Here is a 115,343-nt window from a genome sequence, read left to right on the forward strand (position 1 = left end):
GGTGGAATCCCCCTCTTTATGGAGTGCAGAACAACCCACACTGTATCGCGCCGTGATTTCGCTGCTCACTCAGCAGCAAGAATTGATTGACTCAGAAGCCTATGATGTCGGTTTTCGACAAGTTACCATCCACCAGGGTCTGCTTAAAGTTAATGGTAAAGCGGTATTGATTCGGGGGGTGAACCGTCATGAACATCATCCGCAAACCGGTCAGACCATCGATGAAGAGAGCATGCGGCAAGACATCATTCTGATGAAACAGCATAACTTTAATGCCGTGCGCTGCTCACACTATCCAAACCATCCATTGTGGTACCGCCTGTGTGATCGCTATGGTCTGTATGTTGTGGACGAAGCCAATATTGAAACACACGGTATGCAACCGATGGGGCGTCTCGCGGATGATCCTCAGTGGTTCTCTGCTTTCAGCGAACGGGTTACGCGTATGGTTCAGCGTGACCGTAATCACGCCTGTATCATTATTTGGTCTTTGGGCAACGAATCTGGCCATGGCGCAACCCATGATGCCCTCTATCGCTGGATTAAAACCAATGACCCGACACGTCCGGTACAATACGAAGGCGGCGGCGCAAATACGCTCGCGACCGATATTGTATGCCCAATGTATGCTCGCGTGGATGAGGACCAACCTTTCCCAGCGGTGCCCAAATGGGCAATCAAGAAATGGATTGGTTTGCCTGATGAATCTCGCCCATTGATTCTGTGTGAATACGCTCATGCAATGGGTAATAGCTTCGGTGGGTTTGCCCGTTACTGGCAGGCATTCCGCCAATATCCTCGGTTACAGGGTGGTTTTATTTGGGATTGGGTAGATCAAAGCCTTATCCGCGATGATGAGAATGGTGAACCTTACTGGGCTTATGGCGGTGATTTTGGTGATAGCCCCAATGACCGCCAATTTTGTATGAACGGGTTAGTTTTCCCTGACCGCAGCCCTCATCCCAGCTTGTACGAAGCACAATGCGCGCAGCAGTTTTTCCAATTTTCATTACTGAGTACCACGCCACTGGTGATAAGTGTCACCAGTGAATATCTGTTCAGACACAGTGATAATGAACAGCTCTATTGGCGAATTGAATTAGACGGCAAATTGATACAGGAAGGTGACTTTTCTCTTGATTTATCTCCTGAGACTACGCAGCACTACAGGCTGGCAGAGCAATTACCCCTGACAGATAAACCCGGCCATTTATGGTTAAACGTTGACGTCAGGCTGAGAACAGAAACACCTTGGGCAGCCAGCAACCATCGCAGCGCCTGGCATCAATGGCGTTTACCTCGGGCGCTATCTATACCCCGCCGCTCTGTGCCAAATAGCACTGAGCTAAATAGTACCGAGCCAAGCGAGCTTCAGCTCATCCAAGATGCGCACTCGATTATGGTGACTCACCAGCAACAGCGTTGGCAGTTCAATCGTCAGACTGGCTTGCTGGAACAATGGTGGGTGGGTGAATTACCGGTGTTACTTAGCCCGCTGCGTGATCAATTTGTTCGTGCGCCACTGGATAACGATATCGGTATTAGCGAAGCAACCCGTATCGACCCCAACGCCTGGGTCGAACGCTGGAAAAAGGCGGGAATGTATCAGTTGGAACAACGTTGTCTATCATTACACGCTGATAGCCTCTCCCACTCAATACAAATCTGTGCCGACTACAGCTATGAGTTTGCCAATGAAGTGCTATTGCATTCACATTGGTTATACCGTTTTGATCAGCAAGGCCGTATGACCATTGATGTTCAGGTTGAAGTGGCAACATCACTTCCCCCTCCGGCCAGAATCGGTATGTGCTGCCAACTATCAGATCTCGCTCCATATGTTGACTGGCAAGGGTTAGGGCCACATGAAAACTATCCTGACCGGCAGCTTTCAGCACAATATGGTCAGTGGTCACAGCCGCTTGAGCAGATGCACACACCCTACATTTTCCCGAGTGAAAATGGCTTACGCTGTAATACCCACTCTCTGCGTTACGGAAACTGGCAATTAACCGGTCGGTTCCATTTTGGTATCAGCCGTTACAGCACGCAGCAACTGATGATAACCAGCCACCAGCACTTACTAAAACCCGATCAAGGTACCTGGTTGAATATCGATGGTTTTCATATGGGGGTCGGTGGTGACGACTCATGGAGCCCTAGTGTTCACGCTGATCACTTGCTGACGGATGAAAGCTATCACTATCAGGTCTGCTGGCACTATAAGGGTTAGGCTTAAGCTTAGCGCGGCGTACGGTGGCTATCTCGTCACCGTATGCCGCGGGTTATCCTGGTCCACAATTTCAGATTTATACCTATAGCGTAAGAAAAGTAATGTTCATACAATCAAAGCGTTCCAAACATCTCTTAGTCTTGATTGTAGCCCTGCAAGTAAGCCATACATGCACGACTCCTTTGCAAATTTGTGCGCCCACTCTGTTGGGCGCTTTTTTTGTTTTCTACTTCACTGATGTTTTCTGACGCTTATTTTTATCATCACTTAAGCACATTCTCGTCATGAATTATTTCCATTACCAGACTAAGATAGTCTCGTAGTCACCGGCATAGCATCGGACTTACCACTTTTAGGCGACAAGAGGAATATTATGACATCGTTAACGCACCTCCCGGCGAATATGGTCGCAATTGAAATCACTCAGTCTGGTGGACCTGAAGTCTTAGCGGCCGTACAGCGTCCAACACCGATGCCTGCTGCGGGCGAAATATTAGTTAAAGTTTCAGCCGCAGGTGTTAACCGCCCTGATGTGATGCAACGTCGTGGTCAGTATGCGCCGCCGCCGGGGGCCTCAGATATTCCTGGATTAGAAGTTGCCGGCGAAGTGGTCGCCATTGCGGCTGATGTGAGCCGTTTTAAGATCGGAGACAGAGTCTGTGGGCTGATAGCTGGTGGGGGTTATGCGCAATACTGTGTCATACATGAAACCAATGCCTTACCTATTCCCTCCCCCCTTACTGATATTGAAGCAGCGGCGTTACCTGAAACATTCTTTACCGTATGGACCAACCTATTCCAACGAGGCCATTTTAGCGCCGGCGAAACAGTCTTAATTCACGGCGGATCTTCGGGTATTGGGACCACCGCAATATTACTGAGCAAAGCATTTGGCGCACAGACAGTGATTGTCACTGTGGGTTCAGAGGAAAAACGTCAAGCGTGCCTGAAGTTAGGGGCAGATGTTGCTATTAACTACCACACCCAAGATTTTGTCACTGAAACTAAACGCGCTACTGCCGGTAAAGGGGCTGATGTTATTGTTGATTTAATTGCTGGAGAGTATGTCGGGCGCAATTATGAAGCTGCGGCCATGAATGGGCGTATTGTTCAAATTGGTACACAAAATGGTAATGCTAAAGATCTTAACCTGATGTTAATGTTGCTAAAACGCCTGACACACACCGGATCCACATTGCGCTCTCGTAGCGTTGCAGAAAAGGCACTGATCGCCCAAGAACTGGAAAAGCAAGTCTGGCCTTTACTGGGTAAGGGCAATATGAAGCCGCAAATCTGCCAGACATTCCCACTGGAAGAAGCATCGAAAGCGCATGAGTTGATGGAAGGCAGTACACATATCGGGAAAATTGTTTTGACCGTTTAAAGCAATGCAAAACGATAAAAACCGCTATTATTTATACTCATCCGCAGAAATCGACACTCAAGGGTTGATTTCTGCGGATGAGTAAATAATATACATCACTATTATCCCTTATCAGCCTATAACAGTTTAGCTAACTAATTTATTGAACTGATATACTTTAGATTTGATCTTCTATGTTAATCTATAACAAACCATTATGGTTTAATTTTTATGAGTCATTAATCACAAGGTCATAATTATGGACATAATTAAAAAAATATTAATTGACGACATCGCAAGAATAAATCAAAAAGAAAAAAGAGATGGCCGGTTAAAATTTAACAGCGATTTTGTCTACAAACATCCCTACCTTTGCCTGGCAATGCTAGTGTCATATTTTTTCGTCTTAGTTTTGATGTACTTAACGCCATACTTTGGCACAGGCTACATGATTGCATTTACCGCTTTCTTTGTCCTGATGTCAGCCATCCTTATGATGGAAATCAAACCTGTATTTAAGTTTGAGGATATTGGCATTCTTGACTTACGCGTTTGCTACAACGGAGAGTGGTTCTTTAGTCGTGCGTTATCAACACAAGCAATTGATGAAATATTAAATAACAAGAATATCAGTGATGACTTTAAACTTCGCTTTAAGCATATTATTAATAATAAAGGCGAAATAGATTTTTATGATGTCTATGATTTGGCTTATTTACAAAAAAAGCCCTCACGGTTTAATGAACCAAACGTCACCTCCTCGTTAGCCAGTTCGTCAGTTATTGGGCAGTAAATACCCGTATTCATAACACTTATGCCCCGTATGGGGCTTTAATCGTTATATCAAAGTAGCCTTTTTATCCAGCATACTCATTAGTTTTGTTAGGCAGATATCGTTAATACGCTAAAATTTTGCCTATAATAAGGTTAATGCTCCTAATAAAAAGAGGCTAATAGGTATGGATAAAATTGATGAACAACTGATTGCTATTTTAGCGGAAAATTCTCGGATATCTCTAAAAGATCTGTCACAACAAGTGGACCTCTCCTCTCCGAGTACATCCGAACGTCTGCGGCGTCTTGAAGAACGTAATATCATCCGCAGTTACACTCTAGACTTAGACCCGCGAGCTTTCGGTTATAACTTGCAAGCCATTGTCCGGGTCAAGCCCTTGACGGGAATGCTGCATAGCGTTGCAAAGATGATCCAGGAGACACCAGAATGTGTTGAGTGTGACAAAGTAACCGGTGACGATTGCTTTATTAGCCGTCTATACCTTCAGTCATTGGAGCAATTAGATGCCATCACTGACCATTGGTCTGAACACGCCGAAATTCATACCTCAATCGTAAAATCATCCCCTATTATGCGGCGATTACCCCCATTAATGCAGCCAATCAGGGGCACAAAAATCTAAAATATGTGCCTCCAGGCTCACTTTATTTATAATAAAGAGTTATGCTTCCTACCATTAGATAGATATCAAAAAATGGATAGTTGATGAGCAGTGAAACCCTAAGCCAGGTGCCGGAGTCATTGATTCTAACACTCCCCAACAGCAGTTGGGATCAGAGTGAAACAGAAAATGCCCGCGCTATTGAGGCTCTAGAACAAGGTAAAGTGCTATTTTTACCTCATCTGGCCTTTGCACTAAGTGAACAGGAGAAACAACTGCTCAACCCTGCATTGGTTGATGTTAAGCGTAAAAATATCAGCTTCAAGCCAGTGGAAGGCACGTTAACGGGTGTTATTGATGAAAGCAAAATTACCTTAACCCGTCAGTTACTTGAACGCTATTACCAACGTTGCTTAAATTTAATTAATCAACTATTGCCAGAGTATAAATCTGCCCTGCACAGCCCAACCAATAGTTTACGTTTACACCCGGTTGCGGCCTGGCGTGATAACACATCATGGCGTAAAGACGATAGCCGCCTACATGTTGATGCATTCCCTTCACGCCCCAATTATGGCGAACGTATCATCCGTATCTTCACCAATATCAACCCTCAGGGTGAACCCCGGTCATGGCGTGTTGGCGAAAATTTCACCCAGTTGGCCAGCCGTTATTTACCGCAACTGGATGACTACTCCCCTATCAGTAGTTGGCTACAAAATAAAGTGGGTATCACTAAACGCCGTCGCAGCCATTACGACCATTTGATGCTTCAGTTACACGACAAAATGAAGTCCGATTTGGATTATCAGAAGAATGGCTCACAACAAGCGATTGATTTCCCATCGGGCAGCAGTTGGATCTGTTTTTCTGATCAAACCCCCCATGCCGCAATGGGTGGGCAATATATGTTAGAACAAACTTTCCTATTGCCGGTTACCGGCATGAAACACCCTGAGCAATCCCCGTTAAAGATACTGGAATCATTGACACAGAAAGCACTAATATAATCCATACAGAGATTCCACTAATCCGCCAACTCGGCGGATTAGTGATTAAAAATATCATTGCCAAACCGCACCGGTTATATCGCGAGTAAATTAGCAAAAAAAATCATTGTTAAGCTTGATCCTCGATAAAAAATAAATATAATTTCTCACGTTATGTAAGCCAACTCCGCAATGGTTTTACTTGAGGTAAATAGATTAGCCTCATCGAGCACAATCCATATAGGGTATATTATTGCTCTGTTTGTGATTTTAGATAGCAGTTTTATTATATAGCTTATAATCATGGAATCTGATCAGATAGCGATTGGAGGTTAATATGGTTAAGGTCTATGACAGAAACAGAAACCAAATTATCCCGGGAAAACGTGTAATGGTCGCACAAACCGGTGAGATTGACGTGGCAAAAGCTATCCATGCCGACGGGCTGGCCCCAGTACAGGCCGAACGGGAAAGAGTGGTTGAATTGCAGCAAACAGGTGAACGTTATGTGCCTTTCGATTTAGTCAGACTAGGCTAATAGTCGTGAGTGCATATAATGAATAGATTTAGACATGCGACTTTCTTGGCAAAAATTGAAAAGCTAATTTATTAGCAGTGGCACTAATATGCTGGGGCACCTATATTAAAAGGTCGCCCCATCATTTTTATATAACCTTGCTATTTATATAATTATGGCATTTAACAACACAACTATGATAGCCATCAACTATAACAATAGAGAGTGGAATCCTAGCCAACACTTATTATCATCAACTCCCAATAATATATCCGGCGGGTGTTAATGGCCGCCCGTCGGATCAGCGTTATTTAAATATGACAAGCCGGTTCAATCGCCTGAGCCACTTTCTTTTGGAAGGTCTCAAGCTGACAAAGTTTGTCCTCTCCGCTGTTTTCACAACCTTCAATCGCAACAGGAACCCTACCTGCCGGATTGTTTTTCAAATCTAGTTTCTCAGCATTTCGTAATTGCTCCATGGTTTGATAGAACATTTTCACCGCGACATAGCGTTGATGATTATCTGGGTTCTGCCATAGCTCAAAGACTAACCCTCCACCGGGCGGTGTATTATCGGGTTGCTGTGGTAGTTGCCAATTGGCACCCAACATTCCGCCAATATTGGCAATATTCGTATCATGCCCACCAAGGAAAAGAACTTTGGTTTGTGGTGATAACGGCAGTGTTTGTCCCTGAGCATCGCGCTGAAGGACGAGTGCGGTCTCGATCTGTTGCAATAATGGAGTGCCCTTATGACGAGCGATATAAGGTGTTTTGGCCATTAAATCAAATTGCGCATTATGCAACGATAATAACGAGATCCAATTTTCTTCTCCCGTTAACCGATGCCAGGCAACATCGGGCATCGCTTGTGAATTCTGTAGCAGGAAGATCTCACCCAAGGTTGATGATAGCGCCAATGGTCCACTGAGCGAGACTTTTGTCCCGGTATTATTCACCGTGATTTCATTCGCTGCAAATTGGGCAAAATCACAGGTTTTTCCTTGCTGTTGTAGTGATTTACAGTAAGGCGATGCTGCAAAGTTCAATACCTCGCCCATCTGGGCAAAGGGTTTAGCATAGCGCTGGCTCAGTTCACTTAATGGCGCACCCAGTCGCTCCTCAACAGCCTGATGGGTCTGTGTCGAATCTAACTTACACACCCCCGCATCGACCGGGTGAAATAGCGGATCCACTTTTTTCAAATCAGCCTGATAATGTACTTTCAGGCCGCACCCCGGTGCTATTCCATCAAGAAATGCCTGCCCGGTTAAACGCGTTCGTTGATCAATATCGGCCTGCGCATAGATAGCCGTATCAGTTGGGCACCCTGGCGCGAGTAACCCTTTGCTACGGAAGTAATCGCCATAGAATCCGCCCATCAATGTTACTAATTGTGCACCTCGGGGGGTTAAGTATCCTGCGGCGACCGGCCATTGCGGCCACTTGTCGGGGGTTACATCATTCATTAACTGTGTTTGTTTGGTCGGCGAGCGGACACCATGGCGGCTCAAAATAACCACGCGCTCCAATGTGTAACCGGTAGGCGGGATAGCAACCGGTGCGGCACTAATCGCGCTGCTACTTAGCATCAAGACCAGTGCGGATAATCGCAGACTATCTACTGTTACTGTCATAATTTTATATCCTTATTAAAACTACGAATACTTTTGCCTCAACGAGTATGGTCGACGATCGACGCCCCCACAATGTGCGAAAGCAATAAGCAGTAGGAGTGCTAATAAGTGCTATAGCGCAAAAAATTATGTCAATTGGCGCTAAACTTGATTCGCTTCTCAGTGTTAGAACGATAATTAGCCGATTATGTCATTAACAATATTTATATTGAAAGGAGGGAGGGTACAAATCCGCTTTATCATTCCGGCTATTGTCCGAAAAGCATTAAGCGCATAAAAGCATTTGGCACATTAGGATTGGAGAATATAGCCCGTAATCCGGCAGCTATACATACACATCATAAGGAGTCTGACATGCGGAAAACAGGCGATATCGACAGAGTCATGTCGGCCAGACAACTTCCAAACAAAGCCGTAGCACTGATTCTTGCAGGAGGCCGTGGCTCACGCCTTAAAGATCTTACGTCCGTTCGCGCGAAACCCGCAGTTCACTTTGGCGGAAAATACCGCATTATCGACTTCGCACTCTCTAACTGCCTCAATTCAGGTATTCGCCGAATCGGCGTGATAACGCAGTATCAGTCTCATACCTTGGTGCAACATATTCAGCATGGTTGGTCGTTTCTCAGTGAAGAGATGAACGAGTTTGTTGATTTGTTACCTGCACAACAGCGCCAAGGACAAGAGCACTGGTATACCGGCACCGCTGATGCCGTCTTCCAGAACCTGGATATTATCCGCCGTTATCGTTCTGAATATGTCGTGATCCTCGCCGGGGACCATATATATAAAATGGACTACTCCCGCATGCTGTTGGATCACGTGGAAAGCGGCGCTGCCTGCACCGTAGCCTGTATTGAAGTACCCAAAGAGGAAGCGAGTGCCTTCGGTGTAATGGAAGTGTCTGAAGATCTACAAGTAAAAATGTTTTGGGAAAAACCGGAGGATCCGCCAACGTTACCCGGCAAACCTGAGCGCAGCCTGGCCAGTATGGGAATTTATGTCTTTAATGCTGAGTTCCTGTTCAATTTACTGGAAAGCGATCACGCAGATAAAGGCAGTAGCCATGATTTTGGCAAAGATATTTTGCCGAAGATTACTGAACAAGGTCATGTCTGGGCGCATCCATTCTCACTGTCTTGTGTCTCAACGTCACCCGATGCCCCTGATTATTGGCGTGATGTAGGAACATTGGATGCCTACTGGCAGGCTAACCTCGATCAAGCAGCTATCACACCCGAGCTGGATATGTATGACCCTCATTGGCCAATACGTACCTATGCCGAGCCCTTACCACCGGCGAAATTTGTTCAGGATCGTTCTGGCAGTCACGGGATGACCATGAACACCTTAGTTTCCGGCGGTTGCTTTATCTCCGGTTCAGTGGTGGTCAACTCAGTGCTATTTTCCCGAGTGCGGGTCAACTCCTTCTGCAATATTGATTCTTGCGTATTGCTACCCGACGTCAATGTGGGCCGCTCTTGTCGTCTACACCGTTGTGTAATCGATCGTGCCAGTACTATCCCCGAGGGGATGGTGATTGGCGAAAATGCAGATGAAGATGCCCGTCGTTTCTATCGTTCAGAGAGTGGCATTGTATTAGTCACCCGCGAGATGCTGGCAAAGCTGTAAGGACAGAGGTGGCCTGACATGGACAAGTGAGGAATAATTTATATAATCAGACCAAACAAATCAAAAGGTCTGATTATGTCATTTACTGAATGGGTCATATTGGGTGTGGTTATTGGTTGTGCCGTTGGCGCGTTACTGAGGATTTTTGGTAAGAAGAAAGACCGCTAACCTTTTCAGTTGTCAGAATATACCCTAAATAATTCAAGTTGCAGGAAGGCGACAAGCGAGATACAAATCGGTCGGGAGCAGATTTGTACGCTGCTTGCAGCGGCCTCGCAGAGGCGAGGCCCAAGGATGGACCGAGTAACGAGCGCAGCCAGCACACATGCAGCTTGAAGTATGACGGGTATTGATAGAATAAGACGGCGCATCAATGTGCCGTCTTTTTTTGTGATAACAATCTCATTATCGATCAGAAGGTGTAACGTAACCCTAAGCGGAAACGATATTGCTCGCTGTTGTATTCATTCCAACGATCCAACCATTGCAATTCAAAATAGGGCATCCAGTGAGTGTCAATTTTATAACTGAATTTATTGGTTATTTCCCAGTGAGAACTTTTGCCATTTTTACCGTGAAAATCATTGACGCGCACAAAGTAATGAGGTTCAAAAGTATATGACAACGCATCAGTCAGTTTGAAATTCCAATAAGTAGCAAACTCATGGCTGTCATTGTGAGCATAATGACCATTGAGATCTTTTGATTCATAGTTATTGTGATTATAACGATAGCGCGCAGTCAAATTAAATACCGGTAAGAATTTGTAGTTAAAATCCATATAGACGGAACCACCCGAACCTGAGCTATTGGAGTTCACTAAGCCGCCAGGGGAAATAGTGAATTTATCTGTCGGGCGAAATAATGGATACCAACCCTCCAGTTCGTTATAGCTATGTTTGAATTGATCCATTTTCCCTGTGTTATAAGCATTCGTTAACATCAGGCCGGAACCATTATCAAAGTTATACCCACCGCGCAGGATAACTTCATGCAGCTCAGAGGCCGTATTATATGCTTCACGGGTTTCAACATAAGCTCGACCGGCAAAGGCACTGGCAGAGCAAACCAACGAGGTAATCAAGATAATTGAATTATATTTATTCATGACAAATCCCTATTGATAACAATAAATGAAGGTTTATTATTTTTCTTACATCATGGAAAATGACAAATAGTTATCATGGCTATTCCTCTGCCATAAATAACCGGTAGAGGAATAACACAATCAAAATAACAACATGCCAGTTTTTAACGTCACATCACTCTATATTTAATAGCATTTCTTATTACCACTAAAAATAGAAATCACCCCGACGTAGCCATTTTACGTAAATTCAATTCAGCAATAATTTTAACAAAGCGCTGCTCATTGAGCTTATAAAATAGCCCCATGGTTATGGCTGCAATCATTGCCAGAGTGCAAGGGTAAATAAAAATCAATTGGCGCAACCCCTCCAATACTGATGTCGATTGGGCAACATTGGGAATATAACCAATCTGAGTGAGCATGATACCGGGCAGAAATCCAGCCAGTGCGGCAGAAATTTTTCGTGAGAAGGTATAGCCGGTATACACCGACCCTTCTGCGCGAATCCCTGTTTTCCATTCACCATAATCCACCGTATCGGAGACTAATGCCCAGTTCAGGCTGTTGACAAATGCAGTACCGAAAAAGGCCATACAGGAGAATGCAACAAAGCTGACCGAACTGGTGCCCCAGATATAATTCAGTACATCCCCCATGCCCCATAACATTAAGCCACTAAGGTAGACGGTTTTCTTGCCGAAATACTTCACCGCCGTGGGGACCAGCAATACACCAATCAAAATACAGCCCATACTGAAAAAGCCCATATAGGACAGTAAATGAATATCCTGCAATACGTACTGAGTGTAATAAACCTGAATCGCCAGTTTGATATTGAATGCTGCCAACGTGCACAAATTGGCAATACATAACACTAATAGCGGCGGGTTCTTAAAGATGGCGCAAAATGATTTAAAAATACCCGGTTTATGGTGTACCGATACCGGTTCCACATAGCGTTCTTTGACACCGGAATAACACCACCACATGCAGACCAGGCCGAACGTGACAAATATTAGCGCTGCAACCAGATAGCCTATCTCAGGTGAGGACGTAAACAGCAGTTGAATTGGCATAAAAGCTACCGTGCACAGTAATAGCCCTACCGTCGCCCCACCCTGTCGCCAGGCTGCCAGGTGCGCGCGCTCATTTGGGTTTTTGGTCATTGCCGGGACCATCGCACCATAAGAGCAATTCATCAAACTGTAGAATAAACCGAATAACATAAACAGCACTGTTGCCAATACCGTTTTGATATTTAGACTAAAACCGGTATTGAGAAAGTTCGCGACAGCCAGCAATGCCACAGGTAATGAGGCATACAGAATAAATGGCCGGAACTTCCCTTTCACACCAATGTGACGGCGAGAATCTAATAGTACGCCGGTAAACATATCGGTAAAGGCGGTAAAGAACTTGGCAATCAAAAAAATCACGCCACCGTAAATAGCCGGGAGCCCCAGAATATCGGTATAAAACTTCAGTAAATAAAGTGTCCCGATGCACAGCATCAGGTTAGAACCAAAATCGCCCATTCCATAAGCTATTTTTTCCCGCAGCGGTAATCGAAGTGTTACGGGATCCTGGTAAGTTGAATTCGGCATCTGACAGGTCCTTTTTATTTTTTAACCCGCTTACCTCCGGTTAAATCTCACTCGCACCGGATCCTGCCATAAGCGGGTTGTAGGGTTTTGGTGGTGTTAATTCATCTGATTAAACAGATCAAGGCTAGATTGCCGGACTGACATCGCGTTTGCGCTCTTCCAGCTCGGTGACAATCTTGATGTAATTTTTCTCGGTCAGATGGTAGAACAACCCCATAGTCAGTGCGGTAAGTATCGCCAACCCGCATGGGTACAAGAAGATAAGCTGCGTTAGCCCCTCCAGCGTTCTTTCTCCCTGTGCCACGTTAGGCACATAGCCGATATACGCCAGCATGACACCGGGGAAGAAGCCTGCTAACCCTTGGGAAATCTTACGGAAGAAGGTGAAACCGGTGTATACCGTCCCCTCTGAGCGCACGCCGGTTTTCCACTCACCATATTCCACCGTGTCAGAAACCAGCGCCCAGTTCAGGCTGTTCACAAAAGCCGTGCCGAAGAAAGCCAGGCAAGAGAACAGAACAAATAAAGTCGAGGTGCTGCCCCACATGTAGTTCATGGCATCCCCCAAGATCCACAAGCTCAGCCCACCCAAATAGACGTTTTTCTTACCAAAGCGTTTCACCACCGTCGGTACCAGCAGCACCCCCAGTAAGATGCACCCCATACTGAAGAACCCCATATATGACAGTAACGTGACATCGTTGAGTACGTATTGGGTGTAATAGATCTGAATCGCTAGTTTTATATTGAAACCAGCCAAGGTGCACAGATTAGCAATACATAGGACAAACAACGGCTTATTGCCAGTAATGGCTTTGAATGATTGCAACAGACCAGGTTTGGCTGCTTCCGGCTTTGGCAGTTCGACATAACGTTCTTTAACGCCGGAATAACACCACCACATGCACAGCATGCCGACAAAAGCGAAGATGGATGCAGCCACCAGATAACCGGTCTGCGCCTGCCCTTCAAATAGCGACAAGATGGGCACAAAACCGACGGTACACAATAGTAGTCCGACGGTTGCCCCCCCCTGACGCCATGCGGCAAGCTGAGCTCGCTCTTGTGGGTTTTTGGTCATGGCGGGAACCATTGCACCGTATGAGCAGTTCATCATGCTAAAGAACAGGCCAAAGCTCATAAAGATCAACGTGGCCGTGATGGTTTTACCGGTAATACTAAATGAGGTACCAATAAAGTTAGCCACCACCAGCAAGGCCACCGGCATCGATGCATAGAGGATAAAGGGGCGGAACTTACCCTTTGGCCCGATATTGCGGCGGTTATCCAGCATGACACCGGTACCAATATCGGTGAATGCAGTAAAGAAACGCGAGATTAGAAAGATTAATCCTCCCCAAGCGGCGGGGATTTCCAACACATCCGTATAAAACTTAAGCAAGTACAATGTACCCACACACAACAGTAGGTTTGAACCCACATCGCCAATCCCGTAGGAGAATTTCTCGCGCAGCGGCAGTGTCAATTTTACTGGATCTTGATGTATTTCACTCATGTCACTCTCCTGAGAGGCCCGCCACCCGCGGGCCTCTGCCTGTGTTATAACGCCCGTAATGATGCAAACAATTCAGCCCATTCACTGCCCGCCCGGTAGAACACCGGCGGTTGTCCCATTGGTGCCGCGACAGTTACATCAGCCCCGCCACAGTGTGATTCACCGGTCCACAGATTGATCCAGTTGTCTGATGGCAAATAGAGTGACCAATCGGTGCGCCCCTCTTCATATACCGGTGCAACTAACAGATCACGGCCAAACAGATACTGGTATTTCAGGCCATAGGTGTGAGCATCATTCTCGTAATGCAGGAACAGTGGGCGCATTACCGGCAAGCCAGATTGTGAGTTAAGCGCCACGGCTTGTTTGATATACGGCTTCAGCGTGGTAAAGACTTGGGTCATCCGGGCAAACTGGCGGATAGTTTCGACATCGCTATCAAACTGCCAGTTATCATCCGGGCGGTTACCTTCATGAGTACGCATCAGTGGGGTAAAGGCGCAGAATTCACACCAGCGCATCAACAACTCTTTACTGCGTTTCATCTCAAATAACGTGGTGTAACCACCAATATCGCTGTGATGCAAACCATGACCGGTCATTGCCAGTGATAACGCCGCAGGTATAACAGATGCCAACCCATCATCCAGACTCCAATCCACGTTCTGGTCACCAGCCCACATCATCACCGAGTATTTTTGGCTACCGGTATAACCGGCCCGCATAAAGAACAATATTTCGCCTAATTTGCCGGTTTCGGCCAGGGCGTCGTAGTTACATTTGGCCCACAGCGCGGGCCAGGCGTTATGCATGATTTCAGCATCGACACCATTGTCCATCACGGTGTCGGTCGGCAAGTATTCGCCAAAGTCGGCCATCCAGCCATCAAGGCCAAACGCGATCAGATTCTTTTTAATCACTTCCTTATACCAGTCGTAGGCCGCCGGTTTGGTCAGATCAACCACCCCGGCATAGAACTCACCAAACTCCACCTGGTAGTCATTGCCGCTGTAGTCTTTGGTCAGATAGCCCTTCTCTGCCGCTTCGGCATACAGCTCTTTTTCAATCGCCACATAGGGATTGATATAGCCGAGGAAGCGCACACCTTCTTTCTTCCATTGCACAATCCGTTTATCCAGCTCAGGATAGAGGTCGCTGTCCCAGCGCCAGTTCCACATCAGGCGTTTACCAAAAGATGTTATGCGACGGCCCTCCCAGTCCTGCGCCCAAATACCGCTGACTTTCACCCCATGCTCACGCATCACCTCCAGCTTTTGCTGGCACACCTCGGTCCCGCCCTGAATCCCCAGGATCACGCCGTCATATACCCAATCCGGTAACTCAGGCTGGCGGCCCAATAATGCGGTCAATTGCTCCAACAGACCGATATAGCTGTCAGCACACTCAAACCGTAGCACCGCTACGTCTTGCCAAATCGCCAGTTCGTGATAGTCAGGGGCTGAAAAATCGAAATTCATATAGCAACTGTTATCAACGTGACAGTAGTATTTTTGGCTGCTAACAAAAGTGGGCTGCGGGAAGAAGGTCCAGTAATAGTCACCGCCCGCGTTCTCTTTACAGTCGGCCTGCCAGGTAACATAACTTTGCTTATTGCGCCCCACCCCCTGCTCGCTGGTCCACAGTGGGAATGGCTTGCCACGGAGATCGAAATAGGAGAACTGTTCACCACAGCCGTAGATATGGTCCTCCGATTGCGCGGCGAGCCGTAGCCACATTCGGTTATTCTCTTTATCACCATTGCGCAGGGACATCTCCAACCGCCCGGCCGCGTCGTAGGTAATATGTAATGTGGCTTGGGCTACCTCTCCCCGGCTAAATTGAATCTCCCACCCCTGCTGTTGTGGGGTGATAACCGCATCGGTCAATGCCAGTTTTTCACTCAAGCAATCTTTGATACTGAAATTGCCACGGAACATATCGATGTCCGCTTTACCCCGGCCAATCCACAGGCACGGTGTTTGTGCGCTGTGTTGCAGTAACAAACGTTGTTGGAATGAAAGAGTGAAACCGCCATTGTGCTCAACCAATACCACTCCCGACAGGTTGCCCGCTTGATAAGTCATAATAAAAATCCCCAAAAAGTATAAATACTGTTGATTTAGTTAGGGTTCTTAACTTTCATCAGAACCCCTATTATCAGAATGGTTGCCCTATCAGGTCAGCTCAATCACCTCAAGGTTGAGTAAACGAGCCACCTTGCGCAGCAGCGGGCGATGCTCGCCATAGACCAGCGAGGTATGATGTTCCATTCCGGCATCCAGTAGCCGTTGACGATAGCTATCAGCATCGATATCCAGTTTTGCCGTCCCGGCAGTGCCAGAGAATGCCAGCGGAGCTTTGATCATCTCGCCGCCTGCCAGCATCAGACGCAACTTGCCTTCACCCTGCGTAATACGGCATAGGGTGATGCGGCCTGGTTTAAGGGCAAACTCGGATAGCAGGGGTAACTTGCGGTTGGAGTGGATGGTGGCTTGCACCGGCCCGTCGCGATCAGCCATTTCAATCGGTGCCTGACCACAATGCCAGAACACCACACTGTTGCTCACCGGGTCGATATCGACCAAGTCGGTATTGAACGCGGCACTACCAGAGGCCCACTGCGCCATTAATGACGAGAGCACACCGAACATGTCAGCCTCGCAGCCACATGGAACGAGGTCTTCATTCATCAGCGCCAATGCGCCACAGGCAGCGCACCCATAATCGGTAAAGAAGTCTGGCCAGCAGCGCACCGCAATACCGGAGTAACCCTGCTGTTGCGCTTTCTCACGCAACGCTGAGTAGACTTTCAGCGTTTTACAGGTCGCACTTTGGTCCATTTCCGCCAAATTCGGGAAATCTTTAGCGCGGCGCTGATAGGGTGCATCGGCGGCACTGTCCGGTAGCGCTTTTACTTCATCGATAAATTCCAACACGGGTTGGCGATCAACGCTGACACCAAAGTGTTGTGTCAGTTGTTGTTGGTTGTAGTTACAAGCATCGAACCCCAGTGGATGTTCGCCTATTACCATCACTTTGGCGCACTTAAAGCGATTGACGATCGCGGCAGCCTGCGCCAATTGTTGTAGCTCGCTGACCACATGGGCATCATCCGGCAGTCCATGAACAGTCTGGACCTTGATATTTTCGCGGCTCAATGCATGGCAGGCCAAATTAACCCCGCAGAAGGAGTTGAGCCGTAAACGACCACCGGTACGAGCCTCCGGGAAGGACCACATAGCTGTTGGGACCGGGAAGTCACGCACCACTTCACAGGTCAGCGAAGCATCGGTAAACGTCACCTGTAAAATTAGCAGTAAATCAAGATTGGCCTGCTTCAGCGCGGGCAACGCTTGTAACGCAGACTCGGCATCAAACTGTAATGCCGGTTCCCCAATCAACTCGATATCCATTGCTCTCAGGGTATTCCACGCCTGCGCCAGCATTTCCTGCGCATACGGCACATCAAAAGTACTACGGCCCAAGGCCAACACGCCCACTTTTGCTTTTTTATTCATCATATTGCTTCCAGTGAATTTAATGACTTATCGGTTGGCGCAGCTCAAGCGACAACACTGAAACGGTGTTCGGTGTAGCTAGAATAATTTTGATTTGGTCGCAGAATGACATCGGGGAAGTGCCCCTGATGAATGCTGTCAGGGAAGGCCTGTGTCTCCAGACATATTCCTGAAAATGCCTGATAGCGATGCCCCGCTTTGCCATTCCATACCTTGTTAGAAAGCTTGAATGCGTTATAAAACTGAATACCTGGCAGGGTGGTATGAACCGCCATCACCCGACCTGAATGTGGGCAAATCAGCGTGGCCGCCGGTTGCAGAGTGGTGCTATTTTTCTGCGATAAATCGTTTTTTTTCAGCACATAGTTGATGTCAAAATCCTGCGCTGGCCGCTGTTGCATCGCATCACCCAAGCGGCGGGCATTACGAAAGTCAAATGCAGTGCCTGCAACACGGACAATCTCGCCGGTCGGTAGCATGCTGCTTTCATCCACTGGCGTGATAAAGTCAGCGTCAATTTTCAGTTGCTGGTCGTGAATTAAATGAGTGTGACCGCGCAGATTGTAATGGCTGTGATTCACCAGATTGACGATGGTTGCCTTATCGGTTTGCGCCTCGAAACTGAAGGTCATGACATTGTCATCCGTCAGGCCGATACGGTGGCGCACCTGTAAATTCCCCGGATATCCCTCTTCACCATCGGGCGACGTGCGGCTAAAAATAATACCATCGCCCTCTTCCTGCGCCTGCCAGACATACTTATCAAAGCCACGCTGGCCTCCGTGCAAATGCTGCCCGGTCGGCAGTTCATTGGTTGCCAGCAGATACTCTTGCCCGTCAATGTTAAAGCGCCCACCCGCAATGCGATTGGCACAGCGACCGGCAATGGCACCAAAGAACGGATGACCGGCCTGATAGGAGGTCAAATCATCAAACCCCATCACCACATCCTCCAGTTGCCCGTGGCGGTCTGGCGCCCAAAGTTGGGTGATGATACAACCGTAGTCGGTCACGCAGAGCCGCATACCATTGCGGTTAGTTAGTGTAAACAGCGAAACTTCCTGCCCCTGATGCTCGCCAAATTGCTGGCGTTGAATTGTCGTCATACACTCAACCTCGTATTTCGTACGGCTTTGGTCGCCTGCCCGTTCAAGTGCAAAACACCATGCCGTACGATAGATAGAAAGGATTAGCCAGCAAAAGCAGCGGCTTTCCCCTGGCTGCCAAACAAGCGGATTTTTTCAATCACTTTTTGTTTCATCACATCACGCCCGTGGCCCAGCGAAACCGCCAAGACATACTCCTCTGGTGATTGATTCAATACTTCGCTAACCCCTTGGGTAAAGGCCTGACGCAGTTCGGTATCGACATTGACCTTGGCAACCCCCAAGGTAATCGCGCGGCGAATTTGCTCATCCGGCACCCCAGAGCCGCCATGCAATACGATAGGTTTCTTGACGATTTCGCGGATTTCTTGCAGGCGCTTAAATGCCAGTTTCGGCTCTTGCTTATACATCCCGTGAGCGGTACCAATCGATACCGCCAGATAATCAACGGTGGTCAGTTCGGCGAACTGTAGCGCTTCATCGCAACCGGTGATCAGGGCATCTTTTTCGTCAACTGAGATATCATCTTCAGTACCACCGATTTTACCAATTTCACCCTCAACGCCGATATTCAAGGCATGAGCGACATCTGCCACCGCGCGGGTAATACGCACATTTTCATCGAATGGCAGGTGAGAGCCATCGAACATCACCGACTGGAAACCGGCCTGAACTGCCGCCATGGTCTGCTCAAAACTACGGCTGTGATCCAGATGGATACAGACCGGTACCGTAATGTCATGCATAAAGGCATCAACCATTTCTTTCATGGGTTTTAACCCCATGACGCTAATCACTTTCTGCCCAATTTGCAGCATGATGGGCGCCTGCTCCTCTTCGGCAGCCAGCAAGATCGCGCGGATTGTTTCAGCATTGTGGGCACTAAAAGCGCCGATGGCATAGCCATGCTGCCATGCGTGTTGAATTAAGGTATTACCGGATACATAAGACATTTTCTCTCCCTCTGCGTGCTGATAACAGCCGCTTTAAAAACCATCAATTAATCGGAAATCATTCGGTTGTTGGCAGACCAGACTGACTGCGAACCTGTTGTAAAATGGCACTCCAATCCTGGCGCCCGCGCCCGCAGGCTCTGGCCTGACTGTAAACCTCGCGGGAAGCAGCCCCCATCGGCATGGTGACGTGCAATTGGTTAGCCACATCAAGAGCGATACCTAAATCTTTATGTGCTAAATCAATCATGAACGCTGGCGTTAAATCTCCCTTCAGCACCTTATTTGGCCACGTGGTAGTGAAATGCCCTTTACCCGCCGGAGTGCCACTCATCACTTGCAGTGCGACATCGAAAGACAGTCCCAGTGCTTCGCATAGTACGGCGGCCTCCGCCGACAACGCATTGAGCGCAATACTCATGTAGTTGTTGATAAGCTTCACGCGGATCCCCATCCCCGGCCCGCCCGCATTGATAAGTTCAGATCCCATTGCCATCAGTAATGGCGTTGCCCGCTCAACCTGCGCTTGCGTTCCCCCCGCCAGTATCAATAAGGTGCCGACCTGTGCATGGTCAGAGGTACGCCCCACCGGCGCATCCATAAAGCCATACCCTTTGGCCTGCATCTGTTGCGCCAAACGGTCAGTCTGTAACGGATGGATAGTGGACATATCAATCACCAGTGCTTCTGGTGACAAGCGGCTACAAACGCCGTCGTTGCCGAACAGCACGTCATGCACCAGTTCTCCGTTAGGGAGCATGGTGATAACAAACTCTGCTCCTTCGGCGGCCTGCCCTGCGTTACCACATGGCGTGGCACCCCGCGCAGCCAACGCCGCTACCGCGCCGGGGTTGGTATCGAAAACATGTAATTGATGCCCGTGTTTAATGAGGTTACGCGCCATGGGCGATCCCATTTGCCCTAACCCGATGAATGCTACCTGTGCCATTATTCTCTCCTGTCACCTGATGTCATTTTTAGTCACTTGATTGGAATATTTTGTCTGTTTTTGATCGTATTTGTAATTTATGGTCAAAAAATTGACATCCGTCACTCTTTTAACATTTGAACGAATTAAAATGGTCACATCGTGATCAACAGCCCTTTTTTGGCTAACCAAGGAACTGAAACCATGACCCGGATTGCATGTGTAGGAATTGCGGTGCAGGACCGCCTCTATTACCTGGCAAAACTGCCCGATAGCGGCGGTAAATATGTGGCGGATGATTATCGTGAGATTGGTGGAGGCCCGGCGGCAACAGCAGCGGTAGCGGCGGCTCGACTGGGCGCGCAAGTCGATTTTATTGGCCGGGTAGGTGATGATGCCACGGGCAATACTCTGCTCGATGAGCTGGAACACTATGGGGTAAATACCGCCCTTAGCCGCCGCTACGCCAATGCCCGTTCATCGCAGTCGGCGATCTTAGTCGACCGTCATGGGGAGCGCATCATCATTAACCATCCCAGTCCTGACCTGCCAGAAGATGCCCAATGGCTGACGGGGATAGATTTCAGCCACTATGATGTCGTGTTGGCGGATGTCCGTTGGCATCAGGGGGCGCTAACCGCATTTACACTGGCCCGCCAAACCGGTATCACCACCCTACTTGATGCCGATGTCACGCCGCAAGATATCCGCCCGTTGGTCGCTCTTGCGGACCACTCGGTCTTCTCCGAGCCGGGTTTACAGCGAATGACGGGCAAAAATGACACTGACGCTGCGCTCTTATTAGCCGCCAGTGACACAAACGGACAGGTGTATGTCACCCGAGGTAAAAAAGGTTGTTATTGGCTGGAGAACGGCGAACAGCAACATCAAGCGGGATTTGAGGTAGCCGTGGTCGATACTACCGGTGCGGGGGATGTTTTTCATGGTGCATTAGCGGTAACGCTGGGCCGACAACACACAATTACTGCGGCAGTGCGCTATGCTAATGCCGTGGCGGCATTAAAATGTACCCGCCCCGGTGGGCGGGCCGGAATACCTGATTGTGATCAAACTGACTCTTTCCTGACGCATTTTGTATAAAATAAACAATAGTATGATGAATGAGAGAGAGCAAAGCATGAGTCTGACCGAACTAACCGGTAACCCGCGCCACGATCAACTGATTCAACTGATCGCCAGTCGTGGCTATATGAATATTGATGAATTGGCACAATTGCTGGATGTTTCGACTCAAACCGTGCGTCGCGATATCCGTAAGCTTAGCGAACAAGGGCTGATTACCCGTCATCACGGTGGGGCCGGGCGAGCGTCTAGCGTCGTGAATACCGCGTTTGAACAGCGAGAGCTTTCATATACTAAAGAGAAAATGGCCATTGCTGAGGCGATTGCTGATTACATTCCCGATCGTTCAACGGTGTTTATCACTATTGGTACCACTGTTGAACATATCGCCCGCGCATTGATAAATCACAGCCACCTGCGGATTATTACTAATAGCCTGAGGGTGGCACACATTTTATATAAAAATACCGATTTTGAAGTGATGGTGCCAGGCGGTACGCTACGACCAAACAATGGTGGCATTATTGGCCCCAGTGCGGTCTCTTTCGTTGAAGGTTTCCGCGCCGACTATCTGATTACCAGCATGGGGGCAATTGATAGCGACGGCAGCCTGCTGGAGTTTGATGTTAATGAGGCGACAGTGGTGAAAGCGATGATGGCACACTCCCGCCACATCTTATTGGCAGCCGATCATACCAAGTTCCACGCCTCCGCCGCCGTCGAAATTGGTAATGTTGCCAAAGCTACAGCGCTGTTTACCAATGTTTCCCCCCCGTCACAACTGGCCGCACTGTTGCAGCAACAACAGGTAGAACTGGTGGTCACACAGTTAGGTAATCAGGAACCCACTATCTAAATTTTACGCCAAAAAAAGCAGGCGACACCGCCTGCTTTTTCAGGATTTAACGCGCTAAGAACAGGTCAGTTAACGGCGGCGAAACGGACAAACTCATCAGCATCTTGTACCGAACAGGCCAACCCAACAACGGTAGAATAACGGAACATTATCACTGGTGCTAAACGCCAGTTCCTGCGCGATACGGTTTCCTTGAGTCACGGCATTTTCCTTGTGGCAAGTTGTTGCAAAATGATAAATCGCTGCTGAAATTCTGTGCGAAACGCCTGTTTATCATCGTGATAATAGAAAGGTATCACTTGTGGCCGGAGAGACCAATAGGAAAAGCAAAGCAGGAATGAATTGTATCCGTTTGATTTGTAGGATTTTTCTTATGACCACGTTGTTTGCCTGTTTGCGGGCTATCGTTAGTCTCGCCGCAGCAGTAAGGAGTAACAACGCGGGTTATTGTAGTGGCTGTTGACCTTCCACTGTCGAGCCAAAATCATCAATAATTGAGAAGAATACCGTCATATTCTTAGCCGGAATTTGATTACCGACTAGCCCACCATCGATGCTACTTTTCGGCGCGACCATATCGTCATTCCCCAACTTAACCGGGGTTCTCGCGGCACTTTTACTTTGCGCAATCTCCACAGTCTGGAATGTCACATTAAATGGCGTCGGATTGGTGACACGAAAAACCCCGCCACTGCCCTCTGGAACCCATCTGAAAGAGAGTTGGTTAAGCACCCCCTCTGAACTGGCAGGAATACCCGCCGGGCGATAGAACAGTTTGATGCGTGAACGGAAGGCAATTTGCACTTCATTGTTGGTGGTCTGCGACGAGGCGCTTTTCGGAGGCACTTCTAATACATTCAGCCAAAACATCGATTCGCGATCAGACGGCAGTTGACCGGCAGTACCGGTATAGTAAATGCGAACAGATTTATTGGTTTGGGGATCAAGGCGGAACACTGGAGTATCAACAACAAACGGTACCTTTATCTGCTCAATTGATTTATCCATTTCAGCAATATTGTTATCAACCCACAGTTGCAGTAAAGCTGGGCGATTGCCCTTATTGAGGATCTGCACGCTGCCTGATTTATCATCTCCAGTAACCACCACTCGGGTCAGACCAATAGCAATACCCGCCAGCGCTGTGGTACTGAGCAAGAAGGAGGCAAGGGTCACCGCCGCAAACACGTGATACCGATGCGTGAACCTGCGGATATACAGCATGAGCCAGTACGATAGCGTTTTCATTTATAGATCAACGTAAAAGTAAATGCGCCGTTGACGGAACCACTTTGCACGGTGCTTTCAGTTTGATAAAGCCCGGCGTTCATCGGCACGGTGTAGCTCTGCGTGCTCGCTGAATTATAGCCGCTCAAGGTGTATTCGGTATTCAACACGATAGGTGTATTTGTCTGGCTACGCAATAATACCCCCACGCCTCTGGCAGTAGATCCGCTATTCAACGCTACCACACCATTTGCCGCATTCAGCACATTAGTTGCCGCGCCAAACGTATAATTAATACCCGCCAATCCACCAGGGCAGTTATTAAAATTGAGATTAAATGATCTTAACCCTTCAATATTGCCAATCCCAGTAAATTTATTGCTGGCGACATCCGGTAAATTGACAATCACATCCGGTGTGGTGCAGGTCTGTGTCATTAACTGGATATTCAGGGAATTTGGCGCAAAATCAAATAATCGGTAGCGGGTTGATTCAAGATAACTACTGGCGCCATTGTTATAGGTGCGATAGTTATAGGCATAAGCAGGGTCAAAAGCGGCAGCCCATCCACTGGTTAATGTCGTGGCAATCTTAACAAACTTGATTTGTAGTTCTACGTTCAAGTTAAAATTAGCCCCATTGTTGTAAGGAATAGGGCCTAACAGCGGTGAGGAATAAACTATATTTGCCGCGCTAAAGCCATTCATCGGCTTCCAGTCGCTGCTGAAACCTGCGCCGGTCACGCGAAAACGCAGTGCATAGCCTAAGCCAGCTTTACCGGTATAAGAAAATACACTGTGACTATTGCCATCAATGTTGATTGTCCGGTCGATGCTGTACGGCGAGAACAGCCCTGCCCCAGCCTTAATACTGTCATTCATTGAGGTGGATAATATCTTGCACACCCAGCCCCCTGCGGGGAAGCTTATCCATGAACCAATCGGCGAACCAACCGCGGTGTTGGGCGGAACTCGCAGTGTGGTTGTCGGGCCATAAATATAGTAAGTACCGCTATAGTCACAATCCATGGCAGAGCCCAATGCATTAGCATTATGGCTGATCGCTAAACTACTCATCACCAGTAACCACAGTAAAAGTTGTTTTAGTTGACGGCAGCCGCGCGCTATCGAATCACTGGCTGCACCACAGAACCTGTCCATGTAATATTGCGCTATATTCCGATAAGAACTCATTTGCATATCACCTCTAACTGCCGGAATTCACCCTTAACCAATGTGCTGCTGGGTAATTTATAATCAAAGCCGCAACTATCACCAACGCCCTCACCCCATATCACGCGCAGATGTCCATCTTGCTGGTTCACCCGCACCATGGCTTGCCCGCCCTGAGCGATATAGCCCACACTGGCACCAGTGGCATCTTTCACCTCGGCACCAAACGGCAGTGGTGTGTTATCCGCCCGATGTCCGGTCAATAACATCGAATAGCCACTAGAGGTCTCAAACTTCACCAGTGCCACCGCACCGGCAGTAGGGGCAACCCGTTGACTGGTAGTTTTAAATTCCACATCCGACGATAAGCCTTTTGGATCCAGTTCTACATCATTTTGTCGGTAAGGGCTTAAGTAAGGCACCACCGCCCGGCCACTGCTATCGAGACGCATCCCCGAATAGTTGGCCACACGGGCTCCGGCAGCATCCGGGGCCTCAACAATCCCTACCGTATCGCCCAGATAGGAGGCAAAAACCACACCACCACCGTAGGCGACGATGCCACCAGACATATTGACACTGGCCTGCTCGTAATCATTACTTTTCGAATAACTGCCACCAATAGTCGTTTTAGGCGCCAGCCAACTGCCCGTCACGCCTACAGTGTTGTAGTTACCGTTCACGTCAGTACGGTTATTCGCCGCTGAAACACCATAGTTAAATTGATTATCGTCGCCAGCAGAACCTGAAACCCCGGTTTGAACTGAACTGCTGTCACGAGTGTTGGTGTAACTGGTACTCAACCGCGGTGAACCCCGTTTGCTGCCCAACGGAATGGAGAAAGAGACGCTCAGTTGATTATCCCAATCCCCACTGGACATATTGCGCAGCCGATTAAGAGCTAGGTTATAACTCAGTGACTTATAACTATTATTATAACCGAGTTGGAAATTCATATCGCGACGCTGCCCGCCCCAATAATCCTGCGCATTCGCATTGGCATAAAACGAACCATAACCCTCTGGCAAACCTTGAGTAATACTGATTTGCGCCTGATTGCGGCGACGATACTTAAAACTGTCATCGTAGCGAGTATTACCATCTGGCAGGCTTGAATTGAAAATAGTGTTATTAACTTCGCCATGTTGCAAATAGTCACGCATGCGCATCGCTTCTGACGGCGTATAAAAACCGTCACTGGAATAGTGGTAACTGGCGATGGTCAGGCTGGTATTCGTTTCCGGTAATGAGTTCGCATAGGTAATGCCCATACTCTGACCGTTCTGATCACTCTCACCGGGTAACCTGGTTTGTGCTTGTGTCAAACTAAATGCCACCGCGCCTACGGGGGTATTAAACGCCAGCCCGGCAGAGGCCGATAGATACCCTTCGGCTGCAACCACTCCACCGTTACCGGTGATTAAATTGGATAAGCCATGGCGCAAGGTTCCCATCAAGAGAGCCGGTTTTTCCGCCATTGAATTATCACGATACTCACCGGCCATTAAAGAATAGCGCGTGGTTCCCGGCCGCAATAGCTCGGCAATTGATGCAAATGGCACGGTAAACGACTGCTCGCTACCATCAGCTTCAGTAATAGTGACAATCAGATTGCCGCCCTGACCTGTAGGGTAGAGATCGTCGATGGTAAAAGGCCCCGGTGGCACCGTGGTTTCATAAATAGATTGGCCTTGTTGACGCACCACGACACGGGCGTTAGTACGGGCGATGCCGCGCACTACGGGTGCATAACCACGCTGAGAGTCAGCGAACATACGATCATCCGAGCTTAATTCAATGCCACGATAGCTGAGACTGTCGAATACCTGACCATCAGTATTGGAGTCACCAATCGTCATTTTGCTATATAACGATGGCACCGCACGCTCCGCGTAGGTGGCCAGATTTTGATAATCAAATCCCTGACTGTCACTTCGATTTAATGCGCTACGATAGTATAAACGCCAACTTTGCCAGTTGAATCCGCCTAGCAGCCCGAGATATTGATAAGTCTGGCTGCTGGCATCACTCTGATTACTGCGATAACCGGTGTAATCATATTTCAGCGTTGCCGCCGTCACACCGTCATCCCAATATTTGGGATTAACATAGCCACGCGCCTGACGGATTAAGGAAGCCTGTGGGATCTGAATATCCAACCGCTGGGTATTCTCATCAAAAATGGCATTCCCACCGCCCAGCAGAGTACTCAATGACGAGCAAACACTGGCAGTTTCCAGTTGTTTCAGTACATCAGGCGTGAGCTTAGTGGTATCAATTCCGAGTTCATCAAACAACTTTAAGTCAAAACACGGAAGAGCCACTTTAGATTCTGGCGACGGCAACTCAAAGCGTATCGCCTGACGCCCGATCCATTGCTCATTCAAATAGATATCAATACTACGCTCACCTGGAGCAACGGGATTGCCCTCACTATAGCGGCTGGCATCAACAGAAAAACGGAGGAAAGAATCACTGAACTCAACATGTTCAGGGTCTTCAGCACAGGCGGGTAAATTAAATAGCATGCCGCCCAAGCTAAAAATAACAAGGGAGAATGCCGACAAATATTTCGGGCGCTCGTTTTTTTGATAATACATGTAATAATTAAACATTATATCGAGGCCATTTAATAAATATGCACCCGGTGGATGCAGAGAAAGACTAATTAATTATATTTATGTTTTTATCGCGCCAACTTTTGAACACCCTGCGTCTCGCCACCCTGATCATTGATCACAGAATAAAAAACTTGTGTAGTATTATTTATTGGTCCGTCAGCACTAACCGGTAAGCTAAGCTCAGCAAAAGGTGCAATCATCTTATTATTTATTTTACTCAAGTTCGCCATCGCCGGGCTCTCTTTTGATGCCCGTAACTCCAATTTTCTAAAGGTTATATAATACGGTGATGCATTTTTTATAACCAGTTGATTGCCCTTTTTAGAAAAGGTCAGATTCGTAATAGCCTGTTCTATCGGCATCGTTAATTCTGCTGGGCGATAGAACATTTTTATTCGGGTACGAAAAGCCAATTGCAATTTATTATCTTCCCCCGTGGCACCTTTAGTGGGTTTAGGCGGAATTTCTAGCAAATTAAACCAAAAAAGCGTTTCACGATCGGTTGCTAAGCCGCTGCCAGTACGGAACAGGCGAATAGTCTGATCCCGTTTAGGATCCAGACGCACTACTGGTGGCGTAACACTAAAAGGCACCTTGATGGTATCAGGACGCGCATTCGCATCACCGTTATCAATCCAGGCTTGAAGAAGAACCGGCATATTACCGGTATTGGAAACCTTAACCACACCTTCACGCTGCTTCTCGTCATAAATAACACGCGTACCCGTGATCATTACTTCAGCACGGGTAACCGTTGCTGCAACCAGTAATGTGACAAAAGCAAAGGCTATAAAGTATGTTTTGCGCATAAGAGTTTCCAATTATAGAGCGAATGAAACAGGGAGCATTAAGCTCCCATTTGGCAACAGATAACATTAGCTATAACAATAACTTGCCACCAGCTACGCTATATCACACGCTTTGATTAATCGTAAACAATAGTATAGTCGACTTGTGTTACAACGGTACCAGCACCAACAGTGCCACTATTCGCATAATATTGTGCGTAGTAGCCCAATGTTGCATCACCAGTGGAAATATCTTCCACCACGCCGCCCTGGCTAGCGCCGCCTACCATGATTGCTGTGCTGCTTTTGTCTAACAAACGAACCTGAACACCAGTTGCTGTACCGCTATTGTTGTTCAACCGGCCAGTGCTGGTCTCAACAAAAGCACCTGGTTCGAAGTAAGCATAAGCGTTATTCAGTGTCGCCCCAGTACAACCAGACAACGAGATATTGAAAGGAGTGGTACCCGCAACGGAGTTGACTGAACTCAGTGCGCTTGCAGAAATAGTCGGTAAGTTAACGGTCCCATCTTTAGTGCCGTTGTTGACAGAGACACCACAAGTCGTATCTGTAATTTGACCGTTAATGGTAATAGTTCCATCAGCAGCAAATGCTGATTGTGCAATAAATACGCTTGCAATAGCAGCGATTAATGCATTGCTAGTTTTAATTTTCATGTTTATTTCCCTGTGCTTTAAAATAAGGTTTTAGGCCAATAATATTAATTAGGATTAATATCCTGAATCAGTGAAATCCGATTTCGTACGGCTATTATTTCAGCATTTTAAATATTGTCAATCCAGCCCAAAACGTGATGTTATAAATGCATTACCAAATAATAAGAATCACAGAATACAAACAAAAGAAGAGTGGAAATTCACGGTAGGACATATCTCATTACGTGTAGGAAATTACCCACAATCGATAGATAACATATAAAAATAAGTTATGCTCGATATTAAACACGTGAATAACTCATAAATAAAAAAACAATATAAAACAGGCTTGTGGGACTTTTCTTACGCTGATAGATGAGGACATCTTAAAAAAATACCATTATTGGATATAACACATCAAAAAATGCCAAACATAAATTTAGCCAAAAATGATCTTTACAAATTATTTATAATATTTAAGTGAAAAATATCTATTTATCGAAGAATTAAATTAATATCAACAAATCTCATGACAAAAAGAAACAAAAATAGCCACTTTTATTATCTTATAAACAGAAATAATTATCACTTACTGTTATCTTTTTTGACTCTGCCAATCATTGTAAGCCAGTACGTAATGCCATCTTATGGAGCGATAGCATCACCTCATCTCCACCTGTGTGCCTAATTTACGCGCTAACCCTTTGGCACCTTCTCGCATAACGCTATCATGATTCCAGCGAAATAATGGGGCAGCGATTGGCGCCAGACAGTTCATCCAGCGCGTATTGGTTCGAATATGCCAATTGTAACGAACAATGGTGTCGCTGCCATTGTAAAATAATGACCACTGCCCAATCCCTTCAACTTCACCACTCGCCTGCCCCTCTAACAAATGTAAAGGCATAATAGTTACTACATGAATATCAAAGGTTATCCGATAAGGAAGTACACCTTTCCAGGTATAACGATGTAATGCGCCGATACCCTGTAGATCGCCTTTTTCTATCTCAATGATTTGCTCCAGGCTTTTCCACCAATACGGCCACATATCCGGGTGGCATAAAATATCCCATACTGCCTGAAGCGGTGCCTTGACCTGCCAAATGGTGGAAAACCGATACTCAGCCATACCAGCGAACTCCGCATCAAGGGGTGAAAAAACGCTCAGGAAAATGCAAATTGATAATCATTGCCTCCATAATGACCGTTTCCAGTTGCCTTTCATCCACCCCATAACTGATCACTTTGACAGGCAAATGGGATCGATTATCTAGCCAGATGTCACAGCGATGCACCTTATCCACAGTGAAACCGGCCGGGCCAGTTATTGAGAGGTGCAATACCAGTTGTTGCGCGAAAACCTCCTCACCAAGAATTGCGGTCTTGCCACCTTGTTGCAGGCGCTGGATGTTGTCTAACAACCTTCCAATGTCTGATTGATCCACCCGGTGGCCATTTTTATCGCGTATTAAGGTATTGGTGGGCAAAAGGCTCAGCACAGGTAGCGTGTTTACACCGAAGGGCCATAATCGAACTTTGCCACTGTCAGGGCTATAGACCAGCGCGGCGCCATTGTGGGGTTCAGTAAAATCCATACGCACATATCCCGGCTTACGATAGCTATAACGAATCACCGTAGCCTCGCCTTGTGCTGACAGAGAATGAATTATGACCTGATAGGATTCAATCTGCTCAAAATGGTGTTGAGCGACCCGAATCGGGTCAGAGGTAAGGAGACTCGATATTGGCATGAACATCGGGCTGGCATCACCCGCCATCGCTGCATAGGCAACACTGCCCGGCAGCAGTAGTGCCGTCAGTATTACAATGAAACCGGTTAAGCCGCGAATAGCCTTCTCCTGCATTTGGGATTCATCAGTCAGAACTCTCTGATGTCATAATTAAATATAGGCCTAAATAGCAGCAAACAATCAACAACCCTGATCTATTATTTATCATCTTGCCACGCCAACTTAGTGTGATAAGGATCGCTGAATTTTTTTTCTATAAGTGCTTGAATAATGGCGGAGCAAGCGGGGTTTTCCCCTTAGAAAGGTTATCTTCTCAGTCGTTTTCGGGGCAACCTCTTCAGCCGCTCCGGTATCTCTCCATGAAACGGTTGCGATCATGCACCTTTTTACGGCATGTTTATGGCAACACCTCCCTGCTTTAGATATTCGAATTATCACTTTGTGGGCAACCTGATGATTAAGTGGCTGTGGAAAGCAAATCAACCGCAAGCGGAGATGCTTGCGCAGTGGCAGGAAGCACTGAACATCCCACTGTTGGCTCCGCTGAATGAGCAGGAGCAGCAGCGGCTGGTTTCTGTTGCCAGTAATTTGCTGCAACAAAAGCGGCTGGTGCCATTGCAGGGGTTAGAACTAACACCGCTGATGCAAGCCCGCCTTTGTCTGCTATTCGCACTGCCAGTGATGGAACTCGGCGCCAAATGGTTAGATGGCTTTCATGAAGTCCTTATTTATCCTTCACCTTTTGTGGTTGACGACGACTGGCAAGATGATCTCGGCTTGGTGCACTCTGGTCAAACGGTACAATCGGGTCAAAGTTGGGAACAAGGGCCGATTGTCTTGAACTGGCAAGATATTCAAGATTCCTTTGATTTATCAGGCTTTAATCTGGTTATTCATGAGGCCGCACACAAGCTGGATATGCGTAATGGTGGCAATTCTAACGGGGTGCCTCCTATTGCTATGCGTGATGTAGCTGCATGGGAATATGACCTGCATCAGGCGATGGACAGTATTCAAGATGAGATAGATATGGTAGGTGTCGAGGCTGCCAGTATGGATGCGTATGCCGCCAGTGATCCGGCGGAATGTTTTGCGGTATTATCAGAGTATTTCTTCAGTGCGCCTGAACTATTAGAAAGTCGTTTTCCTGTTGTTTATCAGCATTTCTGCGCATTCTATCGTCAGGACCCACTCGCCAGATTAAAACGTTGGGAAAATGGGTTAGCGGATAATCAAAATACCGATAATATGCAGCCACTAAGTTAATTACCTATACCTTCGTTGAAGCAGTAAAGAGTCGATAGTTAATAATAAATCGCGGACTGGCCTTATTTAGCCGCTATATTCACCCTCTTTGCTCAGATGCTGAGCAGTCAATCGCAATGTACTAATTTAGCGTTGACAGTATCGGGCATGCTAGATATCATGCGCCCCGTTCACACGATTCCTCTGTAGTTCAGTCGGTAGAACGGCGGACTGTTAATCCGTATGTCACTGGTTCGAGTCCAGTCAGAGGAGCCAAATTTGTGTTTTCATGCCGCTTTGCGAATACCTATGCGATTCAGATTCAATAAGTTAGCGTGAAAAGTCTTCCCGATGCATTTTCATTTCCCCCTCCGCATCGGGCAAGATTGGTGGTCTGATTTGGGGTCATTTCAGTTCGATTATGGAGTGACCACCCTATGTCTCTGAACGACACTAAAATCCGCAGTCTCAAGCCTTCTGAAAAACCTTTCAAAGTTTCCGATTCCCACGGTCTATACCTTTTAGTCAATCCAAGCGGTTCACGTCTCTGGTATCTTAAATATCGTATCAACAAAAAAGAATCTCGCCTTGGCTTAGGTGCCTATCCTGATGTATCTCTGGCGAATGCCCGACAACAGCGTGACGGTATCCCCGGTGTCCATAATCCGTATAAGCCAATGTGCGAAAACACGGTCAACAAGGCTTTGCGCCTGATGGGTTATGACACGAAAGATGAAATCTGCGGCCACGGATTCCGCGCCATGGCCTGTAGTGCCCTGATGGAATCTGGCCTGTGGTCGCAGGATGCGGTTGAACGGCAGATGAGCCATCGCCGTCAGGGCGGCCTACAATCATCTGGCAGAGCACCTTGAAGTCAGATATCAGATGATGCAGTGGTGGGCTGATTATCTTGATGTGAATCAGTCAAATTATGTTGCCCCTTACCATTTTTTTCAAAAGCAGCGAAGTAAAAAAACATCAAACAGCTCCTCCCGTGTTAGGGATTGAGTGACGATAATGTAAGGGGTAAATCCTTTGCCCCTCACCAAAAAAATGACCCGCCCTAAATAGCGTTGACACGTTCCCCCCTAATATCAGGAGAACACGATGAACCAATATGTTAAACGCACGCAACGTGATGACTCTCTATCGACCCAAAAAATATATGTACAGGCGTACCAATAGGATCGAGAGATATTCCTATCTAATGTCAAGCATTGTAGAAGTTGCACTGTTACATTGTTTAAGAGGAAATGGCAGCAAACTGCACCAGTGCTCCCATGGCGTCTGCTGCCATCGTTCAAGTAAAAAGTCGCTGAAGACGGTCAGTCGGTGCGGCACGGGTTCTCTGCGTGCTCGCACGAGGCTGATTTTGGATGCCACGCCTTCCCAGTCAGGCAAGACAGGCACCAGTTGGCCATTGTGCAATTCCTCGTGAACGTCCCAAATTTCACACAAAGAAATTCCCAAGCCAGCAAGACACCATTCATGTAAAACTTCGCCATTGTCGCTGCAGAGCATGCCGTCGATGACGATGGACTTCTCGCATCGGCCTTTTCACAGCGGCCATGTGTTTTGCAGTAATCCAGGATAGGCAAACACCAGGCAATTGTATTGCTATAACTCTTCCGGTCGTGCGGGATTTCCATGTGCCGCAATAAAGGTCGGCGAAGCCACCAGAATGCGTCGGTTATCGGCGATCCGGTCAATGCTGCATTCTGGAATGATGCAGTGCTTCGTAAGGCCATCGAAAACACGCTGGCACCGTCACAGGTAGATCCCGATGCCTATGCGGCGATCTTCTATGCAGGTGGTCATGCGACGATGTGGGACTTCCCAGATAACACAAAACTGGCCGCTATTGCCGCGAGTATTTATGAGCGCGGAGGAGTGGTCTCTGCGGTATGCCATGGACCGGCAGGTCTGGTGAATACCAAGCTCGCTGATGGTCACTATCTGGTCGCAGACAAGGAAATTTCGGCATTCACCAACGAAGAGGAGCGCGCGGTTGCTTTGTACGAGACGGTGCCTTTTTTGCTCGCCGATGCCTTGCAGGAACGAGGGGCCAGGCATCTGCCAGTAGCAGACTTTCAGGTTCAGGTCGTGGTGAGCGAGAGGCTGGTGACTGGCCAGAACCCAGCCTCTGCTAAAGATGTGGCTGAAGCGATGCTACTTCTGTTGGTGTCTAGCGCTTAGGGACTTACCTAGGTAGAATCTTGAGCTGGCAGGTGATCTTCATGGCTGTGGCCGCCTGTGGCACAATCGGCTTCGTGGGCCTACTGATCCTGATGCCGACCGACCACAATGATACTTCGGCGCAGGCCAACGCGATGGATGGCCTCAAGGCTATATTCAATCCACGCCTCCTGGCAGGTGCTGGCATCACTGTACTGGCTTATGCTGGCTCGTTCACGTTCTACACCTACATTTCGCCTATCCTGCTGGTAGTAACCAAAGTCAGCGAAAGCACTGCCAGCCTGCTGATGCTGGGCTATGGCGTGATGGCTGCTGTCGGTAATGTCTGGGGGGCGCCTAGCCGACCGCAGAGGTGCTGATGCGGCAGTGATGACAGTACTGATCGGTTTGGTCGTGGTGTTAATTGCAATCTGGATATTTGCTCCATCGCTGACGCTCATGGTGCCACTGGTAGGCCTGTTGGGTGCGCTAACCTACGCCGCAGTGCCCGCCTTACAGGCTCGTTTGATCGGACTATCGCACATCCATGCACCACAAGCACCTGCGGTAGCTGCCGGGTTGAATATCGCAGGTTTCAATGGCGGCATTGCACTGGGTTCTCTGCTGGGCGGGGTAAGTCTGGAGACGATGGGGTTGGCCAGCACTGGATGGGTCGGTGCGTTCACTGGTTGCCTGGGCATTATTTGGATGCTCTGACAGATCCGCCGTCCCGCGTTCCAGGATACTAGAGTTAAAGGATAGTGTAGGCCTTCAACTGATTCGCTTATAAATGTGGTGCTTACCCTGCTAAGTAACAGAGCAACTTATTGCTGACTGATGGGTAAAATAAGACTCTACTCTGATTTGAGAATGGTGCTAAGCGCACCTCTCGTAGCGCCAAAAGTCGCAGCCTTGGTAAGTTCCAGGTATTGCTTTAAGATCTCTGACGAGTTGTCTGGGGAATATGCAACAGCGATACCACTGGACAAACTTTTAGCCTCTGCTTTTAGTCGTCGAAAGACAACGCCCTGCCGCTTGACCTTCTGTAGTGATGAAAAGATGAATGCGATCCCTTGTCCCTCGGCAATAAGGCCGAGCAAGATATGGTGATCATCGGGTTCAGGGATCATGTTGGGTTTGAAGTCAATCTGTTCGAAGAACGACTGGCAGTGATCATAAAAACCTGGGTTCAGTCGCCGTTCAAAGCGAAATATTGATTCACCGCGAAGGTCATCAAAGCCTAGACTGCGCTTACGGGCAAGAGGATGAATGGCGGGCAATGCGACTATGAGTGGATCCTCAAATAGCATCTCGACCTTCAGACCTTTAGCCTCGGTATGCAAGCCGATAAAGGCTACATCCATTATTCCGTTTTTGATATCCCGCACAAGACTGATCGAATGCTTGCCTTGAGTAACAATCTGCCAGTTAGGGAAACGCTGACGTAAAGGCTCAAATACATCAGGAATAACGCTTCGGTCAAACACGGTTGTGTAACCCACGACGAACTTACCTGCAACGATAACGCGTGCCGCTCTAGCAGCAGCTATAGCCTTATTCGCTTGCACTAATGTCCGCCTGACCTCGGGTAAAAATGCGGCACCTGCTTTTGTCAGTGTCACCCCGCTCCGGGTTCGCACGAACAGCTCAACGCCCAACACCGCTTCGAGCTGCTGGATCTGCCTGCTCAATGGGGGTTGGGATATGTGTAGTCGCGCCGCAGCCCGCCCGAAATTAAGCTCCTCGCTGACAGCAAGGAAGTATCGAAATTGTCGTAGATCTATAGGTACATTCATACCTAAAAGGTATCACAAAAATGGTATTGGATGAACCTATTGGGCGAAATGTAAAGTGCACACATCAGTTAATTAAGGAGTGATGATGAACAACGAACGCTATGTCAGAGGCTGGGAGAAGCTCAAAGAGATTGATGGAAAAGCGGGTGAGAACGTCATAGAAAGTCTGGAAGATATCGCCCCCGATTTTGCTCGGCTACTCATTGAGTTTCCGTTTGGTGACATCTATTCAAGACCGGGACTCGACCTCAAAACTCGAGAACTTGCCGTTGTAGCATCCCTCACAGCGATGGGGAACGCATCTCCACAACTCAAGGTGCATATCTATGGCGCTCGCAATGTTGGCTGCTCTCGGCAAGAGATCATCGAAGTTATCATGCAGATGGCGGTTTATGCTGGCTTTCCTGCTGCAATCAACGGCCTGCTTGCCGCTAAAGAAGTCTTCTTGCAGGAAAGAAGCTCTTCTGATCTATGCGGCTGATACTCATTATGGCAGCTTCACCGAGTTGGTCTATAGCACACCAAAAGTGATCAAAAGATATATTGATGTTGGACAGCGTAGTGTGCAGGCACCACGTTTTAGATTCACTCATTGCGGCGTAAAGTTACAAATGCATAAATTCACAAAATCAATACTTACTAACAGAACCATGGCTGCTTCACTCCTGTGTTTATTGATGAACCCAGTGCATGCCGGAGAACCCCTATTCACAGGGTTCCAGTCACCCACTGCTATCGTAACCGCACAAGACGGTATGACCTACGTATCGGACTGGAGTGCCGATACTGTAACGCGCATCAGTGCAGATGGAAGACGTACCATCTTAGCGCGCAACATTCCTGCGGCCTCCGGCTTGGCGCTGGATAGCGCCGGAGGACTCTATGTGAGCTCGTATTCAGGCCATTACATCCTACACATCGCTGCCGATGGGAAGAGTCGTCGAATTGCCGAGAACTTGGCTACACCTACTGGGATCGCTTTTGGACGCAACGGGCGGTTGCTTGTCGCGAACCGAAGTTCTGGGGAAATACTCTCTATTGATGTCTCAACCGGACAAGCTGAGATCGTGGCTCGTTCACTTTCGCTGCCAGTCGGCGTCGTGGAAATGGAAGATGGTAGCCTGGTGGCGTCTCAGTATGGCGGGCGAGTGACTCGGATCTCGCCTGATGGGAAACATCAGGAGATGGGGGCCAGTTTCAATCGTCCAGGCGTAGGTATTTTGTCTGATGGCAAAGATGCTGTGTTCGTAATTGACAACGGTGCTAACGTAGTTCGGAGGGTAACGTTTGATGGTCACTCGACTATCGTGGTCAATGATTTATCTGGGAGTGCGGTCGCTCTGGGTCGAGGACGTAACGCTGATTTATTGGTGGGGACCTGGGTAACAGGAAATGTCTACAGCATTCGGCCCTAAGTGATGGGTTTTTGGGGCTGCGATAGCACCACGGGCAGTTAAGCGACACAGCCAAATTTCCCTCCATTCTTTTATATGGTTAGTCAGAGAATTCGATCGCACGTTCTGCTCTAAACTCAGAGTTTTTGTAGACTTCATGGCTGGCCATCTTCTCCCTCTTCAGGAAGGTTGAACCGCTATGATGTTTTCATACAACAGTGCGCTGCAGCAGGCCGCTTATTGCGAATTGTCAGGTTCCAGTTGTTGTTTCAGCCATTAAAATGAACGCTTGATCATCTCAGGCCTGTTTCTGATGTAATGGTCCATGTCTTCGATGCGCCAATACGTCACATCCACACCGGCTTGCTTTGCTTTTTTATAAAAATCATCGTTTGATTGGATTAGTGTGTCTTTCACGCCGGTCACCATCAGGAGTTTCCCCTGTATATTTTTATAATCCGGCCCAGGGTATGTCAGGGCATCGGCCATATAAGCGTTGTTGCCAGCTTCGAGGGTATGAGAGTAATTGGCTCGGTAAGACTCAACGAATTCGCCCCCAAAGCCCGTCACTTTATCGACCTACTGAAAGGCATCGAGAAAAAAGGTCTGCTGGAAGTGGAGGTCCGTACAGTCCAAAAATAAACGCAGTAATAACCCGCCTATCGTCGAAGGCGGGTTATTAACGGTGCTAAATATTGCTTATTCCAGTTGCCAGGCTCCGGCATCGCATAATATCGCCGTTCCATTCCAGGCAAATAAACTTAACTCACGTCGATCGGCATCAGGATAAATTCGGCTGCTGAGGCATGCCTCGCCATCATTAACAAATACTTCTACCGAGGAGCTATCGATATATAAACGCAAAGCAAGAGCAGTTCCGGCCACCAGCGGTACGCTGCGCGTGCCACATAATCCGTGCTGAGGATAGTAGCGCTCAAGCACCAAACGCTGCATTTGGGTGTCCGCATAGACGCGCAGACCTTCACCAAGGCTTAGGCCATACTGTTCAGCATCACAGTTCGCGCAATCCCAGTGAAGCACAACCTCCATGGCCTCCCCCTTGTTCGCCGTCAGGATCTGCTGGTTTTTCAAGGTGCTGACAGGCCACGGGAACCAAGCCTGGCGCAGAGCTTCTACCTCTTTCGCGGGCCGCATCTGCAGGTGATTGTTCTCATCAAGACTCAGTTCACGCGGCAGAGACAACATCCCGGCCCAGCCGTCCTGTTGTTCCGGTAGCGGCGACTCCCACATATCCAGCCAGCCAATGACGATGCGGCGGCCATCCGGCGTGAGGAAGCTCTGCGGGGCATAGAAGTCGTGTCCGTGATCCATTTCGACAAATTCTCCTACGCGGACAAACGGCTGTCCGGGCTGCCAGTCACCCACCAGATAGCCGCTCTGGAACAGGTTGCGGTTCTCAAAACCCTGCGCGGCTATCCCCTGTGGAGAAAACATCAAGACGCGTTTACCATTGAGGAGAAAGAAGTCGGGGCACTCCCACATAAAGCCCATACCGGTTTCCGCCTCATCCAGGATCCCTTCTTCCTGCCATTGGCGCAGATCGGCTGAGCGATATAACCGTACTTGCCCAGTATCGCCAACGCGCGTACCGACGACCATGTACCAGCTATCCTCTTCGCGCCAGACCTTAGGGTCGCGGAAGTGATGCAAACCTGGAGGAGTATCCACAATGATCCCCTCACGCTTGAAGTGAATACCATCGCGGCTGGTTGCCAGGCACTGCACCTGATAAAGGTTCTCTTCATTGCTGGCGTCGCCGTGAAATTTGTGCCCGGTGTAAATAAGCGCCAGGGTATCGCCATCAACCACCGCCGAACCAGAAAAACAACCGTCTTTGTCTTCCGGTCCTTCCGGGGCCAGTGCAACGGGTAAGTGCTCCCAATGAAGCAAATCTTTGCTCCGCGCATGTCCCCAGTGCATCGGTCCCCATTGGGTGGAATAGGGATGATGCTGGTAAAAAGCGTGATACCAACCATCAAACCAGATCAAGCCATTAGGATCATTAATCCAGCCAGCCTTTGCGGCCAGGTGATAGCGCGGGTACCAGCGCAGGTTTAGCACCTGGTGTTTAGCCTGAAGCTCCTGTTCAGCGTTAGCAATTGAGTACGTCATAGTCTTCACTCTTTTCATTCAGATAGTGGAAAGTTGCGGCATTTGCGGATCCCTGGAGGGTTTACTGGAGCGCAACAAGAAGATGGATATAAAGGTGATACAGAACACCATCAGCCCCATAACCAGATAGGACTGAGCAAATCCATATTTTTCGTAACTGTAACCTGCGAGGGGTGACAACACGGTGGCTATCACTGAGCTCGTACAGGCAAAGCCCACCAGATAGAGCGTAGATGAGAGTCGTTTATCGAAGTTAAGGCTGTTGTATTTGAAGATAGCGATTAACAGTATCGGGAGTTCAACGGCGTGTAACAGCTTAGTGATGGAGATAAGCAGTGGACCCTCCACTAACCCAGAAGCAACCATGCGCATCGCCATCACCATTCCGGCGAAAATCAGACCATTTTTGGCACCGACTCGATTGACCAACCATGGAGCACAAAACATACCGGCTGCCTCAAGGAACACTTGAAACGAATTTAGATATCCGTACATGGCGTTTCCTTCATGTTGCGTCGGGAACTGTGAGGAAAAGTAGACCGGGAACTGTTGATCGTAGACGCCGTAAATACAGGTCCCGACGACAAAGAACACTAGAGCCCAGAAGCGCGGCAGGGTCAGCAGGCGTAATGCATCTTCCAGCGTGACTTTTCCGCCTGACACGGCCTCCTGCATTGCGTGTGGTGCCGAAGAGACGCGCAACCGCATCAAAAGTATAAAGAAGACCAGACCGGAGCAACTGGCGACTACGAAGTTTAATTTCGGGTTAATATTAAACAGTAGCCCGGCGAAAAACGTCGCCACGGCCCAACCCAGCGATCCCCACATTCTTGCTTTTCCGAATTCAAACTGGCTCTGGCGAGCGACACGCTCAGTGTAGGATTCCAGAACACCAATACCGCCATTGAATGTCAGACCGATATAGACTCCACCAAAAAAGCTGCCGAGAAAGACATTAATTTTCAAAAGATGGCCAAAAAGCAGATAGGCTGGACCGGAAAAGATCAACAATGCAGTGATAAACCAGAGCAGATTTTTACGTAGACCGAGCTTATCCTGAATAAAACCATAACAAATTTGCACAAACAGAGTGGAAAGCGACATCACTGAAAAAATAATCCCAGTGTCTCCTGCTTTCAAACCGACCTCCTGATGCAGCCAGATAGAGAGCAGCGAGCCTGTGGCAGACCAGGTCACAAAGAAAAAGAATAATAAAGCGCTGAGTATCAGATAACTGTGAGAATGACGGGTTTTCATCATGGCAATCTCATGCGAAAGTGGTGCCAAAATGATAACGTTAACACAAAGAAAAGCTCATGCTATTTTAGTGCAATTCTAGATGTTAATCACAAAAGTTAACGTTAACATTGGCGGTGTGAGATCATGATCAACTTTTCTGATTCACAGCAATCAACACACGCAGTTCAAAATCACGTATGATCGTTTTACATCAGCAAGTTAGTTTTATAGCCTGTGGCGTAGTGACTAGTTTGGAGCAAGAAGAATGGCATCCCTGAAAGATGTGGCAAAACTGGCAAACGTATCGCTGATGACTGTTTCCAGAGCATTAAACTCCCCGGAACGCCTGAAGCCGGAGACCTTGTCTCGCGTACAGTCCGCTATCGACGCGACTAATTATGTACCCGATTTATCGGCAAAAAAAATACGTGGCGCTCACGCGATTCCAAAAACCATCGGTGTGTTGGCACTTGATACCGTCACCACACCCTTTTCAGTGGAAATCACACTCTCCATCGAAGAAACTGCACGTGCGCATGGCTGGAACAGCTTTGTGGTTAACATGTTTTCCGATGACAGCCCGGAAAATATAGTCGATTTGCTTCTCTCGCATCGACCGGATGGCATTATCTATACAACTATGGGATTGCGGCAGGTGCCACTACCCGACAAGTTGTTAAGCCTCCCCTGCGTACTGGCTAACTGCGAAAGCTTACATCAGCAGGTAGCGAGCTATATTCCGAATGATGAACAAGGACAATATTCTGCGGTGCATGCTCTTTTATCCGCAGGTTACCGTCACCCACTCTGCTTACATTTACCTGCAAATCAACTTGCTACCGTCAGACGCCGTAAAGGTCTGGAGCAGGCATGCACGGAAGCGGGTGTGGCTCCTGATACACTTGATCACTATTACATGGAGTGTGGGGATGAACATTATCGCGATATTCCCGACATGCTGCTGGTGCATATCCACCACGGTAAACCTCATTTCGATTCAGTGATATGTGGTAACGATCGTATCGCCTTTATGGTCTATCAGACGCTACTGGCACAGGGATTAAGGATCCCCCATGATGTCGCGGTGGTAGGCTACGATAATATGGTGGGTATCGGTGACCTTTTTTTACCACCACTTTCAACGGTGCAATTACCCCATTACGAGATCGGACGCCTTAGCGCGCTTCATATCATCAACGGTGAGTCTCATCAGAGAACTGTGGCAGTTGAAAGCCCATTACTACTCCGTGAATCAGTGAAAAAAGCAAAGTAAATCAGCTTTACCTCTTCAACTCAGCTGATCCCCTACTGGAAATAGTACCAGTATAAATTGAAGAGTCTGATCTTTCTTTCCATACCATTACATCCTTGTTGCAACTGAATTAAAACTGTATAGAGAGCCGTCTCCGATTGAACGACTAAATAATTATTTTGATTCCAAAATCTCCGCCAGTACATCCCGCGGCCGTTCAAGAACGGCCAGATGAGTTTTGGCATTCTCCAAACGTTTAACTTTAAAGAAATCATGCGCCAAAGCGAAACGCTGTTGTAAAGCAAGGTATTTGTCGTTTCTGTCGAGGGAATAGATATGAGTAGCCTTCGGTGAGTTTTTGAGTTTTCGAGGCATTGAAGCGGCGAGCCGTAATGATGATAAGCATCGGCGATCACCTGCCCTGCAAGTCGCCACAGTTGGTAGCTGGATTCTGCCATCTCAGTTTTAAGATGATGGACCATAATGGATGAGTCGCTTTCTGCCAACCAAAATTCGTACAGATGATCCCATGCATATTGTCAGCGATCTTCATGCTGCATCTCTTTGATTGCAGTGAAAAACTCCGTCACAGGCTGCTTCATGATCCAATCAAGGAATATCACCGCAGGTACACGTTCCTTTAAACTTTCCACCAAATCAACAGCTATCCAACTGGCATGTGCAATCGAAACCGGTACTATCCGGGTCAAGCCGAGATGTTCAATCAGTGTCAAAGCTTCTGTTAATAAATCCACACCGTCAAAATCTTGACCATCACTCGATGATTTTCCATGATCACGCCAGTCTATAATGACAACAGGGCAGAAAACGGCACCAACCCGGCATGAGGAACAAAGTTGTGTCGCCCATACCGATATCTTGATAATCGATATCACCACAGTTTGCCCGTCCGTTCGTTAAAACTAACAAAAACGACTTCGTTGATGACGAAGCTATCTGTGAGGCTGCATCATGTCCATCAATGCGCTTCATTCAGCCTAAAACGCAGTCTCAACAGGCCATGCGGGCCCTACATCGGGTTCGTGAGTCTCTGGTGCAGGATAAGGTCAAAACGACTAATCAAATGCATGCTTTTCTGCTGGAGTTTGGCGTCAGTGTTCCTCGAGGTGCTGCGGTTATCAGTCGGCTAAGCACGATCCTTGAAGACAACAAATTACCTTTTTATCTCAACTGTTTATTGCTGAAATTGCAGCAGCATTATCATTATCTTATTAAGCAGATAAAAGATTTGGAAGCTCAGTTGAAGCGAAAGTTAAACGAGGATGAGGTTGGGCAGCGTTCAGTGTGCCAGAGTTTTTATACAAAAACTGGAACACCAGTCTGGCAAGCTGGCCGACTGGATTAGGGATCTGTTGTGCCGAAAAAGTAATTTTGTCGTGACCTGTGCTCTGGCAAACAAGCTTGCCAGAGCACAGGTCATTGACGGCACGACAACAGACGTTCCATGCGTAAGGTCAACAATAATAATGATTTTAAACAGCCACTTATCTGGTTTGGCGAATACTGATTATTGATGATACGAACGGCCAACTGGCCTGTTGAGGAATCTGTAAAACGGAAAGGCTCATCTGAAGCCGTATATTTTCTAGAGGCGGAACTCATCGAGGCGCGGGCAATTAAGCTCATTCAGACGCCGGATAGATTCAAGCAAGCCAACGATATCTTCAAAATCAGTGTTGCAAAAACGGGAGTGACCATAGATTCCGTTTTCCAAGCGGACCCAAGTACATCTACCCATGCGGCCCCTTATCCAATAACAGCATTAACCTGATAGCTCACCGGCATAAACTTGAATAATCAACAACAATGGCATCCTCCACGACCGTATCTTTGACGTTCCGTAAGACTCAGTGTCCTAAGTTAGTTACCCACATGATATAGACAGAGTAATGTAGTCGTTTTATGGAATTTAATATCAATGACATGTCAATAATTTTGATAAATAAAATCGGCATTTCTAATATTGTAATGAGTGACTTAATTTTTTTCGAGGGTGAAAAAAGTGTATTCTCATTTAAGCCGTGTACATTGAATAGAGAAAAGTGGCGCACCGTGTAAGAATGCTCCTACGGATGACTGCGCGCACTCCTATATATACATTGTCTGGGTTAATTCATAATGGTTGTATGGAATGTTGCTTTCTTATTCTGGGTTAATAGTTATAGAGAATAACATTTTTATTGTTTGGGATGACTTTCATTTGATATTTTCACTAAGGTGATAGCAAAAAAACCTAGTGGAATATTGATTGTTTTATTTGTTTCAATCCCGCTTTTAAAATCTTCTCTGAAAGAATGAGTGGATTGGATAGTATCGGCATTATTAGTATTGGGTAATGCTAGCATACTTTCAACTATCGGGTTATTTACCACACCATCACATAATACAAATTATGTTGATTTGCTTATGAAATACTATTTATGGATTCAAAAATGAAAAAAAACTTAATGGCGCTTGCATTAGTGGCTTCTGGCATTCTGGCGTCTTCAGCTTATGCGGCTGACGGTACGATTAACTTCGAAGGTGAAATTACCGATTCTGCATGTATTGTCGATACCAATTCAGAAAATCTGACCGTTTCCCTTGGTCGGGTTTCTGCCGCATCATTTGCCGGAGCTGGGTCTTACTCTTCCGCAACCCAGTTCCAACTGGTTCTGAAGGAGTGCCCAGCCTCTGCAACAAAGGCTATCATCAAGTTTGATGGCACCAGTGTTGCTGGTGATAACAGCGTATTAGCTTTGACACCTGGTGCTGGTGTGGCTACGGGGGTAGGTATTGAGTTGTCCGATGCTAGTCAACGCGTGGTTAATTTATACACTGAATCAGCACCTTATACCCTGGTAACTGGTGCAGGTTCTGAGACCAACTTGGACTTCACTGCGCGCTACAAATCGCTCGATACTACGGTCGGTGCCGGTATTGCAAACGCATCAGCACAGTTTACTGTTATCTACCAGTAATTGTTATTTGGTCTGTAAAATAGGCCAAATATTGTTGAAAGCAGGTCGGTTTTTTTGCCGACCTTGCTGTATACCATCCAACACAACAGTTTATATTATTAGTGTTTTGGGGTGTCCCATAATATTAATAATTGAAATGGTTATCATTAACATTATACAAAGTAAGTAAGATTAAACAGATTAGCGTTAAATAAAGTGTAAGTGAATTTGAAATAATTATACTTCATTTAACTCTTATCCAAATTAGAATACAGGAAATACACACATGAAGTTATGGTTAATAGTATTAGCTACGGGGTTATTTGCCCCGGTATTTAGTTCAACTGCAGGGGTTGTAGTCGGTGGGACTCGTCTTATTTATGATGGCGAAAAAAAAGAAACCACATTAAGCGTAAGTAACCCAGATAAAGTCCCTTATCTGATCCAGTCTTGGGTGGACACTCAAGATGGAGGAGCAGCTAAGGCTCCTTTTATTATCACTCCACCATTATTTAGGCTGGACAGTAACAAGGATAATGTATTACGTGTTGTACGGGCCGGCGGAAATTTACCGGAAGATAAGGAATCACTGTTTTGGTTGAATGTTAAATCTATTCCTTCTAGTGAAAAGATAGATAACACCCTACAAATTGCTGTCAAAACACGTATCAAGCTGATTTATCGCCCACAAAGCATTAAAAAAACAGTAGAGCAGTCAGCAAAAGGCATTAAATGGCAGCGTAGCAGTAATACCTTGAAAGCCATCAATGACTCGGCTCATTACATAACCTTCTTTTCCGTCAGTATGGGAGGGAAAGATATTCCCAACGTCACTATGGTTGCACCAGGTTCAACACTGAATATCAATTTGCCTGCGGGCATGACTGGAAGCAGCGTCAGTTGGAAGATTATTAATGATTACGGCGGGACCAGTGAAGCTTATCAAGCCTCACTATAAATCGAATCGGTTGTAAGTTAACAACCCTGCCGCGTCAATACTTTGGGTAATAGAAATGAAAAATGGGCTGGGTAAAGACCCTATTAAAAAAATAAAACATAATATTCATTTGACGCGGTTAAGCTATTTCATTTTGTGTCAGTTGGGCTTACTGATGACAGATATTAGTAGTGTACGAGCAGAAGATTATTTTAACCCAGCGTTACTTGAGCTGGATAATCCATCCCAAGCCGGTGCCGATTTATCTGTATTTGAGCGAAATAATGCACAGGCCCCAGGAGTATATCGCGTTGATGTCCTGTTGAATAACGAATTCATCGATACTCGCGAACTGGAGTTTGCCCTAGTAAATGACACCACCGCGAAGGAAAGCCTGCAGCCTTGTCTGACAATCGATGAGTTGGCGCAGCTAGGTGTCAAAGTCAGTGCATTTCCAGGGCTGGCAAATGAAGGGTGCGTGGACCTGTCCACCGCTATTCCTCAAGCTTCGACAGAGTTTCGCTTTGACCAACAACAGCTCAACCTGAGCATTCCGCAGGCGGCGCTGACCAGACAGGTTCGTGGATATGTCTCGCCAACACAGTGGGACCAGGGGATTACTGCGTTGCTGGCCAACTACAGCTTTAGCGGTTCTAACTCTCGAGTAAGCCATGAGGGGAGTAACAACAACAGTTACTTTCTGAATTTGCGCAGCGGGGTGAATGTCGGCCCATGGCGACTGCGTAATTATTCAACTTGGAACCGTGACACTGCCGGAACCAATGAGTGGAATTCAATCAATACCTATTTGCAGCGTAACATTATTGCCCTGCGCAGCCAGCTCACATTGGGTGACAGTAGTTCTCCCAGTGATGTTTTTGACAGTGTGCCATTTCGCGGTGGTCAGTTGACTTCGGATGAGGAGATGTTGCCGGACAGCATGAAAGGGTATTCACCGGTAGTTCGTGGGATTGCTAAGAGTAATGCTCAGATAACTGTACGCCAAAACGGCTTTGTTATTTATCAGAGTTATGTTTCACCTGGGGCATTTGAAATCAATGATTTGTACTCTACGTCTGGTAGCGGTGATTTGGCGGTAACGGTCACTGAAGCCGATGGCAGTGAACAGAATTTTGTGGTGCCTTTTGCGTCAGTCCCGGTATTACAGCGTGAGGGGGCATTGAAGTACAGCCTAACTGGCGGCAACTATCGCTCTTCTGACCGCAGTGTAGATAAAACGACATTTGCACAAGGAACCGCTATTTACGGGTTGCCCTGGGGGTTGACGGTATACGGCGGTATTCAAGGCGCAGAGAATTATCAGGCAGTCTCTGGCGGTTTCGGTAAAAATATGGGCCGTATTGGAGCAATTTCACTGGATATTACCGAGGCGCAAGCGACTTTCTCCGATGAGAGTAACAGCAGTGGCCAGTCATGGCGCTTTCGTTACGGTAAAAGCTTTGTTGAGACAGGGACCAACTTCAGTCTGGCCGGTTACCGTTACTCCACACAGGGTTTTTATACCTTGCAGGAAACACTGGACACGTTTAACAGCAATAATAACCAACCGAACCAGCAACATAAACGTAGCCGTGCTGAGGTCGTTGTGAGTCAAAATCTGGGGCAATCTGCCGGTTCTTTGTCAGTAAGTCTCATTGATGAAGGTTACTGGGACAACGGTCAGAAAACACAATCAATGAGTGTGGGGTATAGCAACAGTTGGCAAGGTATTAGCTATGGCATCAATTATAACCGTAATAAAAATGCCGCCAGCAGTAATGGGACCCGCAGCGAAACGACTGATCAGGTCGTTGCGCTTAATGTCAGTATTCCGCTTGACCGCTGGATGAGTAACTCATGGGCAAATTACAGCATGAGTAGCACCAAAGGCGGTCGTACTACACATAACGTTGGGGTGAGTGGTACCTCGTTGGAAAATAACAATCTTAGCTGGGGTGTTAACCAGGGGTATACCACGCAAGGTGATGGGAGCAATGGTAACGTGACGGCCAGTTATGACGGTAGTAGTGGCCAAATTAATGGCGGCTACAGTTATGACAAAAGTCAGAATCGCATCAACTATGGTGTGCAAGGTGGTGTGGTTTTTCACTCGGGTGGGGTCACTCTTTCCCAGTCACTGGGTGAAACGGTCGTGTTGGTGAAAGCCCCCGGCGCAGAGGGAGTGGCTGTCAATAACAATCGCGGAATTAGAACCGATGCCCGCGGTTATGCGGTAGTGCCTTATACCAGTCCGTATCGCAGTAATCCTGTCAGTCTGGATACAGGCTCACTGCCTGATGATGTTGAATTGGAGTTAACCAGTCAAACGGTGATCCCAACACGCGGGGCGGTGGTAGTGGCTAATTATCAAACCAAAATTGGCCAGCGAGTGATGATGACACTGCAGCGCAGCAATGGTCAGCCGGTGCCTTTCGGTGCCACAGTCAGCGATGCGTCAACTACATCAGAGAATGGATTTATCGTTGGTGATGAGGGACAGGTTTATCTAACCGGGATGGCAAATAGCGGCAAACTGCTGGTGCAATGGGGTAAAAATAGCGATAGCCAATGTGTGGTTGATTATCAATTGCCGAAACACCGGACTCAGGATACGACGTCAAACGGTATCCTGATGATGCGTAGCCGTTGCCAATAAAGGAACAAAAGAGATGAAGAATACCGTTAAGATGATGGGAGCTCTGTTGTTTTTATACAGTACCCACTCCTGGTCTTTCTCTGCTTGTACGACTGAGTCTGCTGGCGTCACTATCAATGCACCGCCGCTACTTGTTGTTCAGCGAGATGTACCCGTCGGTGCGCGGCTAGCGGCACCGAATTTCACTTCACCGCCCACGCTGTTATTCAGTTGTCCTGAAGGGAGGACCTACCCCAAGGACGGACAAAATCTTGCTGTTAAAGCAGCAACAGCTTTTTCTGGTATGACTGCGGGTGGTGCGCGCATTTATGCAACTAATATCCCCGGTCTGGGGATACAATTAGGGGGGTTTAACCCCGAAAATTTGGCTGTTTCTGGCTGGATTGGGTATGCACCCAATATAGATGGCAATGTGAATCAGGGCGCATTTCTTGCTACTTCTGGCGTGTTTAAAACACCGGAGGCCGGCGCGGCAGTCACTTTTTATAAAATAGGGGCGATGTCGTCAGGCGTTCTTACTCAAAAAGTCGGGTCACTGATTCTTGGCAATGTAGGAAGTTGGGCTCAACCCGAAGTTCCCGTCAGTATTATAGGGATGAATGTGACGGTATTAGCCTGCTCGCTCACAACACCGACAATAAGTGTCTCGTTGGGGAATGTATACGCGGCTGATTTTACCGGAGTCGGTACCACCAAGGGTGATAAGGAATTTAATCTGGGGCTGAACTGTGCTGCGGGTACCAAAGTGAACGTTGCACTGGCCGGCACACAAAACGCAGACACGGTCAATACCAGTGTGCTGGCATTGACCGGGGCAGGAAGCGCGGGGGTGGCAAAAGGGATTGGTGCACAAATTTTGTATAACAATACGCCACTTAATATTGGCAGCAAGTTGTTATTAAAAGAATCCGCTGGAGGGATAGAAACATTTCCGTTTAAAGCGCGTTATTACCAGACACTGACCAGTATTTCTCCGGGCACTGCAAATGCCACGGCCACCCTGAGTATTACGTATCAATAATTTAAATGCTATCTATTAACTATTTTTGTGAGAGTAAAATAATGTTATCAACCCCAAAATATATACTGGCAGTTTTCGGTTTCCTTGCGGCCCCAATAGTCATGGCGGCAGATACTAGCACGATTAATATTACTGGCAATGTTATAGCATCTCCTTGCACAGTTAATGCAGCTAACTCGGCGATGAATATTAAACTAGATGATATTCAAGCCACGGATTTAAGTGCTGCGGGAGCTGCAAGCCCATGGAAAACTTTTACGATTACACTGATCAATTGCCCTGTTTCGACCACCAAAGTAGATGCGGCGTTTTCTGGCACTGCTGATACACAAGACGCGGCCCGTTACAAAAATGCCGGTACGGCCACCAATCTTTCTATTGAGCTAACTGACAGTGTCGGGACTAATTTGGGGCCTGGGAAAGTAACCAATGTGTCAGTAAATGCAACCAGTAAAGAGGCGGTTTTTAGCTTAAAAACGCGAACATATTCTGCTCGCGGGGGGGTTATGCCAGGAACCATTAACGGTACCGTTCTGGCCACCTTTACGTATCGATAGCATTATTGCCCAATCTATAATATGGACAGCAAGATGAAACTGCATACTTTTGGAATATTATTGATATCCGGCATATTAAGTAGTGAATGCATGGCGGCGGCATCTGATCTTTCTATTAGCGGCAATGTGGTCGCCAGTCCGTGTGTCATTGATGTTGATAGTGCTAATCAGACGATAGATTTCGGTCAAAGTCGCAGTGGCAATTTTGTAACTGCAGGTCAAGGGGGAGAATGGAAACCTTTCTCTATTATGTTAACTGAGTGTCCGTTAACCACTCGCCATGTGATGGTGTCACTGACAGGCACCTCTAATCCTGATGATGATACTCTTTACATCAACACCGGGTCGGCACCCCATGTGGGGATACAGATTGCGGAGGGCCAAACACAACAAATCTTGAGACCGGGTAGTCAGGTTACGGTAGCGGTCGATAGCATCAGCAAGAAGGTGACCATCCCTCTGGTCAGCAGACTTTACAGTACTGGCCAAATCAGCGCAGGTTCGGTAAGAGGAGCACTGCAACTTAATTTTACTTATCAGTAAGTTCAGGTTTGAGATAATGTTCATTTCATTCTCAAAAACTGAAATTCACACTCTTGATGATGACCTCTATATGGATGTGCGCTCCGATCCCAATTGACTTCAAGTGAAGAGTATTAATCGAGGAGTCGCTACAGTTCGTTTGTAAGTAATTATATTTTAAAAAGTATGATTTAAAGTTAATGGTAAATTTCTTTCATCACTACGCTTCCCGTCCTAGATAAAGTATTTCACAATAATGATATTTATTATTAGTAATTAATGAAAAATAACAATACTGATATCCAGTCGATGTTATGTGATAAGTTTATTATTTTAATCTTGCCATTTAGTTAACATATATATAACCAAGTTTTACTCAATTAAAAGAGGCTTGGTTGTGCTATGTGATTTCAGTATTTAGTGCGAAAAACGTAAGTTATATATTGTGAGTAAACAAATATTAGCACTGTGTTGCACTATCGTTATTATATTGAGTTGTAAATATATCCTGATGTTTTGTTAAATTATTGGCACGTTAATTTATCTCGTTTAATGTTGTATTTTTTGTTATTTGAGGTTTTTCATGATGAATTTAATTATATTTAGCCGTAGTGGGTTGATTTTATTTTCTCTGCGCAAAATGGTCATGGATGTTATGGAAAATGATCCTTCGCTATTCGAGATCACTTTGTGCACTGAGTTTAGTAAGTTTGTTGATATTCTATTGTATAAAAATGATGTTATATGTATTTTCGATATTGATGGTATTAGTGAGAAAGAACAAGGGAGTGCCATTGGTTTTATTAAAGAACGTTTCGGAATTGCATCTCTATTGATATTGAGTAAAAATGGCACCGTGCCATTTATCAGTAATGTCATGATAGAAAATCAGTATGCTATTGCAAGTAAAAAACAGTTTTTATCAGAGATTGGCCTGAAATTTTTAAATTTGGTTCGCGTTAGGCGTTCTGGTTTGGCACAAATAATTGGTTATGAAAAGGTGATTGATGATAGCGAAAAAGATGAGTTAACCGTCCGTCAACGTCAGGTTTTAAAACTCATCATCTCTGGTATGAATGTCAATCAGATATCTAAGAAAATTGGTATAAGTAATAAAACAGTTTATAACCACAGAAAAAATATTTATAAAAAATATAATGTTGGCAGTGATCTAGAACTTTACTACAAAGTAAGAGAAATGTTGTCTTATTGACGATGGGAGACTTATTTCAGTAAGGGCTACGCTCAAATAAACGGAACTTGTCTAGCATGCAAAACTATCAACTTACCTTAGTCAATTCCAGTTAAGCTGATCTTAGTAAATAACATTTACGGAATGAGTACTCTTCGAATCCGTGAGAATGAGGAATTAAAAAATGTCGACCGATATTTGAAAAAAAAGCAGTATTGCACATAGTGTTTTGGCCGCCACTTTTGTAATATTGCCGAAATATCTGTTTTTACCAATAGCCTCTATGCTATTGAGATTGTTTTATCGTAATATTTACGTTTATCTCTGTGCAATATTGTTTCATCTGGCTATATGCAGCAACCTCATTTTTTATCTAAAGCGAAGCAGAACAAGTGATATAGGTTGTACCATCTAAAGGGAAGCTGAATAGATTGCCATTTCCCAGATAAACATAATGCCGTTCGTTACTATCATTGGTAAGTTCCCTCACCCAATAATTACCCGAAAACCAACCATTAGAGTAACTGCCCATAGTCCCCCACTCATTCCACAATCTCCCGTTTGCGTCTCTACTCGATCCCGTTGGCATCATTGGCACTCTGTCGGTCATCTGGCTATAATTTGGTATGGTATAATCCCCCACAAGTGAGCTGCACCATGTTTGTGCATCACTGTATCTCATAAGGTTGAAGCTGTTGTTTCTAAACCAGCGGCCTACGGTAAATCGATAAGTTAATAGCGAACCATTGGTTTTATGTTCAGCAGTTATGGTAACTGTATTATTGCCAGAAGTGGGTTCCTGATTAAATCTAACACTCCCGACAGCATCCACACTGACCCAGCCCTGATCGGCATGCCAGTTATACTCTGTATTCTCCGCAGTGGATTCCCCAATGACTAACTGGAATACTGCTCCTGTGAACCCTGTTTTAGGGAACCCATCATTGACTGAGAAAGAAGTGCCATTGACTAAAATATGCGTCATCTGTTTTTCATTGAAAAATTCAACAGTGGCCGTAGCGGAAAGACCGCTACGTGTCGTTGCCGTAACCTCACTTCTGGCCGCCGTATTGCTAGTGAGGAATATTTCTACTTCGCCATTACTGTCGGTTTCTCCGCTGGTATAAAGTAGGTTAACACCGTTTGTGGCAGTGAAGTTCACAGTTTCGCCCACTACATCATTGTGATGACGGTCGTTCACTCTGACCAATATCCTATTGTCATCTGATCCGTTGGCAACTGCATTATTTTGAGTCACTTCCGCATTAATGAGCTCGGCAGGACCCGCAATAAATAAGGTATCTATAGATTGGACATCCTCATCAATACTTGCCGTTACCTTAGTAGACCCAGAGATAAAATTTGTTACGAAAGCAGTTGTAATACCATCGGTTCCAGTTGGCTCATTCGGTGTGACTACACCTAAATTATTTGCAGAAAAATGTACAACTGCATTCACTGCAGGCGTACCATCTAGATATTCAACAGTCGCACGAACTGTATTAACAGCAAGTCCATCTGCAACAGCACCCAATGGTGATTCGGCCCATATCAGACTGGAGATAGCCCGTTGCCATTTGATATTGATCGTACTGGGTAGTTGAACCGGTAATCCAACGCTGGGTTCGGTAATACTTGGGTCTGTCTGTGGAGTTACGACCACATTCAGCTCACTGCCTACAATTATGTCGCTGAGACTCAGCGTATAATTTTGACTCGTCGCACCGCTAATAAGGTTACCGTCCAGTATCCACTGATAGGTTGTTCCAAATTCGGTATCACTGTCTGCGTCGTTAAAAGCAGATGTCACCGTAATCACATCTCCGACCCGTGGCTTGGTATTGTTGACTGAGAGGATTGTAGTCGGCGCTCGCCCGTGAACGGGCGCTGTTGATTGTTGAACAGCCTGCACTGCCTGGCTCATGATGACCATCAGGATCAGTAATAGTCTGATTAACAATTCATTAAAGATAAAATGACGGTGCAGCATCCAGTGTATCCATCATACTAATATTACGTTAATTGACCCCGACACACTTAACAAACTAAGCATGCCGGGGTTTACTCTTTATTACAGACTCAGTTAGTTGCTAACAACAACCTGAATCCTCAACCTCTGGTCTGTACGTACCGGTGTATAGGTATTACTCGTTGCTCCGCTAATGTCAATGAACGTATTCGTTCCTTGTCCAGTTTCAATTTGCCACTGGTAAGTTACACCATTACAGGTACCGCCCGCACACGTTACTGTCGCAGTCAGTGCAGAATCAACCTGAGGATAGCCGCCGACTTCGCCGGAAACTGTTACGCCAGTGACTGTACCGCCAGCAATGACCGTCAAGGCATTAGAGGCAACGGACAAACCAACGGCAGGATCAGTAATTGCCGGGTCTGTATGCGGCGTAACCTCCACAGTAATAGTTTTGCCCAAATCACCAGCAGCTATAGTGTAGGTATTTGATGTTGCTCCTGGGATATCGACACCATCGGCCCGCCATTGATATGTTTCCGGTATCGCTGCATCACCGTCAGCATCGCTGAATACGCCGGGAGTACTGATACTTAACGTATCTCCGACATCTATCAAACCATTGCCGTTGGCATTATCTGAGACAATAGTGCTTTGAGTGACTACAGGGGCACGCCCTATAACGTTGGCAGTCGGAATTGATGTAACGAGCGCCCATGCAGACCCTGCTGTCAGCAGACTCAACAATATCCCCAAGACGAGAGACTCGAGCCCTTTAAGTGAGCCTATCTTGCTTTTCATTGTTTTCTTTCCTCTTTTGTACTAGAACCCAATATATTAGTCACATTTTATTGCCGTTCGGAATGATGATAAATGCCTTGTTTTAATGCGAAACTACTCGAATAGCTCGTTTTTGTAAGCCTGCCGTTATTGTCAATGACTCAGAAGTAGCGCCAGGTATAGCAATGAACACTCCCGATCCCACAAAAGACTCTACTTCCCACTGATAATTCACTGGAACACCGTTACACAACGCAATTGAACACATCGCAACGGCCACGAGGGTATCGTCAACAACAGGGTGAGTTGTTAATTCTACTCCATTGCTATATATCATTAATTTCACTGGAGTTTCCGATATAAAAGAAGTGTCGATACTCTGACTATTGTCATTGAAACTGGCTATCACAGTTGTAACACCTGCATTGATATTGGCAAGCGTAGCCGTCACCTCACCATTAGCATCTGTAATGGCTGTGGGGGTAATGGTCGCATCATTGTTCGCTTCAAATTCCACCTGTACATTCGGAATAGAATTCCCATTCTTGTCAGTCACATGTGCCTGTACTTTATTGAGGTCGACGCCATTGGCGATTGCATTATCAGTGATCATCGTCATCTCAATAGTCGCGGTGCGATAATCTGCCGTGAGTATTATCTCATTCGATTTCTCTGCTATAGGAGAACCATTCAGCGTAGGTATGACCGTCGCGATACCTGCCGATATCCCGCTAAGCTCAGCATGATACACGCCGTTATCTTCGGTTATCGCACTCACGGTAACACCGGAAATACCTGTAACTTCAAACGCCAACACTAATTGATGAATTGGTTGTTTGTTAATATCCAAAGCAGTAAAGCTGAGCGTACTGGCCTCTATTCCATCAGCAATAATCGTCGTAGGGGCGACTTTGAAAAGAGAATACTCTGTACTCAATGCATGGACGCTCTCTATTAAGATAATCTTAGCCGATGCCAGAGATATATCATTAATTACCGGAGCAATAATGGTTTCCCCTCTGGTGAACCCAGCAGTTAATTGGAATGTATATACACCTGGAGCAGTCTCAGTAATCGCACTTAATTGCGGTTTGCTCACAGGTGCTGCAGCTGTTTTGTCTGGCGTAAAATTTAAATCCAGTGTCAATTGATCGCTCTTACCCTGAACCGGCAGATTACTACTGTCTTTCAGAGACAACGTTAGGAGGCTGATGGCAACGCCATCAGCGGGTATTTCAGCGGGTGAAGCCTGTATCGTAGAGTTCGCCGGATTAATATCCTGCGGTGTGACAATGACCTGGGTTGTGCTTCGTTTTGAGACATTTCCCTGGCTGTCGTAGGCAACCGCACTCAGTGTATAAACATTACTGTTTATTTTATAGGGAGGGAGTTTAATCGAAAGGGTTTGTGACGAAATCTGTATCACCTCTCCCCCTGCCGCGACCAGAGATGCAGTGTCCCAATCGATTCGTTTAAGCCCATATTTAGCCGTCACTTGTGCATCAACTTTGATAATTCCAAACGCGCTTCCTGACACGTGATCTGGCAATGATAGTTGAATCAATTCCTTTTTTTGGTAATCCAACACAATATTGTTGTTACGCTCAACCAGATCATAACGACTGCCTGCTAACGTGCGGCTTGTTGCCACCGCCGATGGGTCGATCTGCGATTGCCATGATGCACCAAGCCGATAATTCAATTCGATGCTCATGTTGGTTTCATTCCTACCACCTTTACCAACGCGGTTTTCTGCACCAATAGTTATCAATGGGATAGGTGTATAATTTATCCCAGTGGTCACTGCATAAGGATTCTTCTGCCTATTATCTTTGCCAAACAGCGCCACATCATCACCACGATAATATTCATATGCCAACTTACTGCCCAACTGAGGATAAGTGGGTAGATAAGCTTCAATACGAAGATCATAGCCGTTGGCTGGGCGTTCATTATAATCAGTGAAATCCCGGGACTGGTGCCAGTCAGTGATACGCAAATAACTGTTAGCTGAAAACTTCAGATAATCAGTCCAGGCTTCAACTCCTAAGCCAACACGGTTATTTTTACCCGTTATGTCACGATCAAAAAAAGTATTGATACCGTACATCCAATCACCCTGCAGTATTCGACCCCCCGCACCGATATTGACCGTATTCCGACCATCTTTCTTACGCATACCAAGCTGGCTGAATAACAGAGAACCTTGGTAGTCGTACAATGGCACCAATAGATCGACCGCGCTTCCATCAAGACCAAGATCGTTATTAACACCCAATTTAACTCGCGCAGTACCAAACTGACTCAGCCAATGCGCCACTGAGTCGCTGGCTTCCCCCACCACAGCAGATCGTGCGATGTTAGCTGCCGCGCCAGCTGTATCACTGTCAGCCAGAAGTGTTCCACCCTTTATCAAACTGTGTGCCAACCTTTCTTTATATTGAGGAGGAGCTGTCGAGTAAGGAGGTGCGTTACTGCTATTTTTAAAAGGTAACGGCGTAGAACGTGGAATGTCAATTTCATCCCCCGCTCCCAGTTGAATGAAAGCCTTTGAAAATGTGCGGAACTGGTTTAATTTCCGAAGTTCACCCACCGTAATGTGATACTTTTTGGCAACAACATATACGTTTTCACCGGCTGACAATATATATGGTACAGTTTCATAAACTGCCCCCGTTAAAGTTTGAGGTTCAGAGGTAAGCATTTTTGCTATTGCAGGGTAAAAAGGTTGTGTCAACGGTAACAACAGTTGAAAAGTGATATTAGTCCACGCGACGATAGATTTAGGTGTCATTAAGAAAAACCCCATCTTAATATTAGTCAGCGCAGCTTTGCATTCTAATTTCCTTGAGTTATTGTTAAGATTATAGCTCTATTATCATGATTATTTTTTCGTCTTAACTATATAAATGCAACTAATGGTACACTTCAATGCCTAGTCACGTTCTTTCTGGTCGTTTACTTGTATATTGGAAGCCAGTAAAATCTAATTATTTAGGCAAGGAAAATGGCGTGACGATATACAGTATCAGTGAAGTAGCACAGCTTTGCAGTATTAATTCGGTAACGCCGCGAGTGTGGTAACACAATTATAACCATTTAAAACAAAAAATTACTGAAGGAAGCCATCGGCAGTATATAGAGACGATATTGTTCGTATCCGCAGTATTAGGTGTGCCGGTAGGGTTTACTTGACGGTAGTGTGGTATCAGATGACAGCACTAACTGGGTATGTAGTGGTCGAGCAAAACTGGTCACGGCTTTCGAATTTTTCCAGAACAACCGTTCTGATTCATTCGGCGTCAAACCACCATTATATTGATGAGGTCTGAGCTGGCTGTAATATCCCGTGATGTAATTCGTTATTGCTATGCTGGCTTCGCTAAAATTCACGTATCCATTATCCGGCACCCACTCCGTTTTCAGGCTTCTGAAGAACCGTTCCATTGGACTGTTATTCCAGTAATTTCCTCTGCGACTAAGGCTTTGCTTTATTTAACATCTCGACAGTAACTGTCTGAAATTTCTGCTGGTATAGTGGCTACCTTGATCCGAGTGATACAGCAAATTAGCGAGCTTTCTTCGCGCTTCCCAGGCCATGGACAGCGCTTTACCTGTCAATGCAGAGTCCGGGAAAATGATATCGCCCAGCCAACCGGTTTACGGGAAAATAGATCAAGCACAACGGCTAAATAAGCCCAGCGTTTACCCGTCCAGATATACGTCACATCACCGGACCAGACTTGATTAGGCTCTGTTACTGCAAACTGGCGCTCCAGATAATTGGGGATCTCTACGTGTTCCTTAGACACCTTCTTATATCGATGGCCAGGCTACTGACAACTGATGAAATTGAGTTCTTTCATCAGCTTTGTTGCCCGCCAGCGGCTTAGTTTTACGCCTTGTGACCATTGCTGCAATATTACGTGCGCCTGCGGAGCCGTTACTTTCGCGATAAGTCTCACGAACAAGGCTGAGTAACATCACTCGTGCGGAATCAGGCTTCTTTGGCTGCCGCCTGTATATATAACTGCTGCGATTGGCCCCAAACACGTTGCACACAACGGTAACAGGAAACCACGCTCTGAATTTCTCAACTAATGAGAACTGTTCAGGGAGTCTGACATCAAGAGCGCGGTAGCCTTTTTTAATATATCTCCTTCCATTTCAAACGTTGAAGTCTTTTCTTCAGCTCGCGCATTTCAATCTGCTCAGGTGTCATTGGTGAAGCTATGGGTGATTTTCCCGCTCGCTCTTCTTTCAACTTGTAAGTATCCCCTCAAAATGGCCCATTCGCTTTTAGAGATCTTCCGACATACTGATTATGTCACCTGGTGAGATAGCTATGCGTAAGATCCGATTCACCGAGCGCCAGATCATCGCCGTACTAAAATCAGTCGAAGCTGGCAGGACCGTCAAAGATGTGTGTCGCGAGGCCGCTATTTCCGAAGCCAGCTATTACAACTGGAAGGCGAAATATGGCGGGATGGAAGCCGCTAATATCAAAAAGATCAAAGATCTTGAGTATGTTGATCGGCGGCGGGGCCCGTAGCCCATACTGGCGGCAGATACTGGCAGACGTTAGTGGTCGGTCGCTGGAATACCGTACCGGCAGAGATGTTAGTCCAGCACTGGGGGCTGCAAGATTAGCTAAGATAACGGTGAGTCCAACCCTATATCTAGCCGATCTTTGTCCTGAACTACCCTTAGAACAATTACATCCCCCAGTGGCTGAACATCATCAGTACTATCAGGAAAGAAGGATAGTATTCAGGCAGCTATATCAACAACTCCTACCGTTTTGTTAATTGATTATCCTGGTTACTACCGACTAATCCGATAGTAACCTCAACATGACCTTGATGAATGAACCCTTTTTCACCAACTGACATATAATTAATGTCCTACCTCTGTTATCTACCACGTTTGCTAGCCGTGTAATAAAAAATTAAAAAATAGGTAAATCACAGATAATAATTAAGCCTGAAACTTTTCACATATTCGCATAGGCCAGGAATTGAAGTATGGGTACCTCGGATTTAAAATTAACGGGCAGACTGGCAACGGACGATAATAACCCCGGATTAACTACAGCGACGTAATTACTCACACTTTTTTATTCTTTCTTTATAGATAAAACAAAAAAGAGGAAGAGCTAACGAGTGTCAACCCTTCTCCCCAATAAGAGGTAATGGGTATAATTTATACAAGTAATGATGAGGGTACTAATCACTATTGGTCGAACAACTGTTGCGATATAGTGGCAGGCTATATATTACCAACTGTACTGAACACCAACACGGTAACGTGTTTGACGTTCATCAGTGATTTTGCTACCAGGAACGTTGCCGATAGCAGCATATGGCCTCCAGTTTTTATCCCATTTATAGGCAATTTTCAGGTCATGGCTCCATTCGTCTTTCTCATTGTTTGACAGAATTTCATCTTCAGACTTCTTGTAATTCAATTCGTATTCAGCTGAATAGTCTTTCAAGAAACTATAGGCAAATAGCATAGTAAACTCATGGCCTTTCTCTATAGATTTGGTTTGAGCAGGCTGGTTACGCTTGTAGTATGGACGATAACGCAGTGATGTTGAAAAATCATCAGTGAAGGACACTTTACCACGCAGATAAGGGCGGTAGTTGTTATAGTCAGATGATGACTCTAATGAGAAGCCTGGCTCAAGCTGGAATGTTTTATTGAATTGATAGATGTAACTGGCAACGACTTCAGTGCCATTGCTGACTTGCTCGTTGAAAGGTTTGTTTGGTGTCGTATCAGAGCTGTGCTGGCCCCATTTTCCTTCTAAAGACAAACCGAAACCATTGGCAAAACGATTGGAAATTAGTAAGCGATCTTTATGATCAGATTGACGGGTATCTTTCATCTCATGTCGATAGTCAATTGTTGTTGCAACAGAACTAAAACTAATAATAGAGACTACTGCCAGAGTAAGTGATTTTAATTTCATTTTTATATAATCCTAGTCGTAGAGTAATTTAAATAGTCAATCATTAATAATTTTATAAAAAACAGACCCATTTATATCCAAAATCATCAGCGTTGCCATCAGGCAGCCAATGAACATAACCCGCTAAATAGACTAAATTTCAACTAATTTAGGTAAGTAAACGCTACTAACAACATGACAGTTTCAAATAGTTAATGTATGGACATTAGATTTAACGTCAGGTGGAATTATTAATGGTCACCATAAAACACCAAAATAAATAGTGACCATCTAGACGGTCACTTATAAAAAAACCACCATTATTTCAACATACATTAAAAATGAGTCCAAAATGATGAAGGTTCACATTTTAAGCTCATTGAACATTAGACAGTTAAATCCATCTCGGGATTATTCTTTTAACTCATCATCTACACATTCGGCTGATTCACCAAGGTAATACAAAGGATCCAAGATTTTATTAATATCCAACGTATCTGGAACATTTGCTTTCTTAAGTTCATCATGAATTGATTCAGCAAAAGTGAGTTTTTTCGCTATTGAATTCATTGCTGCCTCATACAGAATATGATGTGCGGCTGGGCGGCCAATGTGTTCCGCTAATTGCATCATCACGGCTTCAGAAAGGATTAAACCGCCGGATATATCTAGATTTTTCTTCATGTTTTCAGGGTAAACATTCAAACCAGAGATCAGCTTGTGTAGCCCCTCCACAATAGATACAGCAAAAATAGACACCTCAGGTAATGACACATCCATAATATTACTCTCAGCAGCATCCCCTTCATTCATTCTTATCATTGATGTATTACCCAACATCATTCTTGAGCGCAGCAATTGTGATATACCCACCAGATTCTGGGTATGCTGTGGATTTCGCTTTTGTGACATAGTGGAACTGCCTACTTTGCCATGATGAAAACTCTCTTCAACTTCAGCAACCTCGGTTCGTTGTAAGAAAATAACTTCTTCACCGATTTTTTCTACGGTAGCAGCAAGTAAGCCAAAAACATTAATGTAAGCGGCTAATGAGTCACAAGACGATCTGACAGGGATCGACGATGATTTAAGATCCAGTAGCTCTGCGACTTTATTCTGCACATTTCGTCCATTGCCACCCATCGCTGAAAAAACACCCACGGCGCCCCCCATCGTGACGATGAAAGCATCCTCAGCGGCATGTACTAAGCGCGCTCTATGTCGCCGGATTTCAGCACGCCAGCCAGCAACTTTAAAACCGAAGGTGATCGGCAGTGCATGCTGACCATGCGTTCTACCCGCCTGAGGAATATTCTTTGTATCAGCGGCAAGTTTAGCCATTGCATTAAGCACATTATCAAGTTCTGACAGAATAATGTTATGTGTTTTTCTTAATTGTAATACAGCACCTGTATCAAAAATATTTTGGGTTGTGGCACCCCAATGTATATATGACGCAGCTTCAGTACCACAAATGGCTTCATATTGACGCAATACAGGTACAAAAGGATGCATGGTTTCTTTAATACCTGCAGATATTTTATCTGTATCTAACAGTTTAACATGAGCCTTCTCTGCAATTATGTCCGCAGCAAACTTGGGGATCATCCCTAATTCAGCTTGGGCTAATGCCAATGCTGCTTCTACATCGAGCCAGCTTTGAATTGTGCTCAGATCAGACCAGATATCTTTTGCTTTCTGGCTGAACCAATGCCCAGTGATACATGAGTCAAACATTCCCACACTTGCCATAATTCACTTACCTCAGGTTTGTCATTTTGGTTATGATAAAATATACATTGATATATACAGTGATATTTATCACAAAACATAATAAATTCATAACATGTTGTTTTAAAATGAAAATATTTATTTTAATTAAATCGTGGATGACATCACTATTTATATTGGTGACTTATGGTTATATCTTCATAACCTTAAAGGAAGGGTGTGAGTGTTACACCATGATACTTGCACAGAATCATGAACTCTATGTGAGATATAAAATGACTGAATCTACTGGAATGAAAAACATCAAAAAATCCTTATTTATATGGATAATCAGCATCCCCATAATTTTAGCTTCTATGTATCTCTGTTTTGGTCAGAAAACATTTATTCTTGTGGCATCTTTCACTGTTATCATATTGATTGGCATGGGAATAATGAAGAAAATATATGCGCAGGCGCTAGTATTGGTCGGTGGTTGCGTACTTCTGCTAATGGCCGCTTTTCTTTTTCCTGATAGTGCCATAACGAACCCCAGTTCCGGTTCAAAAGTCATCGATGTCTTTGTGGAAATAAAAAATGTTTTCAGTAAAAACATTGCCAGTCTAGGACTCATTATCATGGTCATCGCGGGTTTTTCACGTTATATGAATGATATTGGCGCATCTGGAAAATTGGTTGAGATTTGTGTAAAACCGTTGGGGAAATTAAAATCAAGGTACATGCTTCTTGGAGTGTGCTATATAATAATGCAACTTTTAGCATTATTTATATCAAGCCCATCAGGACTGGCTCTCCTCATGATGTCTACCTTATATCCTATTCTTCGCTCTATTGGATGCAGTAAAGCATCTGTGGCCGCTGTTATTGCATCCGGGGTTTGTATTGATTATGGCCCATCGGCAACTGGCAGTATCCTTATTGCTGAAATAACCCACTATGACCTCTTCAGTTTTTTTGTTGAAAAGCAAATCCCCGTTGTATGGATACTCTTTATATTCATCGGTATTATGCATATGTTCGTCCAAGCTTATTGGGATAGAAAAGAAACTATATCATCACAAGATGACAGCTTACTGATGCATCAACAGGTATCGTCTGAAAAAGTTCCCTATTTATTCGCTTTATTACCTGTAATTCCAATGATACTTTTATTTGTATTCTCTAGTTTAGCTGAAGAATGGCTTCCCAAAGCTATGAGATTTAAAATGGATGTGGTTACCGCAATGTTTATCTCATTCTTTATCGCGTTCTTTTGCGATTTTGTTCGTACTTTCAGTATAAAAAAAGCAGCTGATAAAATATCTGGTCTTTTTGACCAAATGGGGCAATCATTTATCATGATTGTTTCAATTTTGCTCTGTGCTCAAGTCCTTGCTCAAGGAATGATAAAAATAGGTTTTATTGAAACATTGTTTAGTTTCATTCCTTCTGGTACTCACACTCATATCCTTGTTGTTCTCTCTTTCAGCATTTTAGTATTTTTTAGCTCTGTAGTCTTGGGCACGGGTTCAACATTTAATGCTTTTGCACCATTAGCCGCTGAAGTATCTAAAGGTGCGGGGATCTCTGTATTCAAGGTTCTTATCCCAATGCATTTTTCAGGTAGCTTGGGACGCAGTTTCTCTCCCATCGCTGGTGTAACTATTGCTGTCGCAGGATTAGTAGGATTGACTCCATTTGATATAATTAAGCGAAATGCTCTACAACTTGGCAGCGCTTATATTTTGATGTTAATACTCTCTCATTTCTTAATTGTGTGAAAAAATATTTTTTAATTAAACAATGCCTTGGTGTGACTAGACCTCATTCACACCAAAGCATTGACGACTCTATATTAGAGCGGTTCTGAGTATCGGTCAGGTGAGGGTTGATTTTGATGAATATACTCAAGGTAGCGTTGTATATGTGGAGGATTTAGATTTGAAAGCGTAAAAAATGATATATCATCTGACACTTCAGGAATGAAATCTTTAAAAATGACTTGAGGGTCATTGATAGTTGAGGCAGGAAATGAGGGTATCAAACAAATTCCTGAATTAGCCCTTACGAATTCCAATGCTGAAAATGAGTCAGAAACTTCAGCTACAATATTGTACGACACTCCCGATTTATCTAATACCCGATCAAGCTTCGTTCTTGAAATATTTCTTTTGATGAAAATAATCATTCTCTTTTGATTAAGATCCTCAGGAGTAATAATATCTTTGCTAGCCAATTCATCCAATCGATTCATTGCGCAAACTATTTTAGTTCTTCTTAAAGGAAATTCGCTTACATTTATACTTGCTGTATTTAGGGATGAATCACCAAGAGCAATATCTGCTCGACCCTCATTTAAATTGCTCAGCAATTTTGAAGCAGTAACAATGTCAATTTTTATATTTAAATCAGAGTTTTCTTTTATATATTGAGCTGTCAAAGGCATAAGAAAACTATATGCAATTGTAGGTGTGGAAATTATGTTTAGAGATTTCCCTTCTTCTTTATTCCATTCAAAATTTGTTAATCTCCCAAAAGAATCTGAAATTTTTACAATTTCTTCATATAAAGACAATGCATCTGAATTTGGTATTAACTTACCCCCTTCTCTTTTAAAGAGTACACGTCCTGATCTTGACTCAATCAGGCTTAACGTTCTACTTATTGCTGGTTGAGAAATACCCAGAAACTCTGCAGCTAATGTTGCAGTTCTCACCTCGATGAGTGTCTTTATTATTTCTAAATCCCTTAATGTAGCCCAACCACCTGACCAAGAAGATTTTTTCATCATTTCCGCGACCCTATATTTTTACAGCAATCGGTAGAACACAAGGCGATTTTATTATATTTCACATATTAAATATTTTTCAGATCAACATCTTACACTACCTGAATTAAAATTTTAAATCTTAATTCAAGTTAAATACAAACTGTATTTCAAACAACAGATAGTAGAAGGAACTACCTCCTCAGTAGTCCTGAATGTAACAGTTGGCATTGACAGGAATAATGTTGTCGTCAGCACCTAAAGCAGCTCAGGGACGTTCCAGGTAATTATGAATCCGACTGCCGTAAACACGGTGTGGTTAATGCTGTTGGCCTGGATCTTAACTGTTTTAAGAGCCCGAACGGAATGCGTCATAAACGTCTGGCTTCGCAGTCGCATCTTCATGATGAGGATGCGACTGCGAATGCCTTTAGGGACCACGATCAAAGGCCCCATCTGAGCCCAAATGTATGACTCCATTCTTACACTGTTAGCATTGTTTTTGGCTGGGTGGTTTGATTTGTGGTAGATCCAATGATACCTAATCACCCTGCGCTAAATTAATAATCTCAAAAGATCAACAGGACCGAGTTCTAACTCAGTGATGCTATTATCGCGCCAGGATTGCCGCAGTGGCGACGATTATGATTGTATTTTCAGTTTTGATACTTCTCACTCTAGAGTTCTTACGGCGGAGTAATGATCGCTTAAAGCTTGTAACTGATACCAGACGATGATCCTGTTAACCCACATATAAACCTAAAGACAAAATGTAGGTTTCATATTGTACTTTGCATAGTTGATTAAACATAAGTATTAATAAGCTCCAACGGCTCAGAGATGTCTCACCCAGGAGTTTCAGTCACCCCTACAGTCCGAGCAGATGATCACTTTTGGTTAGAGAGTATGAACGAAGGGCAGTAAGAGCACACTGCAATCCACTGTGGGTCATTTTACTGACGACCCGCCACCGGTATCTGGCACCGTGTTACGGTCTGAATTGAAGTGGTATTCTCCGATTTCACAAGAACTAAAAGTTATATCTATAATAGCCCCTGTGATGCCAAACAACGCGGATAACGAAGCTTGGCAGGAGCTATTCTATCAGAGATAGGCACCCCACTTCACTTTACGCCTCACTCAATTTATAGGGCACACCACTGGTTTGGTTCCAGCTATTTCTTTTTACCTGATACAATTACAGGTCAGCTTGAAACAGACCCCAAGGCTAACGCTGACAAAGGGATAAACAGAAAAGCCGGTATGAGGAATTTGCTGCTCAAGAAGTTGCAACCTGATAGTTTCAGCAACCTCCATAGCCCCGACTAACTCGGTGTTGGGGAGTAGGCAGACAAACTCCGCATCACCATGCCTACACGATTAACGTATTCGGCAACACCGATGAGATACGCGATTCTTTGCAAGGAGTCTGCTACCTGTTCTGTATGGCCCAAGTATTCTCTGTCAGGTAATCTTTACATAGCCCGAAGCCCTGCCCCCCACTGCTTGCCAGTTTTTGGCGTGCATTTTAGTCAATTGTACATTTGTATAAACCACAGTTTGTGCAATGTTACTCAGGAGTAGATATGGGGGGAAACAGGATAAAAACACCTAAAGGTGACACGTTGAGCGCACATGTATGTATAGAATTATTTGACGAGGCACCGACGGCGTTCGTACATGCACATAGTGTGTTTTCCGGCACGCATGTGCCCAGCAGGCAGCCTCCTTTTGTCATGAGGTAATACGAATAAAAAAGCCATTCACAGTGATGAGCTACACCGGAATGGCTTTTTTGTATTGTCTTAATCAAACAGTAATCAAATATTACAATCCGGCCTTTCTACGCAATCCTTCAGCATCTGCCGTACGTAACGCCGCCAGCAGGTTTAGCGGATTGATATCATGGGGTTCGTTATGCATGGTCTCTCCAGGCTGACAACTGGCTTCGGCAACTTTCAGTAACTCATCATCTGTCACATTCCCCAGTCCGATGTCAGCCAGAGTAGTAGGTAAACCAATTGATTCACAGAAACTATAAACAGTATCAATGACTTTAGGTTCACGATCTGTCAGCATCAACATCGCGAGTGTACCAAATGCTACTTTCTCACCATGCCAATAACCGCGAGTTTGTGGTAATACGGTAAGCCCATTATGAATAGCATGAGCGGCTGCCAGACCACCACTTTCAAAACCTAAACCAGAAAGCAATGTATTCGCCTCAATCACATGATCCAGCGCAGGTGTGACCTGATGATGTTCACAGGCACTTTTCGCCAGCACGCCGTATTTTAATAATGTGTCATAGCATAACCGCGCTAATCCAAATGCCGACATCGGCCCAGGGCGGGTTGTCATGTTACCGGCACCTTTAATACGGCAATCCTCCGCTTCAAACCAGGTAGCAAGAGCATCTCCCATGCCAGATACCAAGAAACGGACCGGCGCATCTGCAATAACCTGCGAATCCACTAATACCAAGTCAGGGTTACGCGGTATCATCAAATAGCGTTTAAACATGCCTTCCGGAGTGTAGATCACCACTAGCGAGCTACAAGGTGCATCGGTAGATGCCAGTGTCGGTACAATAGCAATCGGCTTTTTTAACATCGCGCCGGTAGCTTTAGCAGTATCGAGCGTTTTTCCACCGCCGATACCGACAATAACATCCGCCTGATAAGATTCAGCCAATACTGAAATACGACTTATCTCCTCATCAGAACATTCACTATTAAATACTTCAACCAAATACTCAATTTTCCCGTTCAGAGCCTGATTTATCTTATCACCCAGTTTTTGATGAACGACAGGGTCCTGCAATACTAATGCCCTCTGTCCTAATCGGGATAACTCATCACCCAGATAAATACTTATTGATTCAGCGCCCTGTACATAACGCGCAGGGAATATAGCTGTAGTGATCATTGTATGTCCTTACAGTAAGTTGGAAAAAAATTAAATAGCATGATGTAATTAATGAACAGACTCGTTGTTGATTTCCATTTTATTATCGAAATTAATCATCAATGAGCAAATCAGATAACCCACGGCTGCCGCAGCGAAAAACATCATGGCAATGTAATAATTACCCGTAATCTGAACAACAAAACCAATTAAGATAGGAATAATTGCAGCGAATAAGTTACTACTGAAATTCATTGTTCCACAGAGAGTACCCGCAACTTTTTGTGCACCTAATAATGAAGGAATAGACCAGTAGACACTCGCCCAGCGTAATGGGAACATCGCTACCCCCAGCAAGATAACCGCCGCAATGGGATTATTAATATTAGCGCATATAAATATCCCGACGCCAGCCGTCACCGCTGAGATACCCAGCATGGTATGCATGACTTTGTTGGTATCGGCACCGGAATCTCTCCAACGGTCCATGATATATCCACCGGTTAATTGGCCGATAAAACACAACAGAAAAATAAAGGCCATTGCGCCACCCATTGATTTAATATCAAAACCATAGGTTTTTTGAAAATACAATGGTAACCAGGTCATCAATCCGTAAAATACCGTACTATAACAAACCCAACCACCGATTAATGCCTGGACATTCCGTTGTTTCAGGTAGGGTAATACATCTTTTATTTTATATTTTTCTGGTTTCTTGGTAGAGAATTCATTATTTTTATTAATATGCTCTAATTCAGCCTTGTTAATTCTAGGGTGTTCGTGAGGATAGGTCCTGATATACCACCATGCCAGCATCCCCGCCAACATTGTTCCCAACCCCGCAATAATAAATGCCATGCGCCATGAACCAAAGAATGCAATCAGCCAGGTCAGGATCACCGCACCCAAGGCTGTCCCCAGGGCCGCACCACCGTCTAACAACATTGACCCACGTCCACGCTCCGTCGGTGTCAGCCATGTCCCCATCAGCTTGGCACCTGCTGGCATAATTGGTGCCTCTGATACGCCCAGTCCAACACGGGATAATGCCAGGAAAGCCGTTGAGTGGCAAAGTGCTGCAATGGCCTGGAATGCCCCCCAGGTAATTGTCGCACAGGCAATAATTGTCCGTGTTTTAAATCTATCGGCTAATACGCCGCTAGGAACCTGCATTAAGGCATAAGCCCAAAAAAAGGCACTGTGCAACAGTCCCACAACGATAGTGTCTTGAATGTTAAATTCTTCGACAATATACGGCATGGCGATCGCCAGCGAGGTTCTGTCGATATAATTGATTGCTCCCAGAAGCAGTAATATTAAGAATATATTCCATCTAACCTTAGTCGGCGAGGTATTATGATAAGCCTCATTCCTTATTATAGACATGACACTCTCCTGACCATATTTATGTATATGGCTTTTATCAAGAATTGTTTAACTAAAATAAATTACATTACATGATTGAGCCGATATTCCATGGCACAAACTCCAGGCTGCCATATCCAAACTGTTCACTTTTAGTTTTTTTCCCTGATGCCATTTCAAGTATCATGGCATACAATCTTTCACCTGCTTCAGCGATAGTTTCCTTGCCTTCAACCACATCCCCGCAGTTAATATCCATATCTTCCTGCTGGCGAACCCACAACGTATTGTTGGTAGCTAATTTAAGACACGGAGTGGGCTTACTGCCAAATGCAGAACCGCGACCCGTGGTGAAACACAATAAATTTGCACCTCCGGCAATTTGCCCGGTAACAGCAATAGGGTCATACCCGGGGGTATCCATAAATACCAATCCTTTTGCCGTAACAGGCTCTGCATACTCATAGACTTCAACTAAATTAGACGTGCCGCCTTTAGCAATTCCCCCAAGTGATTTTTCCAGTACCGTGGTTAACCCCCCCACTTTATTGCCCGCCGATGGGTTATTATTCATTTCACTTTTGGTTCGCTGACAATAATCTTCCCACCACTCAATGCGGGCGATCAATTTTTTACCTACGACTTCTGAAACAGCACGACGCGTTAATAAATGTTCTGCACCATAGATTTCTGAGGTTTCAGACAGGATTGCTGTTCCCCCCTGCTGGACAATTTTGTCTGCCGCATACCCCAAGACGGGATTAGCAGAAATACCGGAATAACTGTCCGAGCCACCGCATTCAAGTGCCAAAATAATTTCCGATACCGGTACTGGTTCACGCTTAACCTGATTAGCATCACTCAGCATGCTATCAATAACGGTAATACCTTGAGTGATGGTTTTCTGGGTTCCACCCGTCTCCTGTATTGTCATGGTATGCAGTTTCGCACTCTCTTTCAGCCCTTCAGTGTTAATCAAATCCTTTATTTGGTTAGATTCACAGCCTAAGCCAATAATTAATACGCCAGCAAAATTCACATGCCTCGCATATCCACTCAACGTCCGGCGCATAACAATCATTGCTTCGCTGTCAGCGCCAATAGCGCAACCGAAACTCTGTGGCAGAGCAACAATCCCATCCACATTCGGATACTCATCCAGTCCGATTTTCTTATAGTGATCTTCGATGGCTCTGGCCACCGTAGCACTGCAGTTAACGGTGGTTAAAATACCGATAAAATTGCGGGTTGCAACACGACCATCCGCACGTTTGATTCCCATAAACGTATCGGTCTTTTCTGCTTTAGGCAGTGTCAGGGTATCTTCGCCAAACGCATAGTCACGGGTAAACTCGCCCATACCCAAATTGTGCATGTGAATATGCTCACCTGCATTTATAGGTTGTGACGCAAAACCAATAATTTGTCCATAACGCTTAACGGGGGCATTTTTCTCGATATTGCGGATAGCAATCTTATGCCCTTCAGGTACCGGGTTGAGAACGGTAATCCCCTCTTCAGGAAGCGGTGTACCCGCACTGATATTGATGCGGGCAATAACAACATCATCGTTAGGATTGATTTTTATTACAGGATAGACATTACTCATCATTATTATCCTCTTATTGATCTACCTGATGCTATTTAGGATTTCTTTTACTTGATTGATTTTTTCTGCCGATAATTTTCGGGTCGGTGCAATGACCTCCGTTGAAATACTCATGCCACTGGCATTGATGGCTTCCTTTACTACACCAAAGAACGGTGTTTCTAATGCATACAGTGATGAGAGTTTGGCAAGACGGCGTTGCAGCACAAAGGCCTGCTCATACTCTTTATTGATGAACGCAGCATAGATCCCACCGGTCACCTCCGGCGCAAAATTGAAAGTGGCTGGGATCCCGCCGTGCCCGCCCAAAATTAGCGTATCAAGCATATATTCATCATAACCCGAGAAAATGATAAAGCCGGGCCGGAAAGCATGAACGCGATTAATCACTTCACGCGTATGACTGATATTATCAATAGTATCTTTGATACCAACGATATTCGGAACCTCTCTGGCCAGTTGGGTAATAACATCTAAACCGATATCTTGCCCGGTTAATGCCGGGAAGTTGTACAAAAATACCGGCAGCGTGAGTGCTTCAGCTATGGTTCGGTAATGATGATAAAGATAATCGCTATTGAGCTGAGCATAATAAGGATTCACCACCAGAACGGCATCAACACCAATCGACGCCGCATGTTGGCCATAGGCAATAGTTTCAGCCGTTCCCGGCACGGCAATCCCCAACAATACCGGCACTCGCCCATCGATATGTCGGACGCAGAACTCGGCGACCTCAAGACGCATTTCATGTGACATATGACAGAACTCGCCGCCACTGCCCAAGATCAGTACCCCGTGAGCTCCCTGCGCAATCACATGGTCCAACAGTTTTGCCATGCCGGTTTTATCAAGCTGACCTTTTGCATCAACCACGGTAGGGACGGGAGGAAAAACACCTTTAAATCTGTTCACATTCACCACCATTAAGTTCTATATATGGAACAAGTGTTCCTTGTATGGGAAATGATGCGAGAAAATTGAATCTGAGTCAACTGGCTCAAATAGTGAACTGTGATCGAACGCTTATTTTAGTTACTTAACGTGGGATAATGGTGTGATGACCTGATGACCCCGTCATCAGGCTTTGAGTAACGAACTTAATACAGAGCAGGTATGTTGGACACGACGGGCAATATCTTCCCACTCGTCATTCGGCAGTTGGAAAAGTACTCCAGACACACTGATTGCAGCAATGACCTTACCCTGAGCATCATGCACAGGTGCTGAAATACAACGTACGCCGAGACTGTCCTCTTCATCATCGCATGCCCAACCGCGCTGACGGATTTCAGCCAATTGCATTTTGTAGGTGGTACGGTGGGTAATCGTTTTTTCGGTAAAAGCCGGAAAATGCTCTCCTTCAGGCAAAAGGTCATCAATCTCTTCATCAGATAGCCAGGCCAGCAATACTTTACCTAAACCCGAGCTGTATAAAGAAAGACGTTTCCCTTCCCAACTACGAACCACAATAGCCTGAGGACTTTCCATTTTTAACAAATAAATAGCCGCCCGGCCTTCCAATACACCAAGATGGCAAGTCAGGTTAGTACTGTCACGCAATTCTGCTAATAATGGCAATGCGATGGTTTTAATATCAAACTGTTGAATTGCTTTATTGCCCAATTCATATAACAGCAGGCCGAGTGAATACTTATCTTTTTCCTGACGGAGCAGTCCCTGCACCACCATGGCATTAAGTAAAGTGGACGTGCTGCTCTTGGGTAAATCAACACCGCTGTAAATTTGACTGAAAGTAGCACTGCCGTGTTCTGCCAGGTAATGACAGACACGAATAGCTTTATCAAGAGCCGGGACCGGAGTGGTAGGTGTCTTCATCATCGTGTCAGTTGGATAAGATTATTAATGGATACCGAATGAGAATTGTAACGTTTTTATGAGGCTATGTACCAATTAAATGAGTCACCTGCATTAGGGGAAACCGTGACCCAGTATTCTTTAAGATAACGTGATAACTCTCACTATTTCTATCCGTGGGCGTACGTGCTGTCTTTGCCTAATCTGCTGGCAGGCTTCACTCTATTTAGTCCATGTCACGACCTCTTGCTTATCATAATGGGATGACCCGAAAGATATTTCCGAGCTATTGGTCTTCATTAAATTCTGTTCAACATTAGCTAAACCAGACACTGGAAAAATCTGCTGCAGACGTAACCGACGCTGATATCGAGCAGTTTTGGCGTGAGTTCAGTACGGCCATCGAGCAGCAAAAGAGTAAAGCTGCGAATGCCCGATAAAAACGCTAGAATCAGTCATCTCCGCCCGGTGAAAGCAGAATAAATGACCGACACTCCACTTCCTCAAACATCAGGCTCCACAATAGCAACAGACTCTCCTTCATCTCAAGTGGTCACCCAAAATTTGGGGCATCTCGCTTTAGCTACGCTTCCCTTGCTGGGAACACCATAGTAACGATCACCACATGCCGAGGAACGCTCAAACCATCTTTATATAACCCACAACTATTGGTGGTCATTCTGGTGGTCTTGACAGAAAGTGGATTCAGGCTTAGCTTACTTATTAGCCATTTATTGGCAAAGGTGATCCCAGTCAGAGGAGCCAAATTAGAAAAGCTCGCTTAGGAAACTAAGCGGGCTTTTTGCTTTTGTTTTTTTGATCGTTTTTGTGTGTTACTGGCCGAAGCCTCTTCTCTAAGCCTGCCGATACGGCAGTGAACAGTTATAAAATACACATAACTTGCTGATGGTAAAAGAAAAATAGACTGCGAGGGTAAAAAAGGCTTTTTTAATACTCTCGACCAATCCTGTATAAAATCAATACGTTAGTGTTGGCCGAAAAAAGAGGGTTAAAAATAGAGAATGGTGGCGATGATGCTGCAACCATAAACACTAAACCTTCCTGTAATCAGAATTTTCTGCAACTCATCTTGCTCAACAAATAACAAGAAGTGTAGTGTACTAAACTGGCTTTTTAGCCGTAAAAAAAGCAGATTACACCACTGCTAATGGCGGTTTGGAATACGTTATTTTGCTTCGTTTGCCGTTATCCACCAGCCTATATTTGGATTGATCCTGTGCGGCTATTATCGTACCAGGCCGACATTTTGATATGTTAATTGTTAGATATCCTGGAAATTACAACGTTGTGTGCAACGGAGACATCCGTACAAAAGTGCGAGATGAATATTAGTCGACGCGAAGGAATATGAATATGGCTGAGTTTCAGGATCCGTTTTTCACCAGCACATCAGAAGACGTGGAAGCCGAATACGTTTGTGGTGTTGAGGCCTTACGGGCAGGCGATTGCAACGCTGCAAGTAGACACTTAGGCAATGCTGCTCGGGGAGGTCACGTTTCGGCATTATTCAATCTTTCTCTTCTTTGGGGGTCAGGCAGTGTGACACCCTATGATTTCGATCTGGCGGCAGACTGTTGGTATAAAGCAGCGGAAGCCGGTCATCCTCGAGCCAAAGCTATTCTCTGGCAGTTGGAGGCAGCGGATCGAGGTGGATTTGGAGCAAATAATCTCGCTAAATTTGCCAAAGACGCGAATTCTGGGGATAGCCTGATATATTCGATAATGGTTTGTGCCGCCCGCTTTTATGATGTGATTTGCCGAAAATACGGCGCTACGGTGGACGTTATCGCTTATGAATTGGATGCAGCCACAATGAGCAATTTTGATTTCGTTCATTCATTCGTCAAGCGAACTGGCATAAACAAGGACTTCTACGAAGGGGGTTTGAACCGGTTAAAACCCGATTCAGCCGCGGATCAAATCGTTGATGGCCTAAATCAGTTACATGCTGCGATGAGATCGTCAGGTGTAAGTGAAAAGCTCGCTGCCATGGCCCGTTGCTCTATCGTGGGACATATCATTGCAAAATCACCCTACGGAGAGCATTCTCAGCCGCTTCGCGGTATAGATACGTTCTTTATCGAGGATGCAGGATTATTAGCTGAATCACGCGAGAGTCATGCCAACGAAATGGACTTATCTGCCAGGAAGCGGGAGTCTCAGGTCGAGCAAACTCAGAGACAAATCGCAGTTAATCTTGAGCAGATGGGGGCATCGGTCCTCCTCATAACGCAATCAGGGAAAGTCGTTATGACGGCAGACAGCTTGCAAGACCGACCACGCAATTGGTTTGGTGGGAAGGTCATGGAGGTCATGATAAGCCGCCCAGGCTTAGCCCCGTATTTCATCTATTATGAGAACGACGAGTACTACTACAACATGTCTGGGCCTGCTCAGCAGTCCTTTTCCAACGCTCAAGGCTACAACAACTATCGCAGTAACGTATCGCAAGCCCTATGCATGTATTTGGTGGTACACCTGATAGCAACACAGGGCAACGATATAAGTCATCCTGAGATGTCATTCAGTCACAACAGAATACACACAAATGTCATCGCCTACGTTGATAGGCTGAATAACTGGTACCCCATTCAACACAACTCGGCAGAATCAGACTCAGCGACAGAACGCAAGGTCGCACAAGTTAATAGGGGCGAGATCGACATTACTGATGTTATTGCCGTTCATCATACATCTCCCTCATAGATTAACCGCGGTTGCGGGGAATAGCCTTTACCGGCAATTCCCCGAACTGATCCAGACGTGCGCGGCTATCTTCCAGAGTTACTGTCCGGTGGGTTGATACCCTGCCACTCCGGTTTATTCGGCATGCCCGCGTCGTCTAACACTCTATAAAATGAACTTCATAAAACTATAAATAAAAGGCTGATTATTATAATGAAGCCACTTTAGGCATTGGTTTTGCGTTCAAATACCTAAAGTGTTACTGAAAATAATTCTTTATTGTCTTCTGTTCATTTCACTGCTTGCCAAAATAAAAGGACCAATACCATTATTGTCGTTGGTAACCTTTTTCTGAGTACCTAGGTTCTCTTTCAGGATGAGAACATGCGCGAATGGCATCAAATCGCCTTAATAACTTTATGCCGAAATGGTTAATAAAAATCACTACTGTTAAGCGTCAGCCAGCACATTGAGATGGTTTTACAACTACCAAATTAAAAAAGCCCACTTAAGCAACCTCAAGTGAGCTTTTTACTATTTAATCTGCTAATAAGCCCTACAACTCCAGGCTTACACGACCCTCCCCCTATTTACGATTAAGGATACGGAGAAAATCCTGTTTATTTGAGATTAATGAGAGCGCATTGGCAATAATTTCATCACTAAAAATCGAGGCTACATCTTTTAACACATCAATATGCTCTTTTTCTTTAGCAATAACCCCAATGGCAATAAACATAACATTACTTCTATCCCAGATGACACCATCAGGGAATTGAAAAATTTCAACACCGGTTTTAACAATGGTATTTGTGGCTGATTTAGGCAGATGAGGTAAGGTAATACCATTCCCCAAGAATGTAGAGACTTGTTGTTCTCTTTCATTAAGAAAAGAGATACAGTCTTGGTTAATATAACCTTTTAATTTAAACTCTTTTCCTATCATTGCTAAAACTTCAGCTTTATTTTTTGCATGACATCCTAAGTGTAGGTTATCAACGGTAATATTATCTATCATTATCTGTCCCCTTTGCGATATGATCTTTTTTATCTCATATAAAAATTATGTTATTAATTACCGGCAGACAGTTCTTCTTCAAGTTGTTCTAATGATTTATTGGATGTTTCTGGTAAGGCGGTAATCACAAAGATAATCGCCAGATAGTTGATAAGAGCAAAAATCAAGAAGACCGGACCTAAGCCAAGTTTCGCCTGAAGCACGGGGAACAAGTAACTCACAATGGCATTCATGATCCACATGAAAAATACTGAGATCCCCATAGATAGGCCACGAATCTTTAATGGGAACAGTTCTGCTAATACGACCCAAGTCAGAAAGCCCATCGTACCCTGCATGACCCCGACAAACAGTGCACCCAGCAACCAAATAACAGTTGCCTTTATTTCACCAACCAGATAATAATCCGCACCAGCAATAATCAAGTGCAGCGTTGCCATCAGGGCAAAACCATACACAATCAGTGTTTTCCGTTTAAAACGATCAACCAGGAACATAACCCCAATAACCATCCCCCCGACAGAAAAAACGCCATTTAACACGTTACAGATTAGCGACATTCTTTCCGAGAATCCGGCAGTTTTTAATATTTCCGTACCATAATACATAATGACGTTAACACCGGTAGTTTGCTGTAAAGCTGCCCAGGCAATACCTACCAAAATTAATTTTAAGATCCACGGTGTTTGAAAAATAATAGCCAAATCATTTTTAGCATACAATTTCTTTTCTTTTTCGATATCAATCAACGTTACGATATCATTAAATTCTTTAATAGCCCGTGGCTCAGGGCGAATTTGTTTTAAAATTACTAATGCCTCTTCCCGCCTATTTTTACTGATCAACCAACGGGGGCTTTCTGGCGAACGCCACATTCCCACTAACAAGCAAATAGCAGGGATAGTTTGAACCAATAGCATATAACGCCAGACCTCAGGTAGATGGCCCCAGGCAATACCAATTACCGCATTTACTGCAAATGCTGCTAATTGTCCAATAACAATGGCAACTTCATTCAACCCGGTAAGTTTGCCCCGCATTTCTGTCGGTGCAACCTCGGATATAAATGTAGGTGCAGTAACCGATGCCCCGCCTACCGCGTAACCAAGCAAAAATCTGGCAATTAAAAGAGTGGTGATATTAGGTGATAATGCACACAATAACGCACCAAAGAAAAAAACGAAGGAGAGATAGAGCAGGTATTTTCTTCGACCAAAAAAGTCAGCCAATTTTCCGCCAAAAACACTACCAATGGCGGCACCGACCAATAGTACACTCATTACCAGGCCCACTGTCGTCGGCGTCAGGGCCATATTTTCTTTCAATGAAGAAAATGCACCATTAATAACACCGGTATCATAACCAAAGAGCAAGCCACCAAATGTAGCGACTAATGTTATTTGATGTAATCGTTTTCTCTGTTGTGCATTGAGATTCATCATTAACGACATATCATTACCTTTTTATTTGATTATCCATTTAATGTCAAAAAGGGTTTCAAAAAACAAAAGTAACTCCTTCTCCACCTTAAAACATGGAGGTGATGAAGAACTTTTTGACACTCTGATTTATTAATAAGATAAATGCAGTTATTGAAGACAAATAAGCTTTATTCCAGAGTGCGATATTATATGATTCTTGCTACGGTTTTTATTTTGCATGATCCTTTTGCGCTCCCAATTTTTAAAATGTACCGATTACCATGGTGGTACTGGTAATACGTTATATTTTGCTACCCCGCCTCAACCGACGTCCCAGCCCCTCATTCTGCTGACAGCACAAACAAAGGTTGCGGCCTGAAACCAACCGACGGCTTGACTGCAATAATCACCACCAATCAATCCAACACTGACTTCTTTCATCTATATCCTCCTGACGAGACAAAAATAGACTATCAATGAATGCTCGCTAGCGGTTTCTGGCGATCCTCAACTGGCGTTATCACTGATAAGTATGTTAACTCACTGTGACACAACATATCATGTTGATCGAAATTAAAATTCCATATCGATCACAACATGGCATTATAATTTCATTTTTGGTGAGGGGAATTTCAGGTAATACAGGTATCTCATCATCAAACACACAATTATCTCACTGATATATAAGTAATATTATACTTAGAATAGATGACGGCACTGATGCGTTATTCACGCTATAATTACAAAAAAATTTACAATTTTGTGACTTAGATAACTATATTATTTCAAAATAAGCCATCAATAGAATAAAATATTTCATTGGTTTTTGACGACTCTAAGTATCAATTTTGGGTGTGATGTTGGTCTGAGTCTGGATTTGTGGCGGGGCTGCGGGCGTCAAAAAAGAAAAGTGATCAAGATAATTGATGAGAAAGCCCCGTATAGCTAAGGTTGGGCGGGGCTTTCGCTATTTGATAGTCTGTTCTGTGAGCTGTTTTCTTTTACAGTGCATAAAAAATCAATACGGCAATACCACCGAATAATATCCATTTAATCAAATAATAGATCCTACGATTCCAGGCTTTCAACCGTTTCCCCACCTTGCGCACTGCATAGATGTATTTAAACATACGATTGACACCACCGGTACGATCCCCCTCTTCGTTGGGGGCTGTGGCTGCACTCATTAAATTGCGCCCCAACCAGTGGTTAATCCATTGCGCCCAGCGGTAACGCATTGGCCGCTCAATATCACAAAACAGGATCAGCCTATTCTGCCCACTCTGATTCTCGGCATAATGAATATAAGTTTCATCAAATAAAATGCCTTCACCGTCACGCCAACTGTAAGTGGTGCCATCAACATCAATAAAACAGCGGTCATCATTCGGGGTGATTAAACCAAGGTGATAACGTAAAGAACCGGCATAAGGATCACGATGCCGAGGCAGGCGGCTACCGTGCGGTAATTCAGCAAACATCGCTGCCTTTACCGAAGGTAATCCGCGTAATAACGAGGTGGTATAGGGGCAAAGTGTCATCGCCGAGGGATGGCTATCTTCATACCATTTCAGATAAAAACGTTTCCAGCCAGTTTTAAAAAACGAATTAAAACCCGCATCATTATATTTATCCGATGCTTTGATTTGCTGGATTTCCATCAGCGCCTTACCTTCATCCCTGATTTGCTGCCAGTTTTCACGCAGCACGGTCAATTCAGGGAAGAGATCCTGCTTTAAATAGGGCGTGGTGGGTACCCGTGAAAACAGATACATAAACACATTGATTGGTGAAACAAATGTCGAATGATCTGAGAGCTGACGCCAGAACTTGTAGCGAACTTTGCCACGAAAATGCACATAGACTACACATAAGATAAAAGCGAATAGCACTATATATTTCATGATGTCCTATCAAATAAATATGGTTGATAGTCAAATATTTAGTCTATATCGATTGAAATTTCCAACTTAAAAAAATAAAAAGTTATTACAACAAGTGACTAGCCCCAACTTAGTAAGCAATAAATGTTTGAATATCACTGTCATTAACAGTGAAACATCCCGTAAAAATGCGGCCTGCTGGGAAGTCACTGCTGAGATCGCGTAATAGCTGCAACTCAAAACGCCCTGATGCCATGGAATAACTCAGGAAACGGGCCTCCAGGAAGTCAAAATAACGCCCTAGCTGTGGATACACCGCTTTAAATAGACTCTCTTTGGCTGAAAAAGCCAATGTCAGTAAATGGTTGAATACTAATGGGCCTTCCTGAAGATCGCGGTACTCCTGCTCACTAAGGATTCCGGGCCATAGATCATTCGCCCTTTCAACTGCAATCAGGCTTTCAATATCTAGCCCAACACCGTGGACATGGGCACTTTGATCAGAATACTCTGTAGCCGGCGTTATAATTTGCGCAGTGCACAGAGCACGTTGGTTGTTATGACTGATGCTACCAATCAAACCGGCGGGCCATAGTGGCGCGCGATCTAGCCCATTCGCTAACGGATAATTGCGTACTTCAAGCATATTCAGCACTTGTCGGGCGACAAAACGGCCCGCCAGGTATTCGGCACGCCGTTTTGCCACTGCTTTTTGTAAACTGCCGGGAAAGGCAATGCCATAAGCAGCAAACAGCTCATCCCGGTATTCATTGACATCAAAATCACATTTTGCCAACAGGCCGTGAAACAATGGTTGGCCATTTAAACCGCTGGCTGGCAGTGCGGCAAAGGTAAAGTTACGAATAAATACCGACGTCACGCGTTATCCTAATCATCTGGATTCATAGGCCTTTATAATAGTAGTTAACCCACAGCACCACAATATCCGAACCTATCCCGATGGCTAAAACACATCAGTGAAAGCAAGTTGCTACCAAAAGCCAAAACACCAATCCCATCAACAAATAACCCAATACGACTTAATTCATTATGAAATGTCACTTCACAATTATTGAAACGCAGTTCCTGACGTTTCTTTTTCTGTGACAATGGTCAATTTAAAAGAAAAAGTAAACAGCTAGGTTAATTACCAGAGGGATAAAGGAATAACCTTTTTTTATATATTGATATATCCGTCAGGTTACAGGTTACAGATACGCACCTGCTGCTTGAATTCTATTGGGTATATACCTATCCCATTATTAAAAATAATCCATTTTATCTTTTGTATAGCGACTTCTGGAGAACACTGAATGAAATTCCCAAAGCCTTTGCCCACACTGTGCCTGGCTATTTCTGCCATATTATTTAGTCAAATAGCCTCTGCTCAACAAATTAAAGCTGCCGATGTTCATCCCAAAGATTATCCTAATGTTGTTGCTGTTAAAAATATGGGTGACAAACTAAAGACCGCAACGGATGGTCGCCTGGAAATTAAAACATTCCCAGGTGGCGTCTTAGGTGATGAAAAGCAAATGATAGAACAGGCTCAAATGGGAGCAATTGATATTATTCGTGTTTCTATGACCCCTGTTGCCTCTATTCTGCCGGAGATCAGTGTCTTTACCCTGCCCTATATGTTCCGCGACGAAGACCATTTACATAAAGTTATTGATGGTCAAATCGGCCAAGAAATCGGTGATAAAATCACTAACAATAAGAACTCAAAATTGGTATTTCTCGGCTGGATGGATGCGGGTACCCGTAATCTGATTACCAAAGAACCGGTGGTTAAACCAGAAGATCTCAAAGGTATGAAAATCCGCGTTCAGGGCAGCCCGATTGCACTGGCTACCCTTAAGGCCATGGGTGCCAACTCACTCAGTATGGGTGTAAGCGAGGTATTCAGCGGGATGCAAACCGGGGTGATTGATGGTACCGAAAATAACGAACCGACCTTTATCGCCCACAATTATCTGCCGGTTGTCAAAAACTATACCCTGAGCGGCCATTTTATTATTCCTGAGCTGTTCCTTTATTCCAAAACAAAATGGGATAAATTATCTGCTGAAGATCAACAAACCATTCTGAAATTGGCCAAAGAAGCACAGGCTGAGCAGCGCGTATTATGGCAAGCCTATGTGCAGCAATCCCATGACAAAATGAAAGCCGGTGGCGTGCAATATCATGAAATGGACCATGACTATTATTATAAAGCCACTCAACCCGTTCGTGATGAATTCGGTAAGGATCATCAAGAACTGATCAAGCAGATTGCAGCCGTGCAATAACATCTTTCCGACAGTATTAAATATTTTAATACTACTGATATTTACCCAAGGTCATGGGGGTTGTAGCCAATGACCCTGGGTACACTGAGGTCTCCGCTATGGCTCGCTATTATCTATCAACGATGGATGCGTTATATCGCCTGTCAATCTGGGTCGCTGGTATTGCCTTAATCATTATGGTTGTGGTTATCCCTATGGGGATATTTGCCCGTTATGTCCAAAACGATGGCTTATCCTGGCCAGAACCCGTCGCCATATTATGTATGGTGACATTTACTTTTATTGGTGCTGCCGCCAGTTATCGTTCTGGTTCACATATTGCTGTCAGTATGGTCACTGATCGGCTCTCTGAGACCGGTAAAAAAGTATGCCTGTTATTGGTTGATTTGCTGATGGTGCTGATAAGCCTGTTTATTTTGGTCTATAGCTACATTCTGTGTAGCGAGCTTTGGTCACAACCAGTGGCTGAGTTCCCACTACTGACAGCAGGACAAAGCTATATTCCTCTGCCAATCGGCTCCGCGATTACGCTGATGTTTATCATCGAGCGGCTATTTTTTGGCCCGCAGACCCACCGCCCGGTAGTGATGATCGGCAATTCATAATTTGGGGAACTTTACCTTATGGACGCATTTATTTTAGTTTTTACGCTGGCAATCTTGCTGGCTATTGGTGTCCCGGTGGCTTATGCCGTCGGTTTAAGTGCCATCGCCGGTGCATTTTGGATTGATTTACCGTTGGAAGCGGTGATGATTCAAATCACCAGTGGCGTCAATAAATTCTCATTACTGGCCATTCCGTTCTTTATTCTGGCGGGGGCCATTATGGCCGAAGGTGGCATCGCACGGCGGCTGGTGAGTTTCGCCTATATTTTCGTTGGTTTCATCCGTGGTGGTTTGTCGCTAGTTAACATTGTGGCTTCAACATTTTTCGGTGCCATTTCAGGATCATCAGTGGCAGATACCGCCTCCATTGGCTCGGTAATGATCCCGGAAATGGATAAAAAAGGCTATCCGCGTGATTTTGCCGCCGCAGTCACCGCCAGTGGTTCAGTGCAGGCGATATTGACCCCACCCAGCCATAATTCGGTGATTTACTCACTGGCAACCGGCGGCACCGTATCCATCGCGGCACTGTTTATTGCCGGGATTTTACCGGGCTTGCTGCTCAGTTTTACCCTGATGTTAATGTGTGTCGGCTTTGCCTATAAGCGAGGTTACCCTAAAGGTGAACGAGTGCCGTTCCGTCAGGCGCTCAAAATCTTTGTCGATACATTATGGGGGTTGATGACGGTGGTCATCATCATGGGAGGAATTCTTTCCGGGGTATTTACCGCCACAGAATCTGCCGCGATTGCCTGTTTGTGGTCATTCTTTGTCACTATGTTTATCTATCGCGACTATAAATGGTCCGAATTGCCTAAACTGATGTATCGCACAGTAAAAACTGTCACTATCGTGATGATTTTAATAGGTTTTGCCGCCAGTTTCGGCGCTATCATGACCTACATGCAGTTGCCAGAACGTATCACTGAATTCTTTACCTCGGTTTCTGATAACAAATACGTGATTCTGATGTGTATCAATATCATGCTGCTGCTGATTGGCACCTTGATGGATATGGCACCGCTGATTTTGATCCTAACACCGGTACTGATGCCAGTGACCAATTCATTAGGTATTGATCCGGTCCATTTCGGTATGATTATGTTGATCAATTTGGGAATTGGTCTGATCACTCCCCCGGTGGGGTCGGTGCTGTTTGTCGCCAGTGCGGTGAGTAAACAGAAGATTGAACAAGTGGTGAAAGCGATGTTGCCGTTCTACGGCGCACTGTTCCTGGTGCTGATGTTGGTCACTTATATTCCTGAAATATCACTGTGGCTGCCAAGGGTATTTGGCGTGTACACCGGCTGATAAACCGATAATCATGAGTCGGGCCGCTGACCGGCCCTTCTCACGGTTACTTTGTCATCAATACCACAGGCTCATGATTGGCCAGCCCACCAGCAGCAACATTGAGATGTAGAACACCCCCATGATGCCACCCAGCCGCCAATAATCTTTCGATTTCACATAACCACAGCCATAGATAATCACACCAGGGCCAGTCGCATACGGCGTCAGGACACCCATGATCCCAATGGATAACACCAGCAGCATAGATAAATGTTCCATCGGCACACCACTTAAACCTTTACCGACCGCCAAAATAACCGGCAGCATGGTTGCCGTGTGGGCAGACAAGCTGGCAAACAGATAATGAGAGAAATAGAACACCAATACTAGCGCGACCACCGTCATATTCGGCGAGAAACCATCCAAATGGGTACTCATGGTATTGGCGAACCAATCAATGAAGCCCGACCGTGTTAAGCCATTGGCCATCACCACTAGTGTGGCCAGATTGACCAGCGTGTTCCAGGCACTTGAGTATTTAGTAATGTCTTTCCACGACACCACATGCAGTGCCAACATCAGGGATACTGCCAGCAACCCTACCGCCGTCGCATCAATGAATTTACCGCCAAACACCCATAAGCACAGGCTCAGCAGCACCAAACCAATTAGGATTGCTTCCTTGCGCGTTAACGCCCCCATCTCAGTCAGTGCTGTTTGCGCCCAAGCCGCTACCTCATCGCTTTTGGTCACGCCGGGTTTATACAACACATAAGAGAGCCAGGGTGCCACTATCAGTAAAATTAACCCAACGGGCAGGAACGCCAAAAACCACTGCATCCAGCCAATATGGACACCGGCAATTTTATTGACAAACTCGATACCCAGCACGTTAGGTGCCGCGCCAGTGACAAACATGGAGGAGCTGATACTGGTCCCGATCACCATCATCCACATTAGGTACCCCCCGATACGCCGTGACGACGGATCATTGGGGAATGAATCAAACAGGGGTGGCAGATTTTTTACTACCGGGAACACTGTTCCCCCGGTACGGGCAGTATTTGATGGTGTAAAGGGTGCCAACAGAATATCTATAATAACAATGGCATAACCCAACGTCAGGGTACGTTTGCCCATGAATTTCACCATGAACAGGGCGATACGGCGGCCAAGTCCGGTGGCTTCATAACCCAGCGCAAAGATAAATGCCCCAAACACCAGCCAGACAGTGGTACTGGAGAACCCGGCCAGCCCCCATTTTAAAGACTCTTTACCGCCGTTAAAGCTGGCATCAGCCACTTCAGCCGCACTAAATAGCACCCAATCTGAACTCAGTACACATATCGTCACGGCGATAAAGCTTATCGCGGTGGCTGGAATCGGTTCTAAAATCATCCCAACAATCATGGCGACAAAAATCGCAAAATAGCGCCAGGCTTGAGGTGGCATTCCTTCCGGGGTGGGAATCAACAGCAGAACAGCCAGCACCACAAAAGGCGCGAGCGCTTTCCATAATTTCTCTTGCGACTTCAACATAGAGATACTCCTATAGCTGTTACTGGTTCAATAACAACGCTATTATTTTTGTGAGGGAGATGATGAGGGAACTGCGCCAGAAACCAGGTTAGGATCAGCAGGTCAGCACTGCCGCCGGGACTAAGGTTGCGGGCGATACATTGGGTATCAAACATTCGCACCCGCCTCAGGCTGAGAGGAGAACCCATCCCTGCCGATGCGAGTGAGGCCAGAATCTCTGTCGCCTGCTGTTGCAGCCATTGCAGCCCGGCCATACCGCCACGGGATACCACATTGGTATCGCGGTTGACGGACATCAAAATCAGCAAAGTGTGCAATAAGGCATGGTCGGATTCCGCCCCGTTAACTAATAAGCGTTGGTAAGCCGGCAAGGCATAATTCAACACGGTAGCGAAGCCAGATTCGGCCTCGCCGCGTGCGCCGGTCAGGCCATAGTGATTGAACAGCCGTTGGCCCGCCGTTTGTTGTGGATTGGATTGACGCAACTCACGCTCTGTCAGCCCAGAGCACAGACGCGCCGCCTCCTGGCAAATAGCATCAGCGCTAATCCATTCACCTCGCGCTTTCAGCCGCCCCAACGCACAGCAAATTAATCCCAGCGAAAAAACGCTACCTTTATGGGTATTCACCCCCCCAGTGGCGTGGAACATACTGTTTTCACACGCCAGTCCCAGCGGTCGCAGGCTGTTCAGTGCTGCCTGCCCACCAAGCTGAGCGTGGTTGATGCCCTGTTCTATAAAGCGCGGGAGCCACGGCGCAATAGCATCAGCACTGTGATAAAAATCGATCAGCGCCATATCCTTATGTGCACCACAATTGAAGCGATCCACCAGGCCCGGTTTCGGTGTCAGATTCACCTCTGCCAGCAGGGCGCGATACGCCAGTGCGCCATATTTTTTGGCAAAGTCGGAGGAGGCGACAGGTGATTGAGCCGCCCTGTTGTCAGTGCGTTGCAGTTGTGGCATTGAGCATCAACTCCATCTGAACCAATAGTTGGTCAATACTGTGGGTTTGCGCGCGGGCACAGACATTGGCTGGACGGTGACAAAGCAGACAGCGGCGCGGCGCTAACCCCACATCACGGCGCGATAAGATTTGCCCCGATGCATCAAGCACATCGATATCCCATAACCGGCCCTGCGGGTGCTTTAGCTCAAGTAACAACGCGGCGTCCTTCACCTGTTCCGCAGGTAAATCCACCGCAATCAAACCTTCACAGCCGGTCGGCAGTGGAAAAATCTCTTGTTGCAACACTGGCCAACACTGCTGTTGACTTAGCGAAGTGATCGCCTGCCATGCCAATGCAAATAATTTGCGCGTCAATGGGTTATCTTTCACCGCACCGGGTGCCACCAACGTCAGTGAAATCAACGTCACCTGATGGCGAGCCAGCCACGCCTGTTGTCTGCTCTGACGGGACTCACGGCTGGTAAGTAACTCCGGTAAGCTGATGGGCCGGTTGGCCGCTAACGCAGGAGAGAGAGTGTTCATCGTCTACTCCTGTATTTGATGCACAACGTCAATTACTGAGCCGTCGCGATAGCGCACCACCGCTACGACGCGATTAGTAAATGCAATAGGTTGTGGCACGCCAGTCAGCAGTAACGCGCGCTGATGCAGCCATTCGATGGTGACTACGGCTAAACCGGCTTGCTGTAAGCGTTCTGCCAATTCGGGCCGGGCTGGATTAACCGCAATACCATGATCGGTCACTAAAATATCGACGCTGGAGCCGGGCGTCACACAGGTGGTGACATCATTGACCAGCGTCGGGATCCGGCCACGAACCAAGGGAGCGACGATGATAGAGAGTCGGGCGGCCACCGCCGTATCGCAATGGCCGCCAGAGGCACCGCGTAACACGCCATCCGAGCCGGTCAGTACATTGACGTTAAAACGGGTATCAATCTCCAGAGCACTGAGCACCACCACATCCAGTCGGTCGACTGACGCACCTTTCGAACTAAAATTGGCGTATTGATTGGCACTGATTTCGATGTGACGTGGATTACGGGCCAGTGAGGAAGCAGCCTGCCGGTCAAAGCTTTGCACATCCAACAACTTGGTAATCAGCCCTTTTTCGTGCAGTTCTACCATTGTTGAAGTAATGCCACCGAGGGCAAAAGCGGCAGTAATGTTGCGCCGCAGCATTTTATCCTCAAGGAAGCGCGTCACTGCCAGCGATGCCCCGCCGGTCCCGGTCTGCAAAGAAAATCCATCGATAAAATAGCCAGAACCGGCAATCACCTCGGCAGCTCGGCGGGCGATCAGTAACTCACGAGGATTCGAGGTCATTCGGGTGGTATCAGCACCGATCTTGTCGGCATCACCGACCTTTTCAACCTGTACAATCAGGTCAACTTGATCTTGGGTAATACTGGCTGGATGATGGGGATAGGTCACCACCGCTTCTGTCAGCAATACCACACAGTGTGCATATTCTGCATCGACTCTGGCATAGCCCAACGAGCCACAACAGGCATTACCGCTAAAGCCATTGGCGTTACCAAATTCATCACAGGCCGGTACGCCGATAAAGGCAATATCGATAGTCAGTTCGCCGGATTCAATCAGATTAACCCGGCCACCGTGGGAGTGAATCTGTACGGGTTTAGCCAGTAACCCACGAGAGATCTCCTCTGCCAACGGCCCGCGCAGACCAGAGGTATAGATCTCACTGACCACCCCATTGCGGATATGATCCACCAGCGGTGAATGGCAGTCGCTCAGCGAGCTGGAGGCCAGACGCAGATTTTTGAATCCCATGGCGGCAATGGTATCCATCACCAGATTCAGGGTTAAATCACCAGCACGAAAAGCATGGTGAAAGGAGATAGTCATGCCATCTTGCAACCCGCAACGGCGGATAACTGTCTCCAGTGAGTCACATATTTTGATATCACGGGGTTTCTGCGCCTGTAAATTCGCTTTCGAGGTGTTTTGATACAGGTGGTACGCCGGGCCGTTATCCTGAGTGCGACTTAAGCTTTCTACTCGTTGTTGCCTATTCATCTTTTATTCCTCACGCAGGCCACTGACCGCACGTTGCAAAACCAACCGTGCCCGTTCAATCACCGGGCTATCTACCATCTTGCCATTCAGGGAGACCACCCCACGTCCTTCGGCTTCCGCCGCCGCCGCCGCATCGACCACGCGTTGTGCGTGGTGGACTTCCTTCTCGGTCGGGGCGTAGAGGTTATGTAGCAGTTCGATTTGCCGTGGGTTAATCAGCGATTTGCCATCAAAGCCCAGTTGTTTGATCAATGCGGCTTCCTGCAAAAAACCGGCTTCGTTGTTGGCATCGGAATAGACGGTATCGAAAGCCTGAATTCCAACAGCGCGGGCCGCCTGCAAAATTGAACAGCGCGCAAACAGCAGCTCAATACCTTCTGGTGAGCGCTCGGTACGCAAGTTACGCACATAGTCCTCTGCACCTAATGCAATCCCCATCAGGCGCGGAGATGCCTGTGCAATAGCCAGTGCCTGAGTAATCCCTTGTGCTGACTCAATCGCGGCCAGCAGACCTGTACTGCCAACGTCACGGCCGCATTCCGACTCGATACGGCTGATCTCGCGCGCCATATCGGTCACATCTTGCGCACAGTCAGTTTTGGGCAGACGTACAATATCGGCCCCCCCTCGGACCACCGCTTCCAAATCGGCCAGTCCGTAGGCTGAGTCCAACGCATTGACTCGCACAATGGTTTCCACATCTTGATAAAGCGGGTGTTGCAAGGCGTGATAGACCAAACGTCGGGCGGCATCTTTTTCGCGCAGAATAACCGAGTCTTCCAGATCGAACATCAATGCATCAGCCTGATAAATAAAGGCATTGCTTACCATTGCAGCATTAGCGCCAGGAACAAATAACATGCTGCGACGCATTCTGTTTTTCATTTCAGGTTTCATCACGATACTCTCCATGGCAGAATTTTTTCGTCACTTGCCCTGAGTAGCGCGGTTTCCAACCGTGCCTGCAACACGCAATCCAGTGCGCCTTTATCGTCAATAATCAGTTGCACTCCGCTTAGCCGATACTGTTCCAACAGTGCCAAAACACTGTAACGAATAGCTTCACCAAACTGCTTATCCACACTGCTATGTATTTGCAGATCTATTTCGGGTGGATTTAATGGCGCAATGCGCACCATCACGTCGCTCGACTCCAGTGTTCCGGCGACGGCCTCTCTGATAATTTTCATTTTTCACCTGATTAACTTGTCTTCAAATTCGAGATTGCTGATCTACGTATCTGCACCTATCTTTGTGCCCTGCTTTATTCGACTAAAACAGGGCTGGATCCTTTGCTGAAGCTACCTTTTTTGCCCGCTGCGCCAGCAGGCGTTGTAGATAGTGGCAGGTGGCGGGGGGGACCAATTTACGAATGGTTTCGCCATCCCCCTGAGCCAGTAATTTGCGTACCCAAGAGGCAGAAATAGCGGTGTTGTGATATTTAAGGCGCTCAATTTCTACCAGTGAGATGGGGGGATAGACTAATAACGGGGTTTCCAGCCAGTAGCTCATGTCATGGTTATATTTGGCGGTCACGGTACAAAACGGTTCGGTACCAACAAAGCGGTGAGTGACACCCAATGCCGGGGCCAAATATTGACGGAATATCTTCAGATCGATTTCGGTATAACAGTCATCGGCCACACCTTGATCTTTAATGAAATAACACGGGAAAGTGGCACGAGAGATCATATATTCCGAGCCAGGATGCACGGTAAGATTGGCAATATCCTCGGTGCCACTGAGCACTAATTGCAGGCGATCTTCATAAGGGAAACGCGAGTTATCTTCTTTCACCAAAAACAGGTGCAACCAATCACACTGTGCCGCGGCCTGGCGGACTAAATATTGATGCCCACGGGTAAACGGATTGGCATTCATTACAATGCTGCCAATTTTTTGTCCCGGTTGGCGTAACTGGCTTAGTTGTTTGGCATAACGCTGCAAGCGGCAGGCGCTATTTTCCATCAACACCACAATACCGGGGACACTGGCTATCGGATAAAAGCCACAGGTTTTAAATAAGTCTTCATTCTTGGTCTTGGTATAAATAAACAGATGGCTGTGGTGACGTTCATAGGCCAAATTGACCAGTTCGGTCGCCAGGGTCAGCGCCAATCCTTCCCCCCTAACCTGCTCACTGATTGCCACGCATTTGATAATATTGCCGGCAATCCCGCCACAGGCCACGAGTTGTTCATTACGGCTTACGGTAATAAATACGTCAACAGTGGTATCTATATTCAGATCGTTTGCACGCAAGAAACGTGTTATTTCTGCAATTTGCTGATGCTCTGAACGATTAATTTGACTAAATACCGTATCCATAATTCACTCTCTAGCATAACGTTTATATAACAAATAAAACACAAGTTAAACTCCCGATAATCAGGCAAGTCAAAGCGTGCGATTTAAATTAAAAATTCACATAAAAACAACAATATAAAATAACCATTTAAAAACTGATTTTTAATTACAATTAATTTACGACCACATGCTAAACATAAAAATAGCGTGGTTAATTGACCTATTTCACATATAAGAGAGTAAATATAAGTTATTTAATGGTTTTAATTTCTTTAATTATTAATATTATTTTTTATTTCTCTTAGCTATTTAATTATTGCTTAAATTCACTTATGTTAATGCCTGTGCTAATGGTCCATATGTTAATTAAGGTGAGTAGCATGCCCAGTTCCTCTTCAGGTTCTTCCCCATTACGCAAATTAAAATGGCACGGCCTGAAATGGAGTCGCTTGAAGAATATTGCCTTCCCGCTGCGTATATTTTTGCTGCTATTAACCGTCTCGATCATTTTGGTTGGCACACTTGATCGTTTTCTGAGCCACAGTTTTGAACAATATTTACTGGATCAGGTCAGTAAAACCGCGATGAATCAGGCCAAGATTATCGCCGCGATGGATTCGGTGGTGGATGCAGTAAAACGCCGCGATAAAGCTCAGTTAGCACAAATTGTGGGGCGGTTAGGTGATACCTCAGATCTTGATTATCTGGTGATTGGCGATACTCAGTCGATTCGTCTGTATCACCCTAATCCGCAAATGATTGGTTATCCGATGCAATGGACGAAACCCGGTGCGCTGGAACGAGGTGAAAGTTATATCATTTTCGGTAAAGGCTCGATGGGGGAAGCGATGCGGGCCAAAACCCCGATCCGCGACGAACAAGGACAAATCATCGGGGTCGTTTCTCTGGGCTACCTCATCAGCAAGATTGACCACTGGCGACTCATTTATCTGCTGCCACTCACTCACTCGTTTATCATGGTGCTGATTGTATTGCTATTGCTGTCATGGCTGTTTGCACACCACATCCGCCGACAAATGATGGGAATGGAGCCGAAAGAGATAGCGCGGGTATTGCGCCAACAAGAAGCCTTGTTTGGTGCCGTATTTGAAGGGCTGCTGGCGGTTGATCCTGAGGGAAGGATCACTGCAATCAATCAAAATGCGCGTAAAATGCTGCACATCTCCGCCACACCACAACAGTTAATAGGTTGCAACGTCAGTGAAGTGGTCTCACCTGACCATTTCTTCCTCGATCAAACCGGCGATAACCGTCAGGATGAGCTATGTACCTTTAATGGCTTGAATACTATCGCCAATCGGGCGGGTATTTGGTCTGAAGAGGGGGTGTTTCAAGGCTGGGTGGTGAGCTTTCGTAGCCAGGATGATATTCATACTCTTAGCGTCCAACTGAGCCAGATTAAGCAATATGTCGAGAATCTGCGCACGGTACGCCATGAACACTTGAACTGGATGTCAACCATCAGTGGGTTATTGCAGATGAAAGAGTTTGATCGGGCGCTGGAGATGGTAAAAACCGAGTCTTCATCCCATCAGGCTCTGATTGATATGTTACGTACCGCGTTCAGTAACCGGCAAATTGCCGCTTTACTCTTCGGTAAATACCACCGGGCCAAGGAGTTAGGGCTGAGCTTGAACTTTATTCCCGGTTGCCAGTTGGGCATACTGCCGCCCACCATCGGGGAGAACGAATTGGCTGCCATCATGGGGAATTTACTGGATAACGCTTTTGAGGCTAGCTTGAAGAACCCGGAATGCGATAAACAGGTTGAGATTTACCTCTCTGATGAAGGGGATAACTTGATTTTGGAGGTTGCCGACCACGGTTGCGGTATCGATCCACAACTGCAAGATAGCTTATTCGAACGCGGTATCAGCTCTAAAAATTCAGACGAACACGGGATCGGCCTGTACCTGGTAGCCACCTATGTTCAGCAAAGTGGCGGCACCATTACGATAGAAGAAAATCCGCCGCGCGGCACCTTATTTACGGTCTTTATTCCGAAGACGCGTTGATCTCAAAGATGAGGAGATCCCATGGAATGGCTTAATATTTTAGTGGTAGAAGACGAAACACCGCTGGCAGAGATGCATGCAGAATTTATCAAACAAAGCAGCTATTGCCACGAAGTTTGGCTCGCGGGTAACTTGCAACAAGCCCGCAGCATGGTGACGCGTTTCAAGCCTGATTTGATTTTGCTGGATAACTATCTGCCCGATGGTAGTGGCCTGGAATTACTGCGTGAGATGACCTTACAGGGTTTCTCTGGTGGCATTATTTTCGTCACTGCTGCCAGCGATAGTGAGACGGTATCTGAAGCAATCCGTTATGGGGTTTTTGATTACCTGATTAAACCGGTAGCCTATGAGCGGTTGGAGCAGTCATTAGCCCGTTACAGCCACCGCCATCAGGTATTACAAGATGGTACCAAGGTTAATCAGCGCCAGATCGATGAAATGTATAATACCTATGCCCGTGGTGAACAGAAAGTGACGCTACCATTAGGCATAGACCAGATGACATTGGACAAAATCCAAACCCTATTCAGTGATAACACGGCGGAGTACACCGCAGAAACTGTCGCCCAGGTTCTGGGATTAAGCCGTACCACGGCACGCCGTTATCTGGAGTTCTGTGCCACTAATCAGGCCCTACAGGCAGAAATTATTTATGGCAAGGTGGGTCGGCCACAGCGGATTTATCGCAGTAAAAAATCAGCGTAGTTGGCACGGCTCTCCACTCGACAGCAAAGGCGTTCCACCGTCAATCACGTGGAGCGCTTCATTTCTCAGATAATAATTGCCTAGTTAATAATCAGATTTTTCCTGCATCTGTTAAGCCTCTAACATTTTTGATAACAATTATTGCTACAACAAAGATTGATGAGCATCATGCAGGCTAGGTTCCGTAATACAGAAAAATCATGATTAATGTTGCATTGATAGATGACCATATTGTCGTCCGCTCTGGGTTTGCCCAACTGCTCTCGCTGGAAAAAGATATTCGCATTATTGGTGAATATGGTTCGGCAGCGCAGGCGTGGGCCGAACTACCGAATATCGATGTGCATGTTACCGTTATGGATATTTCGATGCCGGATGAAAGCGGGCTAAGTCTGCTCAAACGTCTGCGTCAAACCATGCCTCATTTTCGCGCAATTATTCTGAGTATTTATGACACCACCGCCTTTGTGCAAAGTGCGATGGATGCGGGTGCCAGCGGCTATCTGACTAAACGCTGTGGGCCGGATGAATTGGTTCAGGCGCTGCGGACGGTCAATGGCGGCGGCCTCTATCTGTGTGCCGACGCACTGCGAGCACTGCGTTATATACCACAACATCCGCCACAACTGGCAATATTAACGCCACGCGAGAAAGAGGTTTTCCAATTGTTAATCAATGGAATCAGTGTTAAATCCATTGCCGAGCAATTGTCACTCAGCCACAAAACCGTCCACGTCCATCGAGCCAATATTCTGGGCAAACTCAACTGTGAAACCACTGTCGAACTGGTGCATTTTGCCCTACAGCATCAGTTGTTGGCAGGTAACTAAGTATGTTGCAGCTACGGTCGGTGGGGCTATCGCTGTTTCTGACCATCTTCTATTCTCTGAGTTGGCTCGCCCTGTGGACCATCAGTTTTTATCTCAGTAATGACGGTTTACACGCCGTTTTACTGCTGCCGCAAGGGCTACGGCTGGCCTTAATGATTCTGCTACCCCGCCGTTATTGGCCGGTACTGCTGCTGGCCGAATCTGGGATGTTGTGGTGGTTGTATAGCGAAAAGTTACAAGTTACGGCCTTAATTGTGCTTTCATCGGCGCTGAGTTTATTGCCCGCCTGGCTGAGTCAACGTTTCTGGCATCACTACACCCTTTATTGGCAACGGCTGTTACTTTTACTCACTGCGGTGACGGGCAACAGCTTACTGCACGGCTTCGTACTGGGTTTTTGGCTACCTTTATCGTTAACGCAGACCCTGCTTGCCACCTTTACCGGCGGTATTTTGCTAGTCCCCTTTACCTATCTTATCTATGAATATTTAAAGCAGCAGCACATCCGTAACCTGTTTTCCCAACAGATGCCCGATCCGCCGCTGCGTACCTCGCTACTGATTTGGTGCTCGCTTATTTTTGCCATTGGCGTGTGTATACAGGTTGCTATTACGCCGAATATGGAGCGCCTGTTGCTGATTTTTGTTTTTCTGCCCAATGTGTTTATGGCTTACAAATTCGGTTGGCAAGGGGGGGTATTGGCTGCGGTATTAGGCAGCCTGATGATAACAGTCACCCGTCAGGCCAGTGGCGCGTTTCATGACCTGGCGGAACTGGAGCTGTTCCTCTCGACCCAAGCCCTGCTGGGGATGACGCTGGGTATCGCTATCAGCCGTCAGCAGCAACTGACACAACATCTGCACCGTTACCGCAATCAGTTAGAACAAGAATTACAAACTCGCCGCAAACTAATGGAGCGGTTGGTGCATACCGAGGAGGATGTGCGCAAAGAGATTGCACGCGAGTTGCATGATGAGATTGGTCAGAATATCACTGCAATTCAAATCCAGGCGATGTTAGTCAACCGCAGCGCCCCCTCCGCGGCAGCGCAATCCGCAGCAAATCAGATAAGCACCCTGTCGCAACGTATTCATCAAACCACGCGCCAACTGTTACGCCAGTTACGTCCGCCAGTTCTGGATGAAATGCCGCTGGATCAAGCACTGCACCATCTGGCTGAAGAATTTGCTTTTGCCGAGCAAGGTATCAACTTCCAACTGGATTATGCGCTGCCACCCGACCCTGGTGAAGATGCAGTGATATTCACCCTGTATCGATTGGTGCAGGAGTTATTGAACAATATTAATAAGCATGCCAAGGCACACAATATTCACGTCAGCCTGCGCATCGGTAACAATATCATCACGCTGGACGTGCGCGATGATGGCATGGGTATTCCGGTACAACCGCCTGGAGGTGGTTTTGGCCTGCGTGGCATTGAAGAACGGGTGCGCGCACTGGGGGGAGACTGGTTACTGCAACGCCGGCTAGGTACCCGGGTGGTGGTCAATCTACCCACTCACGTCCGCAGTAATGACACTGTGAACCTGCCCACAAAATTGAATCAAAAGTCTTCATAAATAAGCATTATTCCTAGCCGCCTAAAACCTTGTCTCATCTCTTTCACTTTCACCTTCCCTACACTCAACTCACTTACTGGAGGAATCCATGCCTGCATCGTACACGTCGTCGAAGACTTTACCCCCCGAGCCTTTGACGCCGGAACAGGTGAATGCGCGTTATCGCTATTGGCGGCCGCGCCTGATGGCCGCCATGGTGATGGGTTACGCCGCCTTTTATTTAACGCGTAAAAGTGTCAATTACGCGATGCCAGTGATGCAACTGGAACTGGGGTTGGACAAAGGGGATATCGGCTTACTCGGCACCCTGTTTTACCTGGCTTACGGCGGTTCTAAATTTGTCTCCGGTATCGTCAGCGACCGGACTCAAGCCCGCTGGATTATGGGCATCGGCCTGATGATGACCGGGGTGCTGAATGTGGTGTTCACCCTATGCCACACCCTACCCGCACTGTTAATTGTGTGGACCTTGAATGGCTTCTTTCAGGGATGGGGCTGGCCGCCATGCGCCAAATTGCTCAGCACATGGTATTCACGCAGTGAACGCGGTAGCTGGTGGGGATGCTGGAATACCTCTATCAGCATCGGGGGGGCGGCAGTGCCTCTGCTGTCTGCCTTTCTGGCTTCGCACTATGGCTGGCAAGCCGCACTACTGGTACCGGGTGCGATAGGCATCGTATTAGGGATTTGGCTGTGCTGGCAGTTGTGCGATAAGCCGCAACAGCAAGGTTTGCCGACTATCGGCCAATGGCGGCGCGATCCACAGGATCAATGGCAGGAGCAACAAAGCCCGCCGATGCCGATGGGGCGTATTTTACGTGATGCCATTTTAGGTAATCGCACCATCTGGTTGCTGGGGGTCTCTTATGTGCTGGTCTATTTGATCCGCATTGCTCTCAACGACTGGGGCAATATCTGGCTGGCGGAGAGCCATGGGGTCAATTTGCTCAGTGCCAATGCCACGTTGTCGTTATTTGAGTTAGGTGGATTATTTGGCGCGCTGTTTGCTGGCTGGGGATCAGATCTGTTATTTCGTGGTCAACGGGCACCGATGATTTTGTTATTCGCGCTGGGGTTATTTCTGACTATGACCGCGCTGTGGTTGGCACCGGTACATAACTATCCGCTGCTGTCAGTGACATTTTTCAGTATCGGTTTTTTTGTTTTCGGGCCGCAAATGCTCATTGGATTGGCGGCAACGGAATATACCCATAAAGACGCCGCCGGTACGGTCACTGGATTTCTCGGATTATTTGCCTACCTCGGTGCAGCACTCGCGGGATGGCCACTGGCGCAAGTATTGCAACATTATGGCTGGCAAGGTTTTTTTGCCTTACTGACGCTGGCATCAGCCGGGGTTGGGTTGCTATTAATGCCGCTATTAATGACCGGTATGAATTTGTCGGGGTTGGAACCCGCGCAAAAGAGATTCGCCCCACAAGATAAAGATAATCTTTAGCCCGCAATGGAACGCAGGTGAGTAGCACCTAAAAAAGAAAATAAAACAGTACGTTACGTGAAGTCAGCACGACCTCTACCCTACAACATCAGCCCGACCTGTCACCCCGTATCGGCGACAAAAAGGGATAAAAGGATAATGTTATGAAACTCGCACCACTCTCAGTTCTGATTGCCGCCGGCCTCGCCCTGAGCGCCTTGACTACTGTCGCCAAAGCCGAAGGCCGTCTGGTGATTTATTGCAGTGCCACCAATGCGATGTGTGAAGAAGAAGCCAAAGCCTTTGGGGCAAAATACGATGTAAAAACCAGCTTTATTCGTAATGGTTCCGGCAGCACGCTGGCCAAAGTGGATGCTGAGAAAAAGAACCCGCAGGCCGATGTTTGGTATGGCGGCACTCTGGATCCACAATCTCAAGCGGGTGAAATGGACCTGCTCTATCCTTACCAGTCACCTAATCTGACGCAAATAATGCCGCAGTTCCGTGATCCGGCCAAACGCAAAGGTAACTACTCTTCAGCGGTTTACATCGGCATTTTAGGCATGGGCGTGAATACCGACCGCTTGAAAGAAAAAGGTCTGCCAGAGCCAAAATGTTGGAAAGACCTGACCAACCCAGTTTACAAAGGTGAAATTCAGATTGCTGATCCACAAAGCTCCGGTACCGCCTACACCGCGTTGGCAACTTTTTCACAATTATGGGGTGAAGATGCCGCCTTCGATTACCTGAAAAAACTGAATACCAACGTGTCGCAATACACCAAATCCGGTATTGCCCCGGCCCGGAATGCTGCCCGTGGCGAAACCACAATTGGTATTGGCTTCCTGCACGACTACTCGCTGGAAAAAGAGAAAGGTGCACCGTTGAAATTGATCTCGCCATGTGAGGGTTCCGGCTATGAAATCGGCGGAGTCAGTATCCTAAAGGGCGCTCGTAATCTGGATAATGCCAAGTTATTTGTTGATTGGGTGTTGTCAAAAGAGGCACAAGAACTGGCATGGCAGAAGGGCCAGTCCTACCAGATTCTGACCAATACCACGGCGGCAACCTCACCTAACTCGCTCAAGTTGGATGATCTGAAGCTGATTAACTACGACATGGACACTTATGGTGCCACAGAAATGCGTAAGAAGCTGATCACCAAGTGGGTCAACGACGTCAAGATGGGCCAATAAAAGCCCACAAAGGACTCCGACTCATATAAATAATTTATTTCTATAACCGAGTCATTGGCGTTGCAGCAAGGCAGCAAGTGAATAACAGATCGGTCGGTGACCGGTTTGCATAGCATTTATGCCGGTTCGCAAGGTAAGCGAACATTGCTGTAACGCCAGGGACAAAGGGTATCTGGGGAACACCATGACACATGCACATGCTCTGCGGCTCCCGCAGACACGGGATGCCATTTTCTATTGGCTGGCTTTCGCCGTGGCTGCTTTTGCCCTATTGCCCGCGTTTAGCCTGGATTACGGCCTGCTTGAGGCCAGTCGTTCGGAGCTACTGGCCTCTTATGGTTGGTCTGGCCTTAATATCAGTACGCTGTGGTTTGGCCTGCCGTTACTGCTGCTTTTCAGGCCATTGTCACCCGTTGGTCGCGAACATCGCTACCGCCATCTGTTTGATGCAGGCTATGCCTTATTCTGCGCACTGGTGGTGGTGGTAAGCTCAGCCTGGCTCGGGCGCGGGTTAGGATTTGCCACTATCGGGCTGTTTATCGCTCTGGGGGCAATCATTACTCTGGCGCTGGCACGCCTTGAATGGCTGGGTGGTGACCGTTTTGTACTCGGATCACTGGTGACTATCATTGCCCTGATCACCGTTTTTATTCTGTTCCCCAGTATTGCCATTTTTATCCCGATCTTTACCGATGAGAGTGGCGCTTTTGCACCGTGGCAGTTTATGGCAATCCTCGGTCAAGCGCATATCCTGCAAGTTATCTGGAATTCGTTCCTGCTGTCGGTGGCGGTTGGCATAGGTTGTACCTTTTTCGGTATGGTGCTGGCTATCTATACCACACGTATTGCCAAACGCTCCGCTTTGCTGGGGCGCATCTTCTCAATTCTGCCTATTGTTACCCCACCCTTTGTCGTCGGGCTGGGTGTAACCTTGATGATGGGCCGCTCCGGCTATGTGACAGAGTTGATGGTCACTTGGTTCGGACTGACCAATACCAACTGGTTATATGGCTTCACCGGCATCTGGCTGGCACAAGTTTTAGCCTTTACGCCGATGTCATTTATGATCCTCGATGGCGCAATCAAAACTATCCACCCGTCGCTGGAGGAAGCCTCTTATACCTTGCGGGCCAGCCGTTGGCAGACCTTTATGCAGGTGTTTTTACCCTTGCTAAAACCGGCATTGGCCAACTCATTCCTAATCGTCATTGTGCAATCACTGGCTGATTTCAGTAACCCATTAGTGTTGGGTGGTAACTTTGACGTGCTGGCTACCCAAATCTACTTCTATATCACTGGTGCACAACTTGACTATCCAGCAGCCTCCACGCTGGGGGTTATCTTGCTGATGTTTTCACTGTTTATCTTCTGCATTCAGTATATGTGGATAGGTAAACGCTCTTACGTCACCATTTCTGGTAAGTCTTCTCGGGGCGATGTCCAGCCATTACCGGTATCACTGGTGTGGGGCACCACCGCCATGCTGTATGTGTGGATTGCCTTTAACGTCTTACTGTATGGCAGCATTTTCTACGGCAGTTTCACCGTCAACTGGGGGGTCGATTACACCCTGACGCTGAATAACTTTAATCAGCTATTTGGTCAAGGTTTCAGTGACGGCGCATGGCCTTCTCTGCTCGATACGCTGCTCTATGCGGGTATTGCTGCCCCTATCACCGCCGCCTTTGGTCTGCTGATTGCCTATATCGTGGTGCGCCAACAGTTCCGTGGTAAAAAAACCATCGAATTCAGCACCATGTTGTGCTTCGCGGTACCGGGTACGGTCGCGGGGGTGTCCTATATTCTGGCCTTTAACAGTGCCCCGGTGTACCTGACCGGTACTGCCGCCATCGTTATTATCTCTATGGTGATGCGTAATGTGCCGGTAGGGATACGCGCGGGGATTGCCGGGCTGGGACAACTGGATAAATCATTGGATGAGGCATCACTTAGTCTGCGGGCGGGTTCGCTGCGTACGGTGATTTATATTCTACTGCCGTTGCTACGCCCGGCGATTCTATCGGCGCTGATTTACAGTTTTGTGCGCGCCATGACTACCGTCAGTGCCATCGTCTTCCTGGTAACACCTGATACACGGGTCGCCACCTCTTACATCCTTAACCGGGTGGAAGATGGCGAATACGGTATTGCCATCGCTTATGGTTCGATTCTGATTGTGGTCATGCTCGCCATCATCTTCCTGTTTGATTATCTGGTTGGCGAAGCGCGTACTGCCCGCTCGAAAGCCAGTAATGCTGAATAATGACGTACTGATAAGGCTGAATGCTATGTCTACTATAAATACAGTATCTACTCAAAATAATCTGTCAGAGCAAAAGACAGCCACTGGCGATAAGAAACATTTCGTCGAGCTAAAACACGTCACCAAGCGTTTTGGTAGCAATATCGTGATTGACAGTCTCAATCTGGCTATCCCTAAAGGGGAAATGGTCACCCTGCTGGGGCCATCGGGTTGTGGTAAAACCACGGTATTACGGCTGGTTGCCGGGCTAGAAAAACCGTCCGGTGGACAAATCTTTATCGATGGTGAAGATGTGACTGACCGATCTATCCAGCAACGGGATATCTGCATGGTATTCCAGTCCTATGCCTTGTTCCCGCACATGTCACTGGGCGAAAACATTGGCTATGGTCTGAAAATGCTGGGCCTGCCGAAAGATGAGATTCGAGATCGTGTACAAGAAGCCTTAGCGTTAGTAGATTTAGACGGCTTTGCCGATCGCTTCGTGGATCAAATATCCGGTGGGCAGCAGCAACGTGTTGCGCTGGCAAGGGCACTAATCCTCAAACCTAAAGTGCTGCTTTTTGATGAACCGCTCAGTAATCTGGATGCTAATTTGCGCCGCAGCATGCGTGATAAAATTCGAGAATTGCAGCAGCAGTTTAATATTACCTCGCTGTATGTTACCCACGACCAAAGTGAAGCCTTTGCCGTGTCTGATACCGTGCTGGTGATGAATAAAGGTAAAATAATGCAAATTGGTGCGCCACAAGAACTGTATCGCCATCCCGCCTCGCATTTTATGGCCAGTTTCATGGGTGACGCTAACGTCTTTCCAGCCACTATTCACAGCAGTAGCGTTGAAATCTTCGGTTATCACATCCCTAAACCACAGGGATTTGCCGCCCAACGGCAACAGTCCACCGTAGGTGTACGACCAGAGGCTATCACGCTAAGTCAGCAAGGTGAGCCAAGCCAGCGGTGTACTATTAATAAAGTGGCTTATATGGGGCCGCAATATGAGGTACTGGTGGATTGGCAAGGTCAATCTTTGCTATTGCAAGTAAATGCCACACAACTGCAACCCGCCCCCGGTGACAGTTATTATCTGCAAATCCATCCCTATGGCATGTTTGTTCTGGCTGATACTCCCCAGTAGACTTGTTGGCGAGCAGCGTAACAATACGTTGCTCGCTCTTTCGTTAAACAATCGGCCGTTTTTTGCGCAAGGATTGAGCTAAAAGCCAAAATTCTCAATAAGTTGCGCAAACTGTAAGCAAACAATCCAAATTTACTGTTTCCCCTTTGACATGTTCCTCATACCCCGCTATTATTCGCCCCGTTCACACGATTCCTCTGTAGTTCAGTCGGTAGAACGGCGGACTGTTAATCCGTATGTCACTGGTTCGAGTCCAGTCAGAGGAGCCAAATTAGAGAAGCCCGCTTAGGCAACTAAGCGGGCTTTTTATTTTAATCCTGTAGATTCACGCTCCGCCGCAGTTTTGCGATAGTTAATGTATTATCATTAATTGCATTAGGTTACCATCCGCAAACCATTATCAGATAGGACCTATCTCCCTGATATTCATACTAGAATAACCCACACAATAGATTATAGAAGTTTCCTACACCCTACTCTGAAAAGTCGTATATATTTACATTTGGAATTATAAATTAACTATTTCTTCTCTGTTTTTCTGAATAATCTATTTTAAATTTAATAAAAAAATTCCTAATTCGTTTATAATCAATTCACTAGGCAGAATAAGGTTGCGGTGATGAGTTGACTTCAGCGGGCTATACATGAGTAAGAATCTTTTCTTGATAATCTATAATTAGAGATTAGAATCACCGAAATAGTACTTTGGGCATCGGCAGCGTGGTTCTTGTTTATCTCGTCTTGGGTAATCATTTGGAGTCGATCGGTGCGAGTGAGGAGCAGTGAATTAACTCTGCGAATCCCAAGATATAACGATTTACGGAGAGAACATGACAAAATCAGTGATGATAGTTGATGACCACCCGGCTATTCGTGTCGCCATTCGTGCATTACTATCACAAAGTAACGAATTTTCAACCATTTACGAATCGGTTGATGGCAGTGAAGCCTTAGAGATTTTAAAAAACAACCCTGTTGATCTGGTTATTATCGATATTGAGTTACCTAACTTCGATGGTTTCTCATTGTTGAAAAAACTACAGCAACGTGGATTTACAGGCAAATCATTATTCTTGTCCGCCAAGAATGAGCAAGTTTTTGCGGTACGGGCATTACAGGCCGGTGCCAACGGTTTCATCAGTAAAAATAAAGATATTAGCGAAATTCTTTTTGCTGCACAGAACGTATTACGTGGGTATTCTTTCTTCCCCTCTGAAACGTTGACCCAATTAGCCGGGCAACCTTCCAGCCATGATCCTGTCAATCGGGCGCGGTTGTTGTCAGAACGAGAAATTAATGTTTTACGTTATCTGGTGAATGGTTTGTCAAATAAACAGATTGCCGACGAAATGTTTATCAGTAACAAAACTGTCAGTACCTATAAAACCCGCATCTTGACCAAATTAGGGCTAAGTTCCGTAATTGAACTGGCAGATTATGCGCATACCCATAATTTGGTATAATTCAGGCGGCTCAGGTTTACCACGGGCAATCTTATCTTTACCGAGTAGGTTATCTTTGCGAATTCTTCTTTACTGTTTGCTGTTGCTTAGCGGGCAGCTTAATGCCGCAATGATGACCGGTCGTCAGGGGTGCGATACTGGGCAGCCATTGACGATACACAGTATCGCTAATAGCTACAGTGAAGACCTATTACTGACACCTTCCACGGACACTCGCCAATCAAGCCGGCGCACGGTGAAAGTGGGGGTGGTCATGGATGCCAATACTCCTTTTGTCGTTAACCGTGATGATAATGCCATTGAAGGTATTGTTGCGGATTACCTGAAAATAATCAGTGATGCCAGCCAATTATCTTTCCAGATGATCGGTTATTGCGATTACGGGTTAGTTTTGAATGCATTGGAAAATGGCCAGATTGACTTAATGGCCGGGACACCTATGCCCCCTCAGCCGGGGCTGATAGCTTCCCATGCCTTCTTTACCAACCGGCATGTCGAAGTTCGCAGCAAAAATTGGGACCCGACCAAACGTACCCACCCAGAAACGGTGGCTATCGTTAATAACGAGCCACTCTCCCCTGAGTTTTTATTTAATTATCATGCCGATAAAATTGTTGCCTACCCCAACCAATTGCAGGGGTTGTTGGCTGTCGCCTATGGTAATGCCGATGTCTTTGTCGCGAATGCCACAACAGCTAACTATCTGATTGATCAGTTACAATTGCTGACGTTGCAAATTCGTAACTTTGCGCCTTATCACCCTGCCCCTTACACATTCCTAGCGAGGGAAAGTAATCAAAAGCTGATTGACTACATTAATCAGATTTTAGAATTATTACCGACCCGCGCGACCGGTGATATTCAGCAACGCTGGTTTGGTAGCAAACATCATTACAATATTGATGCCAAGTTACTGTTGACCGAACAAGAGGTGAGCTGGATTCAGCACCATCCGGTGGTGACTTATGTCGCCCCACTTGATCTGGCACCACTGATATTCCGCGATCGTCAAACCGGACAAATGGCCGGTTTCTCAGTCGATCTTATCGATATTATCGCGCGCCGAACCGGGATTAAATTTGAACCGGTTTATACCAAAGATACCGGTGAAGGGGTGCGTGATTTTATCGCCGGTAAAACCGATTTACTGCCGATTGTAGCCGTTCGCAACGGTATGTATGGTAACAACCTTTACTCCTCACCAGTAGCTCAATCCTTATGGGGAATATTGACGCGCGAAGATCGCCTGGATATCAACAATGTGGCAGATCTAGCAGGAAAGCGCGTGGGGATACAAGCGGGTAGTGCTTCTGGCGGGATTATTGGTAACCCCCTGTTAGCTCAAAAGATTACCTTTGTCCAAGCCCCGGATACCATGACACTGGTGCGTTGGTTGCAGCAAGGTAAAGTGGATGCTGTCGTTAAGAATATGATGACCGCCAACTACCTGTCAGCTCAGAATTTTAGCCCGAATATAAAAACGGTCGCGGTTGCAGGTGAAGAACCGCTGATGATGGCATTTGCCATCCGCCCAGACCTGCCCGAATTAAAAGCCATTATTGATAAAGTAATTGAATCTATTCCACCAGAAGAGTTAGACAACTTAATTAGTGAATGGAGTACCTTCAAGCCTAAGCCAATAAGTTTTGATGAAGACTCATCAGATAATGAATGGCTGATGATGGCGTTGAAAATAAGTTCAGGGCTATTGTTGGTCTTCGGTCTATACCTGTGCTATCTGGTGTTCAATAAGCGCCGCCAGGCCAAGTTGCTACATGCCCGTTTGCTACAGCAAGAATCGATTATCAATGCATTGCCCTTTGCGGTCTTTATTCGTACAACCAATGCCGAGTTAGCCGTTTATAACAGCCACTTTGCTGCGGCTCACCAAGATAAGCTTCACGATTTGCTCAATCAGGATATTGAACAAGCCAACTGGCCGATGACCAGTCCGCTTGATCGCGAGATAGATAAATACTGTCGTTATGTATTACAGGACAGAAAACCACAAATGGTGGATTTATCTCTTGAAATCAATGGTGAGCTACGGGATATCTTCCTATGGATTATTCCACTGGACAATGCCGAACGCAGTTTACTGGGCGGCTGGCTGGACATTAGCCAACGTAAAACCGTTGAGCGTGAGTTAGAAGCGGCCCGTGTCGAAGCCGAAAGCGCCAACCGGACCAAGAGTACGTTCCTTGCCACAATCAGTCATGAACTGCGAACGCCAATGTACGCCATTATGGGCTTATTGGAGCTGGAGATCCGCAGCTCCCAGCCGGTTGATAAAGATACACTGATTACCGTGTCCAAATCAGCTCAATCGTTGATGTTACTGCTTGATGACATCATCGACTCTGCCAAAATTGAAGCCGGCCAACTGAGTGTTCACCCTGCGGTGGTAGATTTCCGCCAGGAAATGGAACGGATGCTGACTATCTATCAACCCATCGCCGATGAGCGTGGGCTTCAATTCTCGGGTTGGCTGGATGACCAAATCCCTCACCTGCTGATGGCAGATATGCTCAGAGTGCGACAAGTGATGGGTAATCTGTTAGGTAACGCGTTGAAATTTACCGAACAAGGTAGTGTTTCGGTGGATGTGACTTGGGAGCCGACGGATGATAAGCATGGCGTAATGAATATCGATATTACCGATACCGGTATTGGTATTTCTCCAGCGGCACAGGCCACGCTGTTCCAACCCTTTAGCCAGGCGAATGAAGGTAAATCACCCCGTTTTGGCGGCTCAGGGCTAGGGCTTTGGATCTGCCATCAATTGATTCATAAAATGGGCGGGCAAATCAGCTTAGAAAGCCAGCTCGGCAAAGGCACCAGTTTGTTTATTACTTTACCACTGGAGATTGCCACTGCTGAGGATTTACCGCCAGATGCGACTATTCTGCATGCCGATGAAAAGCAGTTGGACCAGTTGAAAAATCTACGTGTTCTGGTGGTGGATGACCTTCCGGCCAACCGCCAGTTACTTCAGCAGCAATTGGCCTTTATCGGCATCGAACAGGTGATGAGCGCAGAAAATGGCGCAGAAGCCTGGAAAATATTGCAACATTACAGTTTTGATATCGTCATCACCGATTACAACATGCCGCTGATGAATGGCTATGAACTTGCCGCCCATATCCGCAATAGTCCGGCAATGAAGGAGATGATAATCATTGGCTGTACCGCAGATGCGCGGGAAGAGAGCGTAACTCGCTGTTCTGATGCTGGTATGAATGATTGCATGGTTAAACCGGTGACTATTGACACCTTACGCACTGTTTTGCTCCATCAACAGATTGTCGGTAACGATGTCGAGGCGAATTATCATCACACTACCGGCGACGATGGTCCCAATACGATGGAGATGAGCCATCAGGAAAATAGGAACTCAGCCGCGGACAACAGTGAGACCCCAAAAACGCAACAGCCCCCTATTGTCGCAGCACAAGATAAATTGAAATCGCTCTCGGGTGGCAGAGCTGAGGTAGAGTTGCAGTTATTACAATCGTTGCTGGAAAGCAATGTGCAGGATACTGCCGCGCTAACGAAACTGTTTGACCATCTGATAACGGATGATAGCAGTACGAATGCTAGCGATATTTATAACGAAATGGCAACGTTGGTGCACCGGATCAAAGGCGCGGTACAACTGATTGATGCGCAAGATCTGGTAGATTGTTGTATCAGATTCGAATCCCTGTTACTCGCTCATGATAGGCCAGCAGTCATTTCACTTGGAGCAGACTATCTGAAACAGTTAACGGAGACTAATCAGTTATTAGTTAAGCTGGTTGCCTCATACGCCGAAATAGATAGCGATACCCCCGATTAAATAAATATTTAAAGAGTGCTTTCATCTAAAGCCCGCCAGTACATACTTGGTGGGCTTTTTTATTTATCAAGTAATCATTCCTGCGTGATAGCAAAAACACAATTTCATATTTAATTAAAATAAACAACATAAGATATTGAAATTAAAATAATTTATAGTTTTTACTTTTTTTAATCGACTAAGTTCCTACACCTTTTGTGGGAAATTTCACATATAAAACAAGGACGCCTCTCATTTTATCTGTCTCTATTTCCCCCTACACTAGCCTCGGCCCGGATACCAAATAGCACAGCTCAATCGCGGCTGACTTTATTCAACTTAATGATCGCTCATTGTGATGAATGCTAGAGGTCTCCGTACAACGAAATATAAATTATAAAATTAAGTAGGAATTAAATGGGAAAGACTCTAATGACGTTGGTGCTACTTACCCTGCCGGGTATGGCGTTAGCTGCAACCTCAAATAACACTATCAAGTTTCAGGGAGAGGTAGCCGAACAGACTTGCATGGTGGATATCAATGGCACAGCTAACACCCCGGTAGTTTTGTTACCAACAGTCTCGACCAGCAACCTGAATCAAGTTAATTCAGTTGCAGGTAAAACCAATTTTACGATTAACCTAACCGGCTGCAATATCGCCATTCAAGACACCAAGATCAGTTCGGTTTTTCAGGGGATGAACGTCACTTCGGCGGGTAATTTGGGCAATGTGGGTACAGCTCAAAATGTTGCTATTCAGTTACTTGATACCAATGGTGCCCCAATTCGCATGTCTGGTGGCAGTGTTGAAGTACCGGGGATCACCTTGGTCGCCGGTGCAACCTCAGCATCACAGGATCTGGCGGCTCAATATATTACGGAAGAAGGTCGTGCGACCGCCGGGAGCGTTATTGCTTCCGCACAATACGCGATCACCTATCCCTGACTATTCATGAGATCCAAGCCATATCATGAATACGTTGCCAATCGGTAACGAAGCCGAAACAAACCAGAAGTATCAAGGATAAGTAATTGCTATGACACTGATTGCCCACAGAATGATCGCCTGCTCGTTGCTGCTGCTCAGCGGCGTACCCTTATGGACGCAAGCCAGTGTTGTCATGACCGGTACTCGTATTATTTATCCCGAAGGTACGCGGGAAAAAGTAATACAGCTCAGTAACAAAGATGACCATCCGAATTTAGTCCAATTATGGATGGACGACGGTAATAACCAGTCTTCGCCATCAAAAAGTGATGTCCCTTTCACACTGACACCACAGATATTCCGTATGGAAGCCCAAAGTGGGCAAGTGGTACGATTGTCATATATTGAGCGCCATTTACCCAAAGATCGTGAATCAGTTTTCTATCTTAACTTCTTGCAGATCCCCGCGTTAAAAGCAGATAAGCAGACCGAAAACAAACTGGTTTTGATCGTTAATAACCGAATGAAAGTTTTTTACCGCCCTGCGGCATTAAAAGAAAATGTCGATACATTAGGTGAAAAGATACGCGTTACTCTGGATGGCACTAGCGGTGATAAAATCAAGATAAGTAACCCGACGGGTTATTATATCAGCCTGCGTGATGCCAAATTGGTCAGTGATGGGAAAACGATTTCGTTCGCCACCAGTGAGATGTTCTCGCCCAATTCGACCACTGATTTAGCCTTACCCGCTGGGGTTAAGGCCAAAAAGGGCGAAGTGCTGACGCTGAACGTGGTTAATGATTATGGCACCAACATTTCCACGAATTATCATTTGTAGTCCAGCCGTGATGATAATCCAGACGGTGCCCAGTTATAGAGATAACCAGTGAGGTTTGCTCCCTGGTTATCCTATTTGCTAACGCACGGTTTACTGGCGAGCCATTTCGTGTCAGCAGCAGAGCAGAGTAATCAAGACGAATATGTATTTGAGGATGCGTTAGTCCGCGGCTCAGCGCTCGGCTTAGGCTCTATCTCCCGCTTTAATAAAAAAGACTCTTATCAAGAAGGCAAATATCAGGTTGATCTCTATATGAACAACAATTTTGTTGATCGTATAGAAATGATATTTATTGCAAAAAATGATGCGGTTATTCCCTGTTTGTCAGTCGCACTACTGCAACAAGCCGGCGTCACTGAGGAGGCGCTGAAGAACAGCGACCCAAAAGATGACTGTCTGGATTTTAAAACCACCTTGCCAGCCAGTGACTATCGCTTTGATTACGCCAAGTTGCGCTTCGACTTGTCGGTACCACAGCTGTTCGTTAAAAAAGTGCCGCGTGGCTATGTTGACCCCCATAATTTAACCTCGGGGGATACCATTGGTTTCAGCAATTACAACTTGAACCAATATCACGTGGGCTATAACAAAGATGGAATTAAGCGTTCAACCAACTCAACTTATCTCAGCCTAACTAATGGTATCAATGCTGGCATGTGGCGCTTGCGTCAACAGGGTTCATTGCGCTATGACCCTACCCGAGGAGCCGACTGGACCTCTAACCGGCTATACAGCCAACGCGCGCTGCCCGCCATAGGCAGTGAAGTGACCTTGGGCCAAACGTTCAGCGCTGGTCAGTTTTTCTCCAGCTTGGGTTTTAACGGCATCGCATTGGCCACTGATGACCGCATGTTGCCTGAATCGCAACGCGGCTATGCCCCTATTGTGCGAGGGATTGCCAGAACCAATGCCAAAGTCACGGTTTATCAAAACAATCGGTCTATTTACCAAACCACTGTGTCACCAGGACCGTTTGAATTTAATGATTTATCAGCCACCAATTTCGGCGGTGACCTGACGGTAGAAATTCAGGAAGCGGATGGCAGCGTAAGCACCTTTCAGGTGCCATTCTCTTCCGTGCCGGAGTCGTTGCGCCCCGGTTATTCCCGCTATAGCTTCGCCGCTGGGCAAGTGCGGGATCTGAGCAGTAATGAAGTGTTCAGTGAACTGACTTATCAACGAGGGGTCAGTAACGCCATTACCGCCAATACCGGGCTACGCGTGGCATCAGGTTATCAGGCCATCATGCTGGGGGGAGTCTTTACCCACTATATTGGTGCCTTAGGGCTGGATGCTACCTATTCGAATGCCAGGCTAGCGGATGACAACAGTGATGGTGATGAACGGCAGCAGGGCTGGATGGCGCGAGCCTCCTTCAGCCGCACGTTCGAAGCTACCAATACCACATTATCCGTGGCGGGTTACCGCTATTCTACCGAGGGTTATCGCGATTTAAGTGATGTTTTGGGGGTACGTGCAGCCCGTAATGGCAAAGTCTGGAATTCAGATACTTACCGGCAACGCAGCCGGGCAGAAATATCGATGAATCAGAGTTTTAACAGCTACGGTTCTCTGTATTTGACCGCGTCTTCACAGGATTATCGCAATGACCGCAAGCGGGATACACAGTTGCAATTAGGCTATGCCAATACTCTGTGGCGCGATACCAGTTTCAATATTGCGGTCTCACGACAAAAAACCGGGGGCGGCAGCAACGAAACCTCCTTTGTCGACCCCGGTAGCGGCATGCCAGCGGCTAATGGTGCAAATATTCTTGGCATCAGCGAGACTGTGGTGCAGATGTCGGTCTCATTCCCATTAGGTGGTAGTGCGCATGCGCCGTATATCTCCGCCGGTGCTGTCAACAGTAAGCTCAGTGGCGCCAGCTATCAGACCTCATTATCCGGTGTGATGGGCGAGGACCAATCCTCCAGTTACAGTATGGATTTTGCCCGCAGTGAACAAACGAAAGAAAACACCTTTAGTGGCAGTTTACAAAAACGGCTTCCTGTCACTAGTCTGAGCGGCAGTGCGTCCAGCAGCCCTGGTTATTGGCAAGGTTCAGCCAGCGCCCGTGGGGCAGTGGCCTTCCATAGTGGCGGTGTCACACTGGGACCTTATCTGAGTGATACTTTTGCCCTGATCGAGGCCAAAGGCGCCAGTGGTGCCAAAGTGATGTATGGCCAAGGTTCAAGTATTGACAGATTTGGCTATGCACTGGTGCCAACACTCACCCCGTATCGCTACAACACCATTACGCTCAATCCTGATGGCATGGATTTCAATACAGAGCTTCAGGATGGTGAGCGGCAAGTTGCCCCCTTTGCCGGCTCAGCAGTGAAAGTCACTTTCCGCACTCTCAGCGGTTACCCGGTACTCATTACCGTCCGGCTGGCTGATGGTAGTCAGTTACCTATGGGCACCGTGGTATACAGCACGACTGCCGACAGCGACAACAGTGCTCAGCAGCAAAAGAACGAGGTTGGTATGGTTGGTCAGGCCAGCCAGGCTTATGTTCGGGCTGAAGGAACCCGAGGCACACTCATTTTAGTATGGGGCGATGCTACCGATGAACGCTGCCAGTTAAATTACGACTTAGGCACGCCCAATAACGATAAACAGTTATATAAACTCGATGCCTTGTGTGTCGTTACCCAGCATTGAATCAGAGAAACAGTATGAATCCTATAACGACTCACTACGCCAGGTTATACCGATACAAGCCCCTATTCTCACACTATATGGGGTTATTCTTTTCACTCGCATTACTGAGCACCAGCTTACCCAGTTATGCACAATGTGTTTGGAAAGGCGCCAATATCGGTGGTGATAACTACGGTGCGTCCTTGCAATTAGGTAATATCAATATAACCAGTAATTACATTCAGCCTGTCGATTCAATCCTGGCCTCCAGCATTATCAGCTTGGTACCCGCCCGTTTCTGGTCAGACCCAGAAGCGGTTATCTATGAATGTGATGTGGCCGATAAAGACAGTTTATTTGAAGTTTTTGCGACTAATGGCGACAGTAATGTCGGCGGCTACAGCAATATGGGTGATAACTATTTTCAGACTTTCTTCCCCTATACCGCATTGAAACTGACTCATGTTGATACTGGCGTCGAATTCACCCGCATCTGGCAGCAGGTCCCGTTGAGAAAGTACGACGTAGTCGGGAATAAAATTCAAATTAAGGGTAAACATTTCAGCCAAATTCGTGCTGAGCTAAAAAAAGTAGGTTCTGTAGACCGCACGCCCGGCCCTTCCAGTTGGGGATGTTCTGGTCCTGCGGCTGATAACTATTCGGGTAGCTATTCCTGCAATCAACCCAACGGTTACGTGGTATTCAAAGGGCCTGGCATGCCAGTACCGGAAACCGGCTATGACTCAGCAACCAATTACCAAACATGGGGAAGTGGCCGCTATATGGCATTTGGTATGAATACCTCTCCGGTCTCTGTCCTGACACGCAAAAATACCTGCGTAGTACGTAACGTCACACCTTATGTGGTTTTCCCTATTATCACCGTGAACGAACTTAATGATAATCAATCACGCAGCGCGGATATCACTGTCGATATCGAATGCCAGTCGGGTACGGAATCTGGCATTAATAGTGGGCAAACTGCGCTGGGCATCCAAACTTCATTACCCGGTTATCTGAAAGCACAAGGACTCGGGTTAGTAAACGCAGCTGGCGGCGTGAGTTATCTTTTATCAGACCACTATGGTACTGACAAAAATATAGCCACCGGCGTGGGAATCAGCCTGAGTGACAGCAGCGGTGCGGCAATGAATTTTGTTGGTTGGGGAGGATGTGTCAGTAATTGCAATGCCAATACCAACGCGGGTTGGTACCCGGTACTCACGGGTGCCAGCGCTAATGGCAGCAATGGTGCTGGTTATGATAACTATTCACATCACTTTGTCGCCACCTTGAAAAAATTACCTAACGGCACGCCTACTGCTGGCAAAGTCGATGCGACCGCTTACGTTTTGGTGAAGATACAATGAGACTCCTCTGCCTATTTTTACTGATGTTGAGCATCAGCCAACACACCATGGCCGGTTTAGTGGCCGGTTCAACCCGCATGATTTATCAGCCTGAATCGCGTGAGCGCACCCTGATGTTGGCTAATACCAATGATTATCCGGTCGTGGTGCAGACCTGGATTGATGATGGCGATGTGGACAGCACTCCCGATCAGAGCAAAGCGCCTTTCATTGTCTTGCCTGCTGTTTTTAAAATGCAGGCAGGAGCGGCTCAAGGGCTGCGCATTATCAATAAAGGTGACAATCTGCCGACAGATCGAGAGTCTGTTTATTGGCTCAATCTGTATGAAATTCCGCCTAAATCCCGGCGCAACATCGATGCTCAAGCCCAGGTTGCTATGGCGATGAATACCCAAATGAAAATATTCTACCGGCCTGATGGGCTAACGCCGAAACCGGCTGAGGCAATGAAAAAAGTCAGTTTTACCCTTAAGAAGAAAAACAAAGAATACATTCTCACTGCCCATAACCCCACACCATACCATGTATCTTTTGGTCAGGTTCAGCTAGAAAACCAACAACAACGCTTTCTGATAGCACAAGAGATGGACATGATGGTCACACCCTTTGCTGAACGCCAATATCATTTTGAACAGCAGCCTACCTCACTCAATGGTGAAGTAACCTTGAACTATGTTTATTTTGATGATGCTGGTAATCAGCTAAAAAACAGCCAGTTAATAAAAGTGACGTTGTAACGAATTACTGTTTTCACGGATAATCGCAGAGGAATTGCAGCGCTCATGTAATTCCTCTGACAATGCTGGCTACCCGCCGCGAAATTATTACCCTATTGAATTTAGGGGATATTTTACACATGTCCCACTTATGTTGCTTATGTCACTAAAACACACTGCTAAAAGTGTCTTTCCTACTGATTAGCGGGGTTAAATACATAACCTCGGCGTGTAATGTGCGCTTTTCGGTCACTACCGAGCCAATCACCTTCCCCAATACAAACTCGCCTCTCCGCCTTATTAAAAATAACCTCATTTGGCGGGATAACTCACGGGAAAATAAACAAGTTTGCTGAAAAACAAGCCAATAAGCTCATTCTCTCAGCAAACGCACATTTTTAGTGTTTTTCTACTTTGACAAACGTCACCACCCTCGCTATTATTCGCCTCGTTCACACGATTCCTCTGTAGTTCAGTCGGTAGAACGGCGGACTGTTAATCCGTATGTCACTGGTTCGAGTCCAGTCAGAGGAGCCAAATTTGTGTTTTCATGCATCTTCACGAATCTTTATAAGATTTAGATTCAACGAGTTAGTGTGAAAAGTCTTCCCGATGCATTTTCATTTCCCCCTCCGCATCGGGCAAGACTGGTGGTCTGATTTGGGGTCATTTCAGTTCGATTATGGAGTGACCACACTATGTCTCTGAACGACACTAAAATCCGCAGTCTCAAGCCTTCTGAAAAACCTTTCAAAGTTTCCGATTCACACGGTTTGTACCTTTTGGTCAATCCAAGTGGTTCACGTTTCTGGTATCTTAAATATCAAACCGAATCAGGACCATTGACCACGGATTCCATGCCATGGCCTGTAGTGCCCTGATAGAATCTGGTCTGTGGTCATAGAATGCAGTTGAACGCCAGATGAGTCATCAGGAACGCAACAGCCTGCGGGTGGCTTACACCCATAAAGCAGAATATCTCGATGTCCGTAAAGCGATGATGCAGTAGTGGTCGGATTATCTGGATATAAACCGAGAAGGATATGTTGCATCATACGTTCATGCGCAACATAAGACGGCTGGAACAGCCTGACCGATAACTCTTTGATAACAGCAGCCCCTGTAGTTCCAGTCCCCCTGAATTATTTAGCGAATTTCTCAGCTTCTTCGTGAGTAGTGATGAAGCTTTCGCCAAAACCAATCGCAATAAAAACGCCCACGATATAGCCTGCTAGCTTACTGTTTAGAATTTTCTTGAGCATCAATCCCCCAATTCAGAGAAGTCATTATCCTATACCCTTTTAAAATATTGGAGAAGACCCACAATAGTGCAGCCCTATAATTTGAATTATCTTGCAAAAATACACGTACTTTCAGCGATAATGAGTAAATGACATGGTCAAAAGGAAAATTGCCCCATGAATACCGGATTTATCCTGCTCTGCATTTACGGAATTGGGGCTATTGCCTCGACCCTCATCATCTTTCCACTAACACGTGATCAGAGCTTAGCAGTAAGGTGCTTATCATCATCTCTTATCGGATTAACGTGGCCCTTGAGCCTGCCAGTTGCCTTACTGCTTTCGATATTCTGATTAATAATACAGATGGATAAATAATCAGGCCGAATCACTAAGTGCCTGATCCAATGCCGAGAATATATTTAATTTACCCCTCGTTCAGTTGATAGAGCATACCA

General features: G+C 46.3%; 93 protein-coding genes, 3 tRNA genes and 7 pseudogenes (2 of these 103 only partly in view). 54 read left to right on the plus strand and 49 right to left on the minus strand.

Annotated features, from left to right (window positions below; all coding sequences use genetic code 11):
* From V1953_RS12755 to ydfZ, 6 genes are all read left to right on the plus strand, one after another.
* Positions 1-2,233, plus strand: partial view of a beta-galactosidase gene (locus V1953_RS12755; RefSeq protein WP_442850996.1) — the 3' portion only. The gene continues 929 nt to the left of window position 1, outside the view; the window shows 2,233 of its 3,162 coding nt (coding positions 930-3,162); its start codon lies off the left edge, out of view; its stop codon occupies positions 2,231-2,233.
* A gap of 373 nt (positions 2,234-2,606) precedes the next feature.
* On the plus strand, positions 2,607-3,617 hold the full coding sequence (locus V1953_RS12760; protein ID WP_420073736.1) for an NAD(P)H-quinone oxidoreductase: 1,011 nt from the start codon (positions 2,607-2,609) through the stop codon (positions 3,615-3,617).
* A gap of 238 nt (positions 3,618-3,855) precedes the next feature.
* The gene (locus V1953_RS12765; RefSeq protein WP_083159184.1) at positions 3,856-4,389 is read left to right on the plus strand and encodes a YlaC family protein; all 534 of its coding nucleotides are present in this window, start codon (positions 3,856-3,858) and stop codon (positions 4,387-4,389) included.
* Between the two features lie 166 nt (positions 4,390-4,555).
* The gene (locus tag V1953_RS12770) at positions 4,556-5,014 is read left to right on the plus strand and encodes an Lrp/AsnC family transcriptional regulator (RefSeq protein ID WP_083159185.1); all 459 of its coding nucleotides are present in this window, start codon (positions 4,556-4,558) and stop codon (positions 5,012-5,014) included.
* An 83-nt stretch (positions 5,015-5,097) separates the two neighbouring features.
* Positions 5,098-6,003: a Kdo hydroxylase family protein gene (locus V1953_RS12775; RefSeq protein ID WP_372569009.1), complete on the plus strand. Its 906-nt coding sequence runs from the start codon at positions 5,098-5,100 to the stop codon at positions 6,001-6,003.
* Positions 6,004-6,319: 316 nt separating this feature from the next.
* A complete protein-coding gene (gene ydfZ, locus V1953_RS12780; protein ID WP_050084375.1) occupies positions 6,320-6,520 on the plus strand; it encodes a putative selenium delivery protein YdfZ in 201 nt (66 codons plus the stop codon).
* A 290-nt stretch (positions 6,521-6,810) separates the two neighbouring features.
* On the opposite strand, the gene V1953_RS12785 is transcribed toward ydfZ, so the two are convergent.
* Positions 6,811-8,136 carry an AppA family phytase/histidine-type acid phosphatase gene (locus V1953_RS12785; protein WP_083159187.1) on the minus strand — a complete coding sequence of 442 codons (1,326 nt, stop codon included), beginning with the start codon at positions 8,134-8,136 and terminating at the stop codon, positions 6,811-6,813.
* Between the two features lie 354 nt (positions 8,137-8,490).
* Between V1953_RS12785 and glgC the strand changes: the two genes are divergently transcribed.
* A complete protein-coding gene (glgC, locus tag V1953_RS12790) occupies positions 8,491-9,768 on the plus strand; it encodes a glucose-1-phosphate adenylyltransferase (RefSeq protein ID WP_083159188.1) in 1,278 nt (425 codons plus the stop codon).
* 412 nt (positions 9,769-10,180) lie between these two features.
* Here glgC and ompL read toward each other — a convergent pair whose 3' ends face one another.
* The 8 genes from ompL to yihU form a co-directional block, all read right to left on the minus strand.
* Positions 10,181-10,876: a porin OmpL gene (ompL, locus tag V1953_RS12795; RefSeq protein WP_083159189.1), complete on the minus strand. Its 696-nt coding sequence runs from the start codon at positions 10,874-10,876 to the stop codon at positions 10,181-10,183.
* Positions 10,877-11,076: 200 nt separating this feature from the next.
* Entirely contained in the window at positions 11,077-12,462 is a 1,386-nt protein-coding gene (locus V1953_RS12800) for an MFS transporter (protein ID WP_083159190.1), read from the minus strand.
* Positions 12,463-12,586: 124 nt separating this feature from the next.
* Positions 12,587-13,978: an MFS transporter gene (locus V1953_RS12805; protein ID WP_442850997.1), complete on the minus strand. Its 1,392-nt coding sequence runs from the start codon at positions 13,976-13,978 to the stop codon at positions 12,587-12,589.
* A gap of 44 nt (positions 13,979-14,022) precedes the next feature.
* Entirely contained in the window at positions 14,023-16,062 is a 2,040-nt protein-coding gene (locus V1953_RS12810; RefSeq protein ID WP_442850998.1) for an alpha-glucosidase, read from the minus strand.
* A 90-nt stretch (positions 16,063-16,152) separates the two neighbouring features.
* Positions 16,153-17,499, minus strand: a complete 1,347-nt coding sequence (locus tag V1953_RS12815) for an L-fucose/L-arabinose isomerase family protein (protein WP_227746540.1) — start codon at positions 17,497-17,499, stop codon at positions 16,153-16,155.
* Positions 17,500-17,540: 41 nt separating this feature from the next.
* On the minus strand, positions 17,541-18,602 hold the full coding sequence (locus tag V1953_RS12820; RefSeq protein WP_420073342.1) for an aldose epimerase family protein: 1,062 nt from the start codon (positions 18,600-18,602) through the stop codon (positions 17,541-17,543).
* Between the two features lie 83 nt (positions 18,603-18,685).
* Positions 18,686-19,555 (minus strand): class II fructose-bisphosphate aldolase, encoded by an 870-nt coding sequence (locus V1953_RS12825; protein WP_083159194.1) that lies wholly within the window; start codon positions 19,553-19,555, stop codon positions 18,686-18,688.
* Between the two features lie 58 nt (positions 19,556-19,613).
* Positions 19,614-20,504 (minus strand): sulfolactaldehyde 3-reductase, encoded by an 891-nt coding sequence (gene yihU / locus V1953_RS12830; protein ID WP_442821035.1) that lies wholly within the window; start codon positions 20,502-20,504, stop codon positions 19,614-19,616.
* Positions 20,505-20,687: 183 nt separating this feature from the next.
* Between yihU and V1953_RS12835 the strand changes: the two genes are divergently transcribed.
* Positions 20,688-21,584 (plus strand): sugar kinase, encoded by an 897-nt coding sequence (locus V1953_RS12835; protein WP_442850999.1) that lies wholly within the window; start codon positions 20,688-20,690, stop codon positions 21,582-21,584.
* 37 nt (positions 21,585-21,621) lie between these two features.
* The gene (locus tag V1953_RS12840; RefSeq protein ID WP_083159197.1) at positions 21,622-22,422 is read left to right on the plus strand and encodes a DeoR/GlpR family DNA-binding transcription regulator; all 801 of its coding nucleotides are present in this window, start codon (positions 21,622-21,624) and stop codon (positions 22,420-22,422) included.
* A 444-nt stretch (positions 22,423-22,866) separates the two neighbouring features.
* On the opposite strand, the gene V1953_RS12845 is transcribed toward V1953_RS12840, so the two are convergent.
* The 7 genes from V1953_RS12845 to V1953_RS12875 form a co-directional block, all read right to left on the minus strand.
* A complete protein-coding gene (locus V1953_RS12845) occupies positions 22,867-23,670 on the minus strand; it encodes a fimbrial biogenesis chaperone (protein ID WP_372569001.1) in 804 nt (267 codons plus the stop codon).
* On the minus strand, positions 23,667-24,842 hold the full coding sequence (locus V1953_RS12850; protein ID WP_227746541.1) for a fimbrial protein: 1,176 nt from the start codon (positions 24,840-24,842) through the stop codon (positions 23,667-23,669). Before V1953_RS12850 ends, V1953_RS12845 begins: the two co-directional genes overlap by 4 nt.
* Positions 24,839-27,421, minus strand: a complete 2,583-nt coding sequence (locus V1953_RS12855) for a fimbria/pilus outer membrane usher protein (protein WP_442851000.1) — start codon at positions 27,419-27,421, stop codon at positions 24,839-24,841. Before V1953_RS12855 ends, V1953_RS12850 begins: the two co-directional genes overlap by 4 nt.
* A gap of 86 nt (positions 27,422-27,507) precedes the next feature.
* Positions 27,508-28,263 carry a fimbrial biogenesis chaperone gene (locus tag V1953_RS12860; RefSeq protein WP_442851001.1) on the minus strand — a complete coding sequence of 252 codons (756 nt, stop codon included), beginning with the start codon at positions 28,261-28,263 and terminating at the stop codon, positions 27,508-27,510.
* A 104-nt stretch (positions 28,264-28,367) separates the two neighbouring features.
* On the minus strand, positions 28,368-28,907 hold the full coding sequence (locus V1953_RS12865; protein ID WP_083159201.1) for a fimbrial protein: 540 nt from the start codon (positions 28,905-28,907) through the stop codon (positions 28,368-28,370).
* A 640-nt stretch (positions 28,908-29,547) separates the two neighbouring features.
* Complete coding sequence (locus V1953_RS12870) at positions 29,548-30,018, minus strand: SRPBCC family protein (protein ID WP_442851002.1); 471 nt, start codon at positions 30,016-30,018, stop codon at positions 29,548-29,550.
* 16 nt (positions 30,019-30,034) lie between these two features.
* Positions 30,035-30,754, minus strand: coding sequence for a DUF1571 domain-containing protein (locus V1953_RS12875; RefSeq protein WP_127891202.1), 720 nt, complete (start codon positions 30,752-30,754; stop codon positions 30,035-30,037).
* A 339-nt stretch (positions 30,755-31,093) separates the two neighbouring features.
* Here V1953_RS12875 and mtfA point away from each other — a divergent pair, with 339 nt between their 5' ends.
* From mtfA to V1953_RS12890, 3 genes and pseudogenes are all read left to right on the plus strand, one after another.
* Complete coding sequence (gene mtfA, locus V1953_RS12880; protein WP_083159203.1) at positions 31,094-31,906, plus strand: DgsA anti-repressor MtfA; 813 nt, start codon at positions 31,094-31,096, stop codon at positions 31,904-31,906.
* 179 nt (positions 31,907-32,085) lie between these two features.
* Positions 32,086-32,161, plus strand: a tRNA-Asn gene (locus tag V1953_RS12885).
* Positions 32,162-32,322: 161 nt separating this feature from the next.
* Positions 32,323-32,893, plus strand: a pseudogene (locus tag V1953_RS12890) (integrase arm-type DNA-binding domain-containing protein).
* 192 nt (positions 32,894-33,085) lie between these two features.
* On the opposite strand, the gene V1953_RS12895 reads toward V1953_RS12890, so the two are convergent.
* Positions 33,086-33,406, minus strand: coding sequence for a LysR substrate-binding domain-containing protein (locus tag V1953_RS12895; protein WP_442851003.1), 321 nt, complete (start codon positions 33,404-33,406; stop codon positions 33,086-33,088).
* A gap of 126 nt (positions 33,407-33,532) precedes the next feature.
* Between V1953_RS12895 and V1953_RS12900 the strand changes: the two genes are divergently transcribed.
* The 3 genes from V1953_RS12900 to V1953_RS12910 are packed head-to-tail and all read left to right on the plus strand — an operon-like array spanning position 33,533 to position 34,777.
* Positions 33,533-34,081, plus strand: coding sequence for a type 1 glutamine amidotransferase domain-containing protein (locus tag V1953_RS12900; RefSeq protein ID WP_442851004.1), 549 nt, complete (start codon positions 33,533-33,535; stop codon positions 34,079-34,081).
* Between the two features lie 41 nt (positions 34,082-34,122).
* Entirely contained in the window at positions 34,123-34,440 is a 318-nt protein-coding gene (locus V1953_RS12905) for a hypothetical protein (protein ID WP_442851005.1), read from the plus strand.
* Between the two features lie 10 nt (positions 34,441-34,450).
* Complete coding sequence (locus tag V1953_RS12910) at positions 34,451-34,777, plus strand: hypothetical protein (RefSeq protein WP_442851006.1); 327 nt, start codon at positions 34,451-34,453, stop codon at positions 34,775-34,777.
* Between the two features lie 137 nt (positions 34,778-34,914).
* Here the strand turns inward: V1953_RS12910 and V1953_RS12915 are convergent, their stop codons facing one another.
* On the minus strand, positions 34,915-35,856 hold the full coding sequence (locus tag V1953_RS12915; RefSeq protein WP_442851007.1) for a LysR substrate-binding domain-containing protein: 942 nt from the start codon (positions 35,854-35,856) through the stop codon (positions 34,915-34,917).
* An 85-nt stretch (positions 35,857-35,941) separates the two neighbouring features.
* On the opposite strand from V1953_RS12915, the gene V1953_RS12920 reads away from it, so the two are divergent.
* Positions 35,942-36,337, plus strand: coding sequence for a carboxymuconolactone decarboxylase family protein (locus V1953_RS12920; protein WP_372559876.1), 396 nt, complete (start codon positions 35,942-35,944; stop codon positions 36,335-36,337).
* Positions 36,338-36,533: 196 nt separating this feature from the next.
* Positions 36,534-37,271: a Vgb family protein gene (locus tag V1953_RS12925; protein WP_442851322.1), complete on the plus strand. Its 738-nt coding sequence runs from the start codon at positions 36,534-36,536 to the stop codon at positions 37,269-37,271.
* 255 nt (positions 37,272-37,526) lie between these two features.
* On the opposite strand, the gene V1953_RS12930 is transcribed toward V1953_RS12925, so the two are convergent.
* Entirely contained in the window at positions 37,527-37,820 is a 294-nt protein-coding gene (locus tag V1953_RS12930) for a hypothetical protein (RefSeq protein ID WP_442851347.1), read from the minus strand.
* On the opposite strand from V1953_RS12930, the pseudogene V1953_RS12935 reads away from it, so the two are divergent.
* A pseudogene (locus tag V1953_RS12935) lies at positions 37,815-37,886 on the plus strand (hypothetical protein); the annotation flags it as partial. The gene V1953_RS12930 and the pseudogene V1953_RS12935 overlap by 6 nt on opposite strands.
* A gap of 63 nt (positions 37,887-37,949) precedes the next feature.
* Here V1953_RS12935 and V1953_RS12940 read toward each other — a convergent pair.
* The gene (locus tag V1953_RS12940) at positions 37,950-39,383 is read right to left on the minus strand and encodes a glycoside hydrolase family 32 protein (RefSeq protein ID WP_442851008.1); all 1,434 of its coding nucleotides are present in this window, start codon (positions 39,381-39,383) and stop codon (positions 37,950-37,952) included.
* 18 nt (positions 39,384-39,401) lie between these two features.
* Positions 39,402-40,643: an MFS transporter gene (locus V1953_RS12945; protein ID WP_442851009.1), complete on the minus strand. Its 1,242-nt coding sequence runs from the start codon at positions 40,641-40,643 to the stop codon at positions 39,402-39,404.
* A 244-nt stretch (positions 40,644-40,887) separates the two neighbouring features.
* Here V1953_RS12945 and V1953_RS12950 point away from each other — a divergent pair, with 244 nt between their 5' ends.
* The gene (locus tag V1953_RS12950; protein WP_442851010.1) at positions 40,888-41,895 is read left to right on the plus strand and encodes a LacI family DNA-binding transcriptional regulator; all 1,008 of its coding nucleotides are present in this window, start codon (positions 40,888-40,890) and stop codon (positions 41,893-41,895) included.
* A gap of 153 nt (positions 41,896-42,048) precedes the next feature.
* On the opposite strand, the gene V1953_RS12955 is transcribed toward V1953_RS12950, so the two are convergent.
* Together V1953_RS12955 and V1953_RS12960 are read right to left on the minus strand one after the other, a co-directional pair.
* A complete protein-coding gene (locus V1953_RS12955) occupies positions 42,049-42,249 on the minus strand; it encodes a hypothetical protein (protein ID WP_442851011.1) in 201 nt (66 codons plus the stop codon).
* A 164-nt stretch (positions 42,250-42,413) separates the two neighbouring features.
* Positions 42,414-42,629, minus strand: coding sequence for a hypothetical protein (locus V1953_RS12960; protein WP_442851012.1), 216 nt, complete (start codon positions 42,627-42,629; stop codon positions 42,414-42,416).
* A 134-nt stretch (positions 42,630-42,763) separates the two neighbouring features.
* Between V1953_RS12960 and V1953_RS12965 the strand changes: the two are divergent.
* The 8 genes and pseudogenes from V1953_RS12965 to V1953_RS13000 form a co-directional block, all read left to right on the plus strand.
* Positions 42,764-43,347: pseudogene (locus V1953_RS12965) on the plus strand (IS110 family transposase); the annotation flags it as partial.
* Between the two features lie 980 nt (positions 43,348-44,327).
* Positions 44,328-44,855, plus strand: a complete 528-nt coding sequence (locus V1953_RS12970; protein WP_442851013.1) for a fimbrial protein — start codon at positions 44,328-44,330, stop codon at positions 44,853-44,855.
* Positions 44,856-45,120: 265 nt separating this feature from the next.
* A complete protein-coding gene (locus V1953_RS12975; protein ID WP_442851014.1) occupies positions 45,121-45,792 on the plus strand; it encodes a fimbrial biogenesis chaperone in 672 nt (223 codons plus the stop codon).
* A gap of 55 nt (positions 45,793-45,847) precedes the next feature.
* Positions 45,848-48,427 (plus strand): fimbria/pilus outer membrane usher protein, encoded by a 2,580-nt coding sequence (locus tag V1953_RS12980; RefSeq protein ID WP_442851015.1) that lies wholly within the window; start codon positions 45,848-45,850, stop codon positions 48,425-48,427.
* 13 nt (positions 48,428-48,440) lie between these two features.
* Positions 48,441-49,448 carry a fimbrial protein gene (locus tag V1953_RS12985; RefSeq protein WP_442851016.1) on the plus strand — a complete coding sequence of 336 codons (1,008 nt, stop codon included), beginning with the start codon at positions 48,441-48,443 and terminating at the stop codon, positions 49,446-49,448.
* Between the two features lie 41 nt (positions 49,449-49,489).
* On the plus strand, positions 49,490-50,005 hold the full coding sequence (locus V1953_RS12990) for a fimbrial protein (RefSeq protein ID WP_442851017.1): 516 nt from the start codon (positions 49,490-49,492) through the stop codon (positions 50,003-50,005).
* A gap of 33 nt (positions 50,006-50,038) precedes the next feature.
* Complete coding sequence (locus V1953_RS12995) at positions 50,039-50,548, plus strand: fimbrial protein (protein ID WP_442851018.1); 510 nt, start codon at positions 50,039-50,041, stop codon at positions 50,546-50,548.
* 562 nt (positions 50,549-51,110) lie between these two features.
* A complete protein-coding gene (locus V1953_RS13000) occupies positions 51,111-51,740 on the plus strand; it encodes a helix-turn-helix domain-containing protein (protein ID WP_442851019.1) in 630 nt (209 codons plus the stop codon).
* A 352-nt stretch (positions 51,741-52,092) separates the two neighbouring features.
* Here V1953_RS13000 and V1953_RS13005 read toward each other — a convergent pair whose 3' ends face one another.
* From V1953_RS13005 to V1953_RS13020, 4 genes and pseudogenes are all read right to left on the minus strand, one after another.
* Positions 52,093-53,709, minus strand: a complete 1,617-nt coding sequence (locus V1953_RS13005; protein ID WP_372558607.1) for an Ig-like domain-containing protein — start codon at positions 53,707-53,709, stop codon at positions 52,093-52,095.
* Between the two features lie 93 nt (positions 53,710-53,802).
* Positions 53,803-54,489, minus strand: a complete 687-nt coding sequence (locus tag V1953_RS13010) for a ZirU family protein (protein WP_442851020.1) — start codon at positions 54,487-54,489, stop codon at positions 53,803-53,805.
* A gap of 82 nt (positions 54,490-54,571) precedes the next feature.
* Complete coding sequence (locus V1953_RS13015; protein WP_442851021.1) at positions 54,572-57,262, minus strand: ZirU family protein; 2,691 nt, start codon at positions 57,260-57,262, stop codon at positions 54,572-54,574.
* A 452-nt stretch (positions 57,263-57,714) separates the two neighbouring features.
* A pseudogene (locus V1953_RS13020) lies at positions 57,715-58,735 on the minus strand (IS3 family transposase); the annotation flags it as partial.
* 78 nt (positions 58,736-58,813) lie between these two features.
* Between V1953_RS13020 and V1953_RS13025 the strand changes: the two are divergent.
* Positions 58,814-59,008 (plus strand): annotated as a pseudogene (locus V1953_RS13025) (transposase); the annotation flags it as partial.
* Positions 58,998-59,276, plus strand: a pseudogene (locus V1953_RS13030) (xylulokinase); the annotation flags it as partial. The pseudogenes V1953_RS13025 and V1953_RS13030, both read left to right, overlap by 11 nt.
* Positions 59,277-59,743: 467 nt before the next feature.
* On the opposite strand, the gene V1953_RS13035 reads toward V1953_RS13030, so the two are convergent.
* Positions 59,744-60,442 carry an oligogalacturonate-specific porin KdgM family protein gene (locus V1953_RS13035; protein WP_372558604.1) on the minus strand — a complete coding sequence of 233 codons (699 nt, stop codon included), beginning with the start codon at positions 60,440-60,442 and terminating at the stop codon, positions 59,744-59,746.
* A gap of 390 nt (positions 60,443-60,832) precedes the next feature.
* Entirely contained in the window at positions 60,833-62,173 is a 1,341-nt protein-coding gene (locus V1953_RS13040) for a class-II fumarase/aspartase family protein (RefSeq protein WP_442851022.1), read from the minus strand.
* Between the two features lie 254 nt (positions 62,174-62,427).
* Between V1953_RS13040 and dcuC the strand changes: the two genes are divergently transcribed.
* A complete protein-coding gene (dcuC, locus tag V1953_RS13045; RefSeq protein ID WP_442851023.1) occupies positions 62,428-63,912 on the plus strand; it encodes a C4-dicarboxylate transporter DcuC in 1,485 nt (494 codons plus the stop codon).
* 74 nt (positions 63,913-63,986) lie between these two features.
* Here dcuC and V1953_RS13050 read toward each other — a convergent pair whose 3' ends face one another.
* From V1953_RS13050 to V1953_RS13085, 8 genes are all read right to left on the minus strand, one after another.
* Positions 63,987-64,922, minus strand: a complete 936-nt coding sequence (locus tag V1953_RS13050; protein WP_442851024.1) for a LysR family transcriptional regulator — start codon at positions 64,920-64,922, stop codon at positions 63,987-63,989.
* A gap of 1,161 nt (positions 64,923-66,083) precedes the next feature.
* Entirely contained in the window at positions 66,084-66,215 is a 132-nt protein-coding gene (locus V1953_RS13055) for a hypothetical protein (protein WP_442851025.1), read from the minus strand.
* Positions 66,216-66,725: 510 nt separating this feature from the next.
* Positions 66,726-67,826: a glycerol dehydrogenase gene (locus V1953_RS13060; RefSeq protein WP_442851026.1), complete on the minus strand. Its 1,101-nt coding sequence runs from the start codon at positions 67,824-67,826 to the stop codon at positions 66,726-66,728.
* Between the two features lie 48 nt (positions 67,827-67,874).
* A complete protein-coding gene (locus tag V1953_RS13065) occupies positions 67,875-69,194 on the minus strand; it encodes an MFS transporter (protein ID WP_442851027.1) in 1,320 nt (439 codons plus the stop codon).
* 67 nt (positions 69,195-69,261) lie between these two features.
* A complete protein-coding gene (locus V1953_RS13070) occupies positions 69,262-70,782 on the minus strand; it encodes a UxaA family hydrolase (protein WP_442851323.1) in 1,521 nt (506 codons plus the stop codon).
* Positions 70,783-70,803: 21 nt separating this feature from the next.
* Positions 70,804-71,706 (minus strand): dihydrodipicolinate synthase family protein, encoded by a 903-nt coding sequence (locus V1953_RS13075; RefSeq protein ID WP_442851324.1) that lies wholly within the window; start codon positions 71,704-71,706, stop codon positions 70,804-70,806.
* A 156-nt stretch (positions 71,707-71,862) separates the two neighbouring features.
* The gene (locus V1953_RS13080; RefSeq protein ID WP_080991755.1) at positions 71,863-72,621 is read right to left on the minus strand and encodes an IclR family transcriptional regulator; all 759 of its coding nucleotides are present in this window, start codon (positions 72,619-72,621) and stop codon (positions 71,863-71,865) included.
* 988 nt (positions 72,622-73,609) lie between these two features.
* Positions 73,610-73,753: a type I-F CRISPR-associated endoribonuclease Cas6/Csy4 gene (locus V1953_RS13085; protein WP_442851325.1), complete on the minus strand. Its 144-nt coding sequence runs from the start codon at positions 73,751-73,753 to the stop codon at positions 73,610-73,612.
* Positions 73,754-73,974: 221 nt separating this feature from the next.
* On the opposite strand from V1953_RS13085, the gene V1953_RS13090 reads away from it, so the two are divergent.
* Positions 73,975-75,327: a hypothetical protein gene (locus V1953_RS13090; protein WP_442851028.1), complete on the plus strand. Its 1,353-nt coding sequence runs from the start codon at positions 73,975-73,977 to the stop codon at positions 75,325-75,327.
* 565 nt (positions 75,328-75,892) lie between these two features.
* Here the strand turns inward: V1953_RS13090 and V1953_RS13095 are convergent.
* From V1953_RS13095 to V1953_RS13110, 4 genes are all read right to left on the minus strand, one after another.
* Positions 75,893-76,324, minus strand: coding sequence for a PTS sugar transporter subunit IIA (locus tag V1953_RS13095; RefSeq protein WP_420073920.1), 432 nt, complete (start codon positions 76,322-76,324; stop codon positions 75,893-75,895).
* 53 nt (positions 76,325-76,377) lie between these two features.
* Positions 76,378-77,775 (minus strand): sugar porter family MFS transporter, encoded by a 1,398-nt coding sequence (locus V1953_RS13100; RefSeq protein WP_083159207.1) that lies wholly within the window; start codon positions 77,773-77,775, stop codon positions 76,378-76,380.
* A 971-nt stretch (positions 77,776-78,746) separates the two neighbouring features.
* Entirely contained in the window at positions 78,747-79,649 is a 903-nt protein-coding gene (gene lpxO, locus V1953_RS13105) for a lipid A hydroxylase LpxO (RefSeq protein WP_372568959.1), read from the minus strand.
* A 109-nt stretch (positions 79,650-79,758) separates the two neighbouring features.
* A complete protein-coding gene (locus V1953_RS13110; RefSeq protein WP_083159209.1) occupies positions 79,759-80,508 on the minus strand; it encodes a 4'-phosphopantetheinyl transferase family protein in 750 nt (249 codons plus the stop codon).
* Positions 80,509-80,941: 433 nt separating this feature from the next.
* On the opposite strand from V1953_RS13110, the gene V1953_RS13115 reads away from it, so the two are divergent.
* The 3 genes from V1953_RS13115 (at position 80,942) to V1953_RS13125 (ending at position 83,835) form a co-directional block, all read left to right on the plus strand.
* Positions 80,942-81,919, plus strand: a complete 978-nt coding sequence (locus V1953_RS13115) for a TRAP transporter substrate-binding protein (RefSeq protein WP_442851029.1) — start codon at positions 80,942-80,944, stop codon at positions 81,917-81,919.
* 98 nt (positions 81,920-82,017) lie between these two features.
* Positions 82,018-82,524, plus strand: a complete 507-nt coding sequence (locus V1953_RS13120; protein WP_083159210.1) for a TRAP transporter small permease — start codon at positions 82,018-82,020, stop codon at positions 82,522-82,524.
* Between the two features lie 18 nt (positions 82,525-82,542).
* The gene (locus V1953_RS13125) at positions 82,543-83,835 is read left to right on the plus strand and encodes a TRAP transporter large permease (RefSeq protein ID WP_019080904.1); all 1,293 of its coding nucleotides are present in this window, start codon (positions 82,543-82,545) and stop codon (positions 83,833-83,835) included.
* A 57-nt stretch (positions 83,836-83,892) separates the two neighbouring features.
* Here the strand turns inward: V1953_RS13125 and V1953_RS13130 are convergent, their stop codons facing one another.
* From V1953_RS13130 to citC, 7 genes are all read right to left on the minus strand, one after another.
* The gene (locus V1953_RS13130; RefSeq protein WP_083159211.1) at positions 83,893-85,356 is read right to left on the minus strand and encodes an anion permease; all 1,464 of its coding nucleotides are present in this window, start codon (positions 85,354-85,356) and stop codon (positions 83,893-83,895) included.
* A complete protein-coding gene (gene citG, locus V1953_RS13135; protein ID WP_420073714.1) occupies positions 85,350-86,321 on the minus strand; it encodes a triphosphoribosyl-dephospho-CoA synthase CitG in 972 nt (323 codons plus the stop codon). Before citG ends, V1953_RS13130 begins: the two co-directional genes overlap by 7 nt.
* Positions 86,299-86,847, minus strand: a complete 549-nt coding sequence (citX, locus tag V1953_RS13140) for a citrate lyase holo-[acyl-carrier protein] synthase (RefSeq protein WP_005185535.1) — start codon at positions 86,845-86,847, stop codon at positions 86,299-86,301. Before citX ends, citG begins: the two co-directional genes overlap by 23 nt.
* A gap of 3 nt (positions 86,848-86,850) precedes the next feature.
* A complete protein-coding gene (citF, locus tag V1953_RS13145) occupies positions 86,851-88,368 on the minus strand; it encodes a citrate lyase subunit alpha (protein WP_442851030.1) in 1,518 nt (505 codons plus the stop codon).
* 3 nt (positions 88,369-88,371) lie between these two features.
* Positions 88,372-89,265 (minus strand): citrate (pro-3S)-lyase subunit beta, encoded by an 894-nt coding sequence (gene citE, locus V1953_RS13150; RefSeq protein WP_083159213.1) that lies wholly within the window; start codon positions 89,263-89,265, stop codon positions 88,372-88,374.
* Positions 89,265-89,558: a citrate lyase acyl carrier protein gene (gene citD, locus V1953_RS13155; RefSeq protein ID WP_083159214.1), complete on the minus strand. Its 294-nt coding sequence runs from the start codon at positions 89,556-89,558 to the stop codon at positions 89,265-89,267. Before citD ends, citE begins: the two co-directional genes overlap by 1 nt.
* 82 nt (positions 89,559-89,640) lie before the next feature.
* The gene (gene citC / locus V1953_RS13160) at positions 89,641-90,696 is read right to left on the minus strand and encodes a [citrate (pro-3S)-lyase] ligase (protein ID WP_083159215.1); all 1,056 of its coding nucleotides are present in this window, start codon (positions 90,694-90,696) and stop codon (positions 89,641-89,643) included.
* 338 nt (positions 90,697-91,034) lie between these two features.
* On the opposite strand from citC, the gene dpiB reads away from it, so the two are divergent.
* The 20 genes and pseudogenes from dpiB to V1953_RS13260 all read left to right on the plus strand — a co-directional run bounded on the left by dpiB (position 91,035) and on the right by V1953_RS13260 (position 115,239).
* The gene (gene dpiB, locus V1953_RS13165; RefSeq protein ID WP_372568956.1) at positions 91,035-92,711 is read left to right on the plus strand and encodes a sensor histidine kinase DpiB; all 1,677 of its coding nucleotides are present in this window, start codon (positions 91,035-91,037) and stop codon (positions 92,709-92,711) included.
* A 21-nt stretch (positions 92,712-92,732) separates the two neighbouring features.
* Positions 92,733-93,419, plus strand: coding sequence for a two-component response regulator DpiA (gene dpiA, locus V1953_RS13170; RefSeq protein WP_083159217.1), 687 nt, complete (start codon positions 92,733-92,735; stop codon positions 93,417-93,419).
* Positions 93,420-93,619: 200 nt separating this feature from the next.
* Complete coding sequence (locus tag V1953_RS13175; protein WP_083159218.1) at positions 93,620-94,249, plus strand: response regulator; 630 nt, start codon at positions 93,620-93,622, stop codon at positions 94,247-94,249.
* A gap of 2 nt (positions 94,250-94,251) precedes the next feature.
* Positions 94,252-95,829 carry an MASE1 domain-containing sensor histidine kinase gene (locus tag V1953_RS13180; RefSeq protein ID WP_083159219.1) on the plus strand — a complete coding sequence of 526 codons (1,578 nt, stop codon included), beginning with the start codon at positions 94,252-94,254 and terminating at the stop codon, positions 95,827-95,829.
* An 88-nt stretch (positions 95,830-95,917) separates the two neighbouring features.
* On the plus strand, positions 95,918-97,288 hold the full coding sequence (uhpC, locus tag V1953_RS13185) for an MFS transporter family glucose-6-phosphate receptor UhpC (RefSeq protein WP_083159220.1): 1,371 nt from the start codon (positions 95,918-95,920) through the stop codon (positions 97,286-97,288).
* A 143-nt stretch (positions 97,289-97,431) separates the two neighbouring features.
* Positions 97,432-98,463 carry an ABC transporter substrate-binding protein gene (locus V1953_RS13190; RefSeq protein WP_442851031.1) on the plus strand — a complete coding sequence of 344 codons (1,032 nt, stop codon included), beginning with the start codon at positions 97,432-97,434 and terminating at the stop codon, positions 98,461-98,463.
* Between the two features lie 184 nt (positions 98,464-98,647).
* Positions 98,648-100,726 carry an ABC transporter permease gene (locus V1953_RS13195; protein ID WP_372568953.1) on the plus strand — a complete coding sequence of 693 codons (2,079 nt, stop codon included), beginning with the start codon at positions 98,648-98,650 and terminating at the stop codon, positions 100,724-100,726.
* 25 nt (positions 100,727-100,751) lie between these two features.
* Positions 100,752-101,864, plus strand: a complete 1,113-nt coding sequence (gene fbpC, locus V1953_RS13200; RefSeq protein WP_442851032.1) for a ferric ABC transporter ATP-binding protein — start codon at positions 100,752-100,754, stop codon at positions 101,862-101,864.
* Between the two features lie 193 nt (positions 101,865-102,057).
* A tRNA-Asn gene (locus V1953_RS13205) sits at positions 102,058-102,133 on the plus strand.
* Between the two features lie 561 nt (positions 102,134-102,694).
* Positions 102,695-103,327, plus strand: a complete 633-nt coding sequence (locus tag V1953_RS13210) for a response regulator (protein ID WP_004705218.1) — start codon at positions 102,695-102,697, stop codon at positions 103,325-103,327.
* Between the two features lie 79 nt (positions 103,328-103,406).
* On the plus strand, positions 103,407-107,165 hold the full coding sequence (locus V1953_RS13215) for an ATP-binding protein (RefSeq protein WP_442851326.1): 3,759 nt from the start codon (positions 103,407-103,409) through the stop codon (positions 107,163-107,165).
* A 396-nt stretch (positions 107,166-107,561) separates the two neighbouring features.
* On the plus strand, positions 107,562-108,092 hold the full coding sequence (locus V1953_RS13220; RefSeq protein WP_083159224.1) for a fimbrial protein: 531 nt from the start codon (positions 107,562-107,564) through the stop codon (positions 108,090-108,092).
* 91 nt (positions 108,093-108,183) lie between these two features.
* On the plus strand, positions 108,184-108,915 hold the full coding sequence (locus tag V1953_RS13225) for a fimbrial biogenesis chaperone (RefSeq protein ID WP_083159225.1): 732 nt from the start codon (positions 108,184-108,186) through the stop codon (positions 108,913-108,915).
* Between the two features lie 48 nt (positions 108,916-108,963).
* Entirely contained in the window at positions 108,964-111,579 is a 2,616-nt protein-coding gene (locus V1953_RS13230; protein ID WP_083159226.1) for a fimbria/pilus outer membrane usher protein, read from the plus strand.
* Positions 111,580-111,593: 14 nt separating this feature from the next.
* Positions 111,594-112,928 (plus strand): fimbrial protein, encoded by a 1,335-nt coding sequence (locus V1953_RS13235; protein ID WP_372568951.1) that lies wholly within the window; start codon positions 111,594-111,596, stop codon positions 112,926-112,928.
* On the plus strand, positions 112,925-113,665 hold the full coding sequence (locus V1953_RS13240; protein WP_083159227.1) for a fimbrial biogenesis chaperone: 741 nt from the start codon (positions 112,925-112,927) through the stop codon (positions 113,663-113,665). The genes V1953_RS13235 and V1953_RS13240 overlap by 4 nt, the downstream gene beginning before the upstream one ends.
* A gap of 440 nt (positions 113,666-114,105) precedes the next feature.
* Positions 114,106-114,181, plus strand: a tRNA-Asn gene (locus tag V1953_RS13245).
* A gap of 161 nt (positions 114,182-114,342) precedes the next feature.
* Complete coding sequence (locus tag V1953_RS13250) at positions 114,343-114,525, plus strand: Arm DNA-binding domain-containing protein (RefSeq protein ID WP_083159228.1); 183 nt, start codon at positions 114,343-114,345, stop codon at positions 114,523-114,525.
* A pseudogene (locus tag V1953_RS13255) lies at positions 114,489-114,650 on the plus strand (integrase); the annotation flags it as partial. The gene V1953_RS13250 and the pseudogene V1953_RS13255, both read left to right, overlap by 37 nt.
* A gap of 412 nt (positions 114,651-115,062) precedes the next feature.
* Positions 115,063-115,239 (plus strand): GhoT/OrtT family toxin, encoded by a 177-nt coding sequence (locus tag V1953_RS13260; protein ID WP_083159229.1) that lies wholly within the window; start codon positions 115,063-115,065, stop codon positions 115,237-115,239.
* Between the two features lie 73 nt (positions 115,240-115,312).
* Here the strand turns inward: V1953_RS13260 and V1953_RS13265 are convergent, their stop codons facing one another.
* Positions 115,313-115,343, minus strand: partial view of a diguanylate cyclase gene (locus V1953_RS13265; RefSeq protein ID WP_083159230.1) — the end only. It continues 938 nt past the right edge of the window; only the last 31 of its 969 coding nucleotides appear in the window; the start codon falls outside the window, past its right edge; its stop codon occupies positions 115,313-115,315.

The sequence above is a fragment of the Yersinia sp. 2541 StPb PI genome (assembly GCF_052217145.1).
GTDB lineage: Bacteria > Pseudomonadota > Gammaproteobacteria > Enterobacterales > Enterobacteriaceae > Yersinia > Yersinia enterocolitica_E.

What these genes read in the sequence shown, in the direction of transcription:
- V1953_RS12760 (WP_420073736.1), top strand. Translation starts at nt 2,607, where the DNA reads ATGACATCGTTAACGCACCTCCCGGCGAATATGGTCGCAATTGAAATC.
- V1953_RS12765 (WP_083159184.1), top strand. Translation starts at nt 3,856, where the DNA reads ATGGACATAATTAAAAAAATATTAATTGACGACATCGCAAGAATAAAT.
- V1953_RS12770 (WP_083159185.1), top strand. Translation starts at nt 4,556, where the DNA reads ATGGATAAAATTGATGAACAACTGATTGCTATTTTAGCGGAAAATTCT.
- V1953_RS12775 (WP_372569009.1), top strand. Translation starts at nt 5,098, where the DNA reads ATGAGCAGTGAAACCCTAAGCCAGGTGCCGGAGTCATTGATTCTAACA.
- ydfZ (WP_050084375.1), top strand. Translation starts at nt 6,320, where the DNA reads ATGGTTAAGGTCTATGACAGAAACAGAAACCAAATTATCCCGGGAAAA.
- V1953_RS12785 (WP_083159187.1), bottom strand. Translation starts at nt 8,136, where the DNA reads ATGACAGTAACAGTAGATAGTCTGCGATTATCCGCACTGGTCTTGATG.
- glgC (WP_083159188.1), top strand. Translation starts at nt 8,491, where the DNA reads ATGCGGAAAACAGGCGATATCGACAGAGTCATGTCGGCCAGACAACTT.
- ompL (WP_083159189.1), bottom strand. Translation starts at nt 10,876, where the DNA reads ATGAATAAATATAATTCAATTATCTTGATTACCTCGTTGGTTTGCTCT.
- V1953_RS12800 (WP_083159190.1), bottom strand. Translation starts at nt 12,462, where the DNA reads ATGCCGAATTCAACTTACCAGGATCCCGTAACACTTCGATTACCGCTG.
- V1953_RS12805 (WP_442850997.1), bottom strand. Translation starts at nt 13,978, where the DNA reads ATGAGTGAAATACATCAAGATCCAGTAAAATTGACACTGCCGCTGCGC.
- V1953_RS12810 (WP_442850998.1), bottom strand. Translation starts at nt 16,062, where the DNA reads ATGACTTATCAAGCGGGCAACCTGTCGGGAGTGGTATTGGTTGAGCAC.
- V1953_RS12815 (WP_227746540.1), bottom strand. Translation starts at nt 17,499, where the DNA reads ATGATGAATAAAAAAGCAAAAGTGGGCGTGTTGGCCTTGGGCCGTAGT.
- V1953_RS12820 (WP_420073342.1), bottom strand. Translation starts at nt 18,602, where the DNA reads ATGACGACAATTCAACGCCAGCAATTTGGCGAGCATCAGGGGCAGGAA.
- V1953_RS12825 (WP_083159194.1), bottom strand. Translation starts at nt 19,555, where the DNA reads ATGTCTTATGTATCCGGTAATACCTTAATTCAACACGCATGGCAGCAT.
- yihU (WP_442821035.1), bottom strand. Translation starts at nt 20,504, where the DNA reads ATGGCACAGGTAGCATTCATCGGGTTAGGGCAAATGGGATCGCCCATG.
- V1953_RS12835 (WP_442850999.1), top strand. Translation starts at nt 20,688, where the DNA reads ATGACCCGGATTGCATGTGTAGGAATTGCGGTGCAGGACCGCCTCTAT.
- V1953_RS12840 (WP_083159197.1), top strand. Translation starts at nt 21,622, where the DNA reads ATGAGTCTGACCGAACTAACCGGTAACCCGCGCCACGATCAACTGATT.
- V1953_RS12845 (WP_372569001.1), bottom strand. Translation starts at nt 23,670, where the DNA reads ATGAAAACGCTATCGTACTGGCTCATGCTGTATATCCGCAGGTTCACG.
- V1953_RS12850 (WP_227746541.1), bottom strand. Translation starts at nt 24,842, where the DNA reads ATGAGTTCTTATCGGAATATAGCGCAATATTACATGGACAGGTTCTGT.
- V1953_RS12855 (WP_442851000.1), bottom strand. Translation starts at nt 27,421, where the DNA reads ATGTATTATCAAAAAAACGAGCGCCCGAAATATTTGTCGGCATTCTCC.
- V1953_RS12865 (WP_083159201.1), bottom strand. Translation starts at nt 28,907, where the DNA reads ATGAAAATTAAAACTAGCAATGCATTAATCGCTGCTATTGCAAGCGTA.
- V1953_RS12870 (WP_442851002.1), bottom strand. Translation starts at nt 30,018, where the DNA reads ATGGCTGAGTATCGGTTTTCCACCATTTGGCAGGTCAAGGCACCGCTT.
- V1953_RS12875 (WP_127891202.1), bottom strand. Translation starts at nt 30,754, where the DNA reads ATGCAGGAGAAGGCTATTCGCGGCTTAACCGGTTTCATTGTAATACTG.
- mtfA (WP_083159203.1), top strand. Translation starts at nt 31,094, where the DNA reads ATGATTAAGTGGCTGTGGAAAGCAAATCAACCGCAAGCGGAGATGCTT.
- V1953_RS12895 (WP_442851003.1), bottom strand. Translation starts at nt 33,406, where the DNA reads ATGCTCTGCAGCGACAATGGCGAAGTTTTACATGAATGGTGTCTTGCT.
- V1953_RS12900 (WP_442851004.1), top strand. Translation starts at nt 33,533, where the DNA reads ATGTGCCGCAATAAAGGTCGGCGAAGCCACCAGAATGCGTCGGTTATC.
- V1953_RS12905 (WP_442851005.1), top strand. Translation starts at nt 34,123, where the DNA reads ATGGCTGTGGCCGCCTGTGGCACAATCGGCTTCGTGGGCCTACTGATC.
- V1953_RS12910 (WP_442851006.1), top strand. Translation starts at nt 34,451, where the DNA reads ATGACAGTACTGATCGGTTTGGTCGTGGTGTTAATTGCAATCTGGATA.
- V1953_RS12915 (WP_442851007.1), bottom strand. Translation starts at nt 35,856, where the DNA reads ATGAATGTACCTATAGATCTACGACAATTTCGATACTTCCTTGCTGTC.
- V1953_RS12920 (WP_372559876.1), top strand. Translation starts at nt 35,942, where the DNA reads ATGAACAACGAACGCTATGTCAGAGGCTGGGAGAAGCTCAAAGAGATT.
- V1953_RS12925 (WP_442851322.1), top strand. Translation starts at nt 36,534, where the DNA reads ATGAACCCAGTGCATGCCGGAGAACCCCTATTCACAGGGTTCCAGTCA.
- V1953_RS12940 (WP_442851008.1), bottom strand. Translation starts at nt 39,383, where the DNA reads ATGACGTACTCAATTGCTAACGCTGAACAGGAGCTTCAGGCTAAACAC.
- V1953_RS12945 (WP_442851009.1), bottom strand. Translation starts at nt 40,643, where the DNA reads ATGATGAAAACCCGTCATTCTCACAGTTATCTGATACTCAGCGCTTTA.
- V1953_RS12950 (WP_442851010.1), top strand. Translation starts at nt 40,888, where the DNA reads ATGGCATCCCTGAAAGATGTGGCAAAACTGGCAAACGTATCGCTGATG.
- V1953_RS12955 (WP_442851011.1), bottom strand. Translation starts at nt 42,249, where the DNA reads ATGCCTCGAAAACTCAAAAACTCACCGAAGGCTACTCATATCTATTCC.
- V1953_RS12970 (WP_442851013.1), top strand. Translation starts at nt 44,328, where the DNA reads ATGAAAAAAAACTTAATGGCGCTTGCATTAGTGGCTTCTGGCATTCTG.
- V1953_RS12975 (WP_442851014.1), top strand. Translation starts at nt 45,121, where the DNA reads ATGAAGTTATGGTTAATAGTATTAGCTACGGGGTTATTTGCCCCGGTA.
- V1953_RS12980 (WP_442851015.1), top strand. Translation starts at nt 45,848, where the DNA reads ATGAAAAATGGGCTGGGTAAAGACCCTATTAAAAAAATAAAACATAAT.
- V1953_RS12985 (WP_442851016.1), top strand. Translation starts at nt 48,441, where the DNA reads ATGAAGAATACCGTTAAGATGATGGGAGCTCTGTTGTTTTTATACAGT.
- V1953_RS12990 (WP_442851017.1), top strand. Translation starts at nt 49,490, where the DNA reads ATGTTATCAACCCCAAAATATATACTGGCAGTTTTCGGTTTCCTTGCG.
- V1953_RS12995 (WP_442851018.1), top strand. Translation starts at nt 50,039, where the DNA reads ATGAAACTGCATACTTTTGGAATATTATTGATATCCGGCATATTAAGT.
- V1953_RS13000 (WP_442851019.1), top strand. Translation starts at nt 51,111, where the DNA reads ATGATGAATTTAATTATATTTAGCCGTAGTGGGTTGATTTTATTTTCT.
- V1953_RS13005 (WP_372558607.1), bottom strand. Translation starts at nt 53,709, where the DNA reads ATGCTGCACCGTCATTTTATCTTTAATGAATTGTTAATCAGACTATTA.
- V1953_RS13010 (WP_442851020.1), bottom strand. Translation starts at nt 54,489, where the DNA reads ATGAAAAGCAAGATAGGCTCACTTAAAGGGCTCGAGTCTCTCGTCTTG.
- V1953_RS13015 (WP_442851021.1), bottom strand. Translation starts at nt 57,262, where the DNA reads ATGACACCTAAATCTATCGTCGCGTGGACTAATATCACTTTTCAACTG.
- V1953_RS13035 (WP_372558604.1), bottom strand. Translation starts at nt 60,442, where the DNA reads ATGAAATTAAAATCACTTACTCTGGCAGTAGTCTCTATTATTAGTTTT.
- V1953_RS13040 (WP_442851022.1), bottom strand. Translation starts at nt 62,173, where the DNA reads ATGGCAAGTGTGGGAATGTTTGACTCATGTATCACTGGGCATTGGTTC.
- dcuC (WP_442851023.1), top strand. Translation starts at nt 62,428, where the DNA reads ATGACTGAATCTACTGGAATGAAAAACATCAAAAAATCCTTATTTATA.
- V1953_RS13050 (WP_442851024.1), bottom strand. Translation starts at nt 64,922, where the DNA reads ATGATGAAAAAATCTTCTTGGTCAGGTGGTTGGGCTACATTAAGGGAT.
- V1953_RS13055 (WP_442851025.1), bottom strand. Translation starts at nt 66,215, where the DNA reads ATGGAGGTTGCTGAAACTATCAGGTTGCAACTTCTTGAGCAGCAAATT.
- V1953_RS13060 (WP_442851026.1), bottom strand. Translation starts at nt 67,826, where the DNA reads ATGATCACTACAGCTATATTCCCTGCGCGTTATGTACAGGGCGCTGAA.
- V1953_RS13065 (WP_442851027.1), bottom strand. Translation starts at nt 69,194, where the DNA reads ATGTCTATAATAAGGAATGAGGCTTATCATAATACCTCGCCGACTAAG.
- V1953_RS13070 (WP_442851323.1), bottom strand. Translation starts at nt 70,782, where the DNA reads ATGAGTAATGTCTATCCTGTAATAAAAATCAATCCTAACGATGATGTT.
- V1953_RS13080 (WP_080991755.1), bottom strand. Translation starts at nt 72,621, where the DNA reads ATGAAGACACCTACCACTCCGGTCCCGGCTCTTGATAAAGCTATTCGT.
- V1953_RS13090 (WP_442851028.1), top strand. Translation starts at nt 73,975, where the DNA reads ATGGCTGAGTTTCAGGATCCGTTTTTCACCAGCACATCAGAAGACGTG.
- V1953_RS13095 (WP_420073920.1), bottom strand. Translation starts at nt 76,324, where the DNA reads ATGATAGATAATATTACCGTTGATAACCTACACTTAGGATGTCATGCA.
- V1953_RS13100 (WP_083159207.1), bottom strand. Translation starts at nt 77,775, where the DNA reads ATGTCGTTAATGATGAATCTCAATGCACAACAGAGAAAACGATTACAT.
- lpxO (WP_372568959.1), bottom strand. Translation starts at nt 79,649, where the DNA reads ATGAAATATATAGTGCTATTCGCTTTTATCTTATGTGTAGTCTATGTG.
- V1953_RS13115 (WP_442851029.1), top strand. Translation starts at nt 80,942, where the DNA reads ATGAAATTCCCAAAGCCTTTGCCCACACTGTGCCTGGCTATTTCTGCC.
- V1953_RS13120 (WP_083159210.1), top strand. Translation starts at nt 82,018, where the DNA reads ATGGCTCGCTATTATCTATCAACGATGGATGCGTTATATCGCCTGTCA.
- V1953_RS13125 (WP_019080904.1), top strand. Translation starts at nt 82,543, where the DNA reads ATGGACGCATTTATTTTAGTTTTTACGCTGGCAATCTTGCTGGCTATT.
- V1953_RS13130 (WP_083159211.1), bottom strand. Translation starts at nt 85,356, where the DNA reads ATGTTGAAGTCGCAAGAGAAATTATGGAAAGCGCTCGCGCCTTTTGTG.
- citG (WP_420073714.1), bottom strand. Translation starts at nt 86,321, where the DNA reads ATGCCACAACTGCAACGCACTGACAACAGGGCGGCTCAATCACCTGTC.
- citX (WP_005185535.1), bottom strand. Translation starts at nt 86,847, where the DNA reads ATGAACACTCTCTCTCCTGCGTTAGCGGCCAACCGGCCCATCAGCTTA.
- citF (WP_442851030.1), bottom strand. Translation starts at nt 88,368, where the DNA reads ATGAATAGGCAACAACGAGTAGAAAGCTTAAGTCGCACTCAGGATAAC.
- citE (WP_083159213.1), bottom strand. Translation starts at nt 89,265, where the DNA reads ATGAAACCTGAAATGAAAAACAGAATGCGTCGCAGCATGTTATTTGTT.
- citD (WP_083159214.1), bottom strand. Translation starts at nt 89,558, where the DNA reads ATGAAAATTATCAGAGAGGCCGTCGCCGGAACACTGGAGTCGAGCGAC.
- citC (WP_083159215.1), bottom strand. Translation starts at nt 90,696, where the DNA reads ATGGATACGGTATTTAGTCAAATTAATCGTTCAGAGCATCAGCAAATT.
- dpiB (WP_372568956.1), top strand. Translation starts at nt 91,035, where the DNA reads ATGTTAATTAAGGTGAGTAGCATGCCCAGTTCCTCTTCAGGTTCTTCC.
- dpiA (WP_083159217.1), top strand. Translation starts at nt 92,733, where the DNA reads ATGGAATGGCTTAATATTTTAGTGGTAGAAGACGAAACACCGCTGGCA.
- V1953_RS13175 (WP_083159218.1), top strand. Translation starts at nt 93,620, where the DNA reads ATGATTAATGTTGCATTGATAGATGACCATATTGTCGTCCGCTCTGGG.
- V1953_RS13180 (WP_083159219.1), top strand. Translation starts at nt 94,252, where the DNA reads ATGTTGCAGCTACGGTCGGTGGGGCTATCGCTGTTTCTGACCATCTTC.
- uhpC (WP_083159220.1), top strand. Translation starts at nt 95,918, where the DNA reads ATGCCTGCATCGTACACGTCGTCGAAGACTTTACCCCCCGAGCCTTTG.
- V1953_RS13190 (WP_442851031.1), top strand. Translation starts at nt 97,432, where the DNA reads ATGAAACTCGCACCACTCTCAGTTCTGATTGCCGCCGGCCTCGCCCTG.
- V1953_RS13195 (WP_372568953.1), top strand. Translation starts at nt 98,648, where the DNA reads ATGACACATGCACATGCTCTGCGGCTCCCGCAGACACGGGATGCCATT.
- fbpC (WP_442851032.1), top strand. Translation starts at nt 100,752, where the DNA reads ATGTCTACTATAAATACAGTATCTACTCAAAATAATCTGTCAGAGCAA.
- V1953_RS13210 (WP_004705218.1), top strand. Translation starts at nt 102,695, where the DNA reads ATGACAAAATCAGTGATGATAGTTGATGACCACCCGGCTATTCGTGTC.
- V1953_RS13220 (WP_083159224.1), top strand. Translation starts at nt 107,562, where the DNA reads ATGGGAAAGACTCTAATGACGTTGGTGCTACTTACCCTGCCGGGTATG.
- V1953_RS13225 (WP_083159225.1), top strand. Translation starts at nt 108,184, where the DNA reads ATGACACTGATTGCCCACAGAATGATCGCCTGCTCGTTGCTGCTGCTC.
- V1953_RS13235 (WP_372568951.1), top strand. Translation starts at nt 111,594, where the DNA reads ATGAATCCTATAACGACTCACTACGCCAGGTTATACCGATACAAGCCC.
- V1953_RS13240 (WP_083159227.1), top strand. Translation starts at nt 112,925, where the DNA reads ATGAGACTCCTCTGCCTATTTTTACTGATGTTGAGCATCAGCCAACAC.
- V1953_RS13250 (WP_083159228.1), top strand. Translation starts at nt 114,343, where the DNA reads ATGTCTCTGAACGACACTAAAATCCGCAGTCTCAAGCCTTCTGAAAAA.
- V1953_RS13260 (WP_083159229.1), top strand. Translation starts at nt 115,063, where the DNA reads ATGAATACCGGATTTATCCTGCTCTGCATTTACGGAATTGGGGCTATT.